The sequence below is a fragment of the Catenulispora sp. GP43 genome (assembly GCF_041260665.1).
In the GTDB taxonomy this organism is placed as follows: domain Bacteria; phylum Actinomycetota; class Actinomycetes; order Streptomycetales; family Catenulisporaceae; genus Catenulispora.
Map to the genome: position 1 here is coordinate 1 of NZ_JBGCCT010000014.1, position 111,410 is coordinate 111,410.

The following is a 111,410-nucleotide window of genomic DNA, read 5'->3' on the forward strand; positions in this document are numbered from 1 at the left end:
CCGCCACCACACCCCACCCACCATCCGGCACCACCCAGCCACAGCAACAAGATCAAACTAAGCTACGTGGCATTGCCGCCGGAGGCGCCCTTGACCTTGACTGTGGCTCTTGACTGTGGCAATAAACCCGACCACCTGCCCACACCACCGCCGCCCCCGCCCAACCCGACACACCACCGAGCCGCGCCACCAACGAATCCCGCAAACCATCCGCGAAGCCGTAAAAAGTCTCTAAACCACAAAACAAACCGCACCTGCCTACCCGCCCACCCACACACCAGTCAGAAGCGCCACAAAGTCACGGCCTTAACACCAGCGCGTCAAGTGGCCGTAATCCGTGGTAGGTAGGGATTCCGTCAGAGTCGGCTTCTATGCTCCCTGGTCATGGACATCGAAACATGGTGGAGCATCATCGAGCAGGCTCGCGCCTCGGTCGGCGATCGGGCCGACGACCGGGACCCACCTGACGACCCGTTGCCCGCCGCGCTGGTCGACACGCTCGCCACGCTGGAGCCGGCCGACATCATCGACTTCTGGGTGAAACACGTCGAGTTGACGGACTCCGCGGAGCGGTATCCGCTGCGGTGGGCCGCCTTCCTGATCGAGGGCAGCTTCTCGAACGACGGCTTCATGGACTTCCGTGACGGGCTGATGCTGCTCGGACAGGAGACGTTCAGCCGTGCCGTGGCCGATCCCGACTCGCTGGCCGATCTGCCGGTGGTCGTCAAGATGGGCCGCGACGAGGGTGGCTGGATCGGTTTCGAGTCGCTGGCTTACCCGATCAAGGACGCTTATCGAAAGGTCCGGGGCGAGACCGACACGTTCAATGCGGCGTTGGAGGCCGCAGCCAAAGGTATGACGCGTCCCGAACTGCCGAGCGGCGACAACTGGGATCCGGAGGACGACGACGCGATGCGGCACCACCTTCCCCGCCTCGCGGCCCTCTTCCTGGACTGAGAGAAGGCGAGAGGCAGATCCTGGAAGCGGCCACGTCCGGGCATCGCCAAAAACTCGGTGGCGGCAGCCCTCGAAGAGATCGTCGACACGGTCTTCCTTCCCCCTGGTGCGCTGAGTGCGGCAGCACCGAACCGCGCACGACGTCCCCCTGGGACAAACCACGGTAACTCCCGAGCTCATCAATATGGCGCTCGGCGAGGTGGTCATCACGGCGGTGGATGCCGTGCTGGGGCCGTCGAGCTGACGTCCGCGGCGAGCCGGTGCCACACCGCGAATACCCATGGGACGCCGAGCAGCAGTACGAGGACCACACCGAGCAGTACGGGTGCCGGCCGCGCGGCAGCCAGGGCGAGGCACGCGAGTGCCACGGCGCCGCAAAGCCTGGCAAGCGTCCGGTAGAAGTTGCGGTCGTCCCGCCAGGCCTGCAGGCTTGCGGCGACCAGCATGGTCGCGCAGAGCGCGATGGCGGTGCCCGCGCACAAGACCCATGCTGTCGCCGCCGGAGTGCGACCATCATGTGCGTGCGCGATCAGGCTGACCATCGCGGTGCCCATAGCGGCGATGGCGGCGGTGAGGGGCAGGTGGGCCAGCAGCCATTGCAGGTTCGCCCGCGAAGTCGATCTCGGCTCGCGGTGTCCGGCGAAGTCGAAGTAGGTCCACCAGGCGCCGAAGCCGACCACGACGGCGACCAGGCCGACGGTGAGGGTGAGTGCGCTGATCGGGCGGTTGGACAGGCCGCCGGCCACGTTCGTGAGCGTTTCGCCGAGCACGATGATCGTGATGAGCCCGAACCGTTCGATGAGCGCGTCGGTGATGGTCAGGGCGGAGGCCTCCTCGGGCAGCGCGGTGATGGCCAGGGCGCCGAACGCGGTCAGGTACGCGATATCGATCAGGCCCCAGGACCACACGCGGGCGCCGGGCGGCAGGAGGGCGGACCCGGCCAGCAGTACGGCGCACGCCGCCGTGGCGGACACGAACAGCAGGCTGGACCGGCGGTATTCGGGGCTGTCGCCCCGGCCGGCCAGCAGCCAGAGCATCGCCAGCACGGCGAATAGCGCTGCCGAGGCGATGGCGAAGCCCGCGCCGCGCGCGCCGCTCGCGTCCGGGATCATGGCGCCCATGGTGACCAGGAGCAGGATCTGGAGCAGGAACGTGCTGCGGGCGCGGGCGTCCTCGTGGCCGTGGAGCTCGTGGTGGAGGCTGCCGTTGACCCAGGCGATCCACACGAGTGTGAACACCGCGGTGAACTCGCCGAGTCTGCCCCAGGTCAGGTGCCCGGCGAGGTGGTGGGCGGCCTGGGCGACCAGCACGACCACGGCGAGGTCGTAGAAGAGTTCGAGTGGTCCGACCACGCGGTCGCGGGGCTGCTCGCCGTGGGGACGGGGCGGCTGCCAGAGATGGCGGCGTAGCAGGGCCCAGCGCTCTCGGGGTGTCATGGCTTGGTTCGGTGATCAGGGTGTGGACGGCCGCGTTTCGGTCCAGTCGACCATCAGGCGGCGCTCGGCGAACAGCCAGTCGCCGTCCCGCTTGACGAACGCGTCAAGGTAGCGGATGGAAGCGATCATCAGCGTGCGCGATCCGTCGTCGGCGACTGTGAGGTGGTGGGCGATGCAGTAGCTCTCCCCGGTCGCCCGCTCACCGTCCAGGACGACCGTGCTCTGACCATTGAAGTGGGTCGTCGCCGTGTAGGCGTTGAGCGCGTCGAACACCGGCGCCAGCGACTCGCGGCCGTGCAGCTCCTGGGTCGGCTCCCCGGACCTGGCGTCCATGAACACCAGGAAGCGGGTGTCCTCGGTGAACAACGCCATCTGACCCTTGGCATCGCGCCGGTCCGCGCAGTGCGCGTAGGCGTCGAACAGCTCACGGATGGCCAGTCGGTCGGCGGCCTCCTGAGGTGAGATCGTGGCGTGGGCCGTCATGGCAGTTCCCTCTCGTCGGAATCCGCAGGCCTATTTGACGTCTGTATAGCATCAGGAGTCGTGACGTTTCGCAACCGCGCTGGAGGCACCGGGTGACAGATCGCACCGACCCCCGGATCACCCGGACGGTCCACGCCCTGGAGCAGGCGATCGTCGAGCTCGCCGCGCACCAGCCGGTTTCGCGGATCTCCGTAGCGGCCCTCGCCGACCGGGCCGGGGTGACCCGGGCCACGTTCTACAACCGCTACGACAGCCCCCTGGACCTGCTCATCCAGGTCCTCCACGCGGACCTGGACCGCGGCCATCGCCGGGAGCAGGAGCTGCGGGCCGAGGGCACACACTCGGCCGCCGAGATGCTAAGGCTCACCACCGCGGAGGTCGCCGAGCACGTCGAGCGGTTCCGGACCGTCTACCGCCAGGCCCTCCAAGACCCGGCAGATCGCGGGGTGTCCGAGGCCCTGGTCCGGCACTTCGCCGACTACGCCATGGCGTTCATGGCGCGGTCGGCCGATCCGGGAGTGCCTCGCGCGAATCAGGGGGTTGTCGCTGCCTTCATGGCCCACGGCTTCGCCGGAGCCATCGCCGCCTGGCTCGGCGACGACACCGTGACGAAAGCGGATCTGGTCGACGCCGCGGTGGCCTGCGCGCCGTCCTGGTGGACGTAACCCCCACTCTTTCCTGTCGTGGCTCAGCCCCTCCACGAAGGGAACCATCGATGACTCGTATACGTCTGCGGCTCTTCGCACGGTGAGTTTGAGACTTTGAAATGGACCCATTAAGGCGCGTCTTCCAACCGGCTTGGTCATCGCAACGTCCCCTATTCAGGTGTTGCGAACCGTCCGGGCGCCGCACTTCGCCTTCCACGCGTCCAATCTGCGCATGTTCGACACCGGCGACAAGTTCGGCACCGTCACCGTGCTCGCGGGCACGATCGTCCTGGCCGCGCTCCTCCTCATTCCGACGAGGACGGTGAACCCGCTTGGAGACCTCTTTGGCGAAAGCGCGTGTTGAAGACCTGCTGCTCAGGCCTGCATCGTGACTTCATAGGTTTCCAGGCGCTGTGCCGTGAGTCCCGCCGTCGCCGGGTTGTGCTGCTCACGGATGCCCGACGGTCCTGCTGCGGCGGTGACCGCATCCATCTGCTCGCGGGTCTCCCACAGCGAGATGATGACGAGCTTGCCGGTCTCAGCGTCGGTGAGCAGGTAATAGCCTTTGAAACCGGGCATCTGGCGGGCGCCGGGCAACTGCTGCTCGGCAATACGGATGGCGCCGTCGAACCCGTCGGCTCCAGCCTTGGCTGTGATCACGCGCGCGAACATTGCTCTCCTTCGGGCTTACAACGGAACTGCTGACTCTTGCCAACTGGTTCCTGGTCGGTTGCGGCAACCGGACCCGCGCATACCCAGGCTACGCGGCAGGCATGCCGCAGCGTCGCGCACTGGCCCGCAGGCAGCCCGATCACATCCGCCGCACACCCGTCACCCGACGCTCCTGGGCGGCCTGTGGTCAGCGCGGCTGTGCGGGCCCTGCGGCCGTCGGCGGCCGGTCATCGGGGACGTGGCCGTCTCGGTCGATGGCGCGCGTGATGCGGCCGCCGATGTCGCGCAGCTGGCGCGTCTGCGGCTTCGTCAGTTGGTCGAACACCAGCCGGCGCACCTCCTCGATATGGCCGGGCGCGGCCTCCACGACCTTCGTCCAGCCGTCGTCGGTCATGATCGCCAGCGTGTAACGGCCATCCGCCGGATCGGGAGTGCGGCGCACCCAGCCGCGCTGCTCCATGCGCGCGACCACTTGAGACAGCCGGGGAAGCGAGCCCTCGGCCTGCGCCGCCAACGTACTCATCCGCCGGGTGCGATCAGGCGCCTCTGACAGCAGAGCCAGCACCTGGTACTCGAAGTGGGAGATCCCGGCGTCTCGGCGCAGCTGGGCGTCGAGCGCGGCCGACAGCCGGTTCAGGACGCCGGCCAGGGCCAGCCACGCCTGCCTCTCATCAGGGTCGAGCCAGCGCGGCTCGGGCGGGGCGTTCACCTGTACAGGTTAACAGTTGAAGTGATCCGACCCTGGAATGACTTGCAGCGTGAAGTGAAGCAGAGCTAGAGTCAATTAAAGCTTTAAGTCAGACACCGGTCGGGTACAGGCTGAACCCTTTCCTCAACCAGCAGAAGAAGGCATCACCGATGCAGCACGCCAACAAGCAGGAGCCCACAAGGCGGACGATACTCCGCGCCGGAGCGGCAGCCGGGACGGCCACAGGCCTGAGCGCCGCCGGTATCCCCGGGGCCCGGGCGGCGAACGCCACGACGACCTCGGCACCCGGCGAATCACGCAAGCCACCGCCCTATCCGCCCGATGTCACGGACACCTCACGCTGCACCCCGGAGGTCGCAGCGCTCTTCCACCGCATCTTCACCGCCAAAAGCGAACACGACACCGCCGCGTTCATGGCCCACTTCTCAAGAACGAACACCTCTTACAGCGACGCCTGCCTGGGCGTGGTCATGTCCGGCTGGCAAACGATCAACACCGAGTTCACCTCGATCTTCACGAGCGCACCGACCGACGCGATCGCCTACCCGCTGACCATCGTCGGCGACACGGACAGCGCGACGGTCGAATTCGTGGACTCCCCCGGGTTCTTCGGCCAGGAGATCCGCGCCCTGTCCTCGGTCACCTTCGACCGCGACCGGAAGATCACCCGCTGGGTCGACTACTGGGACCGTCGCAGTTCCCTGTTCCCCAGCCCCGACGCCAGCGCCTACCCGGCCGACTTCAACGATTCCGAGCAGAACGCCGACCCCGCCGTCGTGCACGCCGCCACCCGGCTCCAATCCGCTTTCGCAGCCGGCGACGCCGCCGCAGCCGCCGCTCTGATGTCCGTCGACGTCGTCCATGAAGACATGGCCGCCCACACTGAAGTCCGCGGACAGGCCCAGGTCCAGCGCTACTACACGCGGGCACTCCGACATCTGCCCTACGGCCCGGGCGCCGCGCTGCTCCACACCGAGGGCAGCCGCCAAGGCGGCGGCTACGAGTGGTCGACGTCACCGGCCGTCGCGCCGGGGCGTCGCGGCCACACCGCCATCGGGCTCGACGCCGTCGGCAGGATCAACCACCTGATCACCGTCTACGACTCCAGCCTGCTGAGTTACCCCGCCTATCTATCCCTCGTCGGCCTCGCAGCCGAGGCACCCCTGTCCTGAACACAGCAGCAACCACTACCGACCACAAGGATCTGATCATGCCCGTTGACACTCAGCACCGCCCCGAGAACGAGCCACGGAAGATGGCCGCGGTCGTCCTCCAAACCGGCGGGCCGCCGGCGCAGTCGGTGACCTGTCGTACCGCACCGATACCCGAGCCCGCTCCCGGTGAAGCACTCGTCGAAGTGCACGCGGCCGCGGTGAACCCGCTCGACGTCGCCAACGCCGCGGGCTGGCTCGGCACACCGCTGCCGGTGATCCCCGGCGTCGACTTCGCCGGCGTCGTCGTCTCAGACGGCGACCACAAGGGGCACCAGGTGTGGGGCAGCGGTCCGGCATTGGGGATGACGCGGCCCGGCACCCACGCACGCTTCGTCGCCCTTCCCGAGACCTGGCTGTCCCGCAAACCGGTGAACCTGACGATGGCCGAGGCCGGCGCGGTCGGCCGGTCCCACCTCACCGCCTTCGAGACGGTCATCAACATCATGGAGCTGATACCCGGAGAGACGATCCTCATCACCGGCGGAGCGGGCATGGTCGGCCAGGCCGCCGCCGCGATCGCCCGCTGGCGCGGCGCAGAACCGATCATCGCCGACCGCCGCCGGCCCGACGGCGTGGAGCACTTCATCGACACCAGCTCCGGCGACCTCCGCGAGGCGGTGCTCGACATCACCGACGGACGCGGCACCGACCTAGTCCTGGACACGGTCGGCGGCGCACTGTTCGAACCGGCGCTGCGCAGCCTCCGCTTCGGTGGCCGGATGGTCGGCATCTTCAGCGCCCCCGAGCCGCGGATCGACTTCTCACCGGCCGAGATCTACAACCGGCAGCTGCGCGTCACGGGACTGGCCAGCGTGTTCCTGGACGGGGCCCACGTCGCAGGCGTCTTCGACCAGCTACGTCCGCTCTTCGAGCGCGGCATCCTCGCTCCCCCGGCAGTGAAGACCTGGCAACTGGAGGACAGCGCCGAGGCCTACCAGACGGTCAGTGACGGCTCGGCCGGGATCAAGCAGGTTCTGCTGCCGAGCGGCGGCTGAGCGCGACAGGCTGCCGGTTCGCCGTCGGCCGCGGTGTATCGCGGCCGACTGCGAACCCTGCTGCCTGCCCTGTCCTGGTCAGAAATTTCAGCCCGTTCAGCACGTTCAGCCCCGAGCAGATGAGACCGAGCGGGCGTAGTCGTTGGGGGTGCGACCGTAGCGCTTCTTGAAGGTCCGGATGAAGTGGCTGCTGTCAGCGAACTGCCAGTACGCGGCGAGCTCTGAGATGCTCAGCCGGCTGGCCGACGGTGCGGTCAGGGCGAGCCGGGCTTCCTCCAGGCGCCGCTCGCGGATATAGGAGACCACTGATTCCCCGGCTACGGCGAACGCCCGCTGCAGAGTGCGCACCGAGACGTTGAGCTCGCGCGCCAGCACCACCGCCGACAGCTCGGGATCGGCGAGCCGGCGGTCCGCGAGGTCTTTCGCGGCTTGTGCCAGGGCGGGGGCGAGTACGGGTTCGGCGTCGTCGAACCGGCGCCGGGCCACCGCTTTGGTCAGTTCGATGAGCGTGCTGTGGGCCGCTTGCACGCCGGCCGGGGTGAGGTCGGGCATCGTCAGCCGGACCATGTTCGTGTGGGCCGTCAGCAGGCGTAGTTCGGCTGAGTTGCTCGCGCCGGTGAGGACCCGCCCGCCGAGCAGCGGCTTGAGTAGGGCCGCGGGAAGGACCAGGACCGTCGCCGCCGTATCGGGCACCGTCTGGAAGTGCGACGGCCGCCCGACATGCTTCAGCAGGAACTGCCCGGCCGATATCGTGCGCTCGCCGCGGTCGTGCGGGCCGCCCAGGGTCCAGGCGCCGCGTTGCACGACGTACAGCCGCACCACGTCCTCCGAGCTGGTGAGCGGACCGTCGGTCCGGATCGCCGACGCGCCGTGCAGGTCGGTGATCGCCACGTCGTCGACCCGGGTGGCGCGGTGCTTGACGCGGAAGTCGGCGGTCGTGGCCGGGGTGAAGGTCGGCAGGGGGACACCGTCGCCGAACTCCGCCTCCCAGCCGCGGCGGAAGTCATGGAAAGCTCGCGACTCAACGGCGTCCGTATCCACTCGACCTCCCCCTCTCGCGGCCCGCCCCGGACCCACATCCGGTGGCGCCGATGTTCTGTTTGGACGGCGCTGTGGTTCAAGCGTGCGCATCTCCAGTCTTCCTAGGCTCGGTCGTGGGGGCAATCCCCAGTTCAGGACCGATGTGCAGGACAGACGGGAGCTTTCATGAATCAGCAGAACACCGGCCGCGTGGCCGTCGTCACGGGCGCCGGCACCGGGATCGGGGCAGCGACCGCGCACCGGTTCGCCGCCGACGGATACACCGTCGTGCTCGTCGGCCGCACCGAGGCCACTCTGAAGCAAACCGCACAGACGGCTCCAGACGGAGCAGACCTGCATCCGTGGGTCGCAGACGTCTCGGACCTGGCGGCCGTCACGGCGGCGATGGACGGCGTGGCCGAGCGGTTCGGACGCCTGGACGTGCTGGTCAACAACGCCGGCATCGCGATCCCGGGCACCGCCGACCAGACCGACCTGGACAGCTACCGCGCCATGGTCGCCACCAACATCGACGGCGTCTTCTTCGCTTCGCGTGCCGCGCTGCCCCATCTACAGACGGTCGGCGGCTGCATCGTCAACGTCGGATCGGTGGCCGGGCTGCGCGGCGAATGGAACCAGGCGGTCTACAACATGACCAAAGGCGCGGTGACCAACCTGACCAACTCGATGGCCCTGGACCACGGCCGCCGGATCCGGGTCAACGCCGTCCACCCCGGAGTCACCCTCAGCAAGCAGATGTTCCGTGACGCACTCGCCGAGGGCGCTCCGCTGCACCGGCGCTTCGCCGACCGCGTCCCGATGGGCCGGGCTGCCGAACCGGCCGAGATCGCCGCGGTCATCGCGTTCCTCGCCGGTCCGGACGCCGCCTACGTCAACGGGGCGCACATCCCCGTGGACGGCGGTCTGACCGCATCCGACGGCCAGGCCAACCTGTACGCCGCCGAAGGCTGACACGGAAGGCGGACTGGCATGAACACTCAGGCAGCCAACACCGAGCTCATGCGGTACTTCGTCGAGCAGGTGCAGCAGAAGGGCCGGTTGGAGCTGATCGACCGGCTCGTCCATCCCGACTTCCGCAACCACACTGTCGAGCCGGGTCAGGCCGCCGACCGCGCCGGGATCGGCGAGACCGTGGCAGCCATGCACCAGGCGTTCTCCGACCTGTGAGTCGAGATCCTGCATTGCCTCGGGGACGGCGATCTCGTGGCCACCCACAAGATTTTCCGCGGCCGCCACACCGGGACGTGGTTCGGCCTGCCGCCCTCGGGCAACGCGGTTGAGTTCCGGGTCATGGACCTGGTCCGGTTCCAGGACGGGCTCTGGGTCGAGCACTGGGCCGTCGCCGACGGGGTGACCTTGTTGCGCCAGGCCGGCGCGCTGGGCTGACGCGCTGGGCTGACGCGCTGACGGCCCCGATCAAGTCACTGAAATCCAGAACCTGTGAAGGAGAGCTCCATGAGCATCACCAAGATCCACTCCGTGGCCGTCGAGCGAATCGGCCCTGTCGAGGTGACCGTCGCCGAGTACGGTTCCGGCCAGCCGTTCCTGCTGCTGCACGGCGGCGCCGGGCCGCAGTCCGTCGCCGGCTTCGCCGAGAAGTTCGCCGCCACGCACCGGGTGCGCGTCCTCACGCCGACGCATCCCGGATTCGGCGGCACCGCGCGACCGGACACCCTCGCCACCATCCCAGGACTGGCCGCGCTCTACCAGGGCCTGATCGACCAGCTGGACCTGGCCGACGTGACCGTCGTCGGCAACTCGCTCGGCGGCTGGATCGCCGCGGAGATCGCGCTGCTGAAATCACCGAGGGTCAGCGGCATCGTCCTGATCGACGCCGTCGGAATCGAGGTGGCCGGCCATCCGGTCACGGACTTCTTCGCCCTGACCATGGACGAGGTCTTCACGCGCAGCTTCCACAACCCCGACAGGTTCCGCATCGACCCGGCGACCCTGCCCCCGGCCGCGCAGGCGATCGCCGCCGGCAACCGGGCCGCGATCGCCGCGTACGCCGGCTCCGGCATGACCGACCCGGCTCTTGTCGGGCGGCTCGGGACGCTGGAGATCCCCACGCTCGTGCTGTGGGGCGACAGCGACGGGATGGTCGACGTCGACTACGGACGTGCCTACGCCGCCGCGATCCCGATGGCCCAGTTCCAACTGCTGCCCGACACCGGCCACTCCCCGCAGCTGGAGACCCCCGACCAGGTCATCGCCGCGATCTGGGACAGCGCGGACACGGACTTCTCCGCCTTCGCACGCTAAGGACCACGACCATGCCCAAGACCGCAGTCACCCGCATCACCCATAGCTGCCACCTGATAGAGGTCGGCGGCCGGACTTTCCTGACAGACCCCTGGTTCAGCACCAGTCCCGGCTACTACCAGGGCGAGCCGATCGCCATAGACATCCCCGACCTGCCGAAGCTCGACGGCGTGCTGATCAGCCACGAGCACTACGACCACTGCGACCTGGACGCCTTCGCCGCCTACCGCGACCGCTCGGTGCCGCTGTTCGTCGCCGAGACCGTCGTGCCGCTGGCCCGCGCGCACGGTTTCACGAACGTCACCGCTCTTGCCCCGTGGGAGCAGGCGGAAGTCGGCAACGTCAGCATCACCGCCGCCCCCGGCAAGCACGGCGTCTACGAGGTCACGTTCGTCCTGCGGGCCGGCTCCGAGGCGGTGTACTTCGCCGGCGACACCATGCTCATCCCCGAACTCGCCGAGATTCCCAAGCGGCTCGGCCACATCTCGCTGGCCCTGCTGCCCACGAACGGCCTGCACATCCGCCCTGCCAACAACAAGCAGGTCGTGATGAACGCCGACGAGGCGGCCGAACTGACCGCGATCCTCAAGCCCGAGCTGGCCGTGCCGCACCACTACGCCTTCACCAAGGGCTTCCTCGGCGACCGGCTCATCACCAGCAGCGACAAGAACCCGCGGCACTACCGGGACGCGACCGGCGACCTGGCTCCCGAAACCACCGTTCGCATCGTCGAACCCGGCATCCGAATCGAGCTGTAGACCATGACTGTCACCGCGACCGACACCGAGGACTTCCTCACCGCGACCCTGCACCACGGCAACCTGCAGGTCGACACCGACGACCCGAACCCCCGCCCGATGATCGCCGTTCTGGACGCCAAGCCCGGCCTGGCCGACGCCTTCCGCGAGCGCATCGTCGAGCTGATCCGCGCCGTGCGCCAGGAGCCGGGCTGCGTCACCTTCACGGGGTATGAGGCCCGCGACATACCCGGCCGGTTCTATCTCTACGAGGTCTACGCCGACTCCGCCGCGTTCGCCACGCACCTGAAGACCGACCACGTCCACGCCTTCATCTCCGCCATCCCCGACCTGAGTACCAGCGGGCCCGGCAGCATCTTCCAGCTCGACGAAATCCCGATCCCCGGGGCATCGGCCACGTGGAGCACGCAGTATTCCGCCGACACCGGTGTGTCGCCGGAGGCGGTGTGGGCAACACTCCGCGACGAGCGCACCGGCGCCGCGGCCGCCGGCGGCAACACCTACGTGATCCACGGTCCGTTCGCCGTCGGCACCGAGCTCTCGGTGACCCCGGCCGGCTCGGATGAAGCCCTGACCTCCACCATCGTGGAGCTCACCGACGGCCGCGCCTACGCCGACCGCACCGAGTTCAACGGCCTGCTCCTCACCGACCGCCACGAACTCACCCCGATCGAAGGCGGCGGTACCCGCGTCACCCACCAGCTCATCATCGGCGGCCCGGCCGCCCAGACCGTAGGACCGAACCTCGGCCCGCAGATCAGCGAGGACTACCCGGACGTCATGCGGGAGCTCATCGCCGCCGCCGCTAAGCGGTAGAGCGATAGACCACGCGAACCGCGAACCCTGGGGGCCGAAGCCGTAGGCGGTGCCGTCGGCCTGGCCTCCAGCCTCCAGTCTTTCTCGAGTCTCCCGCGATCAGGAGCGCATCGAATGATCGAGCAACTCGCCCCGCTCGCCGACGTCCCGGCAGCGTCCCGCCGCCGATGGCGACCGGTTCGGGACCAGACGTATCCTGCTGCTCGCGATCGGCTTGTTCACCGCGGCATCAGTGCTCTGCGGCCTGGCCGGCAACCTCGGCGAACTCGTGGCCTTCCCCGTCCTGCAAGGCGCCGGCAGCGGCATGATGACGCCGGTCGGCATGGCCATGCTCTACCGCGCGTTCCCGCCGCACGAGCGACTGCGCGCCGCCTCGATCCTCACCATCCCCACCGCGGTGGCCCCGGCCCTCGGCCCGGTCCTGGGCGGCGCACTGGTCACCGGTCTGTCCTGGCGCTGGGTGTTCTTCGTCAACCTCTTCATCGGCGCGGGCGCCTTCGTGTTCGGCCTGCTCTTCCTGGCCGAGCAGCGCCAACCGCGACCCGGCCGTTTCGACGTGGGCGGGTTCGTGTTGTCAGGCGCGGGATTCGCCGCCGTGATGTACGGCATCAGCCAAGGCCCCCGCGCGGGCTGGACGCATCCGCGGATCACCGGCAGCATCGCCGCGGGTACCGCGGTCCTGGCCGTGCTGGTACGGGTCGAGCTGCGCTCCGGCGCGCCACTGCTGAAGCTGCGTCTACTCGGCAACCGGCTGTTCCGCTCGATGACCACGGCGATGGCCATCGGGATGGCCGCGTTCCTCGGCGCGCTGTTCGTCGTCCCGCTGTTCTTCCAGCTCGGCCTCTCGCCGATCACCTGCGGCAGATCGGTCTGGCCTGACCCGCGCGCACTCGTCCTCAAGCAGGTCACAGATGGTACAGATCGATCGCGTTGCCGCGCATGATCATCGTGGCCAGCCGGTCGACGTCGCCAGCGCGGATGACTCGGTCGCGCAGCATGTCGGTGAGCGCCAAAGCGATGGCCTCTCGCGCGGTGCGATCCAGCAGCCACGCCTTTTCCTCCCAGCCGTGCAGGAAGTTCGACCGTGGCTCGGTGCTGGACATGAAGGCGTGTGCGGTGTCGCTGAAGGCGTCGGTGCCGTAGAGGATCTTCTCAGGGAACCACTCGAGTGCGTCTCGTACGATGCCGGCGAGGTTGCGCGCATAGAGGTGCACTGAGGATCCGGAGATGTCGAGGAAGACGTTCGGTTGGGAGAGGGAAGCTACGGCCTCTTTAGCGAACGGCCAGCCGGCGTGCAGCATCAGGAACCGAGTGTCTGGCGCGGCGACCACGGCGGCCTCCATCAACATCGGGTTGCTGCCCTTGTTCTCAAAACGATGCCGGGGTCCTTGTCCGGTGTGCATCTGGATCGGCAGGTCCAGCTCGGCAGCCTTGGCGGCGATGATGGCGAACAGGTAGTCCTCGACGTGGCGGTGTTCATCGATCGTGATGCCGCTGTCGGAGGCACGTCGGTACAGCTCTCGCGCCAGCGATACCGGTACCTCGGCGAAGTCGATGGGCCGGTAGTAGGGCGTGTGGAACTTCAGGCCGACCGCGCCGTCGGCCTTTTGCCGGTCGAGTACGGGGGCGAGGACGGTGTGCACGTAGTCGTCGAGCGTCGGCGGCGGGCAGTGGACACCCGCCTGTCGGCAGGCCTGCGCCATCTGCTCGGCGTATCGGCTCGTGATCGGCTTCTGATCGACGGCGGGGACGGGCCACATGAGCCAGTCGTCGAAGGCCAGCCAGCGGAACCGGGGTGCCGGGAAGGACGGCTGGGGGAACGAGTCGACCGCCAGCATGGTCTCGATGGTGATCCGGTCCAGGACCCAGCTGTGGTAGTTGTCTCCTTCGGCCGCCTGGACCTGCTGCTTCTTGTCGATCAAGGTGCGCAGGTGTCCGTCGTCGAAGTCGTCGTGCTCGTAGTCCCAGAGTGCTCGCCAGGCATCGAGGTACTCCGGATTGGTTGGCCGCATGCGAACCGGCAGGGGGTGGTCGTACGGAAAGATGGGCCGGTCGCGGTCCGGCGGCGGCTCCCATTCCAGCGGAATCGGGTGCGCGTGGTCGTCGATGGCGGCGAGTTCCCGGACGAATCGGTCGATGCCGGGATCGGCGGAGCCCGGGCCGGTCACCACGGCACGACTCCGTCGTCGTCGAAGAGCTGACCGGTAGGGCCGTCGTCCGGCAGGGTCGCGAGCTTGATCGCGATCGCGGCGCCCTGTAGCGGGGTGCGGAGCCCCTGAAAGTCGGTGAGCTCCGTGGCCACGTATCCGGGGCACGCGTTGTTGATGAGGATGTCGGTGCCGGCCAGTTCCTTGACGTACTGGATGGTGACGGCGTTGAGGTACGTCTTGGTCGGCGCGTACGCCCCGCTGATCTCCCCGAGCTCGACGCCGGGTGTCGTCTGGAGAGTCAGGGAGCCGACATGGCTGGACTGGTTGACGATCCGCGGGTGCGCCGATCGGCGCAGCAGCGGCAACATCGCGTTGGTGACCCGCATCATGCCGAACACGTTCGTCTCCACCGCCACCCGGACACTGTCCAGGTCCAGCGTCGTCGGGTTCTGCGGCCAGCCGCCGGTGGCGCCGGCGTTGTTGACCAGCACGTCGAGACGGCCGACACGCTCTTCAAGCCGGTGGGCGGCGGCCGCCACGCTCGCGTCGTCGGTCACGTCGATGGGCACCGGGAACGCGTCGGCGCCGTCGGCGCGCAGTCTGGCCACCGCATCCTGCTGGCGCTCCGGATCGCGGTCGCCGATCCCGACACTCCAGCCGAGTGCGCCGAGGCCGGCCGCGATCTCGAATCCGATTCCCTGGTTCGCGCCGGTGACAAGCGCAATTGTTTGTTCGCTCATAACTCCGAGCATGTTCGCGGCTCGGCCCCGAACCAACACCATCTGGGTACGGCACCGATACCCAACGGGCATTGCCGACGGCCTGACCGTGTGCGCAACTCGTCACGGTGGATACCGCCACAGAGAAAAGCCGCCCGAACGCTCATCCGGGCGGCTTCGGCGTCCCCCGCTCTACTGGGGGTCGAGTCGCAGTGTGGTCGCCGCGGCCGTGGCTGTCACCATGGACTCGGCGCCAGCGTGGCCGTACTTGGTGCGGTAGGACCAGTTTTTCGGCGTTCCTGGACGCCGACGATCTTGCCAGCAGTGACAACCAGGCCAGAACGGTAACCGCGAACCGGTAGACGAGACGGGCCACCACGATCACACATCATCCCAGGTCGAGCCCGGTGGCCTAGGTTCAGAGGTAATACAGTCACCTGGATCCAGAGTTGGGCCGGGCAGCCAGCATTCCGGCGAGCAGCATGTCCACGGTCCATTGCCGGCGTTCCACAGGGGTTCCCGAGACTAGGTTGCCGGCTTGGGCGTGGACGTGTGGGTGGTCCTCGGGAGATGCCTCGGCGAGGGCCCTGCGCAGCTGGGCCCAGTCGGCCTCGGCGTGGGTGTCCTCGCGGCGCGCGGAGTGCTCGGCGGCTGAGGCGGTAGCGCTCTGCAACAGAATGTCCACACCCCAGGCGGCCTGCAGGTCGGGCACCCCGCCCTCAGCGAGAAGGGCGAGTAGTGCTTCCAGCAGGGCGATGTAGTTCTCGCCGGAGGGCCGGGCGGTGAGTGCGGACAGTGCAAGGGCAGGGTGGGCGTACAGAACCTGCTGGTAGCTGGTGAGCACGGCGTCCAGCCGGGTCCGCCACGGCGCCTCGGCAGGTGTGTCGTGCAGGTCGACGCGACCGATCAGCCGGTCCAGGATCGCGGCGTGCAGTTCGGCGGTGTTGGCGACGTAGACGTACAAGGACGCCGGCCCGGTGTCCAGGGCTTGGGCCAGGCGGCGCATGGTGACGCGCTGCAGTCCCTCTTGCTCCATCAGGGAAACGGCGGTGTCGATGATGCCCTCGCGGGTGAGGGCGGGCTTGGCGGGGCGCTCGCGGCGGCTCTGCGGGGGCATATGGCGATTCTAGGGCCAAACATGTTCGGAGCGAACATGTTCGTCAGTTGTTCGGCTCGCGGGCTTCGGAGATGCCGGTGAGTACGACGTCCAGCGCCCAGGAAAAGCGCGCGGTACCAGTGCCGGAGAACAGTTCCTCGTTCAGTGCGTGGACTTGTGGGAAGCGCTCGGCCTCGGCCTCGACGTAGCCCCGGTGCGCACGGCCGATCGGGTCGTTCTGCTCCCGCCGCCGGTCGTGCTCGGCGGCGATGGCCGTGACGTGCAGCATCAGCAGATCAAAACCCCACGCGGCGCGCATGCGTGACAGGCCCATACCGCGCAGGCATTCCAGGACGGCCTCGGTGAGCGCGAGGGCGTTCTCGCCGAACGGCAGGACGCCGGCCGCGAGGCGGGCCAGCCCGTCGTGCCGCAGCAGTACCTCCAGGTAGGAGGAGCAGATTCGTTCCAGCCGGTCTCGTGGGCGGTCCGTGGATGCCGGGTGCAGATCGACAGCTGAAAGCGCCCGATCAAGGAGGAGCGCGTGCAGTTCCTGCACGTCATGCACATAGGCGTACAACGACGCCGGGCCGGTCTGCAGCTCGCCGGCCAGGCGCCGCAGGGTGACCGCCTCCATGCCCTCGCGTTCCAGCAATCCGAATGCGGCAGCGGTGAACGCCTCCAGGCTTAGTGGCTCCTTGGCCGGTCGTGACCGCAGCCGCCTTGCTCTTTCAGCCACCTCAAGGCCCCTTTGCGTCCGTTCCGGCTGCTGCGCACATTAGCGCGCCCGATCGACCACGAGGCTTACTGCCCGAGCTGCGCTGTTTCCGTCCCGGGAACACCGCGCCGTAGGACGATCGGCGATCGCAATACGAACTTGTTCCTAACGAACATGTTCGTTACGCTGATGGAAACCTTGCGCGCCCCACATACCGCCCTGAAAGGGGTGACCTGCTATGACAACCTCCTCTGGGCCTGGTCAGACCGCCATATCGCCTGACGCCACCGCCGTACCCAAGAACATCCGCTGGGTCCTCCTCGGCGTCCTGCTGGCCATGCTGCTCTCGCAGCTGGATGGCCTGATCGTCGGCACGGCGATGCCGACGATCGTCAGGGACATCGGCGGCCTGGACCACATGTCCTGGGTGGTCACCGCGTACACCCTCACGACCGCTTGCTCGACGCCGGTCTGGGGCAAGCTCGGCGACCTGTTTCACCGCAAGAACTTGTTCCTCGGCTCGATCATGGTGTTCCTTCTCGGTTCGGTGCTCTCCGGCATGGCCTCCACGATGGGTGAGCTCATCGGCTTCCGTGCGCTTCAGGGCATCGGGGCCGGCGGCATGATGGCGGGGGCCTTCGCCCTGATCGGCGTCCTGCTGCCGCCGCGGGAACGCGGCAGGTACCAGGGCATGGTGGCGATCGTGCAGGCTGTCGGCAGTGTCGGAGGTCCGCTGGCGGGCGGCTTAATCACCGGCCATCTGGGCTGGCGGTGGGCCTTCTACGTCAACATCCCCATCGGCCTGGTGTGCATTGTCTGGTGCGCAGCGCTGCTGCACGTCCCGCAGGCCGCCCGCCGCGGCCGGGTGGTCATCGACTGGGCCGGCATCACGGTGATGACCGCGATGATCACCGCCCTGATCATGCTCGCGACCTGGGGTGGCAGCACCTACGCCTGGGGCTCGGCGCAGATTCTCGGGCTGGCCGCGGTGGTGCTCGTGTTGCTGGCCGCCTTCATCGTCTCCGAGCGGCGGACCGCCGAGCCGCTGCTGCCGCTGCGGATTTTCACCGGTCAGCGCAACTTCCCGATCGCTGCCGTCCTGCTGACTGTGGCCGGCGTGGCCATGTTCGGGGCGACTCTGTATTTGCCGCTGTACCAGCAGACCGTGCAGGGTGCCTCGGCGTCCAACTCGGGGCTGCTCCTGCTGCCGATGATGTGCGGCACCGTGGCCGCCTCGATGATCGCCGGCAAGGTCATGTCCAAGACCGGCAAATACAAGATCTTCCCGGTGATCGGAGCCGCCAGCCTGGCCGTCGGCATGGGACTGCTGTCCACCATGGACACCTCCACCGCGCGCCTGACCACCAGCGTCTACATGGTGCTGGTCGGCATCGGCACCGGTTTCACCATCCAGATGGCCAACACCATCGCCCAGAACAGCGTCGAGCTGCGGGACATGGGCGCCGCCTCGGCGGCCACCAACCTGTTCCGCACCCTGGGCGGCTCTCTGGGAGTCGCGGTCTTCGGCTCGCTTTTCACGCGTGCCCTGGCTGGCCACGGCGGCGGCGCCCCCAGCGAGGGCGGTTCTGGAGGTTCGGCGACAGAACATATGTCGCATGCGGCCAGGGAGGCCTACCTGCAGGCTGCCGCTCACGGTACGCAAGAGATCTTCCTTGTCGGCGCGTTGTGCGCAGTGGCCGCCTTCGTCTCTGCGCTCTGTATCAAGGAGACTCCTCTGCGTGCCGGGCCCGGGCAGCCCGCCAAGCCGGCAACGGACGACAGCGCACCAGCGGCTGTAGGCGCCACTAGCTAACGGGCGTTCCCCGCCCTGATTGAGAAACCCAGGAGGCATCATGACCGCAACACACCTCACGAACGTCCACATCTTCGATGGTGTCGGGCAGTCGGCGGCCACTACCGTCACCATCGAAGGCCAACTCATCACCGCAGTGGGTGCCGCTCAGGCCCCACAGGGCGCTGACGTCGTCGACGCACGCGGTGCCAGCCTGCTGCCCGGGCTCATCGACGCCCACGTGCACACCTCCATTGATTCCCTTCGTGATGCACTGCGCTTCGGTGTCACAACCGAACTGGAGATGCAGGGGTTCTGGACGCCCGAACAGCGCATCGAGGTCAACGCCGACGACACCATCGCCGACGTCCGCTCCGCCCTACTCGCCCTGATGGCAAAGGGCGGACACCCCAGCGAGCTCATGCACGACCTCGGCGAACACGAGCCGGGTGCGGAGCACGAAGGCTGGGAGATGCCGTCCGTCAGTACCCCCGACGAAGCGCGTGCCCACGTCCAGAGGTTCGCCCAGGCCGGCGCCGACTACATCAAGGTGATGATCGAAGAGGGCACGACCATGGGCCACCCCGGGCTGCCCGTGATCGACTCCGAGACCCTTCGGGCCGGAGTGGACGAAGCCCACAAGCTCGGCCTCAAGGTCATCGCGCACGCCACCACCCTGGACGCCACCCGCCAGGCGCTGGACGTCGGCATCGACGGACTCGCCCACCTCTTCATCGACCAGAGGGCCGACCAGGCCATCATCGCGGCGCTCGCCGATGCAGACGTCTTCGTCACGCCCTGCCTGGTCGTCAGCGCATCCCTCATGGGGCGCGACGCCGCCGCCGACCTCGCCGCCGACCCCCGCGTCTCCGGTCGCCTGTCCCAGCCCTGGCTCGACACCCTGCGCGGCGCGTACAACACCTACCCGCAGGGCACCTTTCAGCACGTTCTCGACAGCGTCGCCGCCCTGCACGCCGCCGGCGTGGACATCCTGGCGGGAACCGACGCCTCCATCCCGGTGCCGACCCACGGGGGAGTGGCGCATGGCGCCAGCATGCACCACGAACTCGCGCTTCTCGTGCAAGCCGGACTGTCCACTGAGGCCGCGCTCGCCGCTGCCACGTCGGTACCCGCGCGCTGCTTCAACCTTGCCGACCGCGGCCGTATCGCACCCGGACTACGTGCCGATCTCCTACTCGTCGACGGCAACCCGCTCGACGAGATCACCCACACCCTGGACATCAACACCGTCTGGCGTCGAGGTGCTTGCCTGAAGTAGACATATTGGAGCGGTGCAGTATTCGACGCTGGCTCGCCGGTATCGGTTACGCCGGCCGTGGCCGACTTGTACTGACGGCGGACTTCTAACTTAGTGGTCGTAGGTTCGAATCTGACCGCAGGCGCTAGTCGAATTGGCTGGCGGGACGCCCGGCCTTGATGGCTGTCGTTGTGAGGGGCGCTTCCGGAGGATCAGGACCGGCACACTCCGAGAGATCACACCTCCTCCGCCTGCGCGGAGAGAACGCTGTTCAACTCCGTAGTGATGAATCAGCAGCCGCACCACCTCCGCCTTGTGGGGACGGACAACCGCTTGCCGACGACGGCGCCCAGGTCGGGGGGGCTCACCCCCACGCGGCGCGGCGAACGCCGTGATCAACGTCAGCGAGGCCGCCGGGGCGGTCGCCGTCGGCACCGGCTTCACCCCCGCCTGCGGCACCAACTTCCCCTCGTCGCAGGACGGCTCCCAGGCCGCGCTGCTGATCTACGCCAGCTTCAGCGTTAACTTCTTCAGTCACCTGACGCTGAACCTGGTCGACGAGAAGACCCTCACCAGCAGCAACGGCTCGGAGGGTTCCGGGTCGGGACCCGCGGCGTGTTCTCGCGACGGCGGCCCGCGAGCACCTCGGGGAAGCGGACGCCGGCGCCTGGGCCTCTGTCCTGCTGGGCGCGCGGTCCGGCGAATCTGCCCTCGAGAGTGGTCGAACGGGCCTTTGGACACAGTGGGCTGACGAACTAACGTGTCATAGTCTCCGCGCTGCAGCCGACCGGGAGGACGAATCGTCATGCATGCATTCGAGAGCTGTCATGAACGGACGCCCGGGCAGGGATCACCCGATCTCTCGGGTGTCCAACGCTCACCCCCGCAAGACTCGAATATGCCGTCGCAGCTTGCGGATTTCCTGGCGCTGCAGAGTTCGGTCGGCAACCAGGTGATGAACCAGGCCCTGGCAATACAACGTGCATCCCGGGGTTCCTCGCCCGACTCGGGGCTTGCCTACGGGCATCTGCCCGGTTCGTCCCGGAGTTCCTCGCCCGACTCGGGGCTCGCCTACGGGCAGCCGTCGGGCCCCTCCTCGCCCAGCTTCAACGGCTCGATCGGCGGGGTGCATTTCTCCACCGACCGCCACGGTGACCGGATGAGAGAGATCTTCGACGCTGCCGGGCAGAGCGTGTACGGGGCGACGAAAGCCGCCGTCATCGCCATGAGCCGTGCGGCGGCCGCCGAATACGGCCGGGATGGTGTCCGCGTCAACGCGATCGCCCCCGGCACCACGATGACCGACATGATCGTCGCCTGGGACAAGCGCGATCCGGGCGTCATCGAGCGCCTCAGTTCCCTGGCCGCCCTCGGCCGCCGCGGCCGGCCTCACGAGATCGCCGAAGCCGCCGCCTGGCTTCTGAGCGACCGCGCGAGCTACGTCACCGGCATGACGCTCGGCGTCGACGGCGGCACCGCGCCGTGGCCACACTGACCCATCCCGACGCTTACGGCGACCGCCGCTGGCGAACCGGCCGTCGCCGGACACCGCGTCGGTCGCCGACAGCGGCTTCGCGCCGGATCCGGGCAGCCGCAGTTCCGGGTGGGTGCACTGCACCCACGCCCCGTCCCACCGCACAGACTTAGTGTGGCTGACGTGGAGAACAACAACGATCTCGGTGACTACCTGCGTGCTCGCCGCGCGGTGATCACGCCGCGGGATGTCGGGCTGGTGGATGACGGGGCCCGGCGGGTGCCGGGGCTGCGGCGGGACGAGGTGGCGCTGCTGGCCGGGGTGAGCACGGACTACTACATCCGCCTGGAGCAGGGTCGTGAGCGGAACCCGTCCGATCAGGTTCTTCGGGCGATCGCTGCGGCACTGCGGCTCGATGGTCCCGCGGCCGGCCACCTGTTCCGGCTCGGCCTGCCCGTTTTCGCCACGGCGTCCGCAGCGCCGAGCGTCGCGCCGGAGCTGGCGCGGCTGATGGACGGCATGCGCGACACGCCGGCGTTCGTGGTCGGTGCGGCGCAGGACGTGTTGGCGGCCAATGCGATGGCGCGCGAGCTGTACCGCGGGTTCGCCCGGTACGACAACCTGCTACGGATGATCTTCCTCGACCCGTACGCGCGGGAGTTCTACGTCGACTGGGACAAGGCGGCGCACACCGCGGTGGGCAACCTGCGGGCCTCCTCCTCGCAGTTCCCCGAGGACGAGCGGATCGAGCGGATCGTCGGCGAGCTCAGTGTGCGCAGCCCCGCCTTCGCCAGCCTGTGGGCACGGTACGAGGTCCGTCCCCGCACGCAGGAGGACAAGCATTTCCGACACGCTGGCGTGGGTGAGGTGCGGCTGCACTTCGAGGCGCTGGCCGTCACCAGTGCCCCGGGCCAGCACCTGTCCGTCTACAGCGCGGAACCCGGCAGCGCCAGTGCCGATGCCCTGGTACTGCTCCGCCAGCTGGCCGAGCAGACCTCGGCTACCAGTGCCCACGACGCCCCCGCAGAGGAAGAAGACCTCCGGTCATGACCACTTCGCTGTCCGACGCGACCGGCACCTTCACGATCGCCGGCAAGGAAGTCGCCCGTCTCGGCTTCGGTGCCATGCGCCTGACTGGGCTCGGCGTATGGGGAGAGCCCGATGACCGCGCCGAATGCATCCGCGTGGTGCGCCGGGCCGTCGAACTCGGCGTGCAGCTGATCGACACCGCGGACTCCTACGGCCCCCACGTCAGCGAGGAGATCATCCGGCAGGCGATCCACCCCTACCCCGACGACGTGCTCATCGCGACCAAGGCGGGGCTGACCCGCAACGGTCCTGACACGATCAGGACTCCCGACGGGCTGGTGCGCCTTGGCCCCAAGGCCTGGCCGCCGGTCGGGCGCCCGGAGTACCTGCGCCAGCAAGCCCTGATGAGCCTTCGCCGGCTCGGCCTGGACCACATCGACCTGTTTCAGCTGCACCGGATCGACCCCGCGGTCCCGCTGGAGGACCAGGTCGGTGAGCTGAAGACGCTGCAGGACGAGGGCAAGATAGTCGCGATCGGCCTGTCCCAGGTCACCGTCGACCAGATCGAACAGGCGCGCACGATCGCCCAGATTGCGACCGTCCAGAACCGCTACAACCTCACCGACCGCGCCTCCGCCGACGTTCTGGACTACTGCGTCCGCCACGGCATCGGCTTCATGCCCTGGGCGCCGGTGGCCGCCGGTGAGCTCGCCCGCCCTCGTGGCCCGGTCGACCGGATCGCGACCGCCCACGGTGCCCGGCCGTCTCAGGTGGCGCTGGCCTGGCTGCTCGCCCGCGCCGAGGTCATGCTGCCCATCCCCGGTACGTCCAAGGTCGCGCACCTGGAGGACAACCTGGTTGCGGCGACGCTGCGCCTGGCCGACACCGAACTGCGCGAACTCGCCGACGCCGCGTGACCGCGCTCCAGCGGTCGCCTCCTACGACTGCTGACTCTCTCTTCCCTACACTCACTCGCTTACAGAAAAAGGCACCTCAAGCCATGCTGCTTCCCTCCACCGAGGCAGGCCGCGGACGGCCCGTCGTCCTGCTGCACGCCCGACCCACCGACCGCACCATGTGGAACACCCACCTCCCCCTCCTTGCCGAGGCAGGCGTGCGGGCCATAGCAGTGGACCTGCCCGGTCACGGCGACGCGCCCGTACCCAACCACCCCGAGGTGGCTCCCTGGTCGGACCTGCTCGAAACGCTCGACCACCTCGGCGCCGACACCTTCGTGCTCGCCGGCAACTCCCTCGGAGCCCTGGTGGCGCTCCAGACCGCCGTAACGGCACCCGAGCAGGTGGAGGGCCTGGTACTGGTGGGATACCGGCCCCACGACCAACCCGCGTCCCCGCGTCTGAACGCTGCCTGGAAGGCCGAACGGACAGCGCTGGCCGCAGGCGACCTGGACGCCGCGGTGAAGGCCGGCATCGAGGCGTGGACCTCGGCCGGGGCTACCGAGGACGTGCGCGCCCACGCCGCCGACATGCTGCGCCGCCAGCTGACCGAACAGCTCGCCCACGGCGAACCACCGCAGGCACCAGATCCCCTCGGAACCGGCCCGGCGGTGCTGCGCACTCTGCAGGGCATGCCCGCTCTGGTCGGCGTCGGCGAACACGACATGCCCGACTTCCACGAAGGCGGCGAAGCCCTGGCCCGCGACCTCGATGCCGGTGGGATCACCGTCATCCCCGGCGCCGGACATCTCGCGCCGATGGAACAACCGGCGGCGTTCTGCACCCTGCTGATGGACTTCGTCCGCCGCCTGCCTCAGCAGTCGTCGGTTGCTCACTCGGAGGACCCGACTCGAGCGTTTGCCCAAGACTCAGCCCGTTGACGCCCCACCCTGGTTGCTCGCTCTTTGAGCAGCCGGACACGCTCGCCGATCCGCCATCTGCGGGTCGAAGCTCTGGTGCGGCACCTGAAGAACCGGCGCGCGCTCATCAAGTTCCGCCCAACCCCGCCCAGGCCGCCAACCTGCTACGAGCCTGGCGGCGGCGGTCCAGATCAACCGTCCCCCGCCGAATGTGATCCCGTTTCCCATGGCCTGGTCTGTCCCCTATGTGCTTGCAGGCTGTGCCTGTGCCTGTGCCGGTGCGGAAAGGGCGTGCAGATCGTCGAAGGCTGGGGTGAGATGCGCGTCCAGGCTTTGTGAGGGGTCGTCGATCCGGGGTTCGGTGAGCGACGCGGCCTTGGCCAAATCACATTCGCGAAGCGTCGGTGTCATCGCGGTGATTTTCAATCGCCGCTCGGAGAACGAGCGGTTGTCCTCCAGGATCCGCCTGGCTTTCCGAAAGGCGCAAAGCAGTACATCGAGTGGTCGCTGGCCATCGGGTGCGTCGGCGACCTCCTGATCTCTACGCCGGAACGGAGCACCAATCGCGAACACGTGAAAGAACTCGAACAGCGCTTGGCCGTAGCCCACGGAGAGATCCTCCGTCTGCGACGTCAGGCCGCCGAGCACGGACTGCCCGACTGAGCACCGTTGTCCAGTCCGCGCAGACCTATCCATCCCATCCGAAATTGCAGTCCCACACCGGACGATCCGATGCCTCGCCAGTCGGATCGATCAGCCACTTGGCGAACGGGTAGTCGCCGCGCAGCACGGCCAGCAGGAACTCGGTCATCCCGCCGTCGAAGCGATCCCAGTGCCTGGACGACAGCAGCAGCACCACGACGGACCACCGGTCAGGATCGCCTTCACGGGTGTCCCAGAAGCACACATCGCCGTTGGCGTTGTTTGCCCAGATCAATAAGCCGCCCGGCTCGGGAAGGATCGGAAACGGATAGGTCTCCTCATCGTCGAGCGCGACCGCGTTCTCCCGCATCTCGGCGATGCTGCGGCCCAGGCCGAGCGTCGTCTGATCGACGAAACCGCCGAATCCCGTTCGGAAACGGGAATCGGTCCGACGCAACGTCGGGGCAGAAATGAACAACTCGTCATTCACACCGCCTCCGCCATACAAGCCCACGAAGTCGCGGTAATCGGCAGGGAACTCGAACCCCACCTCGGTGGCTGCGTCATCCCACGGCGTGGTCGAACCCACGGTCTGTGGAGGTTCCATAAGCTCCATAATCTGCCTAAGCACAGGCCCCATCCATGCCTCCCGATCCTCGACAACGCTACTGACGCGACCACAACAATACGACCTCGCCAAACACCCCGACGATCACCCGCAACCCCGGATAGCTCCAGCCACTTCTGCTTGGGGAGACACCCGCCAGCAGACGCAGCTTTGTGTTCCGGCGGCTGAACTCGCCGGGCGATGTGGCTGGTCCCGTCGCCCGGCTATACGCGGCAGGCGGTCAGCCTACTTCGCGTACTGCGTGTTGCTGGCCCACAGCACGTCGCCGCCCTCGGAGTAGATGACGAGGTTGCCGTCCTGTTGGACTGCGAAATGCGCGTTCAGCCAGCCGTAGGTGTGGCTCGACCACAGGGCGCTGCTGCCCTGGTAGACGACGAGGTTGCCGTCGGTTTGGAACTCGGCGTACGCGCCTCCGTGGTTGAAGGTGCCGGTTGACCAGACGGCACGGTTGCTCAGCTCGTTGTAGAGCACGAGGTTGCCGTCGGGCTGCATATCGAAGGCGTAGAGAGCGGTGCAGTAGCCGCTTCCGCTGGTAAAGGTATAGCCGGCGGGGAATTCGCGGTCGTATTGAACGTCGGTGTTGGTGCAGTAATATCTCGGGCCGTCGGCGTGAGCGATGGCCGGGGTTGCGACGGTTGTGAGGCTGGCGGCGGCCAGGCTCGTCATGACGATGGATACCTGCTTTTTGAAAGCCTTCATGGCTCTCCTTCCCTGAATTCTGATGATTCGGTCCTGAGTAGAACCTTTGTTACGGAAACCTGCCCTGTTGGCCGGTGCTCGTCGCACAGCGGCTGTCGACTCCACTCCCTCGGGTTCCACATCGAGGTAGTTCGGCGCAACCAGCGCGGGCTCAGGGCCAGCGCTGATAGTCGCCTCCGTTGTCGGGCAACATGTACACCTCCCCGGAGGCGCTACTGTCCAGAACCAGCCCGGTGGCGACATTGACGAGCCTGAACCCCGGCGCCGGATCGCCCATCCAGGACACCCGTCACTTTCGGTAGTCGCCGCCGTTGCAGGGCAGGGCGTAGGCGTTGCCCGCGGTTCCGGCGATCCATGGCGATGATGTGTTGTTGCCGTCCAGGCACCAGCCGTAGGTGGTCGAATAGCTGAGCGTCCCATCCTGGTTGTCCAGCGCGAACCACGTTTGTCCGGTGGAATAGCCGGTGACCACGGCCGCCGCCTGCCGCCGCACCGACCGCCAGAACCATCGCAGAGCTCTGCATGAAACTTCTCAAACGCTTCATGAATCCGAGCATCGTCCACGCCTCGTCGCGGCGGTAGACCAGGTACTTGATTTGTACCGGGGTTTGAACCGCTCATGGCGCCCCGAGCGTTGTGTGATCAGGTGGAAAGGACACGGCGGCGCGTATCGCATGCGCCGTCGGCTTGAACTGATCGGGTACCGGGGTCCGGGTCGTCACGACCAGGACCTCGGCATCGCGGAGCGCGGGCTCACCCAGGGGCTGATTGCGTGCGGACTTCAGTACACGCAGGGGATGCCGTTCTGCGAGCTGGCATCCACCGCCGCGCCGCTGCTCAGGCCGCCACCAGAGGTGCTTGCCCCCGACGTGCTCGCGCCGGTCGGCGTGCTTGTCGACGCGTTCGTGGGGCCGCCGCTCGGGTGCTCTCGGTGAGTTTCGACTGCTTGAAGTCGTTGCCGACGGTGACCACGATGCTATTCGCCTTCAGCGCGCTGTCGGCGGTCGGCACCGTGCCGGTACCCATCGCGGCGGCGATCTTTTTCGTCTCGTCCTGTCCGCCGGTTTTGTCCATAATGAACGCGGAGAGCCTCAGCGCAGCTCTGGTAAACGGCTGCACGTTCGAGGGGGTGTTGAAAAGCGACCGTGTTGTCGGTGACGGTGATCAGGCTCGCTTCCTCGGCAGGCCGCAGGTCCTCGGCGACCGCGCGTTGGGCTCGGCCTACGGCCAGGACTTCACCGCGGTCGTCGGTGAGGCTTGCGGCCAGCAAAAGGGTCCGTGTCGTCGAAGACAGCCGCCTCGCGGCTCCGGCGAACGCCTCGAGCAGCCGGGCGGACAGCGGTGTGGCGTCCGCCGTGACCGGCGCGTAGCCAGACTTGCCGAGTACGGCCGGGAGTTCGAGCAGGGCCAGCGGGTTGCCCTGGGCCAGGGCCAGGGGCCGATAGCGGATCTCTGTCGGAGTGTTCGCCACGTCGAGCATCACGGCCGCCGCCGCGGGAGCCAGCGGCGCGAGGTGTAGTTCCGGCAGGCCTACCGGTGCGGGACCGCGGGTGGCCATGATCAGCGCCACGCTCTCGGTGTCCAGGCGTCGCGCGGCGAAGGCGAGCGCGTCCAGCGAGGGCCGGTCCAGCCAGTGGGCGTCGTCGACCAGACACAGTAGAGGCCCCGCCTCGGCGGCCTCGGACAGAAGCGAGAGGATGGCCAGGCCGATGAGCATCCGATCCAGTGTGTCGGCCGTCTCGGCGAGGCCGAGCGCGCCCTCCAGCGCACGCCTCTGCAGGGCCGGCAGTGCCGGGAGGTGTCCGGCGATCGGCCGTATGAGCAGGTTCAGGCCCGCGAATGTCAGGTCGCTTTCCGGCTCTACGCCTGCGCGGCGGATCACACGGAAGCCCTCTGCCTTTCTCAGCCGCGGCTTCCGGAAGCACTGTCTTGCCGATGCCGGGGCCGCCGGTGAGAGTCAGCACCCGGCTGAACCCACCTCGGACAGCGACGAGCACGCTGTCCAGCGCCGACAGTTCCGATTCCCGTCCGTAAATCACGGTGTCGGATTACCTATGGCTGACTGATTCTTCATACGGCCCTTCTTCATAGCCTGACTGCCAGAAAGCCCGGTGATCGCCGAGAGAGGGGCAGCACCATGAGTGACAAATACGAGACAGTGAGAAGCTACATAGCGGTGTGGAACGACCCCGATCCGGTTACGCGGCGCGAGACCATGCAGAACCAGTTTCCCGACTGCGTGATCGCGCTATGCAGCACGGTGGACGCGCACCACAACGTGGCACGGTTCAAATGGCAACTGGGCCTGGCCGACGGGGAGCCGATGATCGTCGGGTTCGACGTGATGGTGCTGGCGGCAGACGGCCGGATCCGGGACGTCCACGGCTTCCTGGACAAGATCTCCGCCGATATCTGACTCTGTGATTGTCCTGTCGGGGCTCTCGCGACCGGCTGCGAGAGCCCCGACACCGTGTGCCGCCGTCCGGGACCGCGGCTGTCAGCCTTTGATGAATCCGAGGATCTCGCCGTTCACCTCGGCCTGGTGCGTGAGGTAGAGGCCGTGGCCGGCGTCCTCGTACTCCCGCAGCACCGCGTGCGGCGCGAGCTTGACCGCCTGGCGGCTGGCGATGTGGATCGGGATCGACTGGTCCGGGACGCCGTGCAGCAGCAGGGTCGGCACCGTGAGGGCCGCGACGTCGGCTCGGAAGTCGGTGGTGAAGGTCAGGCGCTGGACCTCCAGTGCCGCGTACGGCGCAGCCGACATGCACCGTTGAAGCTCGGCGTCGATCATGGCTTGCGAGGTACCGGGCCGCAGGTGGGTGGCGAAATAGCCCTGGGCGCGGTCGGCGAACCATTGCGGCCGGTCGGTGCGTAGCTGCCGCAGCGATTCCTTTAGTGCGGCTTCCGGCACGCCGACCGGGTTGTCGTCGGTACGCAGCATGAACGGAATCGCCGGGGCGAGCAGGGCTATGCGCGCCACGCGCTCCGAGCCGTGCCGGCTGAGGTAGCGCACGGTCTCACCACCGCCGGCCGAGTGCGCGACGATGGTGGTATCGCGCAGATCCAGCAGGTTCAGCAGGGCGGCCAGGTCGTCGGCGCGGGTGTCTGCGTCGTAGCCGCCGCTCGGCCGGTCCGAGCGGCCGTGGCCGCGGCGGTCCGGCAGGATGCAGCGGTATCCGTGCTCCAGGAAGAATTGCACCTGGTACTCCCACATGTCGCCGTTCAGTGACCACCCGGCGACGAACACGATCGGTGATCCGGTGCCGTAGTCCTGGTAGGCCAGGGTCGTACCGTCCACAGGGCTCTGGTAGGTAGGCATAACGGTTGTTCTCCTTGAGTTCCGTCTTTCAGACGCGGGCGAACGCCACGGCGTGGTCCGCGGCCCAGGCCGCGAAGCTTCGGGGTGCGGTGCCGGTGATGTCGGCGACGGTGTCGCGCACCTGCGACTCGTCGAGGTTCCCTTCGGCGTAGAAGTCGAGGAAGGCCTCGATGTACCGCTGCGGTACGCCGTCGCCGGCCATTGACTCGCGCGCCTGCTCGGCGCTGAGCCCCACGAAGTGCAGCGGCCGGTCCAGGACACCGGCCAGGATCGCCACCTGGTCGCGGGGGAGCAGCGCCTCCGGGCCGGTCGGCAGCAGTACCTCGCCGACATACCGGTCCGGGTCGGCGATCACCGCGGCGATCACGGCGGCCAAATCCGCCGGGTCCAGGCAGGCGGTGGCCACGGTCGGGAAGGGCAGGGCCACGGTGTCGCCGTCGCGGACCTGCCCGGCCCAGCGCAGTGCGTTCGTCATGAACGCCGAGGGCCGGACCACGGTGTACGGCAGCTTCGACTCCGCCGCGGCCTGCTCGCTGCGCACCATGTACGCCGTGACGGCATTGGACATGTCCCCACTGCCGGCCGACACCCCCGACAACTGCACGACATACCCGACACCCGCATCACGCGCGGCCGCGTACAGCCCGGGCATGTCCGCGTAACCGGGCAACAAGAACAACGCCTGCCCGCCGACCAATGCGGAAGCCAGAGTCGCGGGCTCGTTCAGGTCGGCGACGACGGTCTGGACACTCGCCGTGAACCCCGCCGCGTCCGCCCCGGAACGGACCACCGCTCGCACCGGCGCACCCGCCGACACCAGAGCAGACACCAGGGCATCGCCGACGTTGCCCGTCGCCCCGGTCACCACAGTCAGATCGCTCATTGGTTCCACCTTTCAGTCGAATCTCGGAAAGTCGCAGGATGCTGATCATCGAGACACTGGCGCGGCAGTCGCCGCCGCGTGCCGGAACCAGCCGAAGAAGTCGGCGACCGGACCCGGAAGGCCCGTCAGCCGCAGCGTCCCGGTGCGGCAGGCACCGGCCACGGTCGCTTCGCCGTCGACGATCTGCCGCAGCGCCGACAGATCAGCGACGACGCGCACATCCGGATCCAGGGTCGGCCGCACAGCGCAGACGCCGCTACCGTCGGGCCTGAGCACGAGCCAGGCGGGAGCTTCTGACTCGCCGTCCACGGTGAATTCGACGACCACGGTCACGGGGGGCGTCTCGGCGCGCACAAGCTGACGCAACCGCCACAGCAACCAGCCCAGGTCGGCCCGAGGAACGCGGGACGAGTCCAGAACCCAGTCTTGGGCCCAGTAGCCGAGGCAGTCGATCAGCGGTCTGAGCGCGGCCCCGGCCGGAGTCAGGAGATAGGTGGGTCTGTCATCGGCGCCCACCACCCGTTCCACCAGGCCGGCAGCACGCATACGGCGCAGCCGTGCGGACAGCAGGCTCCTGTTGATCTCCGGAACGGCGCGGTGGATGTCGTTGAAACGTGTCTCGCCGAGCAGCATTTCGCGCAGTACCAGGAGCGTCCAACGGTCGCCCAGCACTTCGACACCGGCGGAGACCGCCGACCGGTGCCCCATTTCCGTGTCCACCGATGACTCCCCCCTGTCGGACATGGGTTGACCGGCTCAGCCTCGCAGAAAATCTTGTACTGGGTCAAGATTTGTATCGAGGCAAATTTTGGCTCCCGTGCAGAATTCGCTGATACTGTCCTCGGCATGGCCGACACCTACCGCGGACACCCGGCCCCGGGGCTGCGCGCACGCAAGAGGCAGCAGACCGAGACCAAGCTGTGGACCACGGCGATCAGGCTGTTCCTCGACCGTGGATTCGACCAGGTCTCCGTCGCGGACATCGCCGCCGCGACCGAGTTGTCCAGGGTGACTGTCTTCAACTACTTCCCGACCAAGGAAGACCTCGTCTTCGGGCCGATCGATGTGCATCTGGACGAGCCGGCACGTGCAGTACGCGAACGGCCCGTCGGCAGCTCAGCGCTCGACGCTCTACGAGACCGCTTCCTCGCCGGACTCGACCGCTTCGACCCGGTGACCGGTCTGAACGATGCCGAAAACGTGGTGAACGTGGTCGGGCTCATCCGCCAGACACCAGCTTTGTTCCAACGGTCCCTGTTCCTGACCGCCCAGATGCGTGATCGGCTGGCCGCCGAGCTTGTCGCGGAGGCACCCGATGACGACCCGCTGACCGCCGCGCTCGCCGCCGCCCAATTCATCGCGGTGGCACAGTGCCTCGCCACAGACAACCAAACACGCGTCCTGGCCGGGGAACGGGCGATCGACGTGCTGCCCGATGCCCGGCGCAAAGCGATCGCCGCATACGACCAGGTCGAGCATGGGCTGAAGAACTACCGCATCCGCCACTGATGTGCACAGACCTACTTCAGGCCAGGCTGCCTCTGCCGTCGACGGTGACCACGGAGCCTGTGAACCGCACCGGGTTCGTGCCGTGCGCTTCCGTTTGACAGTCAGGTCAGAGGACGGCGCTGACCTGGCTGTCAAAGCCGTAGTCATGGTCTAGACCCGGGGCGCTTCACTGATCAGCATGATGGTCGGCATCGGCGCCACTACGGCTGCGGTGGGGGCGCTGACTGGAATCGGGTCTATCGGAAGTGCGCTGGTCTTCCGGGGGAGCGGGATTGCGGGACAGATCTTGCCTGGAGTGACGACGGCGGCAGGGCTATTCTGCGCGGCGGCGATTGGGGTGGCGTGCGGACTGGGGCTTGTGCGGGAGGCCACTGCCGCTGCGGCACTAGCCGTGGCCACTTTCGAGCTACGCCACGTACTGGGCCTGCGAATCCTCGACGCGCGTTGGTGGTCGGATCGGATCGGATCGGATCGGCTCGGACGAGCTGTCCGCACTGGTGAAGCTGGGGACATGCGATGCCACGGATCGGCGGGTAACGCCGAGCCGCCAGGCCAGTCAAGGTGAAGTGGCGAGCGTGGGGCGTAGGCCGGAGTCAGGTCCGTCCTGTAGTACTCCTGAAGCCCGGTCACTCCGTCTGACGTGCTGGTTCACGCTGCGGCTTGGTACTCGCTGATTAGTCCGCCACGGACTGGTTTGCGGTGGATCCGGCCTGCTGGGGCAGGGAAGGGGATCACGTTCGAGTGGTCGTTGGGTGCCCGCTTTTCCATCCCGTCGCCTTGGTGGCTGCGTCTTCGACGCCGACGATCTTGGCAACAGCGCCAACCAGGCCAGAACTGTAACCGCGAACCGGTCGACGAGACGGATCATCACCACCACACATCATCGCAGGCCGAGCCCAGTGGCCGAGTTTCAGAAGTACCGCAGGCGTTATTGAACCCCGCCGGGGTGATGACACCGGCAGGGACGAGGGGGTCGTTCGGCTCTGGGGCGGACGGCAGGCTCAATCAGCGTGCGTGCACTTCGAGGAAGGTGCGCACCGCAGACTCCAGCGCGCCTTCGATCCAGGCCGGCTTGAGGCTGGTGTGCTCGCCCGCGAAGTGCACCCGGCCCTCGGCCGTGCGCGTAGCCGGGTGCAGTTCGTGCAGCTGGCCGGGCGTCACGACGACGGCCTCGCCGAGGGCGTAGCGGGCCCTGGCCCAGGACTGGGTGGCACCGACACCGGTGAACTCGGTGTAGACCTGCCTTCCGTAGATACGAGCCATATCGTCCAGAGCGAGTGTGTAGCGTTCGCCCGGAGTCAGGGAGTCCCAGCGCATCGCGTCGTCCGACCAGCAGTAGGCCGCGAGCACCACGCCGCCGCGGGATCCCTGGGGTGCGTGCGAGGGGAAGTAGGTGAAGCGGCTCGGGTAGTCCGAGATGTTGCCGCCGCCGGTGAAGCCGCCAGGGCCGCCCTCCCAGAAGCGTGTCTTGAACTCGAGGAGCACCTTGGTCGCGCAGTCGTAGTGGAGTTCCTCCACCGCGCGCCGCTTGGGGTAGGACATCAGCGGCTCGAACTGGCAGAAGCGAAGGGCGCTGAAGGGGACAGCGATGATGGCGTAGTCGCCGTGGAAGGTCTCGACCGGGCCGATTGGCGCGCCGTCGCAGGAGTCTTCACTCCCCGACTCGGCGGTGGTCTCGATCGTCACTCCGCGCCCGTCCTGGACAAGCTTGGTCATCCTGCGGTTGGTGCGGATCAGGTCCTTCAGCGGGGCCGCGAGGGCGTCGGTGAGGGAGGCGGTCCCGTTCTCGAACTCCCAGTACCGGCTTGTCGGGTTGATCAGCGCGTGGTCGAACAAGGTCGGGATCAGCGAGTAGTGCAGGCGCGAGGTGAGGTTCTCCACGGTGCCGACGGCCTGCAGCCGGGCCGTGTCCCAGCCCTGGTTCTCGACGAGGTAGCGCTGAGTGGAGTAGCCGTCGAAGTCACGCAGGAGTTGCGTCCAGCCGGCCAGCTGTGTCGCGATCGGGGTGGTGCCGGACACGAGCACGGGAGCGAACGCCGTGTTCGCCGCGGCCGTGGTCGTGGTGGCCAGATCCGTGCCGAACAGGCTGTTGAACGCGCTCGGATTCTGCGCGTACGCCTTCCGGGTCCGGGTCAGGCCGTTCGAGGTGATCAGGGACTGTCCGGTGGGCGGCGGCGCGCTGAACGGGGCCCCACCCGGTCCGTTGGTCCATGTCTCGCCGGTGAACGAGGTGTACGTCACCGGCGGGATCCGGCCGGTGGACACGGCACCGGGGGCGACGTCGGCGTTGTAGAACAGGCGGCGGGTCAGGCCGAGCTTGTCGCCGAGCGCGAGGACGAGCGGGTGCGCGTCCGGCAGGCGCATGGCGCCGGCCTCGGCGTGCAGGTGCGGGTCGGAGAAGATGCCGCGGAAGGTCTTGATCCGCCCGCCGACCCGGTTGCCGTTGGCCTCCAGGATCACCACGTCGTGCCCGGCGGCGGTGAGCAGGCGCGCCGCGGTCAGCCCGGCCGCACCGGCCCCGACGACCAGCACCCGCTTGCGCGCGGTCGGCGCGGGCAGCCGGCCGTCGATCAGGATCTTGAGGTAGTCGAGCTTGAGGTCGCTCTGTTCGTCGTCGCTGACCAGCAGGACCTTGCGGGCCAGGTCCCGGGACGTCGCTTCGTCGCCGCCGCCGGGGTAGTCGGTCCGCGGCGCGGCCGCGGCGGCGTCGGAAGCGGGCAGGCCGAAGGCAGTGGCCACGGGCAGGCCCAGCGTGGCGGCGGCCGCACCCCCGACCAGCGCGCGCCGCGTCAGGCCGGTGTTCCCGGACGGGTCGGCGCCTTCGGGAAGTTCGGCATTTTCAGGCAGGCCGAATCGATTCGACATCCTGTTCTTCACGGTGTTCTTCTCTCTGTTCTCTGTTAGCGCAGACTGATTCCGAGGACGTACGTGCGTTGCACTACTGCGGCGAGTAGCGCGCCCGTCGCGCTCTCGATCGCCCCAGCGCCAGGAAGCCGGTCGGCAGGGCGAACTCGGGTGTTAGTCCGCCGCCGATCGTGGACATCATCGGATGCGGCCCAGCACCCTGGCCTCGGATCGGAGCCGTCCGCTGCTTTCATTTCTGTCCAAAGCCGCCGAGCCGCGCCAACGCGGTGGGGAGCACTATCGCTGACCCGGTCAGCACGGTGATGGCCAGGCTCGCGGTACGACTGATGGCGTGCGGGTGTCCTGGCTCGGGGATGTAGGGGATGTACGGCGACGTTGGCGCTGATGCGCGCGGGCGCGAGGGGGTAGTGGTGGCCGGTGCCGGTGCAGCTCGCGGGAACTGCTGAAGACCGGCTTCTGAAAGCAGGCGCTGAAGTATCGCCGCCACTTCTCCGCCCTGGGATTAGTATGCGGCGGCCTCGTCCATCGCAGCCATCTGCGCAACCGTAGTTTGCGATGGCGCGGCGCCTGCGGGATCGAACGCAGCTCGGGCCGGCGTGGCGCCCGGTACGGGGGAGTGGACGACACGTCCTCTGTACCCGCCGCGAAGTGCAGTTCCTTCGAGGCCGACCGGCCCGGCGACGGCTTCTGAGCCGGAGCCTCGGGCGGGAGTGTTGGATCATGTTCACCACGCCGCGTCATGGAGGCCATGTCGGGGCGACAGCATCGGGCGCATGAACTCCTTGAACAAAACTCGAAGGCTGACGACCGGCCTGGCATTCGCCGCCGCCGCGTTGCTCGGCGTGTCCGCCGGTGTGGCGCACGCCGCCGTGGACCGGACGGCGGGCACCGGCCTCGGCGGATGGAACCTGGTCGGGCAGACGTCGGTCAGCTCCCAGTTCGGCAACCAGGGCATGGCGACTGTCGACCCGCGGACCGGGCCGTCCTATGAGCTCTATCGAGGCAGCGGGTCGATCCCGGCCTCCGTCGCCGCCGAAGGATGGACGCACATCGGCGACCCGGACTCGAGCCGGGGATACGTCTTCGACGCTTACCAGTGGGGCGGCGCCGCTCCGGCTACGTCGAAAATGTTCCGCGTCACCACGCCGTCCGGTGCGAGCTATGAGTACACGCACACGCTCACTCCCGGCGAGGAGTACAACAACTCGTACGCCGCCGTCGCCCCCGACGGCAAGTGGATGGTCTCTGGTGAGTGGGATGTGATGACTCGGTTGCTGGTCTTCCCGACGCCGATCCTGAACCGGGACGCCCCCAGAACCGGCGGCGAGCTGCCGCTGGCCGCGACCATCGAGCTGGACCACCCGATCGCGGACGTTCAGGGCTGCACGTTCCTGGACTCCCGCCGGCTGCTGTGCAGCACCGACGACTCGGACACGACTCTGTGGCCGGTGCCCAAGCAGTTGCTGGAGATCGACCTGCCGACGGCGCTGCACGGCGAGACCGTGACCGCGCACGTCAAGCTGGTCGGCGAACTGCCGCTGCAGAGCGCGTGTGCCGCGACCGCCGACAACCCCTTCGAGGTCGAGGGCGACGACTACGACCGTGCGAGTGGGGACCTGCGCGTGGCCATCATCCCGCCGAGCCCCTGCGATGCGTCGACGACTGTCTATACCTTCCGTCGCGGCGGCGGCGCGTAGAGCCCGTCCCGGCGGATGGATCGCCCGCGACTCGTCAGTCGTTCGTGGGTGGTCTGCCGCCAAGGGTCGGATTCCGCCAGATCCGCACTGGATTTGAGAAGCCTTCCTTACTAACTGCCGGGCGACCGACGGGTCGCCTTCACTTCGTGCTGGGAGAGGCGACATGTTCGACGATCATCCTGGCCGCGTAAGTGAACCCGAAGCCCAGGAGGGGCGTTCATGGCAAGTCGTTTTCCATCCCTTACCGGCCGGAAGGTACAGGGCATGCTCCTGGCCCTGCTGGCCGGCGCGGTGCTCTGCCTGCCCACCGCGGCGCCGGCCATGGCCGCTCAGCAGCAGAAGCCGCAGGCCTCAGGGCCCTGCGGGACCGAGCACAACGCCAAGCCGCACTACAAGCACGTCATCTGGCTCTTCATGGAGAACCAGCCCTATGACGACATCATCGGCGGCGCCGACTCGCCCTACGTCAACCAGCTCGCGGACGAGTGTGGCCTGGCTACGAACTACCACAACATCACGCACCCGTCGGCACCCAACTACCTGGCTGTCACTTCCGGTCAACTCGGCGGGGCCGACGACTGCACGCCGTCGCAGTGCCCGCAGAACACCGACAACATCTTCGCCCAGATCACACGGGCGCATAAGACGTGGACGACCTTTGCCGAGGGGATGAGCGGCGGCAACTGCCAGCAGGGCCCGCTCGACAGCGGATGGGCGCCGCCGTACGACGTCAACCACAACCCGCCGGTCTACTACCCGTCGCTGGCCGCCGACTGCCAGAAGTACGACGTGCCGATGGGCGATCTGACCTCCGGCGCCTTTGCCGACGCGCTGAAGAACGGCTTGCCGGACTTCAGCTTCGTCGCCCCCGACATCTGCCATGACACCCACAGCTGCCCGATCTCGGTCGGCGACCAGTGGCTGCAGCAGACCGTCGCGGCCATCACCAACAGCGACGACTACCGGGACGGCTCCACGGCGCTGTTCCTGACCTGGGACGAGGGTGAGCACGGCAACACCTCCGACTGCGCCTACAACACCACCGACGTAGGCTGTCACGTCGCCACCATCGTGGTCAGCCCGAGCACCCGCCCGGGCACCGAGTCCGACCTGCTGTTCAACCACTACTCGCTGCTCAAGACCACCGAGGAGCTGCTTAACCTGCACGGCAGGCTGGGCCACGCGGCAGACCCGCAGGTCCTGTCCATGAAGTCGGCCTTCCGCCTCTGAGTTTCGTATCCAACCTCCCCGGTCGGAACAGTGGGACCGGGGAGGTTTCCAGCTCTCGTGCCGTTCGTCCAGGCGGCGTCGCCGCCATGGACGTAAGGCCGTCTGAGGTTGCCCGTGTCTCCCGTCTGCTGCGATGCAGACGGAAATGGTCTCGGTTCGATCGGGGCAATGTGCCACCGGAGTGTTCCGGCGGCGTCGGCTGCCGCATAGGCACTTTGACGAATACATCGCACTAGCAAGGCAGATACCCCGTCGTGTTCGCCCAGGCTTCCAACACTGCGGCGGGCAGGGAGCCTTGCGCCGGTCGGCCCAGGGTCGCCAGCAGGCGCCTCGAATCGCGCCGCGGCCACGGCGCGGGCTCGAGGTCGGGTCTGTCCAGCTAACGGTGTAACGGGGTTGATGTAGAGGCTTACTGGTCCAGCGGCCCCGGCCCTTCCCTGTTGGGTCCAGGCTCATAATGGCCATGTAGACACATTTGAGGGCAGCCTGCTCGTTCGGGAAGTGCCCACGGGCCTTGACCGCCCGCCGGATACGGGCGTTGACCGACTCGATGGCGTTGGTGGAGCAGACGATGGTGCGGATCTCGGTGTCGAAGGCCAAGAACGGGACGAACTCGGCCCAGGCGTTCTCCCACAGCTTCGTGATCGCCGGATAGCGCTGGCGTAGCGGAAGCTATTCCGTAGCAGGTGGACGACGCACGTTTGGGTGATGGCCAAGGGCCAGACCTTGTCGACCGCGTCTGGCAGGCCCTTCAGTCCGTCACAGACGACCATGCACACGTCGTCCACTCCGCGGTTCTTCAGCTCGGTGAGCACCAGCAGTCAGTGCTTGGCGCCCTCCCCGCCGTCGCCGGCCCACAGCCCGAGGATGTCGCGTTCGCCCTCGACGGTGACGGCCAGGGCGACACAGATCGGCCGGTTGGCGACTTTCCCGTCCCGGATCTTCACGTGGATCGCGTCGATGAAGATCACGGGGTAGACGCGGTCCAGCGGGCGGTTCTGCCACTCGGCCATGCCGTCCAGCACCTTGTCGGTGATGGTGGAGATCGTCTGCCGGGACACCTCGGCGCTGTAGACGTCGGCCGGATGCGCCTGCACCTCGCCGGTGGTCAGGCCCTTCGCGAACAGGGAGATCACCAGGTCGTCCACTCCGGACATCCTTCGCTGCCGCTTGGCCACGATCTTCGGTTCGAACGAGCCGTCCCGATCCCGGGGCACGTCGATCTCGAACCGGACCGACATCCGTCAGCACCGTCTTCGGGTTCAGGACACTGACCCTGCGCCCTGCCCCTGCTCATACTGGGTGTCGGGGTGCGCCATTCCCTCAGGTGAGGACGGATGCGCTCAATGCCGCGCGCCGGCTTTCCGTCAGCGACGGTGAAGGTAATCGGCCGGCATCGCGTCGTCGGCGCGCAGAGGCGGACCGAGGACGGACTGTCCTGCGGCCGCGCCCGCCTCCGCCAACACCTTGAGGTCGACAGCCCAGTCTTCGGGCTGCGGGCGAGCGAGGTCCCATCCCGCCGCGCGAAAGAGTTCCTCCATCCCGGCCGGATTGCACACGGTGAGCAGTTCGGCCGTTTCAGAGGTGAACAGATAGGTGTGGGGCAGGCCGCGCGGCAGGAACGCGGTGTCGCCGGATCGCAGTTCCCACCGCTTGTCGCCAGCCCAGAACACCCCGGTCCCCGAGAGCAGGAACACGGTCTCGTCTTCGTGTTCGTGGACGTGGACGGGCGAGGCCGTCCCGTTGCGCATCGTGGAGCGGATCGCACTCAGCCGTCCGTCGGTCGCGGCGGCATCGAGCGTGATGTGGTGGACGCTTCCGCCGATCCAGGCGAGCCGCTGTTGCTCGCCGGCACGCGCGATGTACGCGAAGGTCACGGGTGACTCCGTTCTGGGATGTCGGATGAGCCGTAGGAGCGCTCAGAGGATAAGTGGGGTGCCACACCACTTACGGTATCGGGGTTCTGATCTGCCGTGCAACCGCCGGGTCGAGTCGTTAGCATGGGGTGCGCCGGGCCGGGTCCGTACGACGGGCCCGGCCACCACAATCCTGCGACAGGTACGACGACACCGTGAGCTCTGAGAATCCGCCGAACCCGCCGACGTTGCGCGCGGACGCGGCGCGCAACCGGGCCGCGATCGTCGAGGCCGCCGCGGTGTTGTTCCGCCGGGACGGTGCCGAGGCATCGCTGGAGGAGATCGCCCGCGAGGCCAAAGTGGGCTCGGCCACGTTGCACCGCCGCTTCCCCGACCGCCAGGCGCTGCTGGACGCCGTGTTCATCGAGGACGTCGGCCGCTTGTGCGCGAAGGGTCGCGAGATGGGCGCGACGGATTCGCCGGCAGAGGCCTTATGGCGCTGGCTCGAACACGTCGCCGTTCACTGTGCCGCCGACGACGCGCTCTCGAAGCTGATCCGCGGCGGGGCCGCTAGTACGACGTCGCAGGCCAGGTCTTTCGTGCTCCTCGCAGAGACAGGCGGCGCTCTTCTCGAGTCGGCCGCAGCCGCCGGCTCCGTGCGTGGCGACGTCTCGATAGGCGAGTTGCTCGCGGTGGTCAACGCGATCGCCGACGCGGCCGCCTCCGGAGCCGGGGACGTCCTGCGCCTCCTGTCCCTCATCCGAGACGGTGCGACGCCCCGCGACCGCGGCGCTCTAGACGTGCGACGCGACTGACGACGTGGCCGGCCGGGGCCGGTGAAGCAAAGCCCGGCAGATGAGCACCACGCGCGTCCTCGCGAAGGCCCCGCACAGGAAGGTACTTCGCCCACCAGGCGTAGGCGATTGCCGCGACCGTGAGGACGAGCCAGGTCGGCGCGGTCCAGATGTGCTGCCGAGCGGCATCCGCAGACAGCATTGACGCCCATCTCAGGGCCCTGTGATACAGACCTTTGAGGTCATCGGTGCGCAGCCACGCGAACCAGTGGGAAGAACGCGATGGGCGCGGCACGGCGCGGAAGACCTTGCGCCTGCCGATAGTGTCGTCCAGGCAGGTCAAGCGGCGTGTTGGTACTCGTAGACGATGCCGCCGAGTCGGTCGTGTCGACGGATGTCGAGCCCGGTGATCCGCTGTGGGTCGGTGATCAGTGCGGGCACTGCACAGAATGGCGCGGCCTGCTGCACGGATTGAGGCGACCTTGCGTGGGCGTCCGGTTCGCCGGGGTCGGCAGTTGTTGGCATGGTGTCGGCGACCGGTGTTCCAAGGGGCCCACTGGCCTCGTTGGCGCGAGCATCGATTTGAGCGAGTTTCGCTTCTGCGCCGGCCAGGCTGACGTGGAGTCCTTCGATCTCGCCGAGCCAGCCTTCGCGTTCGGCCTCGGCGATGCGGTTGCGTAGGTTGTCGCGGATCTCCTCTAGTCGGCCGCGTTGGGCCGGGTCTGGCCGGAGGAGCGAGCACCTGGCACATGCTTCTCTGAACTTGAGCCGATCTTGCTTCTGCGATGCGAAACTCGCTGGTTGGATCTCGGTCGTCTTGCCAGGATCGGCCTGTCCCGTCAACAGGTGTCGCCAGGGCGCCCGAGGTCTTCGTGGCCGAACCGGTGGGAGTAAGAGGCGGCTCGCGGGGTGGTCGCACGCGTGACGCGCGAACGGCGTCCTGAGTAGACCCCACCGGACCTGGCATTCGAGAGCTGGGGTCGGCGTACGACGGGTACTACTGGTCGCGGGTCCTGTCGTGGTAGGTGCGGAAATCGAAGAAGCCCAGCTCGTCGACCCTGAGTTCGTTTTCGATCTCCCGCAGGGTCCAGCAGTGGCCGGAGTAATCGTCGACAGCGACGCCGCCTCGTTGGAGCAGGCAGGATACAAGGCCGCGGATCTCGGCCGTGCCGTCGATACGACCGGAGATGTCGACTTGCAATGCCCAGAATGGGCGGGAACCGAGAGCAGCCTCCAGCAGCCGGACGTCATCGGGTTCCCAGTCGCTGAACAGTTGGCCGTCACGCGTGTCTTCGAGGTTGATGTAGAGCTGTCCGTCCGTCCAAAAGCCGGCCTGGCCGTCGAACAGATCGTCAAGCGTCGCCACGGTCGTGGCCATCTCGCCGCTTGGGAAGACGAAGACGGTCCGCATAAGGCGAGCGTAAGCGGTCTTGGAGGGCGGCGGCCAAGCCATTTCGAGCTGCTCACGACTGCTCGCTGTGGGCTGCGACGGTACGCGCGAAAGCCGGGGCGCGAGTCGGCATGCCCAGGTCGACGCTGTGCAGGTCGCGTCGGTCGAGCTGGGTGAGCTTGTCCTCGGCGCCGGCCAGGCTGACCTTCAGCCCTTCGACCTCGCCGAGCCAGCCTTCGCGCTCGGCCTCGGCCACGCGCGCGATGAGGTTGTCCGGTGTTCCCGCTCGTGGGTGTCGCGACGGCTCTGATCAGCATGGTGGTCGGCATCGGCGCCACTACGGCTGCGGTGGGGGCGCTGACTGGAATCGGGTTTATCGGAAGTGCGCTGGTCTTCCGGGGGAGCGGGATTGCGGGACAGATCTTGCCTGGAGTGACGACGGCGGCAGGGCTGTCCTGCGCGGCGGCGATTGGGGTGGCGTCGGACTGGGGCTTGTGTGGGAGGCCGCTGCCGCTGCGGTACTAGCCGTGGCCACTTTCGAGCTACGCCGAATACTGGGCCTGCGAATCCTCGACGCGCGTTGGTGGTCGGATCGGATCAGCTCGGACGAGCTGATCAGCTTGACGTCTCTTCCGGGCGGCTCGGTGTTCGTATCCCCTCTGAGCTGCGCCGGGACATAGCGCACATGTCCGCCACGGGTGCAGCGTTGATGCAGGGTCGGCGTGTCGCCGATGAGGCTGAGTGTCCTGTTTCGCCAGTGTGTGACGCGGTGTCAGCTATTGACCAAGCATTTCCTCGGCGGTGACCGCCGACGATTCCGGGCACGGCATCAGCTGTCGAGCGCCCAGCGCACGAACCGCAACTTGAGCGCGAACCCTGCCTTCTCGTAGATCCCGGACGCTTCAGACGGGGTTGCCGAGTCCACACGCAAGATTGCGCGGTCGTAGCCCTGATCGGCGGCGGCCCGCAACGCGTGGCCGATCAGCGCGCTGGCGACGCCGCGCCTCCGGTAGTCCCGGAGCGTGCCGATGAGGATGAAGTGCACGGAGCGGTCGCCGGTGGCCACTGTGTCGGCCTCCCAGCACTTGGTCAACAGCATGCTCACTGGAGCCCCGTTCGCCACGTCTCGGAGCAAGAAGCTCAGGTTTGGCTGGAACGCGTGGTTGATCATCCTGTTCTTCCAGTTGTCCACGGGCATTTCCGCCAGACCCGCGTCCTTGAAGGACTCGTTCCGGATCATCCGGAACTCCTCGTCGTTCTGCTCCGACCAGGGCTCCACCCGCAGCTCCTCGGGGACCGCCGCGTCGGGGATCGCCGCGCCGAGCGAGTGCTCCAGTTGCTGGTAGTACCAGACCGGCGCAAAGCCCTGAGACCGGAAGAGCTCGGCCGCGCCAGCGATGTGCTCGGCATTCTGGACCTGGACCACGAGCTTCACCGTCGGGTGCTGCTGCGCGTGCAGCGCCTTCGCCGCCGCCACCCCGGCTTCCACGAGCGCCGTGCCGATGCCTCGGCGGCGGTAGTCGGGGTGGACCCCGCCGTCCATGGAGACCCGGTGAACTTCTTCTGTGGCCGGTTTGTAGCTGACCTTCATGAAGCCGACCATGATGTCGCCGTCGAAGGCGCCGAGGCTCGCACGCTCCAAGTCCAAATAAGGGTCGATCAGCTCCTGGAGGGTGTCCTCCTCGACGTAGTGCTCGCCGATCTTGGCGACGGCTTCCATGGCATTGAGAAGATCGGCACTCCCCTTCGCATCCCCGATGGTGAGCGGTCGCCACGTAAGGGAGCTGGATTCTTCGATCACGCGGCCGACAGTATTCGCTGCGCGTGCGAGCTGCCACCGGGTTTCCCGACGAGGTGAGTTGCACCCGGTCATGGCTGCAAGTCCACGACGCGGGTTTCGAGGTCGGCGATGCGGCGGTCGACGAAGCGGTTGTTCTCGCGGGCGGCGGCCAGCTTGTCGGTGAGGGCGCGGATCTCCGTCTCCTGATCGCGGACGGCACGCTCGAGCGCGAGGTTCCCGCTGGTCATGCGGCTGCGGTCCTCTTCGGTCCAGCCGGTGTCCAGTTCGCGGATCTGGCCGAGGAACTCGGCGATCTGCTCGCGCTGGCGCGGGATCTCGGCGTGCGCGGCTTGAGCGCGTCTTCACTGTTCAGCGCCTGCTCGCGCCAGGAGGCTTCCATCGACTGCTGTTCGGCTTCGCGGCCTTCGGCTCGGCGCCCGGCAGCCTGAGCAGTGCCTGCCTCGATGATCTGTTTGGCCTCGTGATTGTCGTAGAGGAAGGTGCGAGAGACGTCGGCTCGGCGAGCGACGGCGGCGGCCACGGTGATCGGGGTCTTGTCTTTGAGCATGCGGCTGACCACTTCGCGAACTCGGTCGAGGCTCGCCTCGGTGCGAGCTTGACGGGCGGCCAGCGCGCGGCTGGTCCGCTGGGACGGCACCGCTGCCGTGGTGGTGGGCTGGGGTCATGCGTCGTCATCGTTCCTGTTCGGTGTCGTGCGGAGGGTCGTCGGTGGTCTGGGCGAGTTCGGCGGCGCGGAAGGCGAGCGACCGCATCCAGCCGAAGTGGTCCTGGGGGCCGGCCGTAGCCAACGGCCAGGGCCTGCTGGAGCAGGCCGAGGTTTGGCCAGCGCCTTCTGCAAGCCGTCGCGGTGCCGCGAGGAACGCCCGGTCCTCCGGGGCGAACCTGGCCCGGTTTGAGCCCTGCTGCCGCTGCAGGACCGCCAGTTGATGACGTAGGGACAAGATCTCCGCGTTCTTGTCCCGGTCGCTCATCGGCAACAACCCGCAACACCGCGAAGGCGTTGGTGACTGCGAGATAGGTCAGACGCAGAGATCACAGGGGGTGACCCGCAGGTGGACCCCGCACCGGCATGACAAGCCCATACCTTGATGACCTGCCCGGACGAGGTATTCGGCAGGCACAGACCTGTGCGGGTCCTTTTGAGTCGAGCCTTCTGACTCTTGATTCGTGGGCGTGTTGCGTCGCCGTACACGCGGGATGAGCCGGCATGGGGCAGGCCCATATGTAATGCGATCTGTAGCTGTGGTCGCCCGTCCTTCTTCCGCTTCGCGCCGCTGCTCGTGGGTGGCTCGTCCGGTGGCACTGATGGTGACCCGGCGGCGCGTGAGGTTGCCGCTACTTCCATCACCAAGTCCCTCCCAGCGCGGGGCTCCGGCGCTGAGGGTGGTCCGGACCGCCGCGGCCGTCTCGTGTGTGCCGGACCGGTACTTCCAGCCGATGTTGCCGCAGTGCGGCCATGGCGTGGCGTACCTCGTCGACAGCCGGCGTATCAGCACCGTCGTGCTAGTAGGGATCTGACACTCGATCCTGAAGGCCCGCGACCCAATAACGACATCGTCGTCCTCGGCCGGAGCCATGGAACCGGATCGGAACGTCGTGACTCTTTATGTCTCGATCGGCGGACCGGATGAGGGACAGGGAATGCGAAATGAGACGGAACGTCTGGCAGAGTTCGGCGAGTTCGCCGTGGCGCGCCAGCAGCACCTGCTCCGTACGGCGTACTTGTTGTGCGGGGACTGGCACGACGCGCAAGATCTCGCGCAGACCGCGCTGACGAACCTGTGCTACGCCTGGCACCAGGCGCGGCGGGCTGACTCTCTGGACGACTACGCCCATCGCATCCTGATCAACGCCTATCTGAGCCGGCGGCGGAAACTCGGCCGCGAACGTCAGACCTGGGCTGGGATCGATCCGTCCGTTCCGTCGTCCGACCAACCGGAACTTCGGCTGACGCTGCTTGCGGCGCTGGCCGAGCTGCCGAGGAAGGGCCGGGCCGTCCTGGTCCTGCGCTTCTGGCACGACCTGAGCGTGGAGGCGACGGCCGCCATCATCGGGTGCAGCACCGGAACGGTCAAAAGCCAGACCTCGCGGGCTCTGGCCAAGCTCCGCGTCGTGCTCGGCGACTCCCTGACCGACTTCGAACCGCGCGGCCTCGACACCGGCGTGCGGAGAGGGACCGACCATGACTGACCAGACTCCCGAAGACTCCGTCCGAGGCCTGTTCGACCAGGCTCTTGGCTCCGATACCCCGCTCGTGGACTTGGTGCCGGCCGCCCTGGATGGCTACGGCCGCAAGCGCCGCATGCGCCTGGCCGCCATGTCCGGCAGCACCCTGGCCGTCTTGGGTACCGTGGCCCTGGCCTCGGTGCTCGTCGGCGGCGGTGCCGCCCCGGCCGGCCATTCGGCCGGGGCGGGAGCACCGCCCGGGCGGCCGAGCGCCAGCGTCCCGGCTTCGCCCACCCGGACCAAAGCGACTGACGGGCAGCTGAAGCTGTCGACGACGGCAACGTTGCCCGGCTCGGCCTCCGACTACGTCCCCACATCGACGATCAGCGCGGACTGCAAGGGGCCCTGGCTGGCGAAGCCGGATGCGGAGACGTACCCGAACGGGGCGGGGCCGCGGACGCAGGAAGAGGCAAGCTGGGCCTGCCAGCAGCTGCTGCCGGCCCTGCGGAAGGTGCTGCCCGGCGTGACGCTGCAGACCAAACCCGCGACGTACACGTTCAAGGGCACGCCCGGCGCGCCCCCGCCCGCGGACGGCTACCCCGCGGCAGGCCTGGGCGATTTCCAGCTGACGTACAACGGCGGCGCCGCCACCATTGATGTGAATGCCCATGGGAAGAACCCGAGCGTCCCGGACGAGCTGCAGGACCCGAAGACCAGATGCAGCCAGAGCATCGCGACATGTGTGAAGGACGGCGCCTACATCGTCGAAATGGACAAGTCCTTCCCCGAGGGCACGTCCTTCGAGGTCTTTGCACCGGACGGCACAATGGCGACGATGGCGATCAGCGGCGGAGTGCTACCGGCCTCGGGTCTGCCTGAAGTGGGCGGAACCTTCGTGCCGATCCCACTGACAGACGCGCAGCTGAAGGCGTTCGATGGCAATCTTGCGCTCGTCAGGGCGCTCGAAGCGGCTCTTGAGCACTTCAAGCACTGAGTGACGTAGGACTCTGTTGTTGCTGCGGGGCGGCGTTCCCAACTCTGGGGCGCCGCCCCCACGTACGTCGGCGACGAACTCGACGCCACCATCCCCTGCAGCCGCCGACTACGCTCCGGCGAATTGGGCTCCTCGACCCGCGCCCGGTAGGCCTGCCCGAGTGCGACCGATGCCGGCGCGGCGGCCAGTTCGTCGAACTGCTCGACGGTGATCGGCTCGCCGAGTGCGGTCACGGCGTCGAGGTCCGCGGACTGGCAGGCCGTCTCCATCTCGGCGAGCGGCTCCCCCGGCGTCAGGTCGGGGAACTCCTCGAGTCCGTCGGCGAATGGAGAGTAGGCGTAGCCGAGTGCCTCGGCGGCCTTCTGGGGATCTGGATCGGTCCAGGCGTCGAGGAGGTATTCGATGATGACGGCCGCTGCCTGGTAGGGCGTGCAGGCTCCGACGCGCTCGTCGATCCCGGCGGCGGCCAGTGCTGCCAGGTCGGCGTGGGCCTTTGCCCGGCCGATGGCCTGTGCCGCGATGATTCGGTCGACACTCGCCGCTGGAGGTGGTCGTCGATGGTCCTTTCCCCTACCAGGTGAACATGCTCTAGCCCTGGAACCAGCCGCCGGAACTGCTGTCGGGGAGCATTTGATTGACAAGTACCAAGTCTGCTCGACGTGACGATCGGTGTCCCGTACAGGCTGGTCGTGGCGTGCCAGTCGAACGAGCCGTCCGGCGCGAGCTCGGTCGGCGTGCCGACGAGGTCGGTGGCGTTCATCGGGACGCTTGACCCTCACGTGACGTCATGCCGCATAGTCGTCGGCATGGAGGAGCACCTGACTGTCGGGCGTGTGGCGGAGGTGGCCGGCGTGACCGTCCGTACGCTGCATCACTACGACGAGATCGGGCTCGTTCGTCCGTCGGCGCGGACCGCGTCCGGGTACCGGGCCTACTCGGCCGGTGATGTGGAGCGGTTGCGGGAGGTGCTGGTTTACCGGCGGTTGGGGTTCGGGCTGCGGGAGATTGCCGACTTGGTTGGTGATCCGTCCATTGACGCGGTCGGGCACCTGCGCCGGTTGCGTGGGCTGCTGCTGGGGCAGCGTGACAGTGCCGATGCCATGGTGGCTGCCATCGACGGGGAGTTGGAGGCGCGGGCGACGGGGATGACGCTGACGCTGGAACAGCAGCTTGGGATGTTCGGCGCGCGGCTTAATGACGTCATCGGGGACGCGTATCCCGTGACGCGGCACACCGAGCCGCGGATCGCCGAGCAGGTCTGGGCCGCGGTGGGTGACGCGCGGACCGTGTTGAACGTCGGGGCCGGCACCGGTGCCTACGAGCCGCCGGGGCGCGAGGTCGTCGCGGTGGAGCCTTCGGCGGTGATGCGGGCGCAGCGGCCGGCGGGTGCGGCGCCGTGTGTCGGGGCTGTCGCCGAACAGCTGCCGTTCGCCGATCGGTGCTTCGATGCCGCGATGGCGTTCAGCACCGTTCATCACTGGAGGGACCCGATCGCAGGGTTGCGCGAGATGCGGCGTGTGGCCAAGCGGGTGGTGGTGTTCACGTTCGACGCCAGCGACTTCGCGTGGCGCCGCCGCTTCTGGCTCACGCGCGACTACCTGCCAGAGGTCGCCAGCCTCCATGCGGACTGGTCGTTGTCCGATCTCGCGGAGGCGATCGGGGCCCGCGTCGAACCGGTGCTCATCCCGTGGGACTGCGCCGATGGCTTCTTCGAGGCGCATTGGCGTCGGCCCGAAGCCTATTTGGACGAGCATGTGCGCCGCGCGGTATCGACCTGGACCAGGGTCGGCGCGAAGGCCGAGCAGCGGGCGGTGAGCGACCTGCGTGACGACCTCGCCTCGGGGCGGTGGTCCGAGCGCAATCGCGAATTGCTTGGCCTGGATGCGGCGGAACTCGGTTTGCGCTTGCTCGTCGCCTGAGACAACGCCCCTTTTGCCGCCTCGGTCATGTCAGCCGTGGACGGCCATCTGATGCTGCGTGCCTGGCGCAGACTACTACGAAAGGATCTGTGATGAAGCGAACCGGAGACCACACCCCTGCTGCCGAACGACGAGGCGAGCGGCCGCCGAAGGACGCCCGGCAGCTGCTTGCCTCGTCGTTCGGGTCAGCGGCGGTCGCGTACGCCGAACACCGCCCGGACTACGCCAAGGCCGCGGTGTGCTGGGCCCTTGAACCCGCGCCCGGCCTGCGCGTGCTCGATCTCGGCGCCGGAACCGGCAAGCTGACCGCGACGCTGGTCGCGCTCGGTGCCGAAGTCATCGCTGTCGAGCCGGACGCGGCGATGCTGACCGAACTGCGCCGAGCGCTACCGACTGCCCAGGCCCAGGCGTTGCAGGGCAGCGCCGAGGCGATACCGCTGCCGGACGCGTCCGTCGATGCGGTGTTGGCCGGCAACGCCATGCACTGGTTCGACATGGCCGTGGCCGGACCCGAGATCGCCAGGGTCCTGGCACCCGGCGGTATCTTGGCCGGGCTGTGGAACCTCATGGACGACCGGGTCGGGTGGGTTGCCGGCCTCGCGCAGGTCAGCGGGAGCGCGGCCATCGGGCCGCGTGACACGCCCGCCAACTGGCGCATCGAGACGGCCTACATGCACCTCCCCCAGACCGGCGTGGCCGCCCGGTTCGGCTCGGCCGAGCAGGCCGTGTTCGCACATGGACAGCGCCGCACTGCCGACTCCCTGGTGGCAACCCTCGCGACACGCGCAGGGATGCTGGTCAAGCCCGAAGAGGAGCAACAGGCCACGCTCAGCCGGATTCGGGCTTTCCTGGCGAGCAGGCCGGAGACTGCCTGCGGCGAGTTCACACTCCCGATGCTGACCGGTGTGCTGCGTGCCCGGCGGCTGTGACGACGAGGTGTTCTTCGTAGCGCGCGGTACGTCGGCCTATTCTCAGTTCACGACGTGAGTTGTCCAGTTCGCCTTGTCCATACCGAGCGAGGTGATCCGGTCCAGCAGCGCTTCGGGGCCGCCGACCGATGCCAGGGCGTCGACGCCGGCGACAACGTGGTCCAGTACGCAGATGCGCAGGCCCTTGGAGTCCTTGCAGACACCATCACCCTCGGCTGGTTGGGGGGTGTTCGTGGACCCGGACGGCGATGATTGTGAGTCCGACGGCTGCACGACGTACGTCCCAGTCTGCGTTGCCGGTACGGGGCTTAGGCCCGCCGATGGCGTGATTGAGATACTGAAGTACCCGCTCTTATTCGGGGGCCCGTCTGCTGCGTATGCGATGCCCGCGCGCATGCCGACGTGGCCGATCGGATCCGGGTCGTTCAGACCGGCCGAGATCAGCGTGAGGTCCTTTGGCAGGCCCTCGACGTGGAACGGCAACGGTACCGCGGCACCCTCGGTGGTGATCGAATCGGCGACTCTGGTCAGCAGCGCGGTCAACTGCGCGCCGTGGATCGCGTAGTCGCCGCCGAGTGCGAACCAGGAGCCGGATGCGGTCTGCCAAGCCAGTGACAGGTCGGCCGGCGAGTCGGTGGTGTCCGCGACGATGTAGGCCTTCGAGCTTCCGCTGACGGTCGTCGGGGTCAGGGTTTTGTACGGGGACGAGAAATTCGGCTCCCGAGTCCACTTGCTCAAAAAGAGCCCGTTCGATGGCCCGGGGAACTGGCCGATGGGTCCGTTTTGGGCCGGCTGCGCGGGTGAAGCGCTTATTGAGTTCGGGCCGACGTAGTTGTAGATCCCTCCGAGGTTGGGGTCGGTGTCGAGCTGGTAGGAGTTGATCCGGTAGCCGTCCGGCAGGTAGCCGAAGGTGCCGATGGGGATGAGCGGATCGGTGCCGATGAGGTCGGGCGCGGTAGTCGTGTTCGAGCTCGGGGCGGGCGGGTGCGCCGGCGACGTGCCGCCGAGCCCGTTCGCCACCAGCGCGCAGACCGCCACCACCGCCACGCCGCCGCCGACGGAGGCCAGCCGCGAGGCTCGGACCCGGCGCCGGCCGTCGGCCCGGGCCTTGCCGATATCGACGGTGCACACCGGGTCGTCGGCGAATGCGGCCTCCGCCAGGTCGTCCAGTGACGCCCGCAAGTCGGTCATCATGTTCCCTCCGTAACGGTGATCGGATTCGGATCGAGGAGGTCGCGCAGGCTCGCCAGGCCGCGGGAGGACTGGCTCTTCACGTTGCCGGTCGAGCAGCCCATCACCTGGGCCGTCTGCTCGACCGACAGGTCGCAGTAGAAGCGCAGCACCACCGTCGCGCGCTGGCGGGGCGGCAGCCGCGACAACGCCGTCCTCAGATCCAGCCCCAGCTCCACGTCACCCGTGAGAACGGCCAGGTCTGGGTCGGGACGGGACGCGGTCCCGTCGCCTCCGAAGCGGTGAAGGAGCGTCCACTTCGCCCAGCCGGAGCGTTGCTCATTCAGATAGGTGTTGATCAGCGTGCGGCGCGCGTAGCCGTCGAAGTTGTCCCCGTGCGAGGCCTTGTGCCAGTGCACGTAGAGCTTGGTGATCGTACTCTGGACCAGGTCATCGGCGCGGTGTAAGTCCCCACACAGCAAGTAGGCGACCCGCCGGAGCCAGGCTTGGCGCGCGATGACGTATTCGGTGAACTCGGCGTCGCGGTCAGGCTTCGCCATAGGCTTGCCCCTTTAGGCTCGGTGTATGGACACTGACTCAACACACCCGGGCCTGCGTGGGGTTGCACGTCTGTGATGGGTCGTACTCGCTGATCAAGCTTCAGCTGTGAGCTTTCGATGGGCCTGCTCGGTCTGCCACACCGTGCTCGCCGCCACGGCGCTGGCCAGGAGCAGCGCCCAAGCTCCGGCTCCTGGCACGTCGCGGACGTACAGCCCGGGAGTGTCCGGCACTTTGAAGATGTTCGTCACGAGTACCAGTAGTAGACACACGAAGATGACGCCGACCCAGATGCGGCACAGCGAAAGCACGCTGTCGGCGCCGTCTCGCCGCTGAGGAGTCGCTGACCGGCGCAGGAAGGGGACGAACGCGGCGAGCGGAACGTGAGGGTCAGCTGCGCCGTTTGCAGGCCCGATGTCTTGTTGTGCCAGTATGCGTAGCCGATCGGGCGGAAGTTTGCCCCGACGAACGATGCTGCCGCTACGACGATTCCGCCCAGGTGCGAGGCCACCACGCGGCGTGGCGTGGGCGAGGGCTTCGTCGGCGGAGGTACCGGAAGTACTCGATCGTCCGTCACGGTGGTGAGGGCCGCGTCGGCGGTGGTGAGGGCTGCCTCGGCGGTGGGCCGGCGCTGGGGATCCTTGCTCAGCAGTGGGAGAACAGGTCGCCGGCGGGACTGTCGTCGCCGTGCACCGCGGTCCCGAAGTCCGCCAGCAGGATCCCGCCGTCGTCCGCGGGCAGCACGTTGGAGGGCTTGACGGCCCGGTGCACGTTCCCGGCGGTGTGTGCCGCGCTCAGTGCCTTCAGTACTTCCTGGGCGATCTGCCGAACCCGTTCGAGGGGCAGTCTGCCGTTGGCGTCGAGCTCCTCCTGGAGGGAGTGCCCGTTCACCAGCTCCATCACGATCCACGGGGTGCCGTCGTCGACGACCACGTCGTGCACGGAAACGATGTGCGGATGGGCACGCAGCTGGGCGGCGTTGCGCGCTTCGCGCATGGCTCGTGCGATTCGCTCGGCTCGTTCTTTGTCGGAGCCGACCTGGGACAGCTCGATCGCCTTTACCGCGACGTCGATGCGGAGGCTCTCATCGCGTGCCTTCCACACCCGCCCGTAGCCGCCGGCCCCGAGCTCACTGATGAGCCGGTATCGTCCGGCGACCAGTCGTCCCTCACCCGTCATCGTGGACCAAGCTAGGCGCCGCCCTCGCTTTTGCAAGGGCGATCGCCACTACTCGGTGTTCAGCGGGGATTTTCTGTCCCGCTACGAAGTCTCCTGAGTGTTCATGGGAGTCCGGAAGCGTCGCACCTCCTGCGGCCAGCCGCAGGCGACCGCGATCTTTCCCGCCCACAGCCGTGCCGCCTGCTCGTCGTCCACGTCGACGACGGCGAAGCCGCCGAGGTACTCCTTGGTCTCGACGTACGGGCCGTCGGTGAACAGCGGCGTGCCGCTGGACGCGTCGACGCTGAAGACCGGGGCGGTGTCGTCCAGGCCCCCGGTGAAGACGAAGACCCCGGCCGCTTTCATCTCCGCCACCAGCGCCTTGACGGCCTTGGACTTCTCGCGCAGTTCCTCGGCCGTGTGGTCGGGCACCCACTCGTCGTTGAAGGCGATGAGGTACTCGGTCATGTCTCCTCCTTGTTCTGGCAGCTTGTTCCGGCAGCTTCGTCCGGCCGCCTCTCACCTACTCGACGAACTGCTCGCTGCCGATCCGACAGGCTGGCGGAGACTATTTTGCCCGCGAGCAGGTCTGCCGATCCGCCGATGACGAGCTGGTCCGTGACCGGTTCGAGGTCCGAGATCGACGCCGGTTTGTAGCGGCGCGCGCTGCGAGGACGAGCGCGTCGCCGTCCTGTGCCGCCGACGTGGCGAGGAGACGGTTGCCGGTGAGGAGACGGTTGCCGGCGAGGCGGGTGGGGCCGGGTTGGTGGGATGGGTGGAGGAGGCCGGGCCGGCGACGGTACCTCGGTGGGTATCGCCGCTTGAGTCGGCCAGCCAGGTGCCGATCCCCGCGACCGCAGCGATGGCCGCCAGCGATAAGACGGGGCCGGCACCGCCCGGTGCCGACCCCGTCCACACACGATGCGACCGCTTAGAAAGCTGACAGCCCGTTCGGCGTTCCTACGCCGGTGGGTCCGTCGTAGCCGGTGACTGCGTTGCATTGGTAGTCGCCGCCGCAGTCCGTGAAGATGCTGTTGTTGCCGCCGACGACGTCGTTGAGTCCGGCCTTGGCTGCCGGTGCGTAGAACGGGGAGGCGTTGTTGTACTTGGCGGGGTTGCCGGCTAGGGCGATGACGCCGGCGATGAATGGTGAGGAGGCGCTGGTGCCGCCGACGACGTTCCAGCCGGAGGGTAGGCCTTCCAGGTCGGGGGTGTCGGTGACGTAGATGGCCGGGCCGGTCTGCGGGTCGGCGTTGGCGGCGACGTCGGCGACCATGCGGCCGGGGCAGTTGGGATCGGTCTGCCACGTGGGCTTGTCGACCCAGGCCGAGCAGCCGGAGCCGGCGCCCTGCCAGGCGGTCTCGGACCAGCCGCGGGTGTTCGTGGTCTTCGTCAGCGAGGTGCCGCCGACGGAGATGACGCTGCTGAACACAGCCGGCTCGTTGGGTATCCTGTAGCCCTCATCACCGGAGGAGACGGTGATCGCGACACCGGGATGCGCGTAGTGCGCGGCGGAGCCTGGCGTCAGGCTGGACTCGGCGAGGCCGTAGCTGTTGCTTACTTCCGTGGCACCGAGCTTGACCGCGGTGTCGACCGATGCGCCCAGATCGTCGGAGGACGCCGTGTTCCCCTCGACGAGCATGATCTTGCACTGCGGGCAGGCCGCCGAGACCATGTCCAGGTCCAGGGCGATCTCCACGCCCCAGCCCTGGTCGGCCGGCACCGGGGTGGTGGTGCCTTGTTCGTTGACTTTGGTGAAGCAGCCGTTGGCGGTGGTGCAGGCTGGCAGGCCGTAGGTGGAGCGGTAGACGGCCAGGTCTGCCTCGGCGGTGGGGTCATCGCCGGCGTCGACGATGGCCACGGTCTGGTTGGCGCCGCCGGTGGTGGGCAGGTTGTAGGCCGAGTGCAGGTCTGCCGGGCCGAAGCCGGCCGGCAGGGTGGCGGCAGCCGCGTTCGCGGCGCCGACCCGGCCGATGTGTGCGGGCTCGTGGATGTCGGTGCGGGCTTGGGCGAAGCAGCGGTCGAAGCCGGGCTTGGCGGTGGCGCACACGTTCTTCACGTTGGCCGGGGTTTTGCTGTGGACGGCGGCGGCAGAGGCGGTCGTGCTTGCGTTGGCCGGCGCCACTGCGGCGGCGATCGTGCCGACGGCCAGCACAGTGGCCCCCACCACCCCGTACAGCCGATGGTTACCTATTCGGCTCATGATCCTGATCCCCCTCAGCCGATCGTGTAGGCGTTGTCAACGGTCTGCGTGATCGACCCGCCGAGGGCGTCGGAGGCCGTCACCTTCAGCCACGGCGTGCTGCCCTTGGCGCCGCCGTTCGGCCACATCGCGACGTAGTGGCCGGAGCCGGCCGGGATCACCGTCGCGGCGGTCCAGGTCGCGCCCTTGTCGAAGGACACTGACACGGTGGCGCCCTTGATGGCCGCCTGCGACCCGGCCCCCTCATAGGACTGGTGGCCGACGTTCAGGTTCAGGACCGTCAGCGGGCCGTGGGTGGTGTTCATGTCGTCACTGGCCAGTTGGTAGTTCAGGTCCAGGACCGGCAGGATCGAGCACGGCGTGGTGCTGCCGGCCTGCGCGTTGCAGGTGTCGTCGGAGGGCAGCGTCCACTTCGGGTCCGGAGTCGGCGTGTAGGGCACTGTGACGTCGGTGTGCGTCACCGTCGACTGGGAGATCGGGAACTGGCTCAGGTCCTGGTCGTAGACGAACCGGTAGGTGCCGGGGGTCTGGGCCTGGCCGGTGAGCTCGGTGCCGGAGGTGTAGTCCTGAGAGAACACCTGGTTGCCGTCACGGTAGGCGGTGAAGTGCCTGCCGATCGGGCCCTCCGGTTCGCCTTCGGTGTCCGGCGAGCTGTCCTGGTACATGTTCAGGGACAGGTCGACCGTGCCGCCGTCGGCGCACGCGCGGCAGAAGGTGCTGCTCTTGTACTGCCCGACCTGCGGCGTCAGCGGGCCCCGGCCCCACGTGCGCCAGGTGTCGGTGTGCCCGGCGTATGGCAGGTCTTCGGCCTTCATGTTCAGCATCGCGAGGCCGGGACCGCCACTGGACGCTGAGAAGTTCGTGGCCACGGTGCGCCCCCAGTTCAGACCACTGGCCGCGCTGACGTATTCGGTCAGGCTCCCCGGGGAGGTAATCGTTCCGCCGGCGTCAGCGGAGCCGAACGTCGGGACGAAGGGCCCGGTCATGAACAGCCCGGTGTGTGCGGTGTTGCTCGGGTCGCTGACGAAGGTGTTGTGGACCGTGGTCAGTGTCGACGGGTCGACCTTGTACGTCTGGTCCGCGTCGATGTGGTCGGTGGCCGGGAACATCACGTCGTACCGGTAGGGATCGGCGGTGCCGGCCGGGCTCGTGGCGGTCCAGCCGGCCATCTGGTAGCTGAAGGTGCCGAACTGCGCCTTGGCCGTCGGGTTGACGTAGGCGGCTCCGGGGCCGTCGGTGTTCGGGAGCAGAAAGCTGAAGTCGCCGTTGACGTCGGTGCTCTTGAAGAACAGAAAGTTGGTCTGGAGGTCGGCCGGCCGTGGAGTCGTCACCTGCACCTGGGACGTCGCGGTGCGCTGGTCGGCGGTCACGGTGGTCGTGCCGGTGGTGCCGACCGTGACGCCGAGCTGGGTCACCTGGTACGTCTTGGTGAAGTTGGTCGTGGGGTCGTAGCTCGAGAACTGAGTAATCACGTTGTAGTGGCCGGCAGGCACTGCGGCCCGCCCCACCCCGTTGAAGAGCTGGAGGGGGGCGCTCCACCGGGTGACGTCGTCGACGTTGGCCAGGTAGGTGAGACCGTAAGCGGCGGCCCCGTCCAGGCCCACGCCGTTGATCTGCAAGATGCCCATCGCGTAGTGCGGGGTGACGGCCGGCGTACTGCCCGAGGACAGGGCCGGGATCTCGTACTGGGACGCCACGAACTGGCCGGGCGAGGACACCACCGAGTCGGGGATGACGTAAGCGTGTTGCGGGTTCGGCGCGAAGCGGGTGGCCGGGACGCTGCGCCCGTCCGGGCCCAGGACCACGGTGGCCGCGTGGGGACCGGAGCCGGTGACGAGCACCCGGTCGCCGTTCGGCAGGGTGGTGATCTGCGGGGCCGCGGTGATCGCGAACGGGGTGGCGGCACCGGTGGCGCCGGTTGCGCCGGTTACGGAAAGCGCGGCGTTGGCCGCGGCGGCACCGGAACCGGCGGCGGTGGCGGTGGCGGTGGCGGTGGCCAGGCCCAGGGCCATGGCCGCCGCCAGGGTCGGGACACGGCGGGTACGTGCTAGCACAAGCAGTTCCTCCAGTTGTTCGCCATGGCATCAGTGCTCGGATGTGCCCGTGCACCGAAGCAATGTGCTCTTGCTTGCAGACAACTTGGAGGAATCGAATAGTTGGCCGGTGTCGCGAATTCGTTCTCTGATCTGGTGGGCGATCGCCCCCCCTCATCCAGCCTTTCCGTTGGCGTGGCGGTAGAACTCGGCGTGATCAGGCTCCAGGGGTGTGTTCCCGAGGAGCAGGTCGGCAGACTTCTCCGCGAGCATCATCACCGGGGCGTAGATGTTGCCGTTCGTCACGTACGGCATGGCGGAGGCGTCGACGACGTGCAGTCCTTCCAGACCGTGCACCGCCATGGTGGCCGGATCGAGGACCGCCATCTCGTCGGTGCCCATCCGGGCCGTGCACGAGGGATGCAGGGCGGTCTCCCCGTCCTTGGCCACCCACTGCAGGATCTGCTCGTCGGTCTCGACGGCCGGGCCGGGGGAGATCTCGCCGTCGCTGTACTCCGCGAGGGCGGGCTGCGCGAGGATGGACCGGGTGACGCGGATCGCCTCGACCCATTCACGGCGGTCCTGTTCCGTGGACAGGTAGTTGAACCGCAGTGCCGGTTTGGTGCGGGGGTCGCGGGACTTGATCTTCACGCTGCCGCGGGCGTCGGAGTACATCGGACCGATGTGCACCTGGTAGCCGTGGCCGCCGGCGGGGGCGGAGCCGTCGTAGCGGACGGCGATCGGCAGGAAGTGGAACATCAGGTTGGGGTAGGCGACGTCCTCGTTGCTCCGGACGAAGCCGCCGCCTTCGAAGTGGTTGGTGGCGCCGGGGCCCTTGCGCAGGAACAGCCATTGCGCGCCGATGAAGGGGCGTCGCCACATCTTCATGGCGGGCTGCATCGACACCGGCTGCTTGCACGCGTGCTGGACGTACACCTCCAGGTGGTCCTGGAGGTTCTCGCCGACTCCGGGCAGGTGCTGGACGGTCTCGATGCCGAGGGCTTTGAGTTCCGCGGCGTTGCCCACTCCGGAAAGCTGGAGCAGCTGTGGGGTGTTGATCGCGCCGCCGCAGAGGATCACCGTGCCGGCGCGGGCCTGTCGCGGTGTCCCGTTCCGGTGGCTGTATTCGATGCCGACCGCGCGTTTTCCCTCGAACAGGACCCGGTGGACCATCGAACGGGTCTGGACTTCGAGGTTGGGCCGGTTCAGGACCGGATGCAGGTAGGCGCGGGCGGCGCTCAGCCGCCGGCCCCGGCGCAGGTTGCGGTCGAAGGCTGCGAAGCCTTCCTGGCGGTACCCGTTGACGTCGTCGGTCAGCGGGTACCCGGCCTCCTGGACCGCTTTGAAGAAGGCCGGGAACAGGGGATTGGAGACGGGCCCCCGCTCCAGCACGAGGGGTCCGTCGTGGCCGCGGAAGACGCCGTCCTTGTCGGCGAGGCAGTTCTCCATCCGCTTGAAGTACGGCAGGCAGTGGGCGTAGTCCCACTCCTTCATGCCCGGGTCCGCGCCCCAGCGTTCGTAGTCGAGCGGGTTGCCGCGCTGGAAGATCATGCCGTTGATGCTGCTCGAACCGCCGAGGACCTTGCCGCGGGCGTGGTAGATGCGGCGTCCGTTCATGAACGGTTCCGGCTCGGACTCGTACTTCCAGTCGTAGAAGCGGTTGCCGATCGGGAAGGTCAGGGCGGCGGGCATGTGGATGTAGACGTCCCACGGGTAGTCCGGCCGGCCTGCTTCCAGGACCAGCACCCGATGGGCGGGATCGGCGCTGAGACGGTTGGCGAGGGCGCAGCCCGCGGAGCCTCCGCCGACGATGATGAAGTCGTAGTGCAGGGACATGATTCTCCTGCCAGAACTGTCGGCACCCGCACCGGGTGCGAGTTTCTTATAGCGAAACTACAACCGTGGTGCGCAACAGTCTTACCTCGTGTTCACCGTCCGTCAAGGCTTTCCACCTCTTGCCAACTGTTGCTCTCTCCGCAACACTGTGCGTAATCCGAGACAGCTGTGGAGGTGGGTCACCTTGACGGACAGCGAGGGTTTCCTTCTGACGCTGACCTGTGCGGACCATCCCGGCATCGTGCACGCGGTGTCCGGGTACCTGGTCCGGCAGGGCTGCGACATCATCGACAGCCAGCAGTTCGGCGACCAGGAGTCCGGCCGCTTCTTCCTGCGAGTCCACTTCTCCGGCGGTGGCGGCGGTGGCGGCGGTGCCGGCGGGCCCGGCCTGGACGCTCTCCGGGCGGGCTTCGAGCCGATCGCGACCGCCCACGGAATGACCTGGCAGCTGCACGACGCCGCCACCCGCCCGCGCGTGCTCATCATGGTCTCGCGCTTCGGCCACTGCCTGAACGACTTGCTGTACAGCTGGCGCGCCGGCACCCTCAAGGTCGACATCCCGGTCATCGTCGCCAATCACCCCGACTTCGCAGGGCTCGCCGCGTCCTACGGCATCCCGTTCGTGCACGTGCCGGTCACGCCCGAGACCAAGGAACAGGCCGAGGAACGGCTGCTCCAGCTCATGGACGAGCACCGCGTCGATCTGGTGATCCTGGCCCGCTACATGCAGATCCTCTCCGAGAACCTGTGCAAGCGCCTCGACGGCCGGGCCATCAACATCCACCACTCCTTCCTGCCGAGCTTCAAGGGCGCCAAGCCCTACCACCAGGCGCACGCCCGCGGCGTGAAACTGGTCGGCGCGACCGCCCACTATGTCACCCCGGATCTGGACGAGGGCCCGATCATCGAGCAGGAGGTCATCCGCGCCGACCACACCTTCTCGGCCGAGGACCTGGTGACCGCCGGCCGCGACGCCGAGTGCCTCGCGCTCTCCCGCGCCGTGCGCTGGCACGTCGAGCGCCGGATCCTGCTCAACGGCGCGCGCACCGTCGTCTTCCGCTGACGCCGACTGTCTTCCGCCGCACCGCTGTACCCGATTCAGGAGCCCCGCCCATGCCCGAGCATCTGCCCGAACACCCCGACTGGCTGTGGCGCACCCCCAACCCCAAGCGCTCCTACGACGTGGTCATCGTCGGCGCCGGCGGCCACGGGTTGGCGACCGCCTACTACCTCGCCCGCAACCACGGCGTCACCAACGTCGCAGTCCTCGAACGCGGCTGGCTGGCCGGCGGCAACATGGCCCGCAACACCACGATCATCCGGTCGAACTACCTCTGCGAGGAGAGTGCGGCGCTGTACGAGCACGCGCTCAAGCTCTGGGAGGGGATGCCGGAGGAACTGGACTACGACTTCCTCTTCAGCCAGCGGGGCGTGCTGAACCTCGCCCACACGTTGCAGGACGTCCGCGAGGGCACCCGCCGGGTCAACGCCAACCGGCTGGGCGGAGTCGACGCCGAGTGGCTGGACCCCGACCAGGTCCGCGAGTTCTGCCCGATCGTCAACACATCCCCGGACGTGCGCCACCCGGTTCTCGGCGCCACGCTCCAGCGGCGCGCCGGCATCGCCAAGCACGACCACGTCGCCTGGGCCCTGGCCCGCAAGGCCGACGCGTACGGCGTCGACCTGATCCAGGGCTGCGAGGTGACCGGCTTCCTGCGCGACGGCGATGGCGATCGCGTCGTCGGAGTCCAGACGAGCCGCGGTCCCATCGCCGCCGGGACCGTCGCGCTCGCCGCCGCCGGGCACACCAGCGTCCTGGCCGGGATGGTCGGGCTCCGGCTGCCGCTGCAGAGCCATCCGTTGCAGGCGCTGGTGTCCGAGCTCCTCGAACCGGTGCATCCGACCGTCGTCATGTCGAACCACGTGCACGTGTATGTCAGCCAGGCGCACAAGGGCGAGTTGGTCATGGGCGCCGGCGTCGACGCCTACAACGGGTACGGACAGCGCGGCTCGTTCCCCATGATCGAGCACCAGATGGCCGCGGCGCTGGAACTCTTCCCGATCTTCGCCCGCGCCCACGTCCTGCGGACCTGGGGCGGGATCGTCGACGTCACCCCGGACGCCTCGCCGATCATCGGCCCGACCCCGATCGGGAACCTGCACCTCAACTGCGGGTGGGGCACCGGCGGGTTCAAGGCGACGCCCGCCTCGGGATGGGTCTACGCGCACTCCATCGCCACCGGCGCACCGCATCCGCTGGCCGAGCCCTTCGCCTTGGAACGCTTCACCACCGGAGCCCTCATCGACGAGCACGGCGCCGCCGCCGTGGCGCACTGAATCTCTTCAAGGGGAGACCATATGCTGCTCATCGCCTGCCCCTACTGCGGCGAACGGGACGAGACCGAGTTCCACTACGGCGGCCAGGCGCACGTCGCCTACCCCGCGGATCCCGAGGCGCTCAGCGATGCTGAATGGGGCGAGTACCTGTTCGTGCGGGCCAATCCCAAGGGACCTTTCGCGGAGCGGTGGTCGCACGCTGCCGGGTGCCGCCGGTGGTTCAACATGCTCCGCGACACCGCCACCCACCAGATCCTGGCCGTCTACCCGGCCGGTCAGCCGTGCCCGTCGGCGGCGCAGACCGGGTCGGTGATCGCGTGACCACCTCGAACCGCCTGCCGGACGGCGGCCGCGTCGACCGTTCCTCAGTCCTCGGTTTCACTTACGACGGCGTCGAGTACAGCGGCCTGCGCGGTGACACTCTCGCCTCTGCTCTGCTCGCGAACGGGATATCGCACGTCGGTCGGAGCCAGTACCGGGACCGGCCGCGCGGAATCGCGACGGCCGGCGTCGAGGAAGCCAACGCCCTGGTTCAGATCGAGGGTCCGTGGTCGGAGCCGATGCAGTTGGCCACCACCGTCGAACTCTATGACGGCCTGGTGGCGACCAGTCTGTCGGGCCGGGGCCGTTTGGACCCGGACGTGGAGGACGTCGTCTACGACAAGAAGTACGTGCACGTAGACATCCTTGTCGTCGGCGGTGGCCCGGCCGGGCTCGCGGCCGCGGTCGCGGCCGGGCGCAGCGGAGCCCGGGTGCTCCTCGTCGACGACCAGCCGGAGCTCGGCGGATCGCTGCTCGCCGGACGGGAGACGATCAGCGGCCGGCCGGCGCTGGAGTGGGTGGACGAGGCGCAGGTGGAACTGGCCGCCATGGGTGAGGTGCGGATCCTCACCCGGTCCACCGCCATCGGGTACCACGACCAGAACTATGTGCTCGTCGTGGAACGCCGTGCTGATCACCTGGGGCCGCGGGCGACGTTCCGGACGGCCCGCCGGCGCCTGTGGCACATCCGGGCCCGGCAGGTGGTCCTGGCGACCGGCGCCCACGAGCGGCCGATGGTCTTCGCGGGCAATGACCGGCCCGGTGTCATGTCCGCGGCTGCGGTGCGCAGTTACGTGAACCGCTACGCGGTCGTTCCGGGGAGGCGGGTCGTCGTCTTCACGACTGATGATTCCGCGTATGCCACGGCTCTGGACCTGATGGCCGTCGGTGCGGTGGTGCGCGCGCTCGTCGATACGCGTCCGGAGCCGCCAGGCGACCTTGTCGCGGCCGCGCACAAGGCAGGGATCACGGTGCTGGCGGGATCGGCAGTCGTGGGGACTCGGGGGCAAGAGCGGCTGACGGCTGTCCGGATCGCCACGCTGGCCGCTGACGACTCGGTGCGCGGCCCGGTGCGCGAGCTGGAGTGCGATCTGCTCGCCGTGTCAGGGGGCTGGAACCCGGCCGTCGAGCTGTGGAGCCAGGCGCAGGGGACGGTGCGCTACGACGACGCGCTCGCCGCGTTCGTTCCAGACCGGTGTGCTCAGCAGGTGGTCGTGGCCGGGTCCGTGAACGGCGGCTACGACCTGGCCGGCTGCCTGCTCGGCGGCTTCGTCGCCGGGGCCGGTGCGGCCACCCGCGCCGGGTTCGAGGCCGCGGTCCCGCCCGCGCCGCCGTACGTCGGCGACCAGCCGCCGGCCGCGCCGCGCCCAGTATGGCTCGTGCCCGGCGAGGACGGCGACCCGTCGGTCTGGCACGAGCACTTCGTCGACCTGCAACGCGACGCCACTGTCGCGGACGTGCACCGCGCGGTCCGGGCGGGCATGCGCTCGGTCGAGCACATCAAGCGGTACACGACCATCGGCACGGCGCACGACCAGGGCAAGGCCTCCGGCGTGAGCGCCACCGGCGTCATCGCCCGGCTGCTGGGCGCCACCTCTCCGGGCGAGGTCGGGACGACCACGTTCCGCGGGCCGTACATGCCGGTGTCCTTCGCCCTGCTGGCCGGCCGTGAGCGCGGCGCGCTGTTCGACCCGGTGCGCACCACGTCCATCCATCCCTGGCACGAGCAGCACGGCGCGGTCTTCGAGAACGTCGGCCAGTGGAAGCGTCCCCGGTACTACCCGGAGCCGGGCGAGGACATGGACGCGGCGGTGTCGCGCGAATGCCGCGCGGCGCGCGGCGGCGTCGCGGTGATGGACGCCTCGACCCTCGGCAAGATCGATGTGGTCGGTCCGGACGCGGGCGTGTTCCTGGATCGCGTCTACACCAACGGATTCGCCAAGCTGGCGGTCTCCTCGGCGCGCTACGGGGTCATGTGCCGGGCCGACGGCATGGTCTTCGACGACGGCGTGACGCTGCGCCTGGCCGAGGACCACTACTTCCTGACGACGACCACGGGCAACGCCGCGGGCGTCATGGACTGGCTCGAGGAGTGGCTCCAGACCGAGTGGCCCGAGCTGCGGGTGCGGCTGACGTCGGTGACCGAGCAGTGGGCCACGGTCGCGGTGGTCGGCCCGCGCTCCCGCGAGGTCGTCGCCGTCCTCGCCCCGGACCTGGACGTCTCCAACGAGGCGTTCCCGTTCATGACGGCCCGCCAGACGGTGCTCGCCGACGGCGTGGCGGCCCGCGTCTGCCGCATCTCCTTCTCCGGCGAGCTCGCCTACGAGATCAACGTCGCGAGCTGGCACGGTGCGGCCGTCTGGGAAGCGGTGATGGCGGCCGGGGAGCCGCTGGGCATCACGCCGTACGGAACCGAGACGATGCACGTGCTGCGGGCCGAGAAGGGCTATCCGATCGTCGGCCAGGACACCGACGGCACGGTGACCCCGCAGGACCTGGGCATGGAATGGGTCGTCTCCAAGCAGAAGCACTTCATCGGCAAGCGCTCGTTCCGCCGGATCGACACCGCGCGTGCCGACCGCAGGCATCTGGTCGGGCTGCTGCCCGTGGATCCGGCGCAGCTGTTGCCGGAAGGCGCCCAACTCGTGCCGGATCCGGCGGCGGCCGAGGCCGCGGGCCCGCCGGTACACGCGCTCGGGCACGTCACCTCCAGCTACCACAGCGCGGCGCTCGGCCGGACGTTCGCCCTGGCGCTCGTCGAGGGCGGCCGCGACCGGATGGGCGAGACCGTGTACGCGCCGCTGCCCGGCGGAACGGTCGCCGCCACGATCACCGAATCAGTCCTCTACGACCCGAAGGGAACCCGCCGTGACGGTTGACAGTGTGCTGGCCGAATCCCTGCGCCGCAGCCCGCTCGGGCACCTTTCCGACTACTTCGCGCAGCGGTCGACGGGCGGCGTGCGGCTTCGCGAACTCCCGTTCCTGACCATGCTCAATCTCCAGCTCGACCCCGACGGTGCCGCCGCGGCGCGGATCGCCGCCGCGCTCGGCACGCCGCTGCCGACCGTGCCGAACACGGTCGCCGGGGCCCGTGACACGGTTGCCGATGCGGGCGATCTGCGGATCCTGTGGCTCGGCCCGACCGAGTGGCTGGTGACCGGACCGGACGGCTCGGCTGAGGACACCAGCGCACTGCTGCGGGAGGCGCTCGCCGACGAGTTCTCGTCCCTGGTGGACGTGTCCGCGAACCGGACCACGCTCGAACTGTCCGGGCCGGACGCCCGCGAGGTACTGGAGAAGGGGTGCTCGCTCGACCTGCATCCGCGGGCGTTCGGCCCGGGCAGGTGTGCACAGACGCTGCTGTCGAAGGTCAACGTGGTGCTGGACCAGACGGACTCCGAACCCGCCTACCGGCTGTTGGTGCGCGGATCCTTCGCGCAGTACCTGGCGGACTGGCTGCTGGACGCGATGGAGGAGTTCAGCATTCGATGACGTTGACCGCGAGGCCGCCGCGGGCTGTCTCCTTGTATTTGACTGACATGTCGCGGCCGGTGTCCTTCATGGTCTTGATGACCTTGTCCAGGGACACGTGGTGTCGGCCGTCGCCGCGCAGTGCCATCCGCGCTGCGGTGACGGCCTTCACGGCGGCCATGCCGTTGCGTTCGATGCATGGGATCTGGACGAGGCCGCCGATCGGGTCGCAGGTGAGGCCGAGGTTGTGTTCCATGCCGATCTCGGCGGCGTTCTCCACCTGTTCCGGGGTGCCGCCGAGGACTTCGGCCAGGCCGGCGGCGGCCATTGAGCAGGCCGAGCCGACCTCGCCCTGGCAGCCGACCTCGGCGCCGGAGATGGAGGCGTTCTCCTTGAACAGCATGCCGACGGCGCCGGCGGCCAGCAGGAAGCGGACCACGCCGTCCTCGTCGGCGTCGGGCACGAAGTTGACGTAGTAGTGCAGTACGGCCGGGATGATGCCGGCGGCGCCGTTGGTGGGGGCGGTGACGACCCGGCCGCCGGCCGCGTTCTCCTCGTTCACCGCCATCGCCCACAGCGTCGTCCACTCGGCGGCGTGCAGCTTCTTGTCCGCCTCGGCGCGCAGCGTTCTGGCGAGGCCGGGTGCGCGGCGTCGGACCTTCAGTCCGCCGGGCAGGATCCCCTCGGAGACGAGTCCCGCCGCGACGCATTCCCGCATCACGCGCCAGATCTCCAGCAGCCCGCCGCGGATCTCCTCGTCCGAACGCCAGGCACGTTCGTTCTCCAGCATCAGACCGGAGATCGACAAACCGGTGTGGCGCGTCAGTCCCAGGAGGTCGGCGCCGCTGCGGAACGGGTGCTTCACGACGGTGTCGTCCAGGACCACCCGGTCGGCGCCGGCCGCCTCCTCGTCCACGACGAAACCGCCGCCGACCGAGTAATAGGTCTTGGACAGCACGATCACGCCGTGCGCGTCGTAAGCGGTGATCTGCATGCCGTTGGCGTGGTAGGGCAACGCTTTGCGCCGGTGCAGGACCAAGTCGCGGTCCTCGACGAACTCGATCGGATGGGCGCCCAGCAGCATCAGCCGCTGTCCGGATCGGATGCGCGCCAGGTCCGGCTCGACGGCGGCGATGTCGACGGTCGCCGGCTCCCGGCCCTCCAGGCCGAGCACCACGGCCTTCGGGGTGCCGTGCCCGTGGCCGGTCGCGCCGAGGGAGCCGAACAGTTCTGCGCGGACCCTGGCGACCTCGCCGATCAGACGCTCCTGGTCGAGCCGTGCGGCGAACATCCGCGCGGCACGCATCGGCCCGACGGTGTGCGAGCTCGACGGGCCGATGCCGATCGAGAACAGGTCGAAGGTGCTGATGGCCACCGGGCGTCCCCTACAGCTGGGCGTACAGCGGGTGCTTCGCGGCCAGCGCGGTGACGCGCTCCCGGAGCCGGGCGGCGGTGGTCTCGTCGAAGCCCGGCAGGAGCGCCTCGGCGATGACGTCGGCGACCTCGCGGAAGTCGTCGGCCTGGAAGCCGCGGGTGGCCAGGGCCGGGGTGCCGATCCGCAGACCGGAGGTGACCATCGGCGGGCGCGGGTCGTTCGGGACGGCGTTGCGGTTGACGGTGATGCCGACCTCGTGGAGGCGGTCCTCGGCCTGCTGGCCGTTCAGCTCGCTGGCGCGCAGGTCGACCAGGACCAGATGCACATCGGTGCCGCCGGAGACCACTGAGACGCCGGCCGCGGCCGCGTCGTCGGCCAGCAGCCGCGCGGCCAGGATCCTGGCGCCCTCCAGGGTCCGTTCCTGGCGCTCCTTGAACTCCGGCGAGGCGGCGACTTTGAAGGCGACCGCCTTGGCGGCGATCACGTGCTCCAGTGGGCCGCCCTGTTGTCCGGGGAACACCGACGAGTTGATCTTCTTCGCCAGCTCCGCCTTGCACAGGATCACGCCGCCGCGCGGGCCGCCCAGGGTCTTGTGGGTGGTGGTCGTGACCACGTCCGCGTACGGCACCGGAGAGGGGTGCAGGCCCGCCGCGACCAGCCCGGCGAAGTGCGCCATGTCCACCATCAGGTAGGCGCCGACCTCGTCGGCGATCCGGCGGAATCCGGCGAAGTCGAGCTGCCGGGCGTGGGCGGACCAGCCGGCCACGATCAGCTTCGGCCGGTGCTCCTTGGCCAGCCGCTCCACCTCTTCGAGGTCGACCAGGCCGGTCTGCTCGTCGACGTGGTAGGCGGCGACCTTGTAGAGCCGGCCGGAGAAGTTGATCCGCATGCCGTGGGTCAGGTGCCCGCCGTGTGCGAGGTCCAGGCCCAGAATGGCGTCGCCGGGCTCGAGCAGCGCGGCCATCGCGGCGGCGTTGGCCTGCGCGCCGGAGTGCGGCTGCACGTTGGCGTGCTCGGCGCCGAACAGGGCCTTGACCCGGTCGATCGCGATCTGCTCCACGACGTCGACATGCTCGCAGCCGCCGTAGTAGCGGCGGCCGGGGTATCCCTCGGCGTACTTGTTGGTCAGGACCGATCCCTGGGCCGCCATGACGGCCACCGGGGCGAAGTTCTCCGAGGCGATCATCTCCAGGGTGTTCTGCTGGCGGTGCAGCTCGGCGTCGACGGCCGCGGCGATCTCGGGGTCGAGGGCGTGCAGGGACTGGTCCAGAACCGTCATGAAGGGATCCTTACGGCCGAGGGGAACGGGAGGAGTGTCCTGCGAAGGCGGTTGAACATCTTGGGCTGGTTCACGGCCAGCACCGCGACCTCGTGTCCGTCGCGGCGGTAGACGGCCACGAACGAGCGGCTGTCGACGTCGCCCTCGACGACCCGAGGTTCGTCGCCGGGGCTGACGTGACCGGCCAGCTGGATGCGAGCGTGGTACTGGTCGGACCAGAAGTAGGGCGGGACGGGGGGAGGCGCCGCCGAGGTTCCGGACAGCAGCGTGCGCACCGCGGTCTTGGGCTGCTCGGTCGCATGGGTCCAGTGCTCGATGCGGGAACGCCGCCCGGTGAACTGGTTCGGGCAGTTGGCGACATCGCCTACCGCCACCACGCGGGGGACGTTGGTCGCACAGCCGCTGTCGCAGACCACTCCGTCGGCCACCTCGACGCCCGAGCCGGCGAGCCAGCCGGTCGCGGGGGTGACCCCGACGCCCACCACGACGACGTCCGCAGGCAGCAGCCGGCCGTCGTCCAGCAGGACGCCCTCGACCCGGTCCGTGCCGGTGAAGCCGCGAACGCCGATGCCGCACAGCAGCCGCACCCCGTGATCGGCGTGCAGGCCGGAGCAGATCCGCCCCATCTCGCGCCCCAGGGCCCGCTCCAGGGGCACGGCCGTCGCCTCGACGATCGTGACCTCCAGGCCGAGCGCGCGGGCGGTGGAAGCGACCTCCGCGCCGATGAAGCCGGCGCCGATCACCACGAGGTGCGGTCGGCCGCTGACGAGGTCTGCGCGCAAGGCGTGCGCATCGTCCAGCGTGCGCAACGTATGGATCCCGCGCAGCCCGTCGGTGCCGGCGATAGTTCGGGGCGTGGCGCCGGTCGCGATCACCACGGCGTCGGTCTGGACCTGCCGGCCGTCGTCGAGGGTGAGCGCCGTGGCCCGCGGGTCGAGCCGGACGGCGGTCCGGCCGAGGAGCCAGCGTACGTCCAGGTCCTGATACTCCTCGGGGCTGCCGAGCGCGAGGGCGTCGGCGTCCACGTCTCCTTTGAGGAATCCCTTGGACAGCGGAGGCCGGTCGTAGGGTTCGTGGCGTTCCGCGCCGATGACGGTGAGGGAGCCGTCGAAGCCCTCGGCGCGCAGCGCGCGGACCGTGCTCAGGCCCGCGAGGGAGGCCCCGACGACGGCGACCGATCTCATGCCGGCTCGCCGACGCTGACGTGCAGGCGGATCTCTCCGTCCTCGACGGTGACCCGGTGCGTCCGCAGCGCGGCCTTGGCCGGCAGGCAGGTGGGGAGGCCGGTGCGCAGGTCGAAGGCGGAGGCGTGCAGCGGGCACTCGATGAGGCAGCCTTCCAGCCAGCCGTCGGCGAGCGAGGCGTCCTGGTGGGTGCAGGTGTCGTCGACGGCGTAGAGCTCGCCGTCGGCGTTGAATACGGCGACCGGGGCCGGCACGTCTTCGGTGACTCGGACCGCCTCGCCCGGCGGGAGGTCTTCGACGCGGCACACCGTGATCATGGGAACCTCCGGCTGTGTGAAGCGTGTAGCGTATTACACAACGCGATGCGGTATACGCAACAGATGGTCGCGGCTGCCCGGGGGGTTGTCAAGACCGGATCCGGCGGTCCGTCGGCCCGATTCCGGCTTCGCTCCGGCTTCGGAAGGCGCATAATGTTGCGTCATGGGCAACAGTGAGCAGTCCCCGGTGCAGTCCGTCGACCGGGCGGTGACCATCCTGGAGCTGCTGGCGCGTCAGGGGGATACGGGAGTCACCGAGATCGCCGCGGAGCTCGGGGTGCACAAGTCCACGGCGTTCCGGCTGGCCGCCGCCCTGGAGATGCGCGGACTCGTGGAGCAGCCGGGGGAGCGCGGCAAGTACCGGCTCGGGCTGGGCCTGGTCCGGCTCGCGGGCGCCGCGACGGTGCGGATGGACCTGACCCAGCAGAGCCGTCCGGTCAGCGAACGCCTGGCCGCCGAGGTCGCGGAGACCATCAACCTGGCGATCCTCGACTCGGACGCGGCCGTCAACATCGACCAGGTGCTCGGTCCGTCGGCGATCACGACCCACAACTGGGTCGGCCAGCGCACCCCGCTGCACGCCACCTCCAGCGGCAAGGTGCTGTTGGCGTACCTGCCCGCCCCGGCGATCGAGGCCCGCCTGGCCGCTCCGTTGGCGCGTTTCACGCCGCGCACCGTGACGGACGTCAAGGCTCTGCGCGTGGAGCTGGAGCGTGTCAGGGCGGACGGATACGCCTGCACCGTCGAGGAGTTGGAGGAGGGGCTCAACGCCGTGGCGGCCCCGGTCCTGGCCGACAACGGTCAGGTCCTGGCCGCGATCAGCGTCTCCGGGCCCTCGTTCCGGCTCACCGAGGAACGGCTGGCGCAGGCCGCCGACGCGGTGCGGGCCGCCGCCGCCGAGATCTCGGCGCGGCTCGGTCACGTCGCAGGGAGCTGATTCCACCGCCACGCCCCGGACGCTGCGGGGCGGCGGGGCCGGATGGATCCGGCGCCCGCCGCACTTCGGTCCTCGGCGGCGTTGCGCGCTCTCAGGCCGTGTCGAGGACCAGACCGTCGTGGCCGCCGTCGTGGCCGTCGCCGGAGACCTGCGGCCTGGGGTGACCGGTGACCCGGCGGTATCGCAGGTAGAGCCCGGCGCCGACCGCGACGATCACGGCGGTGAAGACGATCGCGCCCCACTGGTAGTACCAGTGGTCGCTGCCGTAGACGGCCGCCCGCGGCCAGGCGAGGTTGACGGTCATCGCCGCGCCGTAGAGCACCGCGACGAGGTTCGTCAGCACGCCCCAGCGCCCGAGGTTGAAGTACGGCCCGTGGTCGCCCCGCGGCCACTCCCCGCGCAGCCGGCGCAGCAGCATCGGCCCGGTGACCATCAGGTAGGGGATGTAGAACAGGATGATGGCCACCGAGGTCAGGATGTAGAAGACCCGTTGGTTGCCGATGTTGACCAGCAGCAGCGCGATGGTGAGGACGCCGGTGAGCAGCGCCGGCACCACCGGCGTCTTGGAGCGCGGCGAGACCTTGGCGATGGCGTGGCCGAACGGGAGCCGGCCGTCGCGGGCCATGGAGAACAGCAGCCGGATGGCGGCGGTCTGCACGGCCAGACAGCACACGGTGATGGCGATGGCGGAGCAGACCAGGAAGACATCGCCGAGGCCGTTGCCGAGCGTGGACTTCACCAGGTAGGGCATGCCCAGGGTGCCGAGCTCCGGGGCCTTGATGTTGCCCACCGCCATCATGCCCACGAGCATCAGGAGCCCGCCGGCGAGGAAGGCGGCGGTCAGGGCGCGCAGGATGGCGCGCGGGGCGTGCCGGCGCGGCTCGGTGGTCTCCTCGGCGAGGGTGCCCGCGGTGTCGAAGCCGTAGAAGACGTAGGCGCTCATGATCGAGGCCACCAGGAACGCGCCGAGGTAGCCCCAGGAGTGGCCGGACCCGGTGCTCTGGGCGTGCAGGACGATCTGCGGTCCGCGGTGGATGTGGATGGCCAGCATGACGATCAGCAGCGTCACGGCGGTCAGCTCGACCGCCACGCCGATGTTGTTGATCTTCGCCATCAGCTTCACGCCCACGATGTTCACGATCGTCGTGAACACCACCAGGCCCAGGGCGAGCAGGATCGCGTTCTTGGCGCCGTTCGGCGTGGCGGTCTGCCCGGCGTCGGCCGAGCCCCCGAAGACCTCGAAGGCGAGCGAGACCTGCGGCAGGATGATCTGGTAGGCCACGGCGACCGCGGCGGCGGTGACGACCGCCCCGACCGCCATGATCCAGCCGGACATCCACGAGGTGATGGGCCGGGCGATCTGCTTGGACCACTGGTACACCCCGCCGGCGAGCGGGAACTGGCCGGCCATCTCGGCGAAGCACAGGGCGACGCAGAGCTGTCCGATGAAGACCAGCGGCCAGGTCCAGATCATGGCCGGCCCGCCGGCGGCGAAGCCGAAGCCGAACAGCTGGAACACGCCGGTCATGATCGAGATGTAGCTGAATCCGGCGGCGAAGCTCGAGAAGGAGCCCAGGGAGCGGTGCAGCTCCTGGCGGTAGCCGAAGCGGGCGAGGTCGGTGCTGTCGTCGGCCGTCGGGGCGGGTGGGGCGGAACTGGTGGATCCCGGATTGCTCATCGGATACCTCCGAGGTAGCCCCGGCCTTCGGGCCGGGGAGGAATCGGAATTCCTGCGTTGCGGGTCAGGGGGCGGCCGGTTCGCCGTCGGGTGAAGCAGCGTGGTGTTGTCAGTGCGCGCCGGTAGGTTCGAGGTATGTCCCGGTTCCGGCTATATCCGACCCCCGTTCAAGAAGCGGTATTGGCTGGGCACTGCGCACATGCGCGTCTCGTGTGGAACCTGGCTGTTGAGCAGGTTTCGCACTGGCGTCCGGGCCGGAAGTCTGCGCCCGGGTATGTGGCGCAAGCACGGCAGTTGACTGAGGCGCGGGCTGACAATCGGTGGCTTGCTGCCGGATCACAGACCGTGCAGCAGCAGCCATTGCGGGATTTCGCGCAGGCCATGGCCGACTTCTTTGCCGGGACGCACCACAAGCCGACGTGGCGCAAGAACATCAAGGCCATGACCGCCTCGGCCAAGGGCACTGTCGAGGAGCCGGGCAGGAACGTCAGACAAAAGGCCGGCCTGAACGGGGGCATCCTGGCCGCGGGCTGGGGTCTGCTCGCCAGGCGTCTGGAGCAGAAGGCTCCTGGCCGGGTGGTGATCGTGAAAGCGGCGTACACCAGCGTGACATGTCAGGTGTGCGGCCGGGTGGACAAGGACTCGCGCAAGAGCCAAGCCGAGTTCGTGTGCACCGGCTGCGGACACACCTGCCATGCCGACATCAACGCCGCACTCAACATCCGAGACCGCGCCCTCGGGCGCGAACCCGCGGCCGGACGGGCCGTGGCTGCGCGAGGAGGCGCCCTGGTGGGGGAGCCGGTGAATCGCGAACCTCAACTCGTATCCACCTCCTAACCGGACTGGAAGGGTTGGAATCCCCTGGGGTTCATGCAGGGGAGGACGTCAAGGTCACTCCTTGCTCGCGGAGGGAACGGGATGATGGGCATCGCTGGGGCCGCCGGAGCGTCCTCAGCCTGCGAACCAGCGCTGCGGCGCGGGGTCCAGGGTGCGCCAGATGTGCTTCGTCTCCTGATATTCGCGCAGTCCGGCGGGGCCGAGTTCGCGGCCCGTGCCCGACTGCTTGAACCCGCCCCACTCGGCTTGTGGCACGTAGGGGTGGTAGTCGTTGATCCAGACGGTGCCCAGGCGCAGCCGGGACGCGATCCGTTCGCCGCGTGCGGTGTCCTGGGTCCACACCGCGCCGGCCAGGCCGTACGGGGTGTCGTTGGCCAGCGCCACGGCTTCGTCCTCGTCGTCGAACAGCTCGACGGTGAGGACCGGGCCGAACACCTCCTCGCGCACCACCGCCATGTCGGCGCGGCATTCGTCGAGCACGGTGGGCCGCAGGAAGAAGCCGGCCTGGAGTTCCGGTTCGGTGGGCCGGACACCTCCGGCGCGGAGCACCGCGCCCTCCGCCAGCGCCCCGGCGATGTAGCGCTCGACCTTGTCCCGGTGCGCCGCCGAGATCAGCGGCCCGGACTCGGTGCCCTCGGCGCATCCGTCGCCGATCCGGATGAGATCGGCGCGGCGGGCGAGCTCGGCGGTGAACTCGGCGTGCAGGCTGCGGTGCAGCAGCAGCCGTGAGCCCGCCGAGCACACCTGGCCGGAGTGCAGGAACGCCGCGGTGAGGGCGAAGTCGACCGCGGTGTCCAGATCCGCGTCGGGGAAGACGATGTTCGGGTTCTTGCCGCCGAGTTCGAGCGCGACCTTCTTCACGGTGTCGGCCGCCGCGCGCATCACCGAACGGCCGCTGACCCCGCCGCCGGTGAAGGAGACCAGATCCACCTCGGGGTGTCCGGCCAGCGCCGCGCCCACTGCGCCACCCCCGAGGACGAGGTCGGCTGTGCCGCGCGGCGCTCCGGCCTTCTCCAGCAGGACCTGCAGGAGCTCGAACAGGCGGATCGTGGTCAGCGGCGTCAGCTCGCTGGGTTTGGCCACCACCGTGTTGCCGGCGGCCAGGGCGGGGGCGAGCTTCCAGGAGATCTGCAACAGCGGGTAGTTCCACGGGGTTATCAGCGCGCAGACGCCGACGGGCTCGTGGACTACGCGACTTTGCGTACCCGGACGTCCGGTGTCGACGGTGCGTCCGGCGTCGGTGGCCGACAGCGCCGCGTAGTAGCGGAGGACGGCGGTGGTGTCGTCGACGTCGAAGCGGCTCTCGGCCAACGTCTTGCCGGTGTCGAGGGTCTCCAGGCGGACGAACTCGTCACGGTGTTCCTGGAGCGCGTCGGCCAGGCCCGTGAGGACGTCCGCCCGGTGGGCCACGGGGGCGTGGGACCACGAGCCGTCGTCGAACGCGGCGCGCGCGGCGAGTACCGCACGGTCCACGTCGTCGGTGGAGGCTTCGGCGACGGTGGCGATGACGGACGCGTCGTAGGGGTTGATGATCTCGCGTGTACCGCTTTCTGTCACCAGGGAACGCCTCCTTAGGTGAGTTGCGCTATGTGATACGAGCACCTTCATGCGCAACGGTTGCGAGGAGTATGTAAGCGGTCACCACCCCTGTCAAGGGCGGGAAGCGGCATCGGCGGACGAGTCTTGACAGCTCCCGTGCCTGGCTTCAGTCTGTTCCCTATTACGCATTGCTCTGCGCAATGTGCAACTCCGCAACTCAGGTACTCCCTCTTGAGAGGACGGTTCCGTTGCCAGTCCAACCCAAAGTCGTGATCATCGGTGCCGGGATCGTGGGCTGCGCGCTGAGCGACGAGCTCACCGTGCGCGGCTGGACCGACGTCGTCGTGCTGGAGCAGGGCCCGCTGTTCGCCACCGGCGGATCGAGTTCGCACGCCCCCGGCCTCGTCTTCCAGACCAACGCCTCCAAGACCATGACGGAGTTCGCCTCCTACACCGTCGAGAAGTACTCGTCGCTGAGCCTCGACGGCCAGTGGTGCTTCCGGCAGGTGGGCGGCCTCGAAGTCGCCACCACGCCGGAGCGCTTGGCGGAGCTGAAGCGCAGGCACGGGTTCGCGTCCTCCTGGGGCGTCCAGAGCGCGCTGCTCGATCCCGAGGAATGCGTCGCCCTGCACTCGCTGCTCGACCCGGACCAGATCCTCGGCGGCTACCACGTGCCCACCGACGGACTGGCCAAGGCGCTGCGGGCCGGTGAGGCGCAGGCCCGGCGGGCGATCGACCGGGGCGCCCGGTTCCTGCCGCATCACACCGTCACCGGCATCGAGTCGGCGAACGGCCGCGTCACCGGAGTCGTCACCGACCACGGCGTCTTCGCCGCTGATGTAGTCGTCTCCTGTGCCGGGTTCTGGGGGCCGAAGGTCGGCCGGCTGGCCGGCGTGACCGTCCCGCTGGTGCCGCTGGCGCACCAGTACGCGAAGACCACGCCGGTGGCCGCGCTGGCCGGGGTCAACACGGAGTCGCTGGAAGCCTCCAAGCCGATCCTGCGGCACCAAGACCGCGACCTCTACTACCGCGAGCACGGCGACCGGATCGGCATCGGCTCCTATGCGCACCGGCCGATGCCCGTCGATCTCGACGACGTCGCACATCCTGGTGACGTCCCGCACTCCGACGACGGAGCGCCGGTCATGCCGTCCATGCTGCCGTTCACCCAAGAGGACTTCGAGCAGTCCTGGGCCGACAGCAAGACCCTGCTCCCGGCCCTGGCGGGAGCCAAGCTGGAGGAGGGGTTCAACGGCATCTTCTCCTTCACCGCCGACGGGTTCCCGTTGATGGGGGAGGCGCCCGAACTGCGCGGCTTCTGGCTCGCCGAGGCGGTGTGGGTGACCCACTCCGCGGGCGTCGCCAAGGCGATGGCCGAGTGGCTGATCGAGGGCACCCCGCGGACCGACGTCCACGAGTGCGATGTCAACCGCTTCGAGCCGATGCAGCTGACTCCGGCCTACGTCCACCAGCGGGCCTGCCAGAACTTCGTCGAGGTCTACGACATCATCCACCCGCTCCAGCCCATGGAAGAGCCGCGTCCGCTGCGGTTGAGCCCCTTCCACGCCCGCCAGCGCGAGCTCGGCGCGTACTTCCTGGAGGCCTCGGGATGGGAGCGACCGCACTGGTACGAGGCCAACAGCGGGCTTCTCGAGGTCGCCGGCATCCCCGGCCGCGGGGAATGGGCCGCGCGCTACTGGTCACCCATCGCCGGCGCCGAGGCCCTGGCCACCCGTGAGCGTGTCGCGCTGTTCGACATGACGGCGCTGAAACGGCTGGAGGTCTCCGGACCCGGCGCACTCGACCTGCTGCAGCGGCTGACCACCAACCAGCTCGACAAGCCGGTCGGGTCGGTCACCTACACGCTGCTGCTCGACGAGACCGGCGGGATCCGCAGCGACCTGACAGTCGCACGCCTCGCCGAGGACACCTTCCAGATCGGCGCCAACGGCAACCTCGACCTCGACTGGCTCTCCCGGGCCCTCGGCGCGGACGGCGTGGACAGTTCTCACGGCTCGACTCGCGTCCGCGACATCACCGCCGGCACCTGCTGCCTCGGCGTCTGGGGTCCGCTCGCCCGCGACCTGGTGCAGCCGCTCACCGACGCGGACTTCTCCCACAAGGGATTCGGTTACTTCAAAGCCAAGCACGCGTACCTCGGCCATGTGCCGGTGACCGCCATGCGCCTGTCCTACGTCGGCGAACTCGGCTGGGAGCTGTATACGACTGCTGACATGGGCGCCAAGCTGTGGGACACGCTCTGGGAGGCGGGACAGGAGCTCGGCATCCTCGCCGCCGGACGCAGCGCCTTCAACAGCATGCGCCTGGAGAAGGGCTACCGCTCGTGGGGCACCGACATGACCGCCGAGCACAACCCGTACGAGGCCGGACTCGGCTTCGCGGTCCGCATGGACAAGGGTGACTTCGTCGGACGCGAGGCGCTCGTCGGCGTCTCCGAACAGACGGTGTCCCGGCGCTTGAGCGCTCTGCTGCTCGACGATCCGCAGGCGGTCGTGATGGGCAAGGAACCGGTGTACGTCGACGGCGCTCCGGTCGGGTACGTCACCAGCGCAGCCTACGGATACAGCATCGGCGCCTCCGTCGCCTACGCCTGGCTGCCCCGGACCGCCGCCGTGGCCGGTACCAGGGTCTCGGTCGAGTACTTCGGCGAACAGCTGCCGGCCACCGTCGCCGAGGAGCCCTTGTTCGATCCGGCGATGGCCCGCATTCGCCGTTGATGTCGTCCTTCCGCGAGTCCTTCCGAAGAAAGGCACTTTGCAGTGACCGCGACTGAGCTTCCCCCGAGCCTGATCCCCACCCTGCCGGGCTCCTCCTACACCGACCCGCTGGTCTTCGCGCTGGAGCAGGAGAAGATCTTCGAGCGGATGTGGTTCTGCGCCGTCCGCGCCTCAGACGTGGACCGGCCGGGCCGGTTCCAGACCGTGCAGGTCGGCCGGGAGAGCGTGCTGGTCTCCAGGTCCCGGGACGGCGGCGTCAAGGCGTTCCTGAACATCTGCCGGCATCGCGGCGCGCGCCTGTGCACCGAGGAGAGCGGCGAGGTCAAGCGGGCTTTCCAGTGCCCCTACCACGCCTGGACCTACGGCCTGGACGGCAAGCTCATCGCCGCGCCGAACCTGACGAGCATGCCGGACATCGACCGCACGGCGTACGGCCTGCTGCCGGTGCATGTGCGGGAGTGGCTCGGCTACGTCTGGGTGTGCCTGGCCGAGGAGCCGCCGTCGTTCGAGGACCACGTGGTCGCGGCGGCCACCGAGCGGCTCGGCGACGCCGCGGCCATCGAGCGGTACCAGGTCGGGGAACTCGCGGTGGGACGCCGGATCCGCTACGAGGTCAAGGCCAACTGGAAGCTCATCGTCGAGAACTTCATGGAGTGCTACCACTGCGCGACCATCCACCCCGAACTCACCGAGGTGCTCCCGGAGTTCGCCGACGGCTACGCCGCCCAGTACTACGTCGGGCACGGCGCGGAGTTCGCCGGTGAGGTGCGGGGCTTCACGGTCGACGGCAGCGAGGGGGCGGATCGCATCCCGACCATCTCCGAGGACCAGGACCGCCGGTACTACGCGATCACGGTCAAGCCGCAGGTCTTCATCAACCTCGTCCCGGACCACGTGATCGTCCATCGCATGTACCCGCTGGCGGCCGATCACACGGTCGTCGACTGCGACTGGCTCTTCCTGCCCGGCGTCGTCGAGTCGGGGCACGACGTCAGCCGCTCGGTGGAGCTGTTCCACCGGGTCAACGTGCAGGACTTCGAGGCCTGCGAGCGCTGTCAGCCCGCGATGGACTCCCGGGCCTACCGCTCCGGCGGGGTGCTGGTGCCGAGCGAGCACCACATCGCGGCGTTCCACGAGTGGGTCGGCGATCAGCTGCGGGGCTGACCCGGACGCGCGATCCGGCAGCGGTCCACTCCTCGACATGAAAGGTCTGTTCCATGGCTCAGAAGGTCAACGGCGTCGTCGCCGCCGGCAAGGGCGCCCCGGTCCGCATCGAGACGGTCGTCGTCCCGGACCCCGGTCCCGGTGAGGCGGTGGTCAGGGTCCAGGCCTGCGGCGTGTGCCACACCGACCTGCACTACCGGGAGGGCGGCATCAATGACGACTTCCCGTTCCTGCTGGGCCACGAGGCCGCCGGTCTGGTGGAGGCGGTCGGCGAGGGCGTGACCGAGGTGGCGCCCGGCGACTTCGTGATCCTCAACTGGCGCGCGGTGTGCGGCCGGTGCCGGGCCTGCCTGCGCGGGCGGCCCTGGTACTGCTTCGACACGCACAACGCGAAGCAGAAGATGACCCTTGAGGACGGGACCGAACTCTCCCCGGCGCTGGGCATCGGCGCGTTCGCCGAGAAGACGCTCGTGGCGGCCGGCCAGTGCACGAAGGTGGACCCGTCCGCCTCCCCGGCTGCCGCGGGCCTGCTGGGCTGCGGGGTGATGGCCGGCCTCGGCGCCGCGATCAACACCGGCGGCGTCACCCGCGGCGACACGGTCGCGGTGATCGGCTGCGGCGGCGTCGGCGCGGCCGCGGTCGCCGGCGCCCGGCTGGCCGGCGCGTCGAAGATCATCGCCACGGACCTGGACCCCCGCAAACTCGACGGCGCGCGCAAGCTCGGCGCCACCCACACCGTCGAGGCGTCCGCAACCGACGCGGTCGCGGCGATCCGCGAGCTGACCGGCGGATTCGGCGCCGACGTCGTCATCGACGCGGTCGGCCGCCCGGAGACCTACCGGCAGGCGTTCTACGCCCGCGACCTGGCCGGCACGGTGGTCCTGGTGGGCGTGCCGACCCCGGAGATGACGCTCGAACTGCCGCTGCTGGACGTCTTCGGGCGCGGCGGGGCGCTGAAGTCCTCCTGGTACGGCGACTGCCTGCCCAGCCGCGACTTCCCGATCCTGATCGACCTGTACCTGCAGGGGCGCCTGGACCTGGACGCCTTCGTCAGCGAGACGATCCGGCTGGAGGACGTCGAGGAATCGTTCGCGCGGATGCACCGCGGCGAGGTGCTGCGCTCGGTGGTGGTCTTCCCGTGATCGAGCTTGGACACGCCGGCCTCACGAGGTGTCGGCGGCGTCCGCATTTCCCGCGGCTGGTTCTGGAGAACCTGGTCGTCCCGCTAGGCTGCTTCGCGAGTGGACAGAACGGTTGGGGTTGTTAACCTATGGATTCGATCGCACACCACTCTGCTCACCCGGATCGGATTGATGTCGATATTCACGAATGCTCTGACCTGGCCGTTCTTGACATCGGACGTCAAGCTTCGGCTGCGGCACCAGCGCCTCGACGCCGCCGCGGGTAAGCGTGCGGGATGGGCGCTGGAGGTCCCGGATGTCGCCGTGAAGCTGGTCAAGGCTGTGGACGACCCCTGCAAACCTGGGCGCGATCCCGGCATGCGGCTCGTTCCCGTCTCGTCCAGCGCGAAATATCCGCCTCGCTACTCCAACTCGCCGTTCGCCGCCTGGTACAGCCACGGCGCGATCGAGTGGGACCATCACCGTGTCACGGTCACCGGCACCAGGGGTTCCGCGGCGTGGGCCCCCGATGCCGGCGGATTGCGACGGGGGTTCGACGCCGTCGAGGTCTTCCAAGCCGGCCGCCGGCCGACGGGCTCCGGCAACTGCCTGGCCCGAGTGGCCGCCATCGCGACCGTCGGCCTCGCCGGCCACGGACTCCGGCGCATCGTGTTTCTCGACGCCGAGACGCGAGACCTGGGCTGGATTCCGGCGTCCTACTTCAAGGAGGAAGACGTAATCGAGTTCGCTCGAGCTGTCGGCATCGCCTACCGCAGTTACGCCTTCACCCTCGCGGGCTTCTCCGCAACGCAGGTGTGGCCTCCGGCGTTGTGCGATGCGCTTTTCACGCCGTCGGCACGACGAGTGAAGTTCGTCGGTGACGAACTCGATATGGGCAACGACTGGGTCAGCTGAACGGAGCCCATCGAAAGGTTCTGGTGGGCTATTCAGGAAGCTGGCTGCCGACTGCGGCGGCGGAGACGGTCTCGTAGATCGACAGCGGCTCCGGGAAGGTGTGACTGAGCAGGCCGATGATCAGTAGCTGCTGGGCACGGACACCGGCCAGTCGCGCCCAGCCTCCGTGACGGGTCGCGAGGTCCGAGATCTGCCACAGCGAAGAGAGTCCCCAGGAGTCGGCGAAGGTCACGGCTCCCATGTCGAAGATGAGGCGTGGGCCGGCCTCGCAGAGCAAGCTGACCAGTGTGGGCAAGGCGGCCTCGCTCGTGGTGAGGTCGAGCTCGCCGGTGAGGGAGACCACGGTGTAGCCGTCGCGCTTGGTGATGCGGACGTGCAGCAGCTCGCCCTTTTCGGGACGGAATCGCGGCAGCCCGATCGTCTCGGCCTGCCGCCGGGGACCGGGGATGAAGGCACGGCGCGGAGCGGGAAGCGCGAGGCTCGGACACTTAGTGGTGAGAGTGGTTGTCATGGCCGGAACTCCAGTGCTTGGTCTAGCGGATGTCTGACAGCCGGGGCGTATCAGTGGTGTGCGCCGAGGGTGTCGGGGCGCCGTCGGGGGCGGGGGATTTTTCCGAGGCTCTCGTCGTCGTATTCGATGACGAGTTCGTTGACGGTTGCTTTGAGGCTGTACGGCAGTTCGGGGTGGAGGCCCCGCAGGCTCTGCTGGATCAGCTGCTTGGCGGCGTGTTCGGGCAAGAGCGGATGCCATGCCGCCGGCGCCGGTTCGTGCTCACCCTGCTGTTCGGTTTGGTGCTTCAACCGCTGCCACTCTTCGCGCCAGTAGCGCGCATCGTGCCGGTCGCCGTTGGACTCGTAGTGCAGGTGCAGGCACTGGGCCGCCTCAGGGATGCCGCTGCCCGCGGCGAACTGCCACAGGAACTGGGCGCCTTCGTCGCGCCCGATCAGGTGGAGCAGGCAGGCGAATATCAGGGCGTCGTCCGGTTCGGCGTGGTCGGTCACGCCGAGTTGGGAAAGTGAGGCCGCGGCCTGCGGTGTGTTCAGGACCAGAGCGGAGATCAGGTCGAGTTCCTGGCGGGCGTCTTTGTCGGGGCCGGCATGGGCGCAGTGACACACGACCTCGCCTCGGCGACCGCGTGCGGCGGCCCTGGCGATACGTTCAGCCGCTGTCGGAGCCTGGCTGGGATCGTAGTCGGGCAGGATGAGTGCGTCGGCCAGCAACGCCTCGACGGGGTCGGACTCACCGGAGGTGTTCACAGTTCACGCCTCGGCTCTGACCAGGTGCGGGCCCAGCTCCTCGGCGATGCGCTTCTTCGCGAGGCTCACGTGAGCACGTACGGTGCCCTCGGGTACGCCGAGCATCGAGGCGATCCTGCTGTCCTCATAGCCCACGACGTAGCGCAGGATGATCGAGTGGCGTTGGCGCTCGGGAAGGTGGGATATCGCGCTGAACAGGCCGATCGATTCTTCCAGCTCTGCGAACCAATCACTGCTGCGCGCCAGCGCCCGCCGAACGGCCTGCTCGAAGGAGGCGGTACCGACGAACGCCGAATCGGTGCCGTGCTCGTCGAGCCAGTGGGCGATGGTGGCCTTGAGGACCTTCCAGGCGTGCTCGGCTGCCTTCTCGGCCGGCTGCAGGTCGTGCCAGTATGTGGCGATGTGGAGGGTGAGGCCGTCGATGATCTGCTCGGCCGTCTCCCTGCACCCGGTCTCAGCGTAGGCGTAGCGGATCCATTCGACCTGGTGCCTCCCGTAGAAGGCCTCGAACAACCGGTCGGTGCTCACTCGCAGCGCGGGCGCCACCCGGTAGGCGGATGACTGGTTCAGGCCCTGATCGCCGGGGTTCATATTCCTGACCCTCCGATCTCGGACGGCTCGGTGCCGTACGTGATCCGGACGGTGCCGACGACCCCGCGGTGAGCGAGTTGCTCCTCGGCGCCGATGCGCACGCCCGCCGAGAGCAGGCGCCGGACGATGGTCCACAGGTCGGCGCTGCCGATGCGAACGACCACCATCGCGGCGAGGAGGTGCTCGATATCAATGGTCATGGCTCTTGGTGTCCTCATGGGCACAGGCAGCGGACGAGACCGACTGCGGCGCGTGATCACTGAGTTGCTCAGTGCTCTGATTCCATCAGATGGAGTGCCACTTTGTTGAAGACAAGGTTTAAGAATCTTGACCCGGGTTTCGCGTGCCGGCGGACCTGCGCGGTCGAGGCGGCAGATCCTAAGCGCCGGCCGCCGGGATCGCGTTGTCGATGAGGACGGCGGCGATGGCGGCGGCGGTGGGGAAGCACTCGCTGTTGAGCACCCGGGTACGGGCCGAGGCGCCGTCGAGGAGCAGAGCCAGTTGTTCGCCGAGCTCTTCGGGGTTGGTGGCGCCGGCTTCGCGGGCGGTCTCGGTCAGGCGCGCGGCGACGGCCTTCTTGTAGTCGCGGGCGACCTGGGACGCCGGGTGCTCCGGGTCGTGCATCTCGACGGCGGCATCGATGTAAGGGCACAGCGGTGTGGGCTCCTGCGTGCCGGAGGCGGGTACCTCGAACGCGGCGAGGAGCCGTTCGCGCGGCGTGAGGTCGGTGCGGTCGAACGCCGCGGACATGACGCCGGGATCGAAGCGGCGCAGGTACTCCGTCACCAGTTCGTCCTTGCCGGGGAAGTGCTGGTAGGCGGTGCGCTTCGACACCTGGGCCACCGCGCAGAGCTGGTCCATGCCGGTGCCGTTGATGCCCTGCTCGCGGAACAGCTGCTGGGACGCGCCGAGGATGCGTTCGCGCGCACCCCGGCCGCGGCGCCGGCCCTGGGGGCCCTTCTCCAATTCGGTCATCTCTCTCACTCCTCCTGCCCCAGGATAGCCCAGGCGGGTACCGATCGGTGTACATAGCTTGCGGGCCGGCCGAGGGTCCGTTACGTTAACTACACAGAGCGGTTTACATAACGTGCGGGCTGTTCCGCGGCCCGTCATCTCAGCCATCTCGATGGAGCGATCATGGGAAAGCTCGACGGCAAGGTAGCCGTGGTCACAGGTGGATCGACCGGCCTGGCGCTGGCCGGCGCCAAGCTGTTCGTGGAGGAAGGGGCCCACGTCTTCATCATGGGCCGGCGGCAGGATGCGCTGGACGAGGCCGTCAAGGTGATCGGCCGGAACGTGACCGCGGTGCGCGGCGACGCGGCCGACCTCGGCGACCTGGACCGGCTGTACGACACGGTCAAGCGCGAGAAGGGCGCGATCGACGTGCTCTGGGCGAGCGCCGGAACGGGCGTGGAGGGCAATCTCGGCGAGATCACCGAGGCGCAGTTCGATGCCACCTTCGCGCTGAACGCCCGCGGCACGCTGTTCACCGTCCAGAAGGCGTTGCCGCTGTTCAACGACGGCGGCTCGATCTTCATGACCGGGTCGAGCGCCTCACTTAGGGGCTACCCCGGATGGAGCGTGTACTCGGGGAGCAAGGCCGTGCAGCAGGCCTTCGCCCGCGTGTGGCTGGCCGAACTGCGGGACCGGCGGATCCGGGTGAACGTGCTGACCCCGGGCCAGGTCGCCACCGCGAAGCAGGAGGAACTGTTCGACGAGGCGACGAAGCGGCAGTTCGAGTCCCTGATTCCGCGCGGACAGATGGGCCGTCCCGAGGAGATCGCGACGGTCGCGCTGTTCCTCGCCTCGGACGACTCCAGCTACGTGAACGGGATGGAGTTGGCCGCCGACGGCGGCACCACGGCGATCTGAGCGGGATGTGAGCGGAAGCTCGGGACGCTCAGAAGCGCTTGGGGGACAACGAAAGGGACATATCCATGAGCAGCATCAGCATCAGCATCATCGGAACCGGCAACATGGCGCGCACCCTCGGCACCCTGGCCCTGGCCGGCGGCAACACCGTCGAGATCCTGGGCCGCAGTCAGGCCAAGGCCGCCGACCTGGCCAAGAGCCTCGGCGACGGAGCCACGGTGGGGGATTGGGGTACCGTCCCGGCCGGGGACATCGTCATCGTGGCCTTGTTGTCGGGCGACGTCGCCCCGGTCGTGGCCCAGTACGCGGACGCCCTCGCCGGCAAGGTGATCGTCGACATCAGTAATCCCTTCAACGCCGGTGCCGACGGACTGTCCTACGCCGGGGAAACCTCGATCGCGCAGGAGGCCGCCAATGTGGCCCCGGCCGACGCCAGCGTTGTGAAGGCGTTCAACACCGTCTTCGGCCATGTCCTCGAGAAGGGCGACAAGCCAGACGTCTTCCTCGCCGGCGACGACGCGTCAGCCAAGGCGGCCGTGGCGGCGTTCATCGAGAGCATCGGGCTGCGGCCGCTGGACGTCGGCGGCCTCACCATGGCGCACTGGCTCGAGGGAGCGGGCTTGCTCACGATGGGCCTCGCCCGCAATGGGGTGGGGCACTGGGAGTTCGCTCTTGGCGTCGCGGAATTCTGAGAGTTGGTGAACGTCAGGATACGGAGAAGCCATCGCAGGAGACGTAGTAGGCCTCGCCGTCGCTGTGGACGTGGAACCACAGGATGACGTAGTTCCCGGCGTAGTCGGTCCCCGCCGGGAGATTCCCGGCACCGGGCGCGCTGAGCGTGGGCGTGAAGTCCTTGGGGAAGGTGGTGTACGCCCAGTCGGTGCCTATCGGCTGAGCCTTGTCGTTCCACCGGTAGACCACAGCGTTGCCGTTGAAGCTCGGCGGGGGGAGGACTTCGGCGGCCATGTAGTACGGGGCGCCTGGGTTCGGGTTCTTGCTCCGGAAGCCGACGGTGGCCGGTGCGCCGGACGCGATCGGCTGGCGGTCGACGGAGCTCTGGAAGCCGAAGGAGTCCGGCAGGGCTTCTTCGCGGGCGGGGCTGTTCTCGCACTGGTGCGTCCGCGGGTTCCACACGATTGAGGTCTCGACGCCCTGGGTGCCCGGGCGGTCGCGCAGGAACGTGGTCGGCGGTGCGGTGCTCGTCGACGACGGGGTCGTGGTGGAGGCGGTGCCGGCCGTGGTCGTGGTGCCGACTGCGGTTGTGGTGCCGGTCGTGCCACCGGCCGTGGTCGTGGTGCCGGACGTGCTGCTGATCTTGATCGCGGCGGGCGAGCCGCCGGCCGTGGGCGTCGACGGCAGGCCGCTCGCGCCGTGAGGCGTGTGGTCGGAGGCGTTCGGGAAGTACTCCACCGCCAGTGCGACCGCGACGACCGCGACGGCTGAGATGGCCGAGACGAGGGTCGTCGTACGCTTGCGGGCGCGTCGCGGAGCCGCTTCGGCGTCGGACGCGGTCGGTGGGAGCAGGCCCATCTCGGTGGCGGTCGGTACGTCCTGCGGTGCGGTGTCGGCGATCGCCGCCAGGCTTTCGTAGAAGCCGGCGACGATCGGGGCGTCGTCGGCCGACGCCTGGCCGTCGACCTCGGCCAGCAACTCGGCGGCGCTCGGCCGGGCCGTCGGGTCCTTGGCCGTGTACCTGGTGATCAGGTCGGCGAGGGACGGCTCGACGCCGACGGTGTCGGCGGGGTCCTCGACGCTGCGGAACATGATCGCGTGCGGGTCGCCGACCCCGAACGGCGGACGGCCGGTCGCGGCGTAGGCGAGCATCGCGCCCAGGGCGAAGACGTCGGCCGCCGGGCTCGGCACGCCGCCGCGCACGATCTCCGGCGCCAGGTACCCCGGCGTCCCGACCGCGCTGCCGGTGCGGGTCAGCGCGGTCTGGTCGCCGGTGCGGGCTATCCCGAAGTCGATCAGCCGAGGGCCCGACGGCGACAGGACGACGTTGTTCGGCTTCAAGTCACGGTGCAGAACGCCCTGGGCGTGCACGTCGGCGACCGCCGCGGCCAGCCCGGCGGCCAGATGCCGTACCGCCCCCGGCGGCATCGCGCCGAACCGCGCCACCGCCGCGGCCAGCGTCGGGCCGGGCACGTATTCGGTGGCCAGCCAGATCGGCCTGCCGGTCAGGTCGGCGTCCTCCAACGCGGCGGTCCACCGGCTGCGCACCCGTCCGACGGCCTCCACCTCGTGCCGGAACCGGGCCATCGCCTCGCCGCTGTCGAAACCGCCCCGCACGATCTTGACCGCGACCTGCCGGCCGTCGGGCGTCAGCGCCAGGAAGACCTCGCCCATGCCTCCCGAGCCGAGCCTGGCCAGCAACTGGAACCGGGCGATCTTGCGGGGGTCTGCGGGCAGCAGCGGTTCCAAGGTCCCTCCTCCGTTGTGGCGGAGTCAGGATAGCGATCACTCGGGCGACGTTCGAACGGGTGTCTCAGTGGGCGACCTTACTGTGATGCGGAGGCGGGGGATGCGCGGTCAGAAAGGCCGAGAGCCGGCCTGTACGCGAACCGTGAACGTGTCATGCGGGTCATGCGCCCGTTCGGGCCGTGCAAGGCAGAGAGCGGGGTGAGGCCGCACCGACGGGGTGGCGTGCTTTACTCTCGCGCCAGGTTCGTCTTGTGCGCGAACACCCACCGGTTGCCGGCCAGCGCGTCGTTCGGCTCGGGCAGCGGACCGCGGCCGAGGCGGAGGGTGAAGTCGAAGGGGGTGCTGATCGTCGTGGACCAGCCTCTTTGCGCCAGGGCGCCTGCGGAGTCGGGCCGTGCCTCCTTTGCGAACAGGTCGAGCAGGTCGATGCCGATCTGTCGCTTCGTCGCGGTGTACAGCGGGCTGTCCCGGTACTCCAGCAAGTCTTTGTCGAGTTTCACTTCGAAGGCGAGTGCGCTTCCCGTCGTGGCCAGCCGGTCCACCGCGGCGATGAGCTGCGCCTCGGCGGCGCTCGGCAGGTAGAACAGCAGGCCCTCGGCCAGCCAGGCGCTGGGTGCCGTCGTGTCGAAGCCGGCGTCCGTCAGTGCTCTGATCCAGTCGGCGCGCAGGTCGATCGGGATCGGGACGCGTGCCGCCTTCGGGGTGGCCGCCAGGCCGTCGAGCACCTTGTGTTTGAACGCCAGGACGCCTTCCCTGTCGATCTCGAAGATTACGCAGCCGGCGGGCCAGTCGAGGCGGTATGCGCGCGAGTCGAGTCCGGCTCCGAGGAGGACGACTTGGCGTGTGCCGGCGCGTGTCGCTTGGAGGAGGAAGTCGTCGAAGATCCTGGTTCGGAGGCCGAAGTAGCGTGCGAAGCGGCCCCACAGGGGGTTCGCGTCGCCGTCTGGGACCTCTTCGATGCGGACGGGCCAGTCCGCGGACGCCGGTGCGGTGTGTACGAAGTGCTCGGCGTAGATGTCCCGGGCGAGGCTGTCGGGGCGGTGGGTCTCGATCGCGCGGGCTGCGGCGACCAACAGGGCGGTGACACCGACACCGTCGTCCACGCCTCCCGCGCCGGCGTTCCGCTGCGACACGTCGGCCGTCATGGGTGCTCCTTCTTGCTGTGCGGTATCAGGACGGGTTTGACGACGCGGCCCGTCTCGCAGTCGCGCTCGGCCTCGTTGACCTCGTCGAGCGGATAGGTGCGGATCAGCTGGTCGAAGGGGAAGCGGCCGGCCTGCCAGAGCTCTGTCAGCCGCGGGATGAGCAGGCCGGGCACCGCGTCGCCCTCGCAGATGTGGGACAGTTTCCGGCCGCGGTCGAGGGTTCCGGGCTCCAGTGGCAGCGGCTGGTGGAGCCGTGCCACCAGGCCGAGGTGACCGGTCGGTCGCAGGGCTCTGAGTGCGTCGTTGATCAGCTCGGGCGAGGCCGTGGTGTCCAGTGCGTACTGGACCCCGCCGTCTGTCAGCTTCCTGATACGGTCGCGAAGGCTGGCCGCCCCGTACAGCGGGATGGCGCCGAAGCGCTCGGCCATCGCCAGCCGTTCGGGATGCCGGTCGACGGCCACGATCACGGCCCCGGCAGCGGCCGCCGCCATCACCGCGGCCAGGCCCACGGCTCCCGCGCCGAGGACCGCGATGGTATCGCCAGGGCCTGCGCGGAAAGTGTTGAAGACCGCCCCGGCGCCGGTGAGGAAGCCGCAACCGAGCGGGCCGAGCAATTCGACGGGCAGTGCGGGATCGACCCGGACGGCGTTGCGGGCCGGCACCATCGCGTACTCGGCGAACGAGGACTGGCCGAACCACCGGGGCGCCAAGGGTTTTCCGGACGCGTCGGTGAACCGCCCGGCGTCCTCCTTGTGCCCGCCGAACAGGTTGAGCTCGGCGAAGGAATCGCAGTAGGCGGGGTCGCCGCGGACGCAGGCGCGGCAATATCCGCAGGAGTCGAAGCTCAGCACGACGTGGTCGCCGACGCTCAGCCGAGTGTCCGGGCCGCCCGTCTCCACGACGACCCCGGCGCCCTCGTGGCCGAGGACGGCCGGCAGCGGCGAGCGGCCCGCGGAGCGCCGGACTGCTAGGTCGGTCCGGCACATCCCGCACCCCGCGATCCTGACGAGGACCTCGCCGGCGGCCGGCCCCGCGTTCAAGGCCACCTCCTCGAGGGCGAACGGGCCTTGGTACGAACGCAGTACCGCCGCGCCGAACCGCATGCTCACGTCACGCCTCCTGAGGCCGGTGCACGACGAACGGCCTGAGGTTCCCGTAGAAACCCCACGGTCCGCCCGCGACCCCGACACCGCTCTCCTTGATGCCCGCGAACGGCTGGGCGAGGGACAGTTCGCCGTGATGGTTGATCCAGACCGTCCCGCATTCGAGCCGCTCGGCCACCGTTTCGGCCCGGTCGAGATCGGTGCCCCACACGGAGCCGCCGAGCCCGAAGCCGGTGGCGTTGGCCGCCTCGACGGCATCGTCGACACTCCGATACGCGAGCACCGGCAGCACCGGGCCGAACTGTTCCTGAGTCACCACCGGGTTTTCGGGCGGCACGTCGGCCAGGATCGTCGGGGCGAAGAAGTAGCCCGGCCCGTCGAGGCGGTGTCCGCCGGCCGCGGCGCGGGCGCCGTCTGCCAGGGCCCGGGCCGTGTAGTGCTCAACGCGGGCGAGTTGAAGGTCGTTGTTGATCGGCCCCAGTTGCGATCCGGCTTCCAGCCCCGGCCGCACGACGGTCCGCTTCGCGCGCTGCGCGAGGGCGTCGACGACCTCGGAGTAGCGCCGGGCCGGGGCGTAGACGCGCTTGACCGCCATACAGATCTGCCCGCAGTTGCGGAACGCCGCCCAGAACAGCCGGTCCGCGATCTGCTCCACGTCCACGTCGTCGAGCAGGATCGCGGCGTCGTTGCCGCCCAACTCCAGGGTGACCCGGGCGAGCGAGGACGCCGCGCCGCGCGCCACGGCGCGGCCGGTGGGAATCGAGCCCGTGAACGTGACGTGGCGGATCCCCGGGTGGGTGGCGAGCCGGTCGCCGAGGGGTTCGCGGCCGGTGACGACCGTGAGGACGTCCTCGGGCAGTGCGGCGGCGAGGACGGATCCCAGCATCCTGGTGGCCAGCGGCGTGAACGGGGAGGGCTTGAGTACCACCGTGTTGCCCGCGGCGAGCGCGGGGGCGAACTTCGCGGAGGCGAGTTGGAGCGGGAAGTTCCACGGGACGATCGCGGCGACGGGCCCGAGCGGCTGCCAGCGGACCTCGCTGCGCATCGGCCGTCCGTCCGCGATCGGCTGGGTTTCCGGGCGGAGTGCGGCGAAGTAGCGCAGGCGGGCCGCTGTGCGGGCGACCTCCGCGTTCGACTCGGGCAGCGGCTTGCCCTGTTCGCGGGTGAGCAGCGGAGCGAGGTCGGGCCCGGCCTGCTCCACCGCGTCGGCCGCCGCGAGCAGTGCGGCGGCGCGGGCGTCGGGGTCGGCCCGCCACCCGCGCCAGGCCGCGTGGGCCCGGTCGACGATCGCGTCGAGTTCCTCAGGCTGCTGATCCGGCGCCTCGTCGAAGGGTTCGCCGGTCGCGGGATCGAGGACTGCGAAGCTGTCGCCGCGGGCCTGGTGCGGGCGGCGCGGGCGGTGCGGGTGACGGGACTCGGTCGTCGGCATGCGGCGGCTCAGTTCCCGGCGGCGACGGTCGTCTGTTCCTGTCGGTGCCGGTCCATCTCGGCCCGGAAGGCGGCGACCAGGTGCGGCTGGATCCGTCCGGTGGTGCGGTCGCCACGCTCGCACACCGCCCCGCGCACTCCCACGATGTCGGTGCCGATGCCGGTGAGCGTGCCGAGGTCGTCCGCCCGGACGCTGCCCGCGAGCGCCGCGAGCAGGCCGGCGTCGTGGGCCCGTCGGACGAACTCGGCGCAGAGTTCGGGCGGCACATGGTCGAACAGCCGGGTCCCGTCCTTGATCGCGGTGTCGAGCATGGCCGCGTCGCAGCCGGAGCGGGCGGCGATGTCGGGCAGCGCCAGCGGGTTGACGCAGCCGATCCGGTGGGCGTCGGCGTACCCCGAGGCGACGACGAGCGCGTCCGACCGGTGGTCCTTCACCGCCCGCACGACCGCGCGCATGACGGTGACGGCCTGGTCGGGCGTCGTGCATCCGTAGAGGCCGACCTTGATGTAGGTGGCGCCCGAGACGGCCGCGCCGAGCGCCGCCTGGGCGACCGTGCCGGGTTTGTAGGGGACGTCCCCGACGGTCGCGGACACCGGTTTGTCCGCGGGGACGGCGTCGCGGATCTCCCTGATCACCCACGGGAAGTTCGCCCCGAGCGAGCCCTCGTCGGGCTTCTTGACGTCGACGATGTCCAGGAACCGCGCCGCCTTCGCGCAGTCGCGGGCCTCTTCGACGTCGGCGGGGGATATGAGCAGCAGCACCGCGCTCTCCTTTCGGTGGGTGCTCAGCGCTGTTGCGCGGGAATCAGGTGGTTGCCGCGGGTGTCGCCGTTGTGCGGCTCGTAGAACTCCACGATCGCGGCCCGCCACACCTCCGCCTCGATCCGGTCCTGCGCGTCGGGGCCGAAGGAGTCGAAGAGCGCGTGCAGGTTCTCGTGCCCGAAGCCGATCGCCTTCATCAGCGCCTCGAACACGGGGCGCTCGATGAGCCCGTCGCGGTCCGGATCGCCGAGTGCGGACAGTGCCTCGGCGAATTGCTCGACGGCCGCCCCGAAGCGCTCCGGGCTGAGCACGAAGGGCCGGAACTCCTCGACGGTGATCCGCCCGTCGCCGCGCTCGTCGAGCTCGGCGGCCATCGTGTCCCAGTAGCGCTCGAAGGCGGCGCGGATCGCGTCCTTCGCGCCCCGGTCGGATCCGGTCGCGGCGGCGACCACGCGGTTCGTCATGAGCTCGATGTCGGTGGCCTCGATGAAGCCGTTGCCGTCGGTGTCGAAGAGGTCGAAGACGTGCTCGACCCGCCTGGCGGCCTGAGGGTGATGGTTCATGGGGATTCCAGCCTCCCGTTCCGCGGTGACCTACTTGTCTGATTGTCCGGTCAAAGGCCGGATTCGTATCACTTGAGGGCCCTTATTCACTCGATCGTGGACCCCGCCGCCATAGGCTCATCCGGTGACTCCTCCCGACCTGCACGAGTTCTTCGCGACGGCCGCCGGCGTCGCCGGAGCATTGGTGGGCCTGCTCTTCGTGGCGATCTCCGTCTCCGGCGACAGACTCACCGACCACGTCGACGCCCGCACCTACCGCCTGCGCGCCTCCGGCACGCTCACCGCGTTCACCAACGCCCTGACCGTGTCGCTGTTCGCGATCCTGCCGGGGGAGAAGGTCGGCTGGACGACGCTCATCGTGTCCGTGATCGGCCTGATGTTCGTCGGCGGCTCGGCCATCTCGATCGTGCGCGCCCAAGCCCTGACCTGGCAGTACCGGCGCGACATCTTCTTCATGGTCACGCTCGCCACGCTGTTCGTGTTCCAGCTGTGCTACGGCCTGGCCATCATCGCCAGGCCCGGCGACGCCAATGCGCTGGACACCGTGGCCGTCCTGGTGATCGTGTTCTTCCTGGTCGGCATCGCCCGCACCTGGGAGCTGATCGGCGGCCCCGCGTTCGGCCTGACGCACGAGATCAGGGGGCTGGCCGGGCGGGGGAGTGGGGAGAACGCCCGGAAGGCGCCGGAGCCGGTCGAGCCGCCGAGCGCCGAGGGACAATGATCTTCATGCGCATAGCACTACTGGGCCCGCTCGCGGTGTTCCCGGACGACGGCACTCCCGCCGAGGTCGGCGGACAGCGGGTACAGGCGTTGACGGCCCTGCTCGCGCTCCAGGCGGGACGCACCGTCGCGTCGAGCTGGCTCATCGACGGGGTGTGGGGCGAGCAGCCGCCGGCCAACGCCGCGAACGCGTTGCAGACCCTGGTGAAGCGGCTGCGTGCGGTGTGCGGAGCCGACGCGGTCGTGACGCGCACCGGTGGCTACCGCCTGGCCGTCGCGCCCGAAGACGTCGACGCGCATCGCTTCACCACCGCGCTGGACCAGGCGCGCCGCTTGGTGGCGCAGCGGTCCGACGAACGCGCCGCCGACCAGGTGGCCGAGGCGTTGCGGGCTTGGTCCGGCCCGGCGGCGCTGCCCGGGCTGCGCGACTTCCCCGGGGTGACTGCCGCGGCCACCGCCTTGGACGAGGCTCGGCTGGACGCCGTGGAACTGCTCGCCGACTGTCGTCTGGCACTGGGACGCGCCGCGGAGTCGATCAGCCTGCTGGCCGCCGAGGCGGCGCTGTCTCCGTTGCGGGAGTCGCTGACGGCCCGGCTGATGGTGGCGCTGGACGCGGCCGGCCGCCGTTCCGAGGCGCTCACGGTGTTCCAGCGGGCCCGGGAGACGCTGGACGCCGAGCTCGGCGTGGGTCCGTCCGGCGAGTTGATGGCGGCCTATGCGCAGGTCCTCGGCCGGAATCCGGCGCCGACACAGATACCGATACAGACACAGATACCGATACAGACACAGACGCGAATACAGATACAGACCAACCTGCCGCAGTCGCGCAGCACGTTCATCGGCCGCGACTCCGAGAGCGGGATCATCAGCGGCCTGCTGGAGCACGCGGCCCTGGTGACGCTGACCGGCCCCGGCGGGACCGGGAAGACACGCCTGGCCCTGGAGACCGCGACCCGGCTGGTGGGCGGCTTCGCGGACGGGGTCTGGCTGGTCGAGCTCGCGGGCGTGACCGATCCGGCGCTGGTCGGCAGCGCGGTGCTGGCCGTGTTCGGCATCCGGGACGACGAGAACGACGAGAACAGCGCGGAGGCGCGCGGCGACGAGGGGCGCTTCGAGGCGAGGGAGGCGCGGGCAGTCGCCGAAGCGCTGGCAGGCCGCCAGTCGCTACTCGTCATCGACAACTGCGAGCACCTGCTGGCCCCGGTCGCCGCGGTGGTGCACGAGATCGTCGACCGCTGCCCGGGCGTCAAAGTCCTGGCCACCAGCCGTGAGCCCCTGGACCTGCCGGGCGAGCACCTCGTGCCGGTGCCGGCGCTGTCCCTGCCGCCGGTCGGCGCCGACCCCAGGCAGGCGCTGGAGTCCACGGCGGTCTGGCTGTTCGTGGACCGCGCCGCACAGGTCCGCCCCGGCTTCCGTCTGGACGAGGCCACCTGCGCCGCGGTCTGTGAGGTCTGCCGTGAGTTGGACGGCATCCCGCTGGCCCTGGAGCTGGCCGCGACGCGGATGCGGGTGATGAGCCCGGACGATCTGGCCGCCGGCCTCGCCGATCGGTTCGGGCTCCTGGCCGCCGGCCGGCGGGCCGCCGACCCCAGGCATCGCAGTCTTCGCGCCGTTGTGGCCTGGTCCTGGGACCTGCTCACTGAAGACGAACGCGACCTGGCCCGCCGACTTGCGGTGTTCGGCGGCGGTACGGATGCCGAGACTGTCAGGGAACTGTTCGGCCGGTCTGCGGTGACGACGCTCGCCGCGCTCGTGGACAAGTCGTTCGTGCACTGGGACGGCCTGCGCTATCGCATGCTGGAGACCATTCGTGCCTACGCTGCCGAGAACGCGGAGGCTGCCGGCGTCCTGGATGAGGCCGCGCGCCGGCACGCCGACTTCTTCACCGGCCTGGCGGAGAAAGGGGAATCGGCGCTGCGCAGCGCCGAGCAGCCCCAGTGGGTGTCCCGTCTGGGAGCCGAGCACGACAACGCCGCGGCGGCTCTGGGCTGGGCGGTGGCGAACGGCCGGACCCGGATCGCGCTCCGTCTCTTCGGCAGCCTCAGCTGGTATCTGCTGCTGCGCGGGCATCGCAGCGAGCTGATGACTTGGCGTCGCAGGGTCCTGGCTCTCGTGCCCGAGGGGCCGCCGTCGGGACTGACTTCGGCCTACCTGGCGTGTGCGTTCGCGGCGGATCTGCAGGACCACCTGGACCCGCGACGCTGGAACCGTATGGTGGATGACGGCTTCCTGGTGCGCTACAAGCAGGCTTTGACCGAGGACCACAAGCCGCATCCGCAGTTCGCGCTCGTCGCCGCCGTGCACGCCCCCGAGGACGGCCCGCGAGATCTCGACCGGCTCACAGCGGCCGCCGAAGCCTGGCTGGCCGGGAACGCATTGCTGCTCCGCGGCGGCGCCCGATACAACGAGGGCACGTACGATCAGGCGTCGGCGGATCTGGAACACGCGGTGGCGGTGCTGCGGCGAGGCGGCGATGTCTTCACTCTGATCAGGGCCCTGTTGACGCTGGCGACAGTCGTGGTGCGCACCGACAGCGCCGTGTCCGCCGCGCGGCTGCTCGACGAGGCCGACGAGCTGATCACCCGATGGTCCAGCGCGGAGGAGGCGGCCGTCGCTTTCGCCTGGATCGCCCACCTGCACTATTGGGATGCGGACCTGGACGCCGCGCGAGCCAACCTGGACAAGGCGCGCGGCCACCAGAGCGCCGACATGTCCGCCGCCGCCTCCATCACACTCACCGTCGTCGAGGCCGACGTGCTGCGCGCCTGCGGGGATCTGAACAGTGCCCTGATTCGCTACGCCGAGGTGATCCGCGTCCTGGACGAGGGACTGCCTCCGGACGACCCGATCGGCGTCTATCCGGCCGCGACCCTGCGCCTGGCCCACCTATCGACGGCCACGGCGCTCCCCCCGTCTCCGGCAGCCGCCAACGCCAATACCGTGGCCTTGTGGAGCCGCCTCACCTACGCCTTCGCCCTCCTGGAGAACAACGACGCGGCAGCCGCCCGCCGACAACTGGAAGTCCTCCTCGACCTGTTGCGCACCGCACGGCACCTCCCGCTTCTGCTGGGCGCGACCGTAGCCGTGGCCGCGCTGGCCCACACCCGCGGCGACCCCGAGAACGCGGCGGTGTTGCTGGGCGCGGCCACGTCCCTGCACCGCGAGCGTCCTGACGGCGGCCCGAACACCGCTCGCCTGATCGCCGTCACCGCGGCGCGCTGGGCGAGGAGGCGTTCGCCGACGCCATGATCCGCGGATCCCGGATCGACGCCGAGTCCTTGCCAGGGCGGCTTCTCGAACTGCTCTGACGAAGGTCCTGCACCAGACGAAGGCCCTGCACCAGACGAAGGTCCTGCACCACTGGTCCGGACGCCCCCCGTTGGTCCGGACCAGTGGTTTCCATGGCCGTGCAGCCTGTTCGGCGTGGAGCCTCGGCCGCACGAGAACCAGAGTCGCAGGGCCCGCTGGCAAAAAGCTGGCAGCGGCGAGTGCGTGTCAGCGCGCCCGCACGGCCTCGATGCCCGCTTCCAGATCCTTGCGGAGCGGACTGTCGGGATGAATGCGATACCTGTCGATGATGGTGCGTGCGGTCTGGTAGTGGTCGTGCGCGCGGTCGATGTCGCCGATCTGCCGATAGGTGTCGGCGAGCGCTATCAGAGCGGCGGCTTCGTAATGCGGACCGTTCTCTTTGCCGATCTCGAGCCCCTGCTCGATCATCGTCAGGCCGAGCTCGGGATCCCCGGATCCGGCGTGGACCCGGCCGAGCAGCACCAGGTTCTCACCTTCGCTGTGGCGCCTCTTGACCTGCCGGGACAACTCGAGTGCCTCGGTGAGGACGGTCAGCGCGCGCTGGAAGTCACCGCGGCGGAAGTAGGCCTGGCCCAGGTTGCCGACCGCGGCGGCGTGGGCGTTGTGGTTGTCGTTCTCCTGCGCGACCGCGATCGCCTCTCCCAGCACGTCGATCGCCTCGGCGCTCCGGCCCAGCTGGACCAGGATCCCGCCGATGTTCGTCAGGAGGTCCCCGTTCCGCCAGCCGTCGCCGAGGTCCCGGGTCATGGCCAGGGCCCGTTGGGACACCTCCAACGCCGCGGCCATGTTGCCGTGGTCGAAGTGCAGGACCGCTATGTTCTGCAGCGTTATCGACTCCCCGCGCAGGTAGCCGATCTCGCCGCAGATCACGGCGGCCTCTTCCAGGACGGCGAGCGCTTCGTCGAAGTGGCCCAGGCAGTCGTGGGCGATACCGAGCTGGTTGAGGATCTGCGCCCGCCGTTGTGCCTCGTCCGCGGGCACCATGGCCAACGCCGCCGTGTGCAGGTGCAGCGCGTCGGCGAGCCGGCTCGTGTCCTCCAGGTACTGCCACAACAGGATGGACATCGGCACCGGATCGGCCACGCCGAGCAGGGCGAGCCCGATGATGTTGCGGTGCTCGGCGTCGAGCCAGGACTGCGTGTCGTCGGCCCCGATGAACGCCGGAGGCGGTGTGGCCGGCTGCGGGATCTCGATCGTCTGCTGCTTCTGCTGTGGGTACAGCGCGTCCATCGCGGCCGCGGTGGCCGCCAGGTAGTACGCGCCGAGGCGGTTCTCCGCAGCCTGACGCTCGTCGACGGACACGCCGCCGTCGACCGTCTCGGCGAACTCCGCGGCGAACAGGAGCAGGAGGTCATGCAGCTCGTAGCGCCCTGCTGTCCGGTGGTCCAGGAGGTACTCGTCGACGAGGCCCTCCAGGATGGATTCGGCCTCGGCCGGTGACAGGCCGGCTGCCGCGGCCATGGCCGCGGCGGTGAAGCTCGAGCCGGGGAACAGCGTTGCCCAGCAATACACTCGCTGGGCGGCCCTCGGGAGCGCGCGAACCGACAGGTCGAACAGGGAGCGGACCCCTTGCTTATCCGCCCCTCCAACCCCTGCCGCCCTTCCCGCGCCGCTCGAACCCAGCGCGTCCAGACCGGTGGACTCCAGCCGGTCGACGAGCTCGGCGAGCCGCCAGGTGGGACGCCGCCGCAGTTGGCCGCCGGCGAGCGCCACGGCCAGCGGTAGGCGGCCGCACAGTCTGACGATCGCCGCGGCGGCCTGCGGCTCGGCCGCGACGCGTGCCTCGCCGACGATCAGAGCCAGCAGGGCCGACGCCTCATCCTCGCGGAACAGTCCGAGCTGGCACAGAACGGCGTCGGCCAATCCGGTCAGGCTCCGTCGGCTGGTGATCAACACCAGACAGGACGGATTCGCCGGTATCAGATCCCTGACCTGGTTCTCGTCGGCGGCGTTGTCCAGGACGATCAGCGCGTCCTGGTCGTGCAGACGGTCCCGGAACATCGCCGAGCGGTCCTCGCGGCTCTCCGGGATCGCCTGCGCCGGAACGCCGAGCTGCCGGAGGAAGCCGTCCAGCACCACGGCCGGATCCGCCGGCGGATGATCCGGATCGAAGCCGCGCAGGTTCACGAACAGCTGCACGTCCTTGTACCGGCCCGCGCGCACCAGCTCATGAGCCGCGCGGACCGCGAGCCGGGTCTTGCCGATGCCCGCCATGCCCTCGATCGCCGACACCACCACCGTCGGTGACGACCCCGGATCCCGGTCGATCGCGGCGAAGAGCGCTTGAAGCTCCTGGGCGCGGCCGGTGAAGGTGGCCAGATCGGCGGGCAGTTGCCGGAACACCCCGGTCGGGCCGCCGCCGCGTTCCTGGACTTGGACGCGTACACAGGCCGCGCGCCACTGGGCCACGGCCGGTTCGGCCAGCCCCAGGGCCCGAACGGTCGCCGTGACCAGGTCCAGATCCAGCCTGCGACGCCTGGTCTGGAACAGGTCGCCGATCGTGGTGTGCGCCAGCACCTGCGGCGGCCTCAAGCCGCTGCCCACGGTTTTGGCCAGCGTCCGATACGGCGGCGACCCCGCCCACACCCGCAGGCGGCCCAGCGCCTCGATGAACTCACCGAGATCCCGGGCCTCCGCCGGATCCGGCGGAGGCCCTTCAGCCGCATCCACAGACCACCCCAAGACGTCCCAACTCCAGCTGCGTATGGAGATGGAGTCAGTGTACGGACTTGGACGGACTGCGGGATTCGCAGGGCACTGTCATGGAAGATCGGATCGACTCGCTCGACTGGTGGGCGGGCCAAAACGCCGGCACTCAGGGAGCGACGATGACCGTCTTCCCCGGCAACCGCCCGGCGGCGGCGTCCTCATGCACGGCGGCCATGTCGGTGACCGGGCGGCGATCGGCGACGTGCAGCTGGAGCTTGCCGGCGTCCACCTTGGCGACCAGCTCGGCCAGCTGCGCGCCGTCGCTTCGGACCCACAGGCTCGCGCTGCGGACTCCTCGGGCGGCGTCGTCGGGGATCGGGCCGGCCGTGCTCGCGGCGACCCCGCCGTCGGCCACGTAGTTCGTCAGCTGGGCGAGTTCCTCCGGCGAGACGCGCACGTGGTTCACCACGACCTGGAACGGGCCGCTCACCGCGGCCGGGCCTTCGGTCAGGGCCAGGGGGCCGACGACCTGGTTCGCGCCGTAGCCGCGGAGGCGGTCCGCGTGCTCCGGCACGTCCACCGCGGTCACGTGCGCTCCCGCGTCGACGGCGAGCTGTACCACCAGGCTGCCCACCGCGCCGCCGGCCCCGTTCACCAGGACGGTCTGACCGGGCTTCAACTCGGCCAGCTCGAACACCGCCTGCCAGGCCGCGAGGCCCGTCAGCGGCAGCGCCGCGGCGTCGACCAGGTCGGTGCTCGTGGGCGCCGGGGCCAGGGACTCGGCCGCGACGAGCACGTACTCGGCGGCCCCGCCGGCGGAGTCCAACGGCAGCATGGCCACGACCCGGTCGCCGATTTCCAGGTCCGTCACGTCCGCGCCGAGGTCGGCGACGGTGCCGGCCAGGTCGATCCCGGGCACGTACGGGAGCGCGATCGGGATCATCTGGGCCAGGACGCCGGCACGGATGTGGTCGTCGACCGGGTTGAACGAGGTGGCCGCCACCTTCACCAGCACCTGTCCGGGGCCGGGCACCGGGCGTTCCACGTCCTCGTAGCGCAGGACCTCGTGGCCGCCGAACTCGTGGAAACGTATTGCCTTCATGGGTTTTCCTCCAGGATGGATCGATGCCGTCGCCGACGGATTCGGCGATCAGACGGGAAGCCGGAGTCCGGCGGGGTTTCAGGTGAGCTGTACGGACCGGGTCGAGTTGCCCATGACCATGCGGTCGATGGCGCTCACGGCGCTGCCGGGGTCGTCGGCGGCGCCGACGGTGAGCAGCAGCGGGACGAAGTGCTCTGCCGTGGGGTGGGCGATCGCGGCACCGGGTCCCTTGGCGCGGTAGTCGGTGAGGACGTCGACATCGCCCCGGGCCAGGGCGTCCACGGCCCATTCGTCGAAGGCCGCGGTCTCGACCGTGAGTTCCGGACGCTGGAAGACGGCGAAGCTGTGCGTCATGAATCCCGAGCCGAGGACCAGGATGCCTTCGGCGCGCAGCGGACGCAGGCGCGTTCCGAGCTCGAGCAGGGCGCCGGGATCCAGGCTCGGCATCGAGAGCTGCACGACCGGGATGTCCGCCGCGGGATACATGGCCATGAGCGGGATGAAGGCGCCGTGGTCCAGGCCGCGGTCGGCGAACTCGTGCACCGGTGTGCGGCCAAGCAGGCCCGCCAGGCGCCGAGCCAGGCCGGTGGCGTCCGGGGTCGCGTAGGGGAGGGTCTTGTAGCGGGGGTGGAAGCCGCTGAAGTCATAGTAGAGCGGGGTGCCCGCCGCGCTCCCGGAGATCGCCACCGGTGCCCGTTCCCAGTGTGCTGAGATGACGACGACGGCTCGGGGCTTGGGTATCGACTGGGCCCAGGCGAACAGCTCGCCGATCCACTGCGGATCGTCGAGGGTGAACGGGGCCCCGTGGCTGACGAAGAGACTGGGCAGGGGGCCGTCGGAGTCGTTCCACGGACGCTGCTCGCGCGCCCGCGGCAGGACGCGGGCGAGGTGGTCGTCGTATGCCCCGGCCGGTAGGCGTGACGGGAAAGGCGACGTCCGGCTGTCCGCGGGGGTCATCGCTATCGGCTCCTTCACCGTGGTCGTGAGCCTGGCCGAACCGTCTTCTCACTTGCCCAGGCAAGTCAGAACGTACCCCGCGGGAGTTGCCTTGGCAAGTCATGTGAGGTGACCGGGCAAGTAAGATGGGCGGCATGGACCATCCCTCACCCTGGCTCGGCGACGACCAGCAGGCCGTGTGGCAGGACCTGCTCACCGTCGTCATCGCCCTGCCGGCGGCCCTCGACCGCCAGCTGCAGCGAGACGCCGGGATCTCCAACTTCGAGTACGGCGTCCTGGCCCGGCTCTCCATGGCCGATGAGGTCACGATGCGGCTCAGCGACCTGGCCCGGGACTGTGACAGCACCCTGCCCCGCCTGTCGAAGCTGATGGACCGCTTCGAAGCCCGCGACTGGGTCGTCCGGCGGCCCGACCCCGCCAACGGCCGCTACACCCTCGCCACCCTGACCGAGGCCGGGCAACAGAAGCTCGTCGAGAGCGCGCCGGAACACGTCGCGCAGGTGAAGCGGCTCGTGTTCGATCCGCTCAGCGCCGCTCAGCGCCGAAACCTCGGCGTGGCGCTGTCGCACGTCGCCGCCACCCTGCGCCGGGAACTCGACGGAGGGTGAGCGGTGATGAGAATGCGCTCAGGCCGTGACCAGATTGAACACCGGGTAGATCTTCGGCGTCGGTGTCGGGGCGCCGACCTCCTGGTGCAGCGGGGCGACGATCTGCCCGAACTGCTGGAGGGCCTGCTCGGATTCCCAGACGTCGACGATGAGCAAGCCGTCGGGGGTGGTGGCGGTGGTGTGCGAGAGCAGGCCCGCCACCGGCCAGTCCGAGGGGGACTTCGCGCCCCGGCCGTCGCTCAGCTTGTTCGTGATCTGCTGGTACATGTCCTGGGTCATGCCCGGGAGTTCGAAAACCGCGACGACTGCCATGTGCGTCTCCTCATTGTGGGAGCGGTTGCGGACAGCGTCAGTCGAGCACGCTGCCCGGCCCTCCGCCCGACACCGCGACCGCTCGGGTGACGCTGACGCGTTACGGGCGACGCGCGACGGACATCAGATCGTCCGCCGCAACGTCGTCTCCACAGCGTCGACCAGCGGATCGCCGTCGCTGCGCGGATGCCGCGTGAGACCGAGTTCGAGGTCCGGCAGCGGCGGCAGGGCCTGCGGGTTGTGGATGGCCATCGCCGGTTCGAGATTCGAGGGCAGGAGCGCTGCCACTCCCAGCCCGGCCCGCAGCGCGGCGAGCACGCCGGCCAGGCTGTTGCTCTCGAACGCCACCCGCCAGCGCCGGCCGGCGCGCTCCAGCGACTCCAGCAGTGACGTGCGCCAGACGCACGGGTTCGAGAACAGCACCACCGGCAGCGGATCGGCCGTGACGTCCACGCCGTGGCCGACCGCCCACGCCAGGGGGCGGCGCACCGTCCAGCGCGGCGGTGCGGGAAGGTCACCGACCGCGTCGAGCACGAGCTGGACGCGGCGCGTGTCGTAGGCCTTGCGCATCTCGGCGGTGGAGAGGCTGAGGACCTCCAGGGTCGCGTCCGGGTGCAGGCCGGCCAGGTCGGCGAAGGCCTGCGGCAGCTGGTACGCGGCGAGGTCCTCGAGCAGGCCGATGCCGCAGCGGCCGGTGAGGGCGCGGCCGGCTTCGGTGAGGGCCTGGTCGGACAGGGACAGGATGCGCTCGGCGTAGGGCAGGAGCTCCTCGCCGGCCCGGGTCGGCAGGACGCCGGAGGTCGAGCGGTGCAGCAGCGGGCGGCCGACGGTGCTCTCGAGTTTGCGCAGCTGCTGGCTGAGTGCGGGCTGGGTGTGTCCGAGGGCTGTCGCGGCCCGGCTGATGCTGCCGACCCGGACGGCGGTGACGAACGACCGCAGCAGGATGATCTCAAGATCCCTTGCCATAAGCAGCCATTATGCCAGCCCCAATGAGATTCCGTCTTCCTATGGCCGTGCGGGCGTTCTACCGTCACAAAGGTGATCAGATACCGACGAGTGCTCGCCGTGCCGGGGCTGGCGTCGCTGCTGGGCGTCTCACTGATCGCCCGCGCCGCGCTCGCGGCCGACATGATGACGCTGACGCTGTACGTCGTGCTGGGCCTGCACATGAGCTACGCCGCCGCCGGTGGTGTCGCGGCGGCCCTGACCGCCGGGTTGGCGCTGGGCGCGCCGCTGCTCGGCCGCCTGATCGACCGCCGCGGCGCGCGTGTGGTGCTGCTGTCCACCGCCGCGGTCCAGGTCGTGTTCTGGCTGAGCCTGCGGCTCCTGCCCTATCCGATCCTGCTCGGCGCGGCCTTCGCGGCGGGTCTGCTGATGGTGCCGGCCCAGCTGGTGACCAGGCAGGCGATCGCCGCGACGACGACCGCGGGGCAGCGCCGGGCCGCCTTCGCGCTGGAATCGATCCAGGGCGAGCTGTCGTATGTGCTGGGCCCGCCGCTCGTGATCCTCGGCGCGACGGCGGTGTCCCCCGGCGCGGTGGCGTGGGGTACCGGCGCCGCGATCGTGGTGGGCGGTGCGGGCATCGCCCTGCTCAACCCGCCGCTGCGGGCCGAGGGCGAGGCGGACGCCGGGCCGGCCGTCCGTCCCCGTCGCCGGGAGTGGCTGGGTCTGAGCATGATCGCGGTCCTGGTGATGGCGTTCGGCACGGCGGTGCTGCTCAGCGGCACCGAACTGGCGATCGTCGCCACCCTCAGGGCATCCGGTCAGGTGTCCTGGGCCGGCCTGGTCGTGGTGGTGTACGGCGTGTCCTCGATTGTCGGCGGGCTCATATACGGCTCGCTGTCCCGGCCGCTGCCCACGTGGCTGCTGCTCGCCGGACTCGGACTGGCGACCGTCCCGGCCGCGCTCGCCCACAGCTGGCTCGGGTTGTGCGTGGTCGGCATCGGCGCCGGGCTGCTCACCGCGCCGACGCTGTCCACCGTGGCCGACGCGGTGAGCGCGCTCGCACCGGCCAGCGTGCGGGGCGAGGCGACCGGCTTGCAGTCCTCGGCCCTGAGCGCCGGCTTCGCCCTCGGATCCCCGATGGTCGGGGGAGTGATCGACCTGTCGGTGCCGGCCGTCGGCTTCGTGGTTTCCGGGGTGGTGGCTCTGGCCGCCGCGCTGACGGGATACCTGCTGTCACGCCGCACGACGGCCGCGGCTCGGTCTCCGCTTGAGCCTTCAGCACCCTTACAGCCCGCCGAGCTTGTCGGGCAGCGCAGGTAGACAGGCGCGACAGCCGTCGTGCCCTCGTGGGGCGCCCATCGTCAGTCGCGCACCTGGCGGTTACGCCCCGCCCCGTATCCGGTGCCGGCCATGACGATGCTCAGCACCGCGAGCAGCGACAGAGGCAACGCCTGTGACGCGACCGCCGTCGGCGTCGGCGGGCACGGCCGACCTCGGCTCCCTATCGACAGCTCATCGGCTGATCGGCTGCCCGGGTGATTCCTCCGGCTATTCGCCATTCTCGGCATGTTGTTGTCAAGAGGATGGCGTATGGGCTGCTTTAGTCGATGCTGGCACATCGGAATCCCGTCCCGCTTTTGGCCCGGATTCTTCGTCGGCAAAGCAGAGGTCTCCCCGCAAGCTCTACGAACAGAAGGTGCGCACGCATGGATTCTGACAAGCGACACGACCAACTCTGGTCCCGTCGAGGCGTGGTGAAGGGTGCGGCCGGTGCCGCGACCGTGGGCGCCCTGACGCTGGTCTCGCCGCGCGCCGCGCAGGCTGAGACCGCGCCGGCGGCGGATCGGCCGGATCGGCCGGATCGGCCGGACCGGGGGCGTGCCGCCGCTTCGGCCGCCGTCCCGGCTCCGGCCGGCCGTTTCGCCGACGGCGAGACCATGACGGTCCATCTGCGCGACGCGCGCACCGGTGAGCTCGACATCTACGTCGGGGAGCGCCACGTCCGGGTTCGCGACCGGGATCTGGCCGCGCGGCTGATCGCCGCCGCGCGCTGAGCGAGTCCGCCGGCACCCAGGTGCCCCTCGCGCGCCGGGTCGTCTGTCCCGGCGCCGCCGCTCCACATCCACTCAGCCACTTCGTTCCAGCAATCGAGGCTCCCTGATGTCCTCCCACCGCGAAGCCCCCGAGATCTCCAAGGACCCGGTCGCCGACAGCACCGACGTCTACGCGTTCGTCAGCCCGAACGCGCCGGACACCGTCACGCTGATCGCCAACTACCTGCCGTTGCAGGGTCCGGCCGGCGGCCCGAACTTCTACGAGTTCGGCGACGACGTGCTGTACGAGATCCACATCGACAACACCGGCGACGGCCGCCCGGACGTGACCTACCAGTTCCAGTTCAGGACCACCGTCACCAACCCGGACACGTTCCTGTACAACACCGGTCCCATTCTTTCGCTGGACAGCGCCAACTGGAACCGTCGCCAGACCTACACCGTCACCCGCGTCGACGCCAGCGGCCGCTGCACCACGCTGGGCCACGACCTGGCCTGTCCGCCGTGCAACATCGGCCCGCTCTCCACGCCCGACTACCCGAGCCTCGCCCAGGCCGCGGTGCACGACCTGGGCCGCGGGCGCACGGTGTTCGCCGGGCAGCGCGCCGAGGGGTTCTACGTCGACCTCGGGTCGATCTTCGACCTGGGGAACCTGCGTCCCTTCCAGAACCTGCACACCACCTTCAACATCCCGGGCCTGGTGCTTCCCGCGGAGCAGGGCGTCAACACCACCGCGCACCTCAACGTGCACAGCATCGCGCTCCAGGTGCCCATCAAGGACCTGACTCGCGACCACTGGCACGGCGGCAACCCCGCGGACCCGCGCGCGGTGATCGGCGTGTGGACCACGGCCAGCCGGCGCAAGGTCACCGTCCGCGAGGTGGAGGCGGGCCGCGACGAGGAGAACGGCCCCTTCGTCCAGGTCTCCCGGCTGGGCAACCCGCTGTTCAACGAGGTCCTGGTGCCGATGGCGCGCAAGGACGAGTGGAACGCGCTGCCGCCGTCCGACGACAAGCGGTTCGCGCAGTACGTGGCCCACCCCGAACTCGCCGGGCTGCTGCCGGTCCTGTACCCGGGCGTGTTCCCGAACCTGGCCGCGCTGGACGCCGCCGGCACCTCCCGCGCGGACCTGCTGGCGATCCTGCTCACCGGCATCCCCTCGGGCATCATCCCCGGCTTCCAGAACAACACCGGCACCGTGCAGGCCGACATGCTGCGCCTGAACACCGCGATCAAGCCGTCGGCCAACCCCAACCCCCTGGGCCTGCTGGGCGGCGACCTCGCCGGCTTCCCCAACGGCCGGCGCGTCGCCGACGACGTCGTCACCATCGAGCTGCGCGCCATCGCCGGTGTCACCTACGCCCTGGTGGCCACCTACACCCCCGACGCGGCGGCGGGAGTCGTGACCGACTTCATCCCGCCGGTCCCGGGTCTGCCGGCGTACCTGCCGACATTCCCCTACCTCCCGGTCCCGTACAGCGGCTACAACTTCCAGTCCTGACGCGGAACCCGCCACGGCAGCCAGCGCCGGGACAGTCCCGTCACGGGACTGTCCCGGCGCTGCCATCCTTTGCTGGAAACGAGGAAACAGTGAGCGAGCACAACCACGGCCCCTCCCCGGTGGGCAGCGTCGTGCTGAACCTGGGCGAGAACATCGGAGCCCTGATCCTCGAGGCCGACGCGAGCCTGCTCGGCGTCGAGATCGAGATCAGCCCGGTCGGGGCCGACGGCCGGCATGCTTCTGGATCGCAGCGCACTCACAGCATGGTCCGCGAACGCCACACCGTTCCGCACCCCCGCTACGACGCGGTGTACCCGGACCTCGCGGCCGGCCAGTACACGATCTGGCAGGACGCGGACGTGCCCGGCGCGACCGTCACCATCATCGGGGGACAGATCACCACTCTTACGCTCGCGCACGCAGCGGCAGCGGCAGCGGCAGAGACAGAGACAAAGACAGAGACGACAGAGGCAGCAGCAGAGACAAAGGCTGAGGAGGCACCCTCGTGCTGACCGCCTTCGAACCGTGGCACCTGATCGTCATCGGGGGCATCGCCGTGATGCTCTTCGGCGCCAAGCGCCTGCCCGACAACGCCCGCTCACTCGGACAGTCGCTGCGCATCTTCCGCTCCGAGATCGACGCCGGTCGCACCACACCGAGCGAGACCACAGCACAGGGCAGCGACTCAGTCCCGGTGTCGGAACCGCACAGCTGACCAGGGTCGCTCGTCACTCGGCCAGCAGGAACAGGTTCTCGATCTCCTGCTTGGCCGGTTCGGGTTCCTGCGCGGGGTCGGTCATCAGAACTTGGAGTCGGCAGGCCCACTTCGATCCGGCGTCCGTCTCGGAGTGCTCCAGCATGAGTCCTTCGGCCTCGGCCCAGTCGAACAGGCCGGCGATCGCGGCGATGTGCTGGTCGGGGGAACCGGCGGTGGTCAGGGCCAGGTAGCGGCCCGCCGGCAGCACGCCGTGGTGGACCTCGCCGTCCGGTGCCGTGCTGCCGGCGATCGGCACCCCTGCCTCGACCTGCAGTTCCCGCTCCATGTCGATGACGTTGAGCTTGAAGAACGGCGGCCCGGCCGGGGCGAGCCCGTGGGCGGCGAGCCAGCCGAACAGGTCCGGGATGCGGTCGGCGATCTGGTCGAAGGTCTGCATCGTGACCGTCTGGGCGATCCCGATGTAGTGCTGCTCGGCGCGGTGCACGATGGCTGGCTCGCTGGGCACGGCTGGCTCCTGGGTTCCTCGGCGCGGCGGACGGAACGGCCTCGGCACTCTATGACCGGCCTCTGACAGATCGCTCAGGGTCCTTCGGGGACGTGGCGGGCGGCGATCAGCACGGCGACGTCGTCGGCCGCGGCTCCGCCCGAATACTTCGTCAGGTCGTTTCGGAGATCGTCGAGCAGACCGGCCGAGGACTCGCCGGTCCAGCCGGCGAGGCGTTCGGCGAGCGGGTAGAACTCGCCGTTCTGGTCCCGGGCCTCGCTGACCCCGTCGGTGTAGAGCAGCACCCGGTCGCCGGGGCCGAACGGCACGGTCTCGGTGCGGTATTCGCTGGCGACCAGCGATGACAGGTTGAGCGGGGGAAGCGGCACGTCGGGATGGACCGCGCGGACCCCGTCGGGGTTGAGCATCAGCGGCGGCGGGTGGCCGCAGTTGAGCAGGAAGGCTTCGGGGCGGTCCTCGGGGATCTCCATCAGGATGGCGGTCGCGAAGCGCTCGGCGGAGTCCCGGGTGGAGGCGCGCTCGGCGTAGCGCTGAAGGCTGGTCTCCAGCCGCGCCGCGAGTTCGGCCAGGGTCTCGGCGTCGTAGGCCGCCTCGCGGAAGGACCCGAGCAGCGCCGCGGCCGTCTCCACCGCGGGCAGTCCCTTGCCCTGGACGTCGCCGAGGATGAGCCGCACCCCGTGCGGGGTGCGGACCGCCTCGTACAGGTCGCCGCCGATCTGCGACTGCGCGGCGGCGGCCTTGTAGTACAGCGCCAGCTCGACGCTGCCGAGCCGGTCGGGCAGCGGACGCAGCACCACCTGCTGGGCGGTGCGGGCCACCGAGCGCACTTCGGCGAGGTCGCGTTCGCGGCGCACCCGGACCCGGGCGGCGTACGCGGCGGCGAGGCTGACCGTGAAGATGACGGCCATCACCGAGACCGCGGGCCGGCCGACCCGGCCGTCGTGGATCAGCCCGCGGGCCGCCTCGGCGACCATGGCGAGCAGGCCGACGAACAAAGTGGTCCCCGCGCCCCAGACGGAGGCGGCGAGCGCGGGCGCGGCCACCAGGTACCGGTCGTACTGTTGCCCGCTCGTGCTCTCGGCGTCGGCCAGGGCCGACAGGGCGATCAGTAAGAAGGGCGCGACGCGGACGACTTTGGTGACCCGCGAGGGCCGACCGTCGGGATCGAGGGCACCGGTGGGTTCCGTCATGGCACGCCGGCCGACGTCTCAGCGAGCGGACGCCGGAGGCTCGGCGCGGGCGGCGCGAGTGGCGTCAAGGAGTCCGCGGGGGCGGTCGGGGGCTGCTGGTCGGCGGCCGGGGCGGACGTCACCGGACAAGTCGACCACCGGCGCCCCGGGCACGCGAGGCGAACGTGGCGGACGGGGGAGCTGGGGGAGCCGGTGCCGGCCGTACTGCTAGCGCGCCTGGTCGGGCCCGGCGACGAACTGGTCCACCATGCCCAGCAGCGCGCGCACGGCGGCGCTCGGCTGCCGCGCGGCGGCGGTGGCGATCGACAGGGTCTGGGTCAGCGGGTGGTCCGAGACGCTCAGCGTTCGAAGATCGGGGGCGGCCGGTGCGACGAAGTCCGGGAGGAGCGCCACGCCGAAGCCGTGGCGGATGTACTGCGCCGCGGCGCCGATGTCGGTGGTCTCCAGGGCCACGTGGCGTTCCAGCCCGGCGGCGGCGAAGGCGCGGTCGGCCGCGGTGCGGTTCCCGTAGCCGACGGGGGAGTCGATGAAGGGCTCGGACGCCAAGCGGGTCAGCGACACCGAGTCCTGGGAGGCGATCGGGTGGTCGGGGCGGACCACCGCCGCCAGGCGGACCGCGGCCAGCTCGCGCACGGTCAGGCCGGGCGGCGGGCTGCCGGTCGGCAGGAGCAGGAAGGCGACGTCCAGTTCCCCGTCCTGGACGCCCTTGGCCAGTCCGGCCGATCCGCTGGGGGAGACCCGCAGGCGCACGCTCACGTCGGGGTGCTCGGCGTGGAAGCGGCCGAGCAGGGACGGGAGGTTGACCAGGGTGACCGAGATCAGGGTCCCGATGGTCAGGCTGCCGCGGACCCCGCCCCGGACCTCGTCCACGGCGTCCTGCGCGGCCCGGACGGCGTCCAGGGCGGCGCGGGCTTTGGGCAGCAGGGCGGTGCCGGCGTCGGTGAGCGCGACCCGCTGGGGTGTGCGGTCCAGGAGCTGGATGCCCAGTTCGCGTTCCAGGGCTTTGATCGAGGCCGAGACGCCGGACTGGACGACGTGCAGGCGGGCGGCGGCGCGGGTGAAGCTCAGCTCCTCGGCCACGGCGACGAAGTATTCGAGGTGGCGGTGCTCCATGGCAGCATCATCTCTCATCGTGATGGTGATCAGCAAGAACAATCGTTGGACGTGATAGTCCGCGCCGGACAGACTCGATGACATGTCGATCCAGGCGCCGACCCGCCCCCGTACCGGGCTGAACGAACTGAACCAGCAGAACCAGCAGAACCAGCAGAACCAACAGAGCCGGCAGAACGAGCACGCCGGGCCCCGCCGGCGGCGCGGCCTCTCACACGGGCCGGGCTTCTGGCTGATCGCGGTCGCTTTCGCCGTCGCGATGGCCTTCTCCGCGGCCCCGACTCCGCTTTATGTCCTCTACCAGCACCGTGACCACTTCTCGGCGTTCACCGTCTCCATCGTCTTCGCGGCCTACGCGGTCGGCGTCATCATCAGCCTGTTCCTGGCCGGTCACCTCTCGGACCGGTGGGGACGCCGTCGGGTCCTCATACCGGCCCTGTTGCTGGAAGCCGCGGCCGGCCTGGTGTTCCTGGCGGCGCCCGCGCTGCCCGGGCTGATCGTCGCCCGCGTGGTGAGCGGCCTGGGGATCGGCATGATCACCGCGACCGCCACCGCGCACCTTGGCGAACTGCACGCCACCGCCCGCCCCGGCGCCCACCGCGCCCGCGCCGATCTGACGGCCACCGCCGCGAACCTCGGCGGGCTGGGCGTGGGACCGCTGGTCGCGGGGCTGCTGGCCGAGTTCGTCGGCAGTCCGCTGCGTACGCCGTTCCTCGTCTTCATCGTCCTGCTGGTGGTTGCCGCGATCGGCGTCGCGACCGTCCCGGAGACGGTCGAGCCCGCCCCGGTGCGCCGGCCCTACCGCCCCCAGCGCGTCGCGGTCCCGGCTCAGGACCGTCCGCGCTTCTTCGCCGCGGCCGCCGCGGCCTTCGCCGCGTTCGCGATCCTGGGCTTGTTCAGCTCGCTCGCGCCCGGATTCGTCGCCGTCACGATGCACCACCCCTCGCGGGCTCTGGCCGGCCTGGTCGCCTTCCTCGCCTTCGGCACCGCGGCCGTCGCGCAGATGCTGCTCGGCCGGGCGCCGATCGAGGTCCAGTCCCGCTCGGGCCTGGCGCTCACGGCCGCCGGGCTGGTCGTGGTCAGCGCGGCCCTGTGGCTGCCGAGCCTGCCGCTGTTCCTGGCCGGCGGGGCGATCGCGGGCGCGGGAGCGGGGGTCCTGCTCAAGGTGGCGATCTCGATGGCCGCCGAACTCGCCTCGCCGGCGACCCGCGGTGAGACGCTGGCCGGGCTGTTCCTCGGCGGCTATGTCGGTCTGACCGTCCCGGTCGTCGGCGTGGGGGTCGCGACGCTGTATGTCTCCAGCCAGACCGCGATCGGCGGCTTCGCGGTGGCGATGCTGGTGCTGCTGAGCGTGGTCGGCCAGCAGATGCCTACGCGGCGGAGCCGGGGGTAGCGGTCCGCGCGGGCAATCGGGAGCGTAGGGTGTTCGGCCGTGGTGTCCGACGGGGTCCTTCATGAATCAGTGTCCTGGTTGCTCGCGCTCGTGTCCGGCGAAATCCCATCCGCCTCGGCGGACGAGAAGTTCGCTCCCCGGCTCGCCGAGGGCCGCAATATCGGGGCGGTGATCGCCAAGCGTTTCGCCGGGTTCCGCGATGCCGCCCCCACGATCGTGACGTTCGACCGCACGGGGGACGCGGCGGCGGCGGTCGTGGTGCGATCCGGTGATGAGCTGTGGGAGTTCGCCATCGGCGTCGAGCCCGCCGAGCCGTACCGCATCCGCAGCTTTCGACCGCGTCCGGTTCCAGCCGACGCTCCGGAATGGACCGACCTCGTCGATCAGCTCCGCCGGCTCGACCATGCGGTGTCCGAGCTCCCGGGAAGTCTCGCGGAGCAGGTCCACCAGCACCTGGCCGCGGTGGTGGCGGAAGATCGCATCCCAGGACTGAGCTGCGGGATCGCTGTCGACGGCGAGGTTGTGCACCGGGAGTACCTCGGCACGGGAGACGTTCGTACCCTGACTCGGCTGGACGCCGGCGCCGTCTTTCGCGTCGGCTCGGTCACGAAGCTGGTGACGGCGCTGGCGGTGCTGGACTTGGTGCGGGAGGGGCGGCTCGATCTGGATGCCCCGCTGGGACCGGAGGCCGGGTTCGACGCGACGGTCGGCGACGTCCTCCTCCACCGGGCGGGCCTGCCGAAGGACCTCACTCTGCGGCGGGACACGGCGGCGCTGCCGCAGTCGTTGGCCGACGCCCTCGCCTTGCTGCCTCCGGCTCGACCCTCGAGCGCCAGCGGACGCCCTGAGTACTCGAACCTCGGCTACGAACTGCTCGGCCTGCTTGTCGAGCAGGTCACCGGAGCGCCGTTCGCAGAACACTGCGCCGGCCGGGTCCTGGCCCGCTACGGCCTCGCCGGCGCGCACTTTTCCGGACCGGGCACTCCCGCGCCGTCGACCGTCGTCGGCAGCGAGGCGATCGCCGGCCGGATCGCGCCGGTCGCCGAGGCCGCGGAGCCCTACCGCTTCGCCGGCGGAATGACGGCCGACCTCGACAGTGTCCTGACTCTTGCCGGTGTCGTCGGCCGGGCCGGCGACCCGCTCGCCGAGGCCCTGCTCGCGCACACGGCCCCGGCGGGCCCGGGCGCGAGCTTCATCCCCGGCGCCACCCTCCTGGACCGCGCCGACGGCCCGATCCTGTGGCGCGGCGGCAGCACCCGCGGGTTCACCGCCGAGCTCATGGCCGCTGTCGACGGGTCGGCGGCCGTCGTCCTGCTCGGCGCTTCGAGTACGGCGGCGGGGCTGCGTCAGACGGCTGAGGGTTTGTTGCGGGTCGTTGGATAGCCGCCGCGAAACGCCTCGCGGCCCGAGACCCCACAAGGACGTTGGCAGGCGGGATGCGGGCGCTCGGGACTCCGAGCGCCCGCATCCCGTTTCTCACAGCTCGGCCAGGAACTGGGTCAAGGACGGGGCGACCACTTTTTGGGGCGGGTAGCCGGCCTCCTGGAGCAGGATCCGTCCGGTGGCGTTGTCCAGGACGAAGAACACATCCGAGCCGGTGGCGGCGACGGGGAAGGTGATGTCGCCGAGGCCGTCCTCCACCTGACGTCGCACAGCGACGG

General features: G+C 69.2%; 110 protein-coding genes and 3 pseudogenes (1 of these 113 running past the window's edge). 52 read left to right on the forward strand and 61 right to left on the reverse strand.

Features of this window, described 5'->3' with window-relative positions; all coding sequences use genetic code 11:
- The first annotated feature begins 384 nt into the window (after positions 1-384).
- Positions 385-957 (forward strand): DUF4240 domain-containing protein, encoded by a 573-nt coding sequence (locus ABH926_RS26645; RefSeq protein WP_370368518.1) that lies wholly within the window; start codon positions 385-387, stop codon positions 955-957.
- Positions 958-1,163: 206 nt separating this feature from the next.
- Here ABH926_RS26645 and ABH926_RS26650 read toward each other — a convergent pair whose 3' ends face one another.
- Together ABH926_RS26650 and ABH926_RS26655 are read right to left on the reverse strand one after the other, a co-directional pair.
- Entirely contained in the window at positions 1,164-2,393 is a 1,230-nt protein-coding gene (locus tag ABH926_RS26650) for a low temperature requirement protein A (RefSeq protein ID WP_370368519.1), read from the reverse strand.
- 15 nt (positions 2,394-2,408) lie between these two features.
- Positions 2,409-2,876, reverse strand: a complete 468-nt coding sequence (locus ABH926_RS26655; protein WP_370346741.1) for a nuclear transport factor 2 family protein — start codon at positions 2,874-2,876, stop codon at positions 2,409-2,411.
- 92 nt (positions 2,877-2,968) lie between these two features.
- Here ABH926_RS26655 and ABH926_RS26660 point away from each other — a divergent pair, with 92 nt between their 5' ends.
- On the forward strand, positions 2,969-3,541 hold the full coding sequence (locus ABH926_RS26660) for a TetR/AcrR family transcriptional regulator (protein ID WP_370368520.1): 573 nt from the start codon (positions 2,969-2,971) through the stop codon (positions 3,539-3,541).
- A 214-nt stretch (positions 3,542-3,755) separates the two neighbouring features.
- A complete protein-coding gene (locus ABH926_RS26665) occupies positions 3,756-3,887 on the forward strand; it encodes a hypothetical protein (protein WP_370368521.1) in 132 nt (43 codons plus the stop codon).
- Positions 3,888-3,898: 11 nt separating this feature from the next.
- Here ABH926_RS26665 and ABH926_RS26670 read toward each other — a convergent pair whose 3' ends face one another.
- Both ABH926_RS26670 and ABH926_RS26675 read right to left on the reverse strand, forming a co-directional pair.
- Positions 3,899-4,195: an antibiotic biosynthesis monooxygenase gene (locus tag ABH926_RS26670; protein ID WP_370368522.1), complete on the reverse strand. Its 297-nt coding sequence runs from the start codon at positions 4,193-4,195 to the stop codon at positions 3,899-3,901.
- A gap of 187 nt (positions 4,196-4,382) precedes the next feature.
- Positions 4,383-4,904 carry a MarR family winged helix-turn-helix transcriptional regulator gene (locus ABH926_RS26675; protein ID WP_370346736.1) on the reverse strand — a complete coding sequence of 174 codons (522 nt, stop codon included), beginning with the start codon at positions 4,902-4,904 and terminating at the stop codon, positions 4,383-4,385.
- A 149-nt stretch (positions 4,905-5,053) separates the two neighbouring features.
- Here ABH926_RS26675 and ABH926_RS26680 point away from each other — a divergent pair, with 149 nt between their 5' ends.
- Together ABH926_RS26680 and ABH926_RS26685 are read left to right on the forward strand one after the other, a co-directional pair.
- Positions 5,054-6,076, forward strand: coding sequence for a hypothetical protein (locus tag ABH926_RS26680; protein WP_370368523.1), 1,023 nt, complete (start codon positions 5,054-5,056; stop codon positions 6,074-6,076).
- A 38-nt stretch (positions 6,077-6,114) separates the two neighbouring features.
- Positions 6,115-7,113, forward strand: coding sequence for a zinc-binding alcohol dehydrogenase family protein (locus ABH926_RS26685; protein ID WP_370368524.1), 999 nt, complete (start codon positions 6,115-6,117; stop codon positions 7,111-7,113).
- A 105-nt stretch (positions 7,114-7,218) separates the two neighbouring features.
- Here the strand turns inward: ABH926_RS26685 and ABH926_RS26690 are convergent, their stop codons facing one another.
- The gene (locus ABH926_RS26690; protein ID WP_370368525.1) at positions 7,219-8,154 is read right to left on the reverse strand and encodes a helix-turn-helix domain-containing protein; all 936 of its coding nucleotides are present in this window, start codon (positions 8,152-8,154) and stop codon (positions 7,219-7,221) included.
- A gap of 165 nt (positions 8,155-8,319) precedes the next feature.
- Between ABH926_RS26690 and ABH926_RS26695 the strand changes: the two genes are divergently transcribed.
- From ABH926_RS26695 to ABH926_RS26725, 7 genes and pseudogenes are all read left to right on the forward strand, one after another.
- A complete protein-coding gene (locus tag ABH926_RS26695; RefSeq protein ID WP_370368526.1) occupies positions 8,320-9,105 on the forward strand; it encodes an SDR family NAD(P)-dependent oxidoreductase in 786 nt (261 codons plus the stop codon).
- A gap of 18 nt (positions 9,106-9,123) precedes the next feature.
- Positions 9,124-9,321, forward strand: coding sequence for a hypothetical protein (locus tag ABH926_RS26700; protein ID WP_370368527.1), 198 nt, complete (start codon positions 9,124-9,126; stop codon positions 9,319-9,321).
- A 9-nt stretch (positions 9,322-9,330) separates the two neighbouring features.
- Complete coding sequence (locus tag ABH926_RS26705; protein WP_370368755.1) at positions 9,331-9,540, forward strand: ester cyclase; 210 nt, start codon at positions 9,331-9,333, stop codon at positions 9,538-9,540.
- Positions 9,541-9,609: 69 nt separating this feature from the next.
- A complete protein-coding gene (locus ABH926_RS26710) occupies positions 9,610-10,416 on the forward strand; it encodes an alpha/beta fold hydrolase (RefSeq protein ID WP_370368528.1) in 807 nt (268 codons plus the stop codon).
- Between the two features lie 11 nt (positions 10,417-10,427).
- Positions 10,428-11,174, forward strand: a complete 747-nt coding sequence (locus tag ABH926_RS26715; RefSeq protein ID WP_370368529.1) for an MBL fold metallo-hydrolase — start codon at positions 10,428-10,430, stop codon at positions 11,172-11,174.
- A gap of 3 nt (positions 11,175-11,177) precedes the next feature.
- Positions 11,178-11,990, forward strand: a complete 813-nt coding sequence (locus ABH926_RS26720; RefSeq protein ID WP_370368530.1) for an antibiotic biosynthesis monooxygenase — start codon at positions 11,178-11,180, stop codon at positions 11,988-11,990.
- 181 nt (positions 11,991-12,171) lie between these two features.
- Positions 12,172-12,933: pseudogene (locus ABH926_RS26725) on the forward strand (MFS transporter); the annotation flags it as partial.
- Here the strand turns inward: ABH926_RS26725 and ABH926_RS26730 are convergent.
- The 4 genes from ABH926_RS26730 to ABH926_RS26745 all read right to left on the reverse strand — a co-directional run bounded on the left by ABH926_RS26730 (position 12,896) and on the right by ABH926_RS26745 (position 16,691).
- Positions 12,896-14,161, reverse strand: a complete 1,266-nt coding sequence (locus ABH926_RS26730; protein ID WP_370368531.1) for an amidohydrolase family protein — start codon at positions 14,159-14,161, stop codon at positions 12,896-12,898. The pseudogene ABH926_RS26725 and the gene ABH926_RS26730 overlap by 38 nt on opposite strands.
- Entirely contained in the window at positions 14,155-14,880 is a 726-nt protein-coding gene (locus tag ABH926_RS26735) for an SDR family NAD(P)-dependent oxidoreductase (protein ID WP_370368532.1), read from the reverse strand. Before ABH926_RS26735 ends, ABH926_RS26730 begins: the two co-directional genes overlap by 7 nt.
- 412 nt (positions 14,881-15,292) lie before the next feature.
- A complete protein-coding gene (locus ABH926_RS26740; protein WP_370368533.1) occupies positions 15,293-15,976 on the reverse strand; it encodes a TetR/AcrR family transcriptional regulator in 684 nt (227 codons plus the stop codon).
- Between the two features lie 43 nt (positions 15,977-16,019).
- Positions 16,020-16,691, reverse strand: coding sequence for a TetR/AcrR family transcriptional regulator C-terminal domain-containing protein (locus ABH926_RS26745; protein WP_370368534.1), 672 nt, complete (start codon positions 16,689-16,691; stop codon positions 16,020-16,022).
- Between the two features lie 217 nt (positions 16,692-16,908).
- Between ABH926_RS26745 and ABH926_RS26750 the strand changes: the two genes are divergently transcribed.
- The 7 genes from ABH926_RS26750 to ABH926_RS26780 all read left to right on the forward strand — a co-directional run bounded on the left by ABH926_RS26750 (position 16,909) and on the right by ABH926_RS26780 (position 24,060).
- Positions 16,909-18,483: an MDR family MFS transporter gene (locus tag ABH926_RS26750; RefSeq protein ID WP_370368535.1), complete on the forward strand. Its 1,575-nt coding sequence runs from the start codon at positions 16,909-16,911 to the stop codon at positions 18,481-18,483.
- Positions 18,484-18,523: 40 nt separating this feature from the next.
- Positions 18,524-19,741, forward strand: a complete 1,218-nt coding sequence (locus tag ABH926_RS26755) for an amidohydrolase family protein (RefSeq protein ID WP_370368536.1) — start codon at positions 18,524-18,526, stop codon at positions 19,739-19,741.
- A 370-nt stretch (positions 19,742-20,111) separates the two neighbouring features.
- Positions 20,112-20,471, forward strand: coding sequence for a hypothetical protein (locus ABH926_RS26760; RefSeq protein ID WP_370368537.1), 360 nt, complete (start codon positions 20,112-20,114; stop codon positions 20,469-20,471).
- A 54-nt stretch (positions 20,472-20,525) separates the two neighbouring features.
- Entirely contained in the window at positions 20,526-21,215 is a 690-nt protein-coding gene (locus ABH926_RS26765; protein ID WP_370368538.1) for an SDR family NAD(P)-dependent oxidoreductase, read from the forward strand.
- 162 nt (positions 21,216-21,377) lie between these two features.
- Positions 21,378-22,244, forward strand: a complete 867-nt coding sequence (locus ABH926_RS26770) for a helix-turn-helix domain-containing protein (RefSeq protein ID WP_370368539.1) — start codon at positions 21,378-21,380, stop codon at positions 22,242-22,244.
- Positions 22,241-23,140, forward strand: a complete 900-nt coding sequence (locus tag ABH926_RS26775) for an aldo/keto reductase (RefSeq protein WP_370368540.1) — start codon at positions 22,241-22,243, stop codon at positions 23,138-23,140. The genes ABH926_RS26770 and ABH926_RS26775 overlap by 4 nt, the downstream gene beginning before the upstream one ends.
- 83 nt (positions 23,141-23,223) lie before the next feature.
- Positions 23,224-24,060, forward strand: coding sequence for an alpha/beta fold hydrolase (locus ABH926_RS26780; protein ID WP_370368541.1), 837 nt, complete (start codon positions 23,224-23,226; stop codon positions 24,058-24,060).
- A gap of 222 nt (positions 24,061-24,282) precedes the next feature.
- On the opposite strand, the gene ABH926_RS26785 is transcribed toward ABH926_RS26780, so the two are convergent.
- The 4 genes from ABH926_RS26785 to ABH926_RS26800 all read right to left on the reverse strand — a co-directional run bounded on the left by ABH926_RS26785 (position 24,283) and on the right by ABH926_RS26800 (position 26,480).
- The gene (locus ABH926_RS26785; RefSeq protein ID WP_370368542.1) at positions 24,283-24,648 is read right to left on the reverse strand and encodes a hypothetical protein; all 366 of its coding nucleotides are present in this window, start codon (positions 24,646-24,648) and stop codon (positions 24,283-24,285) included.
- Between the two features lie 79 nt (positions 24,649-24,727).
- On the reverse strand, positions 24,728-25,270 hold the full coding sequence (locus ABH926_RS26790) for an SMI1/KNR4 family protein (protein ID WP_370368543.1): 543 nt from the start codon (positions 25,268-25,270) through the stop codon (positions 24,728-24,730).
- A 264-nt stretch (positions 25,271-25,534) separates the two neighbouring features.
- Positions 25,535-26,008, reverse strand: coding sequence for a hypothetical protein (locus ABH926_RS26795; protein WP_370368544.1), 474 nt, complete (start codon positions 26,006-26,008; stop codon positions 25,535-25,537).
- Between the two features lie 289 nt (positions 26,009-26,297).
- Positions 26,298-26,480 carry a hypothetical protein gene (locus tag ABH926_RS26800; protein WP_370368545.1) on the reverse strand — a complete coding sequence of 61 codons (183 nt, stop codon included), beginning with the start codon at positions 26,478-26,480 and terminating at the stop codon, positions 26,298-26,300.
- Between ABH926_RS26800 and ABH926_RS26805 the strand changes: the two genes are divergently transcribed.
- Positions 26,473-26,943, forward strand: a complete 471-nt coding sequence (locus ABH926_RS26805; protein WP_370368546.1) for a hypothetical protein — start codon at positions 26,473-26,475, stop codon at positions 26,941-26,943. The two genes, ABH926_RS26800 and ABH926_RS26805, sit on opposite strands and share 8 nt — an antisense overlap.
- A 41-nt stretch (positions 26,944-26,984) precedes the next feature.
- Here the strand turns inward: ABH926_RS26805 and ABH926_RS26810 are convergent, their stop codons facing one another.
- Positions 26,985-27,890, reverse strand: a complete 906-nt coding sequence (locus ABH926_RS26810) for a hypothetical protein (RefSeq protein WP_370368547.1) — start codon at positions 27,888-27,890, stop codon at positions 26,985-26,987.
- Positions 27,891-28,145: 255 nt separating this feature from the next.
- Here ABH926_RS26810 and ABH926_RS26815 point away from each other — a divergent pair, with 255 nt between their 5' ends.
- Positions 28,146-28,424 carry a nuclear transport factor 2 family protein gene (locus ABH926_RS26815; protein ID WP_370368548.1) on the forward strand — a complete coding sequence of 93 codons (279 nt, stop codon included), beginning with the start codon at positions 28,146-28,148 and terminating at the stop codon, positions 28,422-28,424.
- Between the two features lie 81 nt (positions 28,425-28,505).
- Here ABH926_RS26815 and ABH926_RS26820 read toward each other — a convergent pair whose 3' ends face one another.
- Genes ABH926_RS26820 through ABH926_RS26830 form a run of 3 tightly spaced genes read right to left on the reverse strand, consistent with a single transcriptional unit; the run spans position 28,506 to position 30,930 of the window.
- On the reverse strand, positions 28,506-29,327 hold the full coding sequence (locus ABH926_RS26820; protein ID WP_370368549.1) for an alpha/beta fold hydrolase: 822 nt from the start codon (positions 29,325-29,327) through the stop codon (positions 28,506-28,508).
- Between the two features lie 28 nt (positions 29,328-29,355).
- Positions 29,356-30,210 (reverse strand): NAD(P)H-binding protein, encoded by an 855-nt coding sequence (locus ABH926_RS26825; protein WP_370368550.1) that lies wholly within the window; start codon positions 30,208-30,210, stop codon positions 29,356-29,358.
- Positions 30,211-30,255: 45 nt separating this feature from the next.
- A complete protein-coding gene (locus ABH926_RS26830; protein ID WP_370368551.1) occupies positions 30,256-30,930 on the reverse strand; it encodes a winged helix-turn-helix transcriptional regulator in 675 nt (224 codons plus the stop codon).
- A gap of 126 nt (positions 30,931-31,056) precedes the next feature.
- On the opposite strand from ABH926_RS26830, the gene ABH926_RS26835 reads away from it, so the two are divergent.
- Positions 31,057-31,719 (forward strand): TetR family transcriptional regulator, encoded by a 663-nt coding sequence (locus ABH926_RS26835; protein WP_370368552.1) that lies wholly within the window; start codon positions 31,057-31,059, stop codon positions 31,717-31,719.
- A gap of 1,005 nt (positions 31,720-32,724) precedes the next feature.
- On the opposite strand, the gene ABH926_RS26840 is transcribed toward ABH926_RS26835, so the two are convergent.
- Entirely contained in the window at positions 32,725-34,584 is a 1,860-nt protein-coding gene (locus ABH926_RS26840) for a flavin monoamine oxidase family protein (protein ID WP_370368553.1), read from the reverse strand.
- A gap of 773 nt (positions 34,585-35,357) precedes the next feature.
- Here ABH926_RS26840 and ABH926_RS26845 point away from each other — a divergent pair.
- Entirely contained in the window at positions 35,358-36,281 is a 924-nt protein-coding gene (locus ABH926_RS26845) for a hypothetical protein (protein ID WP_370368554.1), read from the forward strand.
- Between the two features lie 264 nt (positions 36,282-36,545).
- Entirely contained in the window at positions 36,546-37,511 is a 966-nt protein-coding gene (locus ABH926_RS26850) for an alkaline phosphatase family protein (protein ID WP_370368555.1), read from the forward strand.
- Positions 37,512-37,928: 417 nt separating this feature from the next.
- Here ABH926_RS26850 and ABH926_RS26855 read toward each other — a convergent pair.
- Positions 37,929-38,777: pseudogene (locus tag ABH926_RS26855) on the reverse strand (IS256 family transposase); the annotation flags it as partial.
- A 101-nt stretch (positions 38,778-38,878) separates the two neighbouring features.
- Complete coding sequence (locus ABH926_RS26860) at positions 38,879-39,388, reverse strand: cupin domain-containing protein (RefSeq protein WP_370368556.1); 510 nt, start codon at positions 39,386-39,388, stop codon at positions 38,879-38,881.
- 194 nt (positions 39,389-39,582) lie between these two features.
- On the opposite strand from ABH926_RS26860, the gene ABH926_RS26865 reads away from it, so the two are divergent.
- On the forward strand, positions 39,583-40,182 hold the full coding sequence (locus tag ABH926_RS26865; protein WP_370368557.1) for a TetR/AcrR family transcriptional regulator: 600 nt from the start codon (positions 39,583-39,585) through the stop codon (positions 40,180-40,182).
- A gap of 516 nt (positions 40,183-40,698) precedes the next feature.
- Here ABH926_RS26865 and ABH926_RS26870 read toward each other — a convergent pair.
- The 7 genes and pseudogenes from ABH926_RS26870 to ABH926_RS26900 all read right to left on the reverse strand — a co-directional run.
- Positions 40,699-40,914 (reverse strand): annotated as a pseudogene (locus ABH926_RS26870) (site-specific integrase); the annotation flags it as partial.
- 244 nt (positions 40,915-41,158) lie between these two features.
- Positions 41,159-41,572, reverse strand: coding sequence for a hypothetical protein (locus ABH926_RS26875; protein ID WP_370368558.1), 414 nt, complete (start codon positions 41,570-41,572; stop codon positions 41,159-41,161).
- Between the two features lie 52 nt (positions 41,573-41,624).
- Positions 41,625-41,807: a hypothetical protein gene (locus tag ABH926_RS26880; protein WP_370368559.1), complete on the reverse strand. Its 183-nt coding sequence runs from the start codon at positions 41,805-41,807 to the stop codon at positions 41,625-41,627.
- A gap of 573 nt (positions 41,808-42,380) precedes the next feature.
- Positions 42,381-43,424 carry a GNAT family N-acetyltransferase gene (locus ABH926_RS26885; protein ID WP_370368560.1) on the reverse strand — a complete coding sequence of 348 codons (1,044 nt, stop codon included), beginning with the start codon at positions 43,422-43,424 and terminating at the stop codon, positions 42,381-42,383.
- Positions 43,421-43,579 carry a hypothetical protein gene (locus tag ABH926_RS26890; protein ID WP_370368561.1) on the reverse strand — a complete coding sequence of 53 codons (159 nt, stop codon included), beginning with the start codon at positions 43,577-43,579 and terminating at the stop codon, positions 43,421-43,423. Before ABH926_RS26890 ends, ABH926_RS26885 begins: the two co-directional genes overlap by 4 nt.
- Entirely contained in the window at positions 43,576-43,989 is a 414-nt protein-coding gene (locus ABH926_RS26895; RefSeq protein ID WP_370368562.1) for a DUF6262 family protein, read from the reverse strand. The genes ABH926_RS26890 and ABH926_RS26895 overlap by 4 nt, the downstream gene beginning before the upstream one ends.
- 34 nt (positions 43,990-44,023) lie before the next feature.
- Entirely contained in the window at positions 44,024-44,323 is a 300-nt protein-coding gene (locus ABH926_RS26900) for a hypothetical protein (protein WP_370368563.1), read from the reverse strand.
- A gap of 670 nt (positions 44,324-44,993) precedes the next feature.
- Here ABH926_RS26900 and ABH926_RS26905 point away from each other — a divergent pair.
- The 4 genes from ABH926_RS26905 to ABH926_RS26920 all read left to right on the forward strand — a co-directional run bounded on the left by ABH926_RS26905 (position 44,994) and on the right by ABH926_RS26920 (position 49,360).
- On the forward strand, positions 44,994-45,542 hold the full coding sequence (locus ABH926_RS26905) for a SigE family RNA polymerase sigma factor (RefSeq protein ID WP_370368564.1): 549 nt from the start codon (positions 44,994-44,996) through the stop codon (positions 45,540-45,542).
- Positions 45,535-46,512, forward strand: a complete 978-nt coding sequence (locus ABH926_RS26910) for a hypothetical protein (RefSeq protein WP_370368565.1) — start codon at positions 45,535-45,537, stop codon at positions 46,510-46,512. Before ABH926_RS26905 ends, ABH926_RS26910 begins: the two co-directional genes overlap by 8 nt.
- Positions 46,513-47,318: 806 nt before the next feature.
- Positions 47,319-48,431 (forward strand): MerR family transcriptional regulator, encoded by a 1,113-nt coding sequence (locus ABH926_RS26915; protein ID WP_370368756.1) that lies wholly within the window; start codon positions 47,319-47,321, stop codon positions 48,429-48,431.
- A 92-nt stretch (positions 48,432-48,523) separates the two neighbouring features.
- A complete protein-coding gene (locus ABH926_RS26920) occupies positions 48,524-49,360 on the forward strand; it encodes a class I SAM-dependent methyltransferase (protein ID WP_370368566.1) in 837 nt (278 codons plus the stop codon).
- Positions 49,361-49,402: 42 nt separating this feature from the next.
- Here ABH926_RS26920 and ABH926_RS26925 read toward each other — a convergent pair whose 3' ends face one another.
- The 8 genes from ABH926_RS26925 to betA form a co-directional block, all read right to left on the reverse strand.
- Positions 49,403-50,554, reverse strand: a complete 1,152-nt coding sequence (locus ABH926_RS26925) for a hypothetical protein (RefSeq protein ID WP_370368567.1) — start codon at positions 50,552-50,554, stop codon at positions 49,403-49,405.
- Entirely contained in the window at positions 50,551-51,090 is a 540-nt protein-coding gene (locus tag ABH926_RS26930; protein WP_370368568.1) for a SigE family RNA polymerase sigma factor, read from the reverse strand. The genes ABH926_RS26925 and ABH926_RS26930 overlap by 4 nt, the downstream gene beginning before the upstream one ends.
- A 93-nt stretch (positions 51,091-51,183) precedes the next feature.
- A complete protein-coding gene (locus tag ABH926_RS26935; protein ID WP_370368569.1) occupies positions 51,184-51,321 on the reverse strand; it encodes a hypothetical protein in 138 nt (45 codons plus the stop codon).
- 412 nt (positions 51,322-51,733) lie between these two features.
- Positions 51,734-52,267: a serine/threonine-protein kinase gene (locus ABH926_RS26940; protein ID WP_370368570.1), complete on the reverse strand. Its 534-nt coding sequence runs from the start codon at positions 52,265-52,267 to the stop codon at positions 51,734-51,736.
- A gap of 81 nt (positions 52,268-52,348) precedes the next feature.
- On the reverse strand, positions 52,349-52,714 hold the full coding sequence (locus tag ABH926_RS26945) for a YciI family protein (protein WP_370368571.1): 366 nt from the start codon (positions 52,712-52,714) through the stop codon (positions 52,349-52,351).
- 463 nt (positions 52,715-53,177) lie between these two features.
- The gene (locus ABH926_RS26950) at positions 53,178-54,449 is read right to left on the reverse strand and encodes a S8 family serine peptidase (protein WP_370368572.1); all 1,272 of its coding nucleotides are present in this window, start codon (positions 54,447-54,449) and stop codon (positions 53,178-53,180) included.
- Positions 54,450-54,463: 14 nt separating this feature from the next.
- On the reverse strand, positions 54,464-56,503 hold the full coding sequence (locus ABH926_RS26955) for a hypothetical protein (RefSeq protein WP_370368573.1): 2,040 nt from the start codon (positions 56,501-56,503) through the stop codon (positions 54,464-54,466).
- Between the two features lie 153 nt (positions 56,504-56,656).
- Positions 56,657-58,321, reverse strand: coding sequence for a choline dehydrogenase (gene betA / locus ABH926_RS26960; RefSeq protein ID WP_370368757.1), 1,665 nt, complete (start codon positions 58,319-58,321; stop codon positions 56,657-56,659).
- Between the two features lie 181 nt (positions 58,322-58,502).
- On the opposite strand from betA, the gene purU reads away from it, so the two are divergent.
- The 5 genes from purU to ABH926_RS26985 are packed head-to-tail and all read left to right on the forward strand — an operon-like array spanning position 58,503 to position 64,468.
- Positions 58,503-59,381, forward strand: coding sequence for a formyltetrahydrofolate deformylase (gene purU, locus ABH926_RS26965; protein ID WP_370368575.1), 879 nt, complete (start codon positions 58,503-58,505; stop codon positions 59,379-59,381).
- Positions 59,382-59,431: 50 nt separating this feature from the next.
- A complete protein-coding gene (locus tag ABH926_RS26970) occupies positions 59,432-60,655 on the forward strand; it encodes a sarcosine oxidase subunit beta family protein (protein WP_370368576.1) in 1,224 nt (407 codons plus the stop codon).
- Between the two features lie 21 nt (positions 60,656-60,676).
- Positions 60,677-60,976, forward strand: a complete 300-nt coding sequence (locus ABH926_RS26975; RefSeq protein ID WP_370368577.1) for a sarcosine oxidase subunit delta — start codon at positions 60,677-60,679, stop codon at positions 60,974-60,976.
- Entirely contained in the window at positions 60,973-63,855 is a 2,883-nt protein-coding gene (locus tag ABH926_RS26980; protein WP_370368578.1) for a sarcosine oxidase subunit alpha family protein, read from the forward strand. Before ABH926_RS26975 ends, ABH926_RS26980 begins: the two co-directional genes overlap by 4 nt.
- Positions 63,845-64,468 (forward strand): sarcosine oxidase subunit gamma, encoded by a 624-nt coding sequence (locus tag ABH926_RS26985; protein ID WP_370368579.1) that lies wholly within the window; start codon positions 63,845-63,847, stop codon positions 64,466-64,468. Before ABH926_RS26980 ends, ABH926_RS26985 begins: the two co-directional genes overlap by 11 nt.
- Here the strand turns inward: ABH926_RS26985 and ABH926_RS26990 are convergent.
- The 4 genes from ABH926_RS26990 to ABH926_RS27005 are packed head-to-tail and all read right to left on the reverse strand — an operon-like array spanning position 64,455 to position 68,602.
- On the reverse strand, positions 64,455-65,822 hold the full coding sequence (locus ABH926_RS26990; RefSeq protein WP_370368580.1) for an L-serine ammonia-lyase: 1,368 nt from the start codon (positions 65,820-65,822) through the stop codon (positions 64,455-64,457). The genes ABH926_RS26985 and ABH926_RS26990 overlap by 14 nt on opposite strands.
- Before the next feature lie 10 nt (positions 65,823-65,832).
- A complete protein-coding gene (gene glyA, locus ABH926_RS26995; protein ID WP_370368581.1) occupies positions 65,833-67,101 on the reverse strand; it encodes a serine hydroxymethyltransferase in 1,269 nt (422 codons plus the stop codon).
- A complete protein-coding gene (locus ABH926_RS27000) occupies positions 67,098-68,285 on the reverse strand; it encodes an NAD(P)/FAD-dependent oxidoreductase (protein WP_370368582.1) in 1,188 nt (395 codons plus the stop codon). The genes glyA and ABH926_RS27000 overlap by 4 nt, the downstream gene beginning before the upstream one ends.
- Positions 68,282-68,602 (reverse strand): bifunctional 3-phenylpropionate/cinnamic acid dioxygenase ferredoxin subunit, encoded by a 321-nt coding sequence (locus tag ABH926_RS27005; RefSeq protein ID WP_370368583.1) that lies wholly within the window; start codon positions 68,600-68,602, stop codon positions 68,282-68,284. The genes ABH926_RS27000 and ABH926_RS27005 overlap by 4 nt, the downstream gene beginning before the upstream one ends.
- Positions 68,603-68,765: 163 nt before the next feature.
- On the opposite strand from ABH926_RS27005, the gene ABH926_RS27010 reads away from it, so the two are divergent.
- Positions 68,766-69,539: an IclR family transcriptional regulator gene (locus ABH926_RS27010; protein WP_370368584.1), complete on the forward strand. Its 774-nt coding sequence runs from the start codon at positions 68,766-68,768 to the stop codon at positions 69,537-69,539.
- Between the two features lie 91 nt (positions 69,540-69,630).
- Here ABH926_RS27010 and ABH926_RS27015 read toward each other — a convergent pair whose 3' ends face one another.
- A complete protein-coding gene (locus tag ABH926_RS27015) occupies positions 69,631-71,217 on the reverse strand; it encodes an amino acid permease (RefSeq protein ID WP_370368585.1) in 1,587 nt (528 codons plus the stop codon).
- A gap of 135 nt (positions 71,218-71,352) precedes the next feature.
- On the opposite strand from ABH926_RS27015, the gene ABH926_RS27020 reads away from it, so the two are divergent.
- Positions 71,353-72,054 (forward strand): RNA-guided endonuclease InsQ/TnpB family protein, encoded by a 702-nt coding sequence (locus ABH926_RS27020; RefSeq protein ID WP_370368586.1) that lies wholly within the window; start codon positions 71,353-71,355, stop codon positions 72,052-72,054.
- 114 nt (positions 72,055-72,168) lie between these two features.
- Here the strand turns inward: ABH926_RS27020 and ABH926_RS27025 are convergent, their stop codons facing one another.
- On the reverse strand, positions 72,169-73,662 hold the full coding sequence (locus tag ABH926_RS27025) for an aldehyde dehydrogenase family protein (RefSeq protein WP_370368588.1): 1,494 nt from the start codon (positions 73,660-73,662) through the stop codon (positions 72,169-72,171).
- Positions 73,663-73,841: 179 nt separating this feature from the next.
- Between ABH926_RS27025 and ABH926_RS27030 the strand changes: the two genes are divergently transcribed.
- The 4 genes from ABH926_RS27030 (at position 73,842) to ABH926_RS27045 (ending at position 79,531) form a co-directional block, all read left to right on the forward strand.
- The gene (locus tag ABH926_RS27030; protein ID WP_370368589.1) at positions 73,842-76,331 is read left to right on the forward strand and encodes an FAD-dependent oxidoreductase; all 2,490 of its coding nucleotides are present in this window, start codon (positions 73,842-73,844) and stop codon (positions 76,329-76,331) included.
- Positions 76,332-76,373: 42 nt separating this feature from the next.
- Positions 76,374-77,495, forward strand: a complete 1,122-nt coding sequence (locus ABH926_RS27035) for an aromatic ring-hydroxylating dioxygenase subunit alpha (RefSeq protein ID WP_370368590.1) — start codon at positions 76,374-76,376, stop codon at positions 77,493-77,495.
- A 53-nt stretch (positions 77,496-77,548) separates the two neighbouring features.
- Positions 77,549-78,637, forward strand: a complete 1,089-nt coding sequence (locus tag ABH926_RS27040; protein ID WP_370368591.1) for an S-(hydroxymethyl)mycothiol dehydrogenase — start codon at positions 77,549-77,551, stop codon at positions 78,635-78,637.
- Positions 78,638-78,736: 99 nt separating this feature from the next.
- Positions 78,737-79,531 (forward strand): hypothetical protein, encoded by a 795-nt coding sequence (locus ABH926_RS27045; protein WP_370368593.1) that lies wholly within the window; start codon positions 78,737-78,739, stop codon positions 79,529-79,531.
- Between the two features lie 28 nt (positions 79,532-79,559).
- Here ABH926_RS27045 and ABH926_RS27050 read toward each other — a convergent pair whose 3' ends face one another.
- From ABH926_RS27050 to ABH926_RS27070, 5 genes are all read right to left on the reverse strand, one after another.
- On the reverse strand, positions 79,560-80,042 hold the full coding sequence (locus ABH926_RS27050; protein WP_370368594.1) for an STAS domain-containing protein: 483 nt from the start codon (positions 80,040-80,042) through the stop codon (positions 79,560-79,562).
- Between the two features lie 50 nt (positions 80,043-80,092).
- Positions 80,093-80,788: a hypothetical protein gene (locus ABH926_RS27055; RefSeq protein WP_370368595.1), complete on the reverse strand. Its 696-nt coding sequence runs from the start codon at positions 80,786-80,788 to the stop codon at positions 80,093-80,095.
- A gap of 3 nt (positions 80,789-80,791) precedes the next feature.
- Positions 80,792-81,379: an RNA polymerase sigma factor gene (locus tag ABH926_RS27060; protein WP_370368597.1), complete on the reverse strand. Its 588-nt coding sequence runs from the start codon at positions 81,377-81,379 to the stop codon at positions 80,792-80,794.
- Positions 81,376-81,579: a hypothetical protein gene (locus ABH926_RS27065; protein ID WP_370368598.1), complete on the reverse strand. Its 204-nt coding sequence runs from the start codon at positions 81,577-81,579 to the stop codon at positions 81,376-81,378. The genes ABH926_RS27060 and ABH926_RS27065 overlap by 4 nt, the downstream gene beginning before the upstream one ends.
- A 178-nt stretch (positions 81,580-81,757) precedes the next feature.
- Entirely contained in the window at positions 81,758-82,354 is a 597-nt protein-coding gene (locus tag ABH926_RS27070) for a TetR/AcrR family transcriptional regulator (protein WP_370368599.1), read from the reverse strand.
- A gap of 162 nt (positions 82,355-82,516) precedes the next feature.
- Between ABH926_RS27070 and ABH926_RS27075 the strand changes: the two genes are divergently transcribed.
- The gene (locus ABH926_RS27075) at positions 82,517-83,251 is read left to right on the forward strand and encodes an SDR family NAD(P)-dependent oxidoreductase (RefSeq protein ID WP_370368601.1); all 735 of its coding nucleotides are present in this window, start codon (positions 82,517-82,519) and stop codon (positions 83,249-83,251) included.
- A 65-nt stretch (positions 83,252-83,316) separates the two neighbouring features.
- Positions 83,317-83,943, forward strand: a complete 627-nt coding sequence (locus tag ABH926_RS27080; protein ID WP_370368602.1) for an NADPH-dependent F420 reductase — start codon at positions 83,317-83,319, stop codon at positions 83,941-83,943.
- Between the two features lie 13 nt (positions 83,944-83,956).
- Here ABH926_RS27080 and ABH926_RS27085 read toward each other — a convergent pair whose 3' ends face one another.
- The 6 genes from ABH926_RS27085 to ABH926_RS27110 all read right to left on the reverse strand — a co-directional run bounded on the left by ABH926_RS27085 (position 83,957) and on the right by ABH926_RS27110 (position 90,673).
- Positions 83,957-85,672 carry a serine/threonine-protein kinase gene (locus tag ABH926_RS27085; protein WP_370368603.1) on the reverse strand — a complete coding sequence of 572 codons (1,716 nt, stop codon included), beginning with the start codon at positions 85,670-85,672 and terminating at the stop codon, positions 83,957-83,959.
- 227 nt (positions 85,673-85,899) lie between these two features.
- Entirely contained in the window at positions 85,900-86,817 is a 918-nt protein-coding gene (locus ABH926_RS27090; protein WP_370368604.1) for a class I SAM-dependent methyltransferase, read from the reverse strand.
- The gene (locus ABH926_RS27095; protein ID WP_370368758.1) at positions 86,814-87,920 is read right to left on the reverse strand and encodes an NAD(P)-dependent alcohol dehydrogenase; all 1,107 of its coding nucleotides are present in this window, start codon (positions 87,918-87,920) and stop codon (positions 86,814-86,816) included. The genes ABH926_RS27090 and ABH926_RS27095 overlap by 4 nt, the downstream gene beginning before the upstream one ends.
- Before the next feature lie 7 nt (positions 87,921-87,927).
- Positions 87,928-89,349 (reverse strand): aldehyde dehydrogenase family protein, encoded by a 1,422-nt coding sequence (locus ABH926_RS27100; protein WP_370368605.1) that lies wholly within the window; start codon positions 89,347-89,349, stop codon positions 87,928-87,930.
- Between the two features lie 8 nt (positions 89,350-89,357).
- Positions 89,358-90,110 (reverse strand): (5-formylfuran-3-yl)methyl phosphate synthase, encoded by a 753-nt coding sequence (locus ABH926_RS27105; protein ID WP_370368606.1) that lies wholly within the window; start codon positions 90,108-90,110, stop codon positions 89,358-89,360.
- Between the two features lie 23 nt (positions 90,111-90,133).
- Positions 90,134-90,673 (reverse strand): EF-hand domain-containing protein, encoded by a 540-nt coding sequence (locus ABH926_RS27110; RefSeq protein WP_370368607.1) that lies wholly within the window; start codon positions 90,671-90,673, stop codon positions 90,134-90,136.
- A gap of 124 nt (positions 90,674-90,797) precedes the next feature.
- On the opposite strand from ABH926_RS27110, the gene ABH926_RS27115 reads away from it, so the two are divergent.
- Both ABH926_RS27115 and ABH926_RS27120 read left to right on the forward strand, forming a co-directional pair.
- Entirely contained in the window at positions 90,798-91,394 is a 597-nt protein-coding gene (locus ABH926_RS27115) for a hypothetical protein (protein WP_370368608.1), read from the forward strand.
- Between the two features lie 5 nt (positions 91,395-91,399).
- Positions 91,400-94,642, forward strand: a complete 3,243-nt coding sequence (locus ABH926_RS27120; protein WP_370368609.1) for a BTAD domain-containing putative transcriptional regulator — start codon at positions 91,400-91,402, stop codon at positions 94,640-94,642.
- Between the two features lie 246 nt (positions 94,643-94,888).
- Here the strand turns inward: ABH926_RS27120 and ABH926_RS27125 are convergent, their stop codons facing one another.
- The 3 genes from ABH926_RS27125 to ABH926_RS27135 all read right to left on the reverse strand — a co-directional run bounded on the left by ABH926_RS27125 (position 94,889) and on the right by ABH926_RS27135 (position 99,410).
- Positions 94,889-97,372: a tetratricopeptide repeat protein gene (locus ABH926_RS27125; protein WP_370368610.1), complete on the reverse strand. Its 2,484-nt coding sequence runs from the start codon at positions 97,370-97,372 to the stop codon at positions 94,889-94,891.
- A gap of 145 nt (positions 97,373-97,517) precedes the next feature.
- Positions 97,518-98,453, reverse strand: coding sequence for an NADP-dependent oxidoreductase (locus ABH926_RS27130; RefSeq protein WP_370368611.1), 936 nt, complete (start codon positions 98,451-98,453; stop codon positions 97,518-97,520).
- A 78-nt stretch (positions 98,454-98,531) separates the two neighbouring features.
- On the reverse strand, positions 98,532-99,410 hold the full coding sequence (locus ABH926_RS27135) for a dioxygenase (RefSeq protein ID WP_370368612.1): 879 nt from the start codon (positions 99,408-99,410) through the stop codon (positions 98,532-98,534).
- A 134-nt stretch (positions 99,411-99,544) separates the two neighbouring features.
- Here ABH926_RS27135 and ABH926_RS27140 point away from each other — a divergent pair, with 134 nt between their 5' ends.
- Positions 99,545-100,018: a MarR family winged helix-turn-helix transcriptional regulator gene (locus ABH926_RS27140; RefSeq protein ID WP_370368613.1), complete on the forward strand. Its 474-nt coding sequence runs from the start codon at positions 99,545-99,547 to the stop codon at positions 100,016-100,018.
- Positions 100,019-100,036: 18 nt separating this feature from the next.
- Here ABH926_RS27140 and ABH926_RS27145 read toward each other — a convergent pair whose 3' ends face one another.
- Together ABH926_RS27145 and ABH926_RS27150 are read right to left on the reverse strand one after the other, a co-directional pair.
- On the reverse strand, positions 100,037-100,330 hold the full coding sequence (locus ABH926_RS27145) for a hypothetical protein (RefSeq protein ID WP_370368614.1): 294 nt from the start codon (positions 100,328-100,330) through the stop codon (positions 100,037-100,039).
- Between the two features lie 123 nt (positions 100,331-100,453).
- Complete coding sequence (locus ABH926_RS27150) at positions 100,454-101,296, reverse strand: LysR family transcriptional regulator (protein ID WP_370368615.1); 843 nt, start codon at positions 101,294-101,296, stop codon at positions 100,454-100,456.
- 72 nt (positions 101,297-101,368) lie between these two features.
- Here ABH926_RS27150 and ABH926_RS27155 point away from each other — a divergent pair, with 72 nt between their 5' ends.
- From ABH926_RS27155 to tatA, 5 genes are all read left to right on the forward strand, one after another.
- A complete protein-coding gene (locus ABH926_RS27155; RefSeq protein WP_370368616.1) occupies positions 101,369-102,595 on the forward strand; it encodes an MFS transporter in 1,227 nt (408 codons plus the stop codon).
- 386 nt (positions 102,596-102,981) lie between these two features.
- On the forward strand, positions 102,982-103,329 hold the full coding sequence (locus ABH926_RS27160; RefSeq protein WP_370368617.1) for a hypothetical protein: 348 nt from the start codon (positions 102,982-102,984) through the stop codon (positions 103,327-103,329).
- A 106-nt stretch (positions 103,330-103,435) separates the two neighbouring features.
- The gene (locus ABH926_RS27165; RefSeq protein WP_370368618.1) at positions 103,436-104,830 is read left to right on the forward strand and encodes a DUF4331 domain-containing protein; all 1,395 of its coding nucleotides are present in this window, start codon (positions 103,436-103,438) and stop codon (positions 104,828-104,830) included.
- Positions 104,831-104,919: 89 nt separating this feature from the next.
- Positions 104,920-105,342: a phospholipase gene (locus ABH926_RS27170; protein WP_370368619.1), complete on the forward strand. Its 423-nt coding sequence runs from the start codon at positions 104,920-104,922 to the stop codon at positions 105,340-105,342.
- The gene (gene tatA / locus ABH926_RS27175) at positions 105,336-105,545 is read left to right on the forward strand and encodes a twin-arginine translocase TatA/TatE family subunit (RefSeq protein WP_370368620.1); all 210 of its coding nucleotides are present in this window, start codon (positions 105,336-105,338) and stop codon (positions 105,543-105,545) included. Before ABH926_RS27170 ends, tatA begins: the two co-directional genes overlap by 7 nt.
- A gap of 13 nt (positions 105,546-105,558) precedes the next feature.
- Here tatA and ABH926_RS27180 read toward each other — a convergent pair whose 3' ends face one another.
- From ABH926_RS27180 to ABH926_RS27190, 3 genes are all read right to left on the reverse strand, one after another.
- On the reverse strand, positions 105,559-106,053 hold the full coding sequence (locus ABH926_RS27180; protein ID WP_370368621.1) for a GyrI-like domain-containing protein: 495 nt from the start codon (positions 106,051-106,053) through the stop codon (positions 105,559-105,561).
- Between the two features lie 74 nt (positions 106,054-106,127).
- Positions 106,128-107,243 (reverse strand): PP2C family protein-serine/threonine phosphatase, encoded by a 1,116-nt coding sequence (locus ABH926_RS27185; RefSeq protein WP_370368622.1) that lies wholly within the window; start codon positions 107,241-107,243, stop codon positions 106,128-106,130.
- A gap of 207 nt (positions 107,244-107,450) precedes the next feature.
- Positions 107,451-108,356 (reverse strand): LysR family transcriptional regulator, encoded by a 906-nt coding sequence (locus ABH926_RS27190; protein WP_370368623.1) that lies wholly within the window; start codon positions 108,354-108,356, stop codon positions 107,451-107,453.
- Positions 108,357-108,438: 82 nt separating this feature from the next.
- Here ABH926_RS27190 and ABH926_RS27195 point away from each other — a divergent pair, with 82 nt between their 5' ends.
- Together ABH926_RS27195 and ABH926_RS27200 are read left to right on the forward strand one after the other, a co-directional pair.
- Positions 108,439-109,749 (forward strand): MFS transporter, encoded by a 1,311-nt coding sequence (locus tag ABH926_RS27195; RefSeq protein ID WP_370368625.1) that lies wholly within the window; start codon positions 108,439-108,441, stop codon positions 109,747-109,749.
- 90 nt (positions 109,750-109,839) lie between these two features.
- Positions 109,840-111,132 carry a serine hydrolase domain-containing protein gene (locus ABH926_RS27200; RefSeq protein WP_370368626.1) on the forward strand — a complete coding sequence of 431 codons (1,293 nt, stop codon included), beginning with the start codon at positions 109,840-109,842 and terminating at the stop codon, positions 111,130-111,132.
- Positions 111,133-111,225: 93 nt separating this feature from the next.
- Here ABH926_RS27200 and ABH926_RS27205 read toward each other — a convergent pair whose 3' ends face one another.
- Positions 111,226-111,410: the final stretch of a SecY-interacting protein Syd gene (locus ABH926_RS27205; RefSeq protein WP_370368627.1), read on the reverse strand. Its footprint extends 313 nt past the window's final position; 185 of the gene's 498 nt are visible here — the last part of the coding sequence; the start codon falls outside the window, past its right edge — the gene reads right to left on this strand; the stop codon is at positions 111,226-111,228.

Excerpts from the sequence above, each read along its gene's own strand:
- ABH926_RS26645 (WP_370368518.1), top strand. The coding sequence starts at position 385 with ATGGACATCGAAACATGGTGGAGCATCATCGAGCAGGCTCGCGCCTCG.
- ABH926_RS26650 (WP_370368519.1), bottom strand. The coding sequence starts at position 2,393 with ATGACACCCCGAGAGCGCTGGGCCCTGCTACGCCGCCATCTCTGGCAG.
- ABH926_RS26655 (WP_370346741.1), bottom strand. The coding sequence starts at position 2,876 with ATGACGGCCCACGCCACGATCTCACCTCAGGAGGCCGCCGACCGACTG.
- ABH926_RS26665 (WP_370368521.1), top strand. The coding sequence starts at position 3,756 with ATGTTCGACACCGGCGACAAGTTCGGCACCGTCACCGTGCTCGCGGGC.
- ABH926_RS26670 (WP_370368522.1), bottom strand. The coding sequence starts at position 4,195 with ATGTTCGCGCGCGTGATCACAGCCAAGGCTGGAGCCGACGGGTTCGAC.
- ABH926_RS26680 (WP_370368523.1), top strand. The coding sequence starts at position 5,054 with ATGCAGCACGCCAACAAGCAGGAGCCCACAAGGCGGACGATACTCCGC.
- ABH926_RS26685 (WP_370368524.1), top strand. The coding sequence starts at position 6,115 with ATGCCCGTTGACACTCAGCACCGCCCCGAGAACGAGCCACGGAAGATG.
- ABH926_RS26695 (WP_370368526.1), top strand. The coding sequence starts at position 8,320 with ATGAATCAGCAGAACACCGGCCGCGTGGCCGTCGTCACGGGCGCCGGC.
- ABH926_RS26700 (WP_370368527.1), top strand. The coding sequence starts at position 9,124 with ATGAACACTCAGGCAGCCAACACCGAGCTCATGCGGTACTTCGTCGAG.
- ABH926_RS26710 (WP_370368528.1), top strand. The coding sequence starts at position 9,610 with ATGAGCATCACCAAGATCCACTCCGTGGCCGTCGAGCGAATCGGCCCT.
- ABH926_RS26715 (WP_370368529.1), top strand. The coding sequence starts at position 10,428 with ATGCCCAAGACCGCAGTCACCCGCATCACCCATAGCTGCCACCTGATA.
- ABH926_RS26720 (WP_370368530.1), top strand. The coding sequence starts at position 11,178 with ATGACTGTCACCGCGACCGACACCGAGGACTTCCTCACCGCGACCCTG.
- ABH926_RS26735 (WP_370368532.1), bottom strand. The coding sequence starts at position 14,880 with ATGAGCGAACAAACAATTGCGCTTGTCACCGGCGCGAACCAGGGAATC.
- ABH926_RS26740 (WP_370368533.1), bottom strand. The coding sequence starts at position 15,976 with ATGCCCCCGCAGAGCCGCCGCGAGCGCCCCGCCAAGCCCGCCCTCACC.
- ABH926_RS26750 (WP_370368535.1), top strand. The coding sequence starts at position 16,909 with ATGACAACCTCCTCTGGGCCTGGTCAGACCGCCATATCGCCTGACGCC.
- ABH926_RS26755 (WP_370368536.1), top strand. The coding sequence starts at position 18,524 with ATGACCGCAACACACCTCACGAACGTCCACATCTTCGATGGTGTCGGG.
- ABH926_RS26765 (WP_370368538.1), top strand. The coding sequence starts at position 20,526 with ATGCATGCATTCGAGAGCTGTCATGAACGGACGCCCGGGCAGGGATCA.
- ABH926_RS26775 (WP_370368540.1), top strand. The coding sequence starts at position 22,241 with ATGACCACTTCGCTGTCCGACGCGACCGGCACCTTCACGATCGCCGGC.
- ABH926_RS26780 (WP_370368541.1), top strand. The coding sequence starts at position 23,224 with ATGCTGCTTCCCTCCACCGAGGCAGGCCGCGGACGGCCCGTCGTCCTG.
- ABH926_RS26795 (WP_370368544.1), bottom strand. The coding sequence starts at position 26,008 with ATGAAGGCTTTCAAAAAGCAGGTATCCATCGTCATGACGAGCCTGGCC.
- ABH926_RS26815 (WP_370368548.1), top strand. The coding sequence starts at position 28,146 with ATGAGTGACAAATACGAGACAGTGAGAAGCTACATAGCGGTGTGGAAC.
- ABH926_RS26820 (WP_370368549.1), bottom strand. The coding sequence starts at position 29,327 with ATGCCTACCTACCAGAGCCCTGTGGACGGTACGACCCTGGCCTACCAG.
- ABH926_RS26825 (WP_370368550.1), bottom strand. The coding sequence starts at position 30,210 with ATGAGCGATCTGACTGTGGTGACCGGGGCGACGGGCAACGTCGGCGAT.
- ABH926_RS26835 (WP_370368552.1), top strand. The coding sequence starts at position 31,057 with ATGGCCGACACCTACCGCGGACACCCGGCCCCGGGGCTGCGCGCACGC.
- ABH926_RS26840 (WP_370368553.1), bottom strand. The coding sequence starts at position 34,584 with ATGTCGAATCGATTCGGCCTGCCTGAAAATGCCGAACTTCCCGAAGGC.
- ABH926_RS26845 (WP_370368554.1), top strand. The coding sequence starts at position 35,358 with ATGAACTCCTTGAACAAAACTCGAAGGCTGACGACCGGCCTGGCATTC.
- ABH926_RS26850 (WP_370368555.1), top strand. The coding sequence starts at position 36,546 with ATGCTCCTGGCCCTGCTGGCCGGCGCGGTGCTCTGCCTGCCCACCGCG.
- ABH926_RS26875 (WP_370368558.1), bottom strand. The coding sequence starts at position 41,572 with ATGCGGACCGTCTTCGTCTTCCCAAGCGGCGAGATGGCCACGACCGTG.
- ABH926_RS26885 (WP_370368560.1), bottom strand. The coding sequence starts at position 43,424 with ATGACCGGGTGCAACTCACCTCGTCGGGAAACCCGGTGGCAGCTCGCA.
- ABH926_RS26890 (WP_370368561.1), bottom strand. The coding sequence starts at position 43,579 with ATGACCAGCGGGAACCTCGCGCTCGAGCGTGCCGTCCGCGATCAGGAG.
- ABH926_RS26900 (WP_370368563.1), bottom strand. The coding sequence starts at position 44,323 with ATGAGCGACCGGGACAAGAACGCGGAGATCTTGTCCCTACGTCATCAA.
- ABH926_RS26905 (WP_370368564.1), top strand. The coding sequence starts at position 44,994 with ATGCGAAATGAGACGGAACGTCTGGCAGAGTTCGGCGAGTTCGCCGTG.
- ABH926_RS26910 (WP_370368565.1), top strand. The coding sequence starts at position 45,535 with ATGACTGACCAGACTCCCGAAGACTCCGTCCGAGGCCTGTTCGACCAG.
- ABH926_RS26915 (WP_370368756.1), top strand. The coding sequence starts at position 47,319 with ATGGAGGAGCACCTGACTGTCGGGCGTGTGGCGGAGGTGGCCGGCGTG.
- ABH926_RS26920 (WP_370368566.1), top strand. The coding sequence starts at position 48,524 with ATGAAGCGAACCGGAGACCACACCCCTGCTGCCGAACGACGAGGCGAG.
- ABH926_RS26925 (WP_370368567.1), bottom strand. The coding sequence starts at position 50,554 with ATGATGACCGACTTGCGGGCGTCACTGGACGACCTGGCGGAGGCCGCA.
- ABH926_RS26930 (WP_370368568.1), bottom strand. The coding sequence starts at position 51,090 with ATGGCGAAGCCTGACCGCGACGCCGAGTTCACCGAATACGTCATCGCG.
- ABH926_RS26940 (WP_370368570.1), bottom strand. The coding sequence starts at position 52,267 with ATGACGGGTGAGGGACGACTGGTCGCCGGACGATACCGGCTCATCAGT.
- ABH926_RS26945 (WP_370368571.1), bottom strand. The coding sequence starts at position 52,714 with ATGACCGAGTACCTCATCGCCTTCAACGACGAGTGGGTGCCCGACCAC.
- ABH926_RS26950 (WP_370368572.1), bottom strand. The coding sequence starts at position 54,449 with ATGAGCCGAATAGGTAACCATCGGCTGTACGGGGTGGTGGGGGCCACT.
- ABH926_RS26970 (WP_370368576.1), top strand. The coding sequence starts at position 59,432 with ATGCCCGAGCATCTGCCCGAACACCCCGACTGGCTGTGGCGCACCCCC.
- ABH926_RS26975 (WP_370368577.1), top strand. The coding sequence starts at position 60,677 with ATGCTGCTCATCGCCTGCCCCTACTGCGGCGAACGGGACGAGACCGAG.
- glyA (WP_370368581.1), bottom strand. The coding sequence starts at position 67,101 with ATGACGGTTCTGGACCAGTCCCTGCACGCCCTCGACCCCGAGATCGCC.
- ABH926_RS27000 (WP_370368582.1), bottom strand. The coding sequence starts at position 68,285 with ATGAGATCGGTCGCCGTCGTCGGGGCCTCCCTCGCGGGCCTGAGCACG.
- ABH926_RS27005 (WP_370368583.1), bottom strand. The coding sequence starts at position 68,602 with ATGATCACGGTGTGCCGCGTCGAAGACCTCCCGCCGGGCGAGGCGGTC.
- ABH926_RS27010 (WP_370368584.1), top strand. The coding sequence starts at position 68,766 with ATGGGCAACAGTGAGCAGTCCCCGGTGCAGTCCGTCGACCGGGCGGTG.
- ABH926_RS27015 (WP_370368585.1), bottom strand. The coding sequence starts at position 71,217 with ATGAGCAATCCGGGATCCACCAGTTCCGCCCCACCCGCCCCGACGGCC.
- ABH926_RS27020 (WP_370368586.1), top strand. The coding sequence starts at position 71,353 with ATGTCCCGGTTCCGGCTATATCCGACCCCCGTTCAAGAAGCGGTATTG.
- ABH926_RS27025 (WP_370368588.1), bottom strand. The coding sequence starts at position 73,662 with ATGAAGGTGCTCGTATCACATAGCGCAACTCACCTAAGGAGGCGTTCC.
- ABH926_RS27040 (WP_370368591.1), top strand. The coding sequence starts at position 77,549 with ATGGCTCAGAAGGTCAACGGCGTCGTCGCCGCCGGCAAGGGCGCCCCG.
- ABH926_RS27050 (WP_370368594.1), bottom strand. The coding sequence starts at position 80,042 with ATGACAACCACTCTCACCACTAAGTGTCCGAGCCTCGCGCTTCCCGCT.
- ABH926_RS27060 (WP_370368597.1), bottom strand. The coding sequence starts at position 81,379 with ATGAACCCCGGCGATCAGGGCCTGAACCAGTCATCCGCCTACCGGGTG.
- ABH926_RS27065 (WP_370368598.1), bottom strand. The coding sequence starts at position 81,579 with ATGACCATTGATATCGAGCACCTCCTCGCCGCGATGGTGGTCGTTCGC.
- ABH926_RS27070 (WP_370368599.1), bottom strand. The coding sequence starts at position 82,354 with ATGACCGAATTGGAGAAGGGCCCCCAGGGCCGGCGCCGCGGCCGGGGT.
- ABH926_RS27075 (WP_370368601.1), top strand. The coding sequence starts at position 82,517 with ATGGGAAAGCTCGACGGCAAGGTAGCCGTGGTCACAGGTGGATCGACC.
- ABH926_RS27080 (WP_370368602.1), top strand. The coding sequence starts at position 83,317 with ATGAGCAGCATCAGCATCAGCATCATCGGAACCGGCAACATGGCGCGC.
- ABH926_RS27090 (WP_370368604.1), bottom strand. The coding sequence starts at position 86,817 with ATGACGGCCGACGTGTCGCAGCGGAACGCCGGCGCGGGAGGCGTGGAC.
- ABH926_RS27095 (WP_370368758.1), bottom strand. The coding sequence starts at position 87,920 with ATGCGGTTCGGCGCGGCGGTACTGCGTTCGTACCAAGGCCCGTTCGCC.
- ABH926_RS27100 (WP_370368605.1), bottom strand. The coding sequence starts at position 89,349 with ATGCCGACGACCGAGTCCCGTCACCCGCACCGCCCGCGCCGCCCGCAC.
- ABH926_RS27110 (WP_370368607.1), bottom strand. The coding sequence starts at position 90,673 with ATGAACCATCACCCTCAGGCCGCCAGGCGGGTCGAGCACGTCTTCGAC.
- ABH926_RS27120 (WP_370368609.1), top strand. The coding sequence starts at position 91,400 with ATGCGCATAGCACTACTGGGCCCGCTCGCGGTGTTCCCGGACGACGGC.
- ABH926_RS27130 (WP_370368611.1), bottom strand. The coding sequence starts at position 98,453 with ATGAAGGCAATACGTTTCCACGAGTTCGGCGGCCACGAGGTCCTGCGC.
- ABH926_RS27135 (WP_370368612.1), bottom strand. The coding sequence starts at position 99,410 with ATGACCCCCGCGGACAGCCGGACGTCGCCTTTCCCGTCACGCCTACCG.
- ABH926_RS27140 (WP_370368613.1), top strand. The coding sequence starts at position 99,545 with ATGGACCATCCCTCACCCTGGCTCGGCGACGACCAGCAGGCCGTGTGG.
- ABH926_RS27145 (WP_370368614.1), bottom strand. The coding sequence starts at position 100,330 with ATGGCAGTCGTCGCGGTTTTCGAACTCCCGGGCATGACCCAGGACATG.
- ABH926_RS27150 (WP_370368615.1), bottom strand. The coding sequence starts at position 101,296 with ATGGCAAGGGATCTTGAGATCATCCTGCTGCGGTCGTTCGTCACCGCC.
- ABH926_RS27160 (WP_370368617.1), top strand. The coding sequence starts at position 102,982 with ATGGATTCTGACAAGCGACACGACCAACTCTGGTCCCGTCGAGGCGTG.
- ABH926_RS27165 (WP_370368618.1), top strand. The coding sequence starts at position 103,436 with ATGTCCTCCCACCGCGAAGCCCCCGAGATCTCCAAGGACCCGGTCGCC.
- ABH926_RS27185 (WP_370368622.1), bottom strand. The coding sequence starts at position 107,243 with ATGACGGAACCCACCGGTGCCCTCGATCCCGACGGTCGGCCCTCGCGG.
- ABH926_RS27190 (WP_370368623.1), bottom strand. The coding sequence starts at position 108,356 with ATGGAGCACCGCCACCTCGAATACTTCGTCGCCGTGGCCGAGGAGCTG.
- ABH926_RS27195 (WP_370368625.1), top strand. The coding sequence starts at position 108,439 with ATGTCGATCCAGGCGCCGACCCGCCCCCGTACCGGGCTGAACGAACTG.